Origin of the sequence: Kitasatospora sp. NPDC058184 (genome assembly GCF_042883725.1) — a bacterium.
Lineage (GTDB): Bacteria > Actinomycetota > Actinomycetes > Streptomycetales > Streptomycetaceae > Kitasatospora.
Genome location: NZ_JBHVVE010000016.1, coordinates 134841 through 230350, shown reverse-complemented (window position 1 = coordinate 230350; position 95510 = coordinate 134841). Strand labels below are relative to the sequence as shown.

Sequence of the window (95510 nt, the reverse complement as noted above, 5' to 3'; positions counted from 1 at the left end):
CGATAAAACGAGCACGCCGAATAAGCACCAGGTCACAGCGCCGAAAAGCGCAAACGACCGGCACGAACCGGAAGTGGTGTTTCAGAGGATTGGCCACCGCGGGACCGTCCGCGCAGATGCGTGTCCGGTGCTCCCTGCCAGGCAGCTCGAAGAACACTAGACCTCTGGAGTCGCCGGGTCAAGTGGCGCAACCGAATTCTCGGTGCCCTCCTCCGCCGGCAGCTGGAAGGCCAGGACGGCGACGTCGTCGTCGTGCTCGGAGGTCACGCCCATCGCCCGCAGCAGCCGGGCGCAGATCACCTCGGGGGCGCCGATCGCACCGGTCAGGGTGCGGGCCAGGAGGTCGAGGCCCTGGTCGATGTCCTCGTCCCGGCGCTCGACCAGTCCGTCGGTATAGAGGACACCGGTCGTACCGGGGAGCAGGCGCAGGGTGTGGGAGACGTGCAGGCCGCCGCCGGTGCCGAGCGGCGGGCCGTTCTGCTCCTCGCTGCGCAGGATGGTGCCGTCCGGGCAGCGCAGCAGGACGGGGAGGTGTCCGGCGGAGGCGTAGGAGAGGGTGCGGCGCCGCGGGTCCCAGACGGCGTAGGTGCAGGTGGCGATCTGGTTGGCGTCGATCTCCATGGCGAGGCCGTCGAGCAGGCGCATCACCTCGTGCGGCGGGAGGTCGAGGCGGGCGTAGGCGCGGACCGCCGTCCGCAGCTGGCCCATGACGGCGGCGGCGCGCAGGCCGCGGCCCATGACGTCGCCGATGACGAGTGCCGTGCGCCCGCCGTCGATGGCGATGACGTCGTACCAGTCGCCGCCGACCGCGGCCTCGGCGCCGCCCGGCTGGTAGGTGGCGGCGACCCGCAGGCCGGCCGGCTGGTCGAGCTTCTGCGGGAGCAGGCTGCGCTGGAGGGTGACGGCGGCCTCGCGCTGGCGGCGTTCCGCTTCGCGCAGGCGGGCCGCGGCGAGGACCTGGTCGGTGACCTCGGCGGCGAAGATCAGCACGCCGGCGGGCGGTCCCTCGGCGGGGGCGTCGCCGCCCTCCCCCGTGCCGAGCGGGACGCAGGAGACGTTGTAGTAGCGGTTGCCGGTGAGGCCGAGGATGCAGCGGGCCTTGACGCTGCGCGGGCGGCCGCCGCGGATGACCTGGTCCATCAGGGGCAGGACGCCCATGGTGGCGAGTTCGGGGAGCGCCTCGGCGGCCGGCAGTCCGGTGGGGCGTTCGCCGAAGAGTTCGCGGTAGGCGCGGTTGGCGTAGCCGAGCTGGTGGAGCGGGCCGTAGGTGACGGCGACCGGGGCGGGGATGCGGTTGAGGACCTCGCGCAGGTTCTGCGGCTTGTGCGGGTCGGGGAGCTCCGCGGTGGCGGCGGGGCCGGCCGGATCGCGGGGGCCCGGCACGACGACGCCCTCGGGGCAGGGCGCACCGTCCTCGGTGCCGGTCCCGGGGGGCGGGAGGGCACGCCAGGGGACTCCGGCGAGCCGGGCGCTCCAGCGCATGAGGTTCAAACGACGGCCGCTTCCTCGTTTTCCAGGCATATCATCACTTTTTGTGTGCGCAGCAGCACACGGGGTAATGACCAGGTCGGGCTGATCCTGTCAGGCGGAGGCCCGGTTCCGGAAGTCGCGCGCCCGGCGTGGCCGCCCGATCCGCCGTCCGACCCACTCCCCGGTTCGCCGTCCGGTCGGCCGCAGGCCCGGGTCGGCGGCCGCGGTCACCGGGGAGCATCGGGGCCGGCGTCGGACGGCCGTCCGGGCTCGGGGCCGAACCCCTCCTCGAAGGCCGAACGCGGGTGCTCCATCGCACCCAGCGAGACCGGCTCGCGGGAGAACACCCCGCCCAGCACCCAGTCCATCAGCACCCGCACCCGGCGCTCGGTGCTCGGCAGCCGCCGCAGGTGCCGGGCCCGGTGCAGCCACCAGGCCCGGCGGCCGGTGAGCCTGCCGCCGCGCCGGGTGTGGGCGACGGCCCGGTGCGGGCCGAGCGAGGTCGAGCAGGCGGCGGGGCCGGGCCGGTAGTCGGCCAGGCCCGGGGCGTGCGGGCCGCCGTCCAGGGCCACCACGACGTTGCGGGCGAGCAGCTCGGCCTGGGCGAAGGCGTGCTGGGCGTTGGGGGCGCAGGGGGCGCCGTCCGCGTTCGGGTCCGGTACGGCGGCGCAGTCGCCGGCCGCCCAGACGCCGGGCAGGGCGCGCCCGTCCGGTCCGACGGCCTGCAGGGTCGCCAGGCACCGCACCCGGCCGAGGGTGTCCAGCGGTAGGTCGGTCGCGCGCAGCAGCGGGGACGGCCGGACGCCCGCCGTCCAGACCAGCGTGCGGGCGCCGAAGCGGCTGCCGTCGGAGAGCGCCACGACCCGGTCGGCGGCGGACTCCAGGGTGGTGCTCAGCCGGATGTCGACGCCGCGTTCGCGCAGCTCCCCCAGGGTGTGCCGGGCGAGCTCGGGCGACTCCTCGGCGAGGATCCGGCCGGTCGCCTCGACCAGCACCCAGCGCAGGTCCTCGGCGCGGACGTTGTGGTAGCCGCGCACGGCGGTGCGGGCCATGTCCTCCAGTTCGGCGAGCGCGCCGACGCCCGCGTAGCCGGCGCCGACGAAGACGAAGGTGAGCGCGGCCTGGCGCAGCGCCGGGTCGCGGGTGGCGGAGGCGAGATCGAGCTGCTCCAGGACGTGGTTGCGCAGGCCCACCGCCTCGCCGACGGTGGAGAAGCCGAGGCCGTGCTCGGCGAGGCCGGGCACCGGCGCCGTGCGGGAGACCGATCCGGGGGCCACCACGAGGACGTCGTAAGGGAGTTCGACCGGGGCGGGGGGTTCGCCGGGGCCCGCTGCGTCGGCCAGGGCGCGCCGGGCGGCGTGTTCGATCCGGGTGATCCGGGCGGTGAGCACCCGGCAGTCCGGCAGGACCCGGCGCAACGGGACGACCACGTGTCTCGGGTCGATCGAGCCGGCCGCCACCTCGGCCAGCAGCGGGTGGTAGGTGAAGTACGCCTGGGGCTCGACGACGGTGATCTCCGCCTCGCCGCGCCGCAGCCGTTCCCGCAGGGCGCGCTGGAGGTGGAGTGCGGCGGCCGTTCCGGCGCAGCCGCCGCCGGCGATCAGGATCCTGATGGTGCGCCTCCTGCCGATGCGACGTTTCGTCCCGGCCACCCCGCGGCCGGGGGTGTCCCCCATCACGCCCCCTATGAAGGACCGGCGGGGGTCGTCTTGTCCACAGTCCGTACGGGGCTGGTTGCGACGCGAGTGACCGTCGTGGCCAGTTGTGCCTACTGGGCGACTTTCTGACGCACTTTCGGCCTCGGAGAGTGGTGAACTATGGTCGGATTGTGTACCGGGGCGGCCGTCGCCATGACAATCGGCGGCGACGCACCGTGGAGCGGCCACTACGGCCAGTTCCAGCGTTGGCGTGAGAACCCGACTGGGGGACGGTCATCCGGGGAAGGGTAGTTCCCGGACAGGGCCCCGGTCGGTGCCGACGCGCCGAGCCGGACGTGGACCCGGCACGGCGGCACGAACCGTGGTCACCGGATCGGGACGGGCGGCACGAGCATGGGTCATCGGGTCACTTCTGACGGGCCGAGCTGCACCGGGGGGTGCAGGGGCGGGCGACGACAGGGTCCGGTTTCGGACGCCTGCGGGGGAGAGTTGGGATGATGGATCAGGAGCAGGTATTGGGGCGGGCGGGTGCGTCGCAGGTCGGACCGGGCATGGTCCCCGAGCAGCGCGGCCCGGTGGACCTGCCGCAGGGCGGGACGGCACCGGCCGGTCTGGCCCGGGCGGCCGTCCCGTACCGGGTCGAGCCCGCGCCGGCCGCCGTGCCGGTGCCGGGGGCCCGGCTGCGGGTGGACGCCCGGCGGAACCTGGAGAGCGTGCTGCGGGCGGCGCGCGAGGTGTTCGGCGAGTTCGGCTACGGCGCGCCGATGGAGGAGGTGGCGCGCCGGGCCGGGGTCGGGGTCGGCACCGTCTACCGGCGCTTCCCGAGCAAGGAGGTGCTGGTCCAGCGGATCGCCGCCGAGGAGGTGGCGTGGCTGACCGCGCAGGCGCGGGAGTCGCTGTACGGCGGTGACGGCGCCTGGGAGGCGCTGGCCGGCTACCTGGCCCGCGCGGTGAGCAGCGGCGCCGGGCGGCTGCTGCCGCCGGAGGCGTTCCGGTACGCGGAGGAGCTGGGCCGGGTGCCCGAGCAGCGGGCGGCGGAGCCGCCGGCCGCGGTCCGCTTCGACCTGCGCGGCGAGGAGGCCCGTTCCGGCGGGGCGGTCGAGCCGTCGGCGGCCGACGCCGATCCCCGGCTGCTGCTCCAGCTGCTGGCCGCGCTGGTGGCGCGGGCCGGTGCGGCGGGCGAACTGCGGCCGGGCGTCACGGTGTCGGACGTGGTGCTGGTGCTGACGGCCTCGGTGCCGGTGCACGCGGCCCGTCCGTCGGTCTCCGCGCCGACGGCCGTCGGTTTCTCGCCGATTTCTCCGCAGACGGAGGGCCAGCCGGTCGCCGGGCCCTCGGACCGGCTGCTGCAGATCCTGTTGGACGGCCTGCGGGAGCGCTGACGCCCGTCGGCCGGCCGGGCCGCCACGCCGGACGGGCACGGGAGTTGGGAGGAGGACCGGCGCGCGACCCGAGTGCGCGCGCCGGGGTGCGGGAGTCGCACACCCCACCACCGCACGCTGGGCGAACGCCCCCGCGACGGCCCCTCGGAGGAGTGGAAGGCGACCGGTCCGGCTACCGCCGATCCCTGCGCTATGCCATCCTTTGCCCGTGGTTGGAGCCAATGTCCCGATGCGCGCCGTTCGCGCGCCGTCGGCGCCGTACGCCGGGGAACCGTGCGCCTACGCACTCCCGCGCGCCCTGCCACACTACGGGGGCTGTCGTGGAATCTGGGGTCCGTTGTGAGCGCCGAGGAACAGAACGACTACGGGTACGGCCTCGACTTCGGGGGCCGCTCCGGTGAGACCGCCGAGGGGTCCGCCGCGGGCCCCTGCAGTCTCGGCAGCGCCGGCGGTACGGCCCAAGTGCCGGGCGCCGCAGCGGGTTCGGCCGCCGGCCACGTCCCCGACCAGGCCGGGATGCCCAGCCGCGAGACGCTCTCCGCCTCCGCCGCCGCACTGCCCCCGGGCCGGGTGCCCGGGCAGGCCCCGGCGGGCCGGGGCGGCGTCGCCCCCGAGGCGTTCGTCGGCGAACCGTTCGCCGGCGACGGCCGCACCGCCCGGCCGACCGTGCCCGCCCCCGCCGACCCGGTGGACGGCGAGCGCCCGGCCTCCGACTCCGAGTTGACCGCCCGGGTGCGGGCCGGCGACGACACCGCGTACGAGGAGATCTACCGCCGGCACGCCGACTCGGTGCGCCGCTACGCCCGCACCTGCTGCCGGGACAGCTTCACCGCCGAGGACCTCGCGGGCGAGGTCTTCGCCCGCACCCTGCAGGCGCTGCGGGCGGGCAAGGGCCCCGAGTTCGCCGTCCGCGCGTACCTGCTGACCGCCGTGCGCAACGTCGCCGCCGCCTGGCACCGCAGCGAGCGGCGCGAGCAACTCGTCGACGACTTCGCCGTGTTCGCGCAGACCTCGGCCGCCGTGGTCGACTTCGACCTCGCCGACCCGGGCGCCGACGCCTGGGCGATGGCGATGGCCGACCAGCGGATGGTCATGCAGGCCTACGCCGAACTGCCCGAGGACGACCGGATGGTGCTCTGGCACACCGAGGTCGAGCGGGAGTCCCCGAAGACCGTCGCGGTGATGCTCGGCAAGACCGCCAACGCCACCGCCGTCCAGGCCCACCGGGCCCGCGACCGGCTCGCCGCCGCGTTCCTCCAGGCGCACGTCTCGGGCAGCCAGGACAGCGCCTGCGAGGCGTACGCCAACCGGCTCGGCGCGTACGCGCGCGGCTCGCTGCGCAAGCGGGCCTCGGCGGAGGTCGGCCGGCACCTCACTGAGTGCGACCGCTGCACGGCCGCCTGCCTGGAACTGACCGAGATCAACACCGGGCTGCGCGCCCTGCTGCCCGGCGGGGTGCTGGTCTGGATCGGCGTCGGCGGGTTCGGCGCCGCCGCGGCCGCCGTGGGCGGTGCCGCCGCCGTCGGCGGTGCGGCAGCGGCCGGGACGGCCGCCGCGACCTCCGGGTCCGCGGGGGCCGCGGGCGCTGCGGGCTCGGCCGGTGCGGCCTCCGGCGGGGGCGGGGCCGGCGCCGCCGCGGCCGGCGAGGGCCTGGGCACCGCCGCCAAGGCCGGGATCGCCGCCGCCATCGCGGTCGCCGCGGCCGCCGTCGCCGCGTACGCGCTCACCGGCTCACCCGAGCCGCAGCCCCCGGCGGCCGCTCCTCCGGCCCCCAGCGCCCCGGCCGCCGCCTCCCCGGCGCCGCCCGCGGCCGCGTCCGCCGCACCCGCGGCACCCGCCGCGGCCCCGGCGCCCGGCGCCGCCGCACCGGCCCCGGAGGCGCCCGCGTCGAGCGCCGACACCAAGCCGGCCGCCGCGTCCACGCCCGCCCCGCCGCCCGCCACCACCCGGGCGCCGGAGTCCGGCACGCCCACGTCCGGCAGCCCGAAGACGCCGACGCCGACCTTCACTCCCCCGGTGCTGCCCGTACCGAGCCTGCCGCCGCTGCCCACCCCCGACGTGCCGGTCGTCCCGACGCCCACCCTGCCGCCGGTGCCGACCCCGACCGTCCCCACGCCGACGCCGCCCGTGCTCAGCGACTTCTGGGGCAACTCGCTGCCCGTGCTCAAGCCCGGCAACAACCGGGTGCCGCCGCCCGAGCCGAGCATCCGGCAGAAGGACAGCGACAAGTTCTGGCAGCGGGACGGCGGCTGGATCGGCGGCGACTACCACCCGCACGTGATCACCGTGCACGCCCCGGCGGCCACCGTGATCGACCTCAACCGCACGTGCACGTCCTTCGACGCGCTGGCCGGGGTGGACGACGCCACGATCTCTCCGGGCGGGGTCGTCTTCACCGTCCAGGGCACCGACGGCACCGTCCTGTGGCGCTCCCGCGCGCTGGCCGTCGGCGACGACGCGGTGCCGGTGCACGTGCCGCTGGCCGGGCAGAAGGCGATCAAGCTGTCGGTCACGCCGGTGAGCGGGATCTGGTCGGCGCTGAACGTCGCGGACTGGGCCGAGGCCCGCTTCCGCTGCTCGTGACCCGGGCGCCCGGGCGGGCATGACGGAGGCCCGCTCCAGGGGTGCTGGAGCGGGCCTCGGGTCCGCGGTGCCGTGCCCGGGTTGGCCGCCGGGGTGGGCGGCCTGGGCCCGGTCGGCCGTCAGATGGCGCAGGAGCCGTCCGCGCAGGCCTCCCCGGCCGGGGCGACCTGCACCGGGGCGGGGCGGCGCTCGCCGATCTCGGCGGCGACCTGCTCCAGCACCTTGCCGAAGGTCGCGGCGTCCTGGCCGCCCTGGACGGCCCACTTGCCCTCGAAGACGAAGGTCGGCACGGCGTTGATGCCCAGCTCCCGGCCCTCGGCCAGCTGGGCGTTGACCTCGGCGGTGCCCTCGTCGCCCGCCAGGTAGGCGGTCACCCGGTCCCGGTCCAGGCCGGACGCCACGGCGACGTCGGTCAGCGCGGCACGGTCGCCGACGTCGACGCCGTCGGTGAAGTGCGCCTTCAGCAGCGCCTCCTTCAGCCGCCCCTGGACGGCCGGGCCGTACTCGGACTCCGCGAGGTGCAGCAGGCGGTGGCCCAGGAAGGTGTTGGCGTGCAGCGCGGCGTCGAAGTCGTACGCGATGCCCTCGGCAAGGCCCAGCTCGGCCACCCGCGCGTCCATCGCCACCGACTGCGGGCCGTAGCGCTCGGCCAGCCAGGCGCGGTGCGGGCTCGCCGTGGCGGGGGCGTCCGGGACCAGCTGGTACGGACGGTAGACGACCTCGACCTGCTCCTTGCCCGGGAAGTCCGCCAGGGCCTGCTCGAAACGGCGCTTGCCGATGTAGCACCAGGGGCAGGCGATGTCGCTCCAGATCTCGACCTTCATGCGGGGGGCTCCAGGGGGCGTCTTGTGGGATGGGGACAAGATGGGTGAACGATGAACCATCTCGGTACATTCCCGGCACCCTGCGGGCGTCTTTCCCGCTCCGCTCCAGGTCAGGCCGCGGGCGGCGCCGGAACCACCAGCACCGGGCAGGCCGCGTGGTGCACGACCGCCGAACTCACCGAACCCATCAGCAACCGGGCGAAGCCGCCGTTGCCCCGGGTGCCGATCACCAGCGTGTGCTGCCGGGTCGCCGCCTCCAGCAGCACCTCGATCACATTGCCCAGCACCACGTGCAGCGACAGCTCCCCCGCGTACGGCACGGGACGCCGGCGCTGCACGGCGGCCACCGAGCGGCGCAGCCCGTCCGCCATGCTCTCGACCAGCGTCTCCACGCTCTCCTGCACCAGCTCCGCCATCCCCGGGGGGTAACCGGCCGGCGCCGGGTTGACCACGGCGAGCACGTACAGCGGCAGCCCGAACAGCTCGGCCTCCGTCATCGCCCGGTCCAACGCCCACAGCGACCCGTCCGACCCGTCGCACGCCGCCAGCACCCCGGGCGGCCGCCCCGCCGGCGGACGCCCGAGCACCGACAGCACGACCGGCACCTCCCGCCCCGCGCTCCCACCGGCCACCGCACGTCCTCCTCACCCCGGATCCACACCCCCGCCATCATCACCGCCCCGCCGATCGGGACCCGGCAACCGCGCCGCAGGGCGGGGAGGGGCGGGGGCGCGGGCTGGGAGCAGCGGTCGGCGCGCCGAGGTGTCGGCGGGGCCTCAGGAGGTGAGGGCGGGTTGGCGGGGGGTGGGGAGGCCGGTCCAGCAGGCGCCGTGGCGGCGGGCGCGGATGCGGCGGAGCCAGAGTTCGGTGGAGACGAGGTCGGCGAGGCCGGCGAGGGCGGAGGGGGAGAGGGGGGTGGCGGGGTCGGTGGACTGGGCGAGGCCGGCCCGAACGGCGGGGAGGTCGATGAGGCCGGCTTCGGCGAGCAGCGGGGCGTCGAAGAGTTCGGCGAGGCCGTCGGCGGCGAGGCGCAGGCCTGTGCGGGCGGGGGCGGCGCGGTCGGGGCGGGGGACGCGGCCCCAGTCGGGGGGCAGGTCGGTGCGGCCGGCGCCGGTGAGGACGGCGTGCAGGAGGGCGTGCCGGGCGCCGGGCTGGAGGCGGACGTCGTCGGGCAGCAGCCGGGCGGCACGCACCACCTGGTTGTCGAGGAAGGGCGCGTGCAGCCGTTGGCCGGGCTGTTCGGCGGCGTGCACGAGCGTGCGGAACCCGCGCGCCTGCCGGTAGAGGGCGTGCCGGGCCCGGTGTGCGCCGGGGTGTTCCCCGGGCGCCGGTCTACGCGCCGCCAGGCGGAGCCGCAGCGCGACCGCGGAAAGCGCCTCGTCGGACAGCCAGCGGGCGGCCGGACCGGGCACGCACCAGGCGAGGTCGGCGGCCGAGCGGGCCCCGGCCGTGCCGGCACCGTCCGGGACGTGGCGGGCGGTCAGCCTGGCGGCCGCCTCGTCCAGCGCCTCGGCGTAGCGGACCCGGGAGAGCCGGTGGGCGGCCCGGACCACGGTGAGCGGGGTGCGCAGCGTGCCGGTGAGGACGCCCGCGGCCGCCCGGTCGGCGCCGGCCAGCGCGACCACCGGGGACAGCAGTTCGCGCGGCCGGCCGGCCCGGAGGAGGTCTGCGAGCCGGGCCGGGTGCCCGTCCAGCACCTGCCGGGCGCCGTAGCCGGTGAGATGGTCGGTGCCGCCGGCGTCGAAGCGGGCCTCGGCCCGGGCGGCGGCGACGAGTTCGGGCCCGGGCTCGTCGGTGAGCCGGCCGGACTGCGGGTCGGCGCCCGGCCCGGCGTACGGGAGGGTGTCCGGGCCGGGGTCGAGCACGGTGTGCCGCAGCCGCGGGGTGTCGGGGGCGAGCGCGAGGCCGGCCGGGGGCTCGGTCTCGCCGAGCGTGACGGCGGCCAACTGCTCGGGGGCGGCGGGTTCCTGGGCGGCGGCGCGGGCCCAGGAGCCCTTGACCGCACCGCTCCTGGCCCCGGCGGCGGCCGCCCGGACCACCGCGGTGGAGGCGGTCGCCGGAGCCGACGGCAGCGGGACGGCGGCGGCGAGCAGGGCGACGGTCGCGGAGGCCGTCCCGTACGACAGGTCGACGCCCAGCCGGGCCCGCCCGACCGGGTCGGCCGGGTCGGGGACGGGGGCCGGCGAGGTGGTGCGGACCCGGGAGCGGACGGACTCCAGCAGGGCGCGGGTGAGTTCGCGGACGGCGGGCGCCTCGTCGCGCGGCTGCTCGGCGCCGGCCGGGTCGTCGTAGCCGGACAGGTACGGGCGGCCGCCGCGGATGCCGAGCACGTGCCCGGGCGGCACCCCCTGGACGCCTTCGTACGGGGTGCCGGTGCCGAGCGCCTCGGGGGACTCGGGGCAGGCGAGCCGGGCGGCGAGGTGGCCGGTGTCCAGCGGGGCGCCGACCAGGTCGGCGAGCGGCAGGGCGGCGGTGGCGTACGCGGTGCCGCCGGCCCACGGGGTGTGGAAGACGGGCTGGGCGCCGGCGAGGTCGGTAAGCAGCAGGGTGGACCGGGTGCCGGAGCGCAGCACGACGGTGTAGCTGCCGGGCCAGGCGGTCAGGTGGCGGACGGCGCCGCCGCGGGCGGCGGCGAGGCCGGCGGCGAGTTCGGCGTCGGTGGCGCCGCAGTGGCCGAGGACGGCGAGCCGGGAGGTGGCGGGGGTGTCCTCGACCTGGTCGGGGGCGGTGGGGCCGGTGCTGACCACGGCGGGGGCGCCGGGGCGGAGGGTGACCAGGCGGATCTCCCCGGGGCGCCAGTCGCCCACGGCCCAGAGCGGGTCCGGTCCGGCCCAGAGCGGGCGCGCGGCGATCGGCTCGACCCTGGCCAGCGCCTCGTACGCCGGGGTGCCCGCGCTCGACGCGCCCGTGCACCAGCCCGTCAGCCACCGCATCGCGCCTCCACCGGACGAGGACCTGCATCCGTGCGGTGCGTTCGTTCGCCGCCCGCCGGGCGGCCGGGTGGTGTGCCGTGGCGGCCCGTGCGCGTCCCGGCGTGCCCCCGCAGCTCGACGCGCCGTCAGTGGACATCGTGCCACCGCGGGCGGTCGCCGTGGTCGGTGTTTCGGGTTCCGCTTCCGTTCGCACCGCCCGTTCGACGGCCGCGGCGGCGGGGCGGGCCGGCCCGGGTGCGCCTGGGGATGCATTCAAGGGCCCGGGGTTCCGCCGGGGCCCGGGCGGCGCCCGATCACGCCGGGTGGGCAAGTGCCGTGCTTCGTAGGGGAGTTCGATCGTCCGGGCGCTCCCGGGGGGCGGACGGGCCGGGCCTCCCCCTCCCCGGCCCGGACCGCCGACGAACGCCTTTGGCATGGGCATCGCGAGATGGCCGAAAGGCGTCGCCCGGCCCGGGAGGGCATCCGCACGCCCTCCCGGACTCCACCGCCGCCCGCGGGGATTGAGGCGGCGGCGTCCCCCGGCCCGCCGGGTCCTCGACGGCAGGCCGACCCACGACCACCAGCGAATCGCCGACCTGCCGGTCGGGCCAGGGGGCACGGCCGGGCGCACGTGTACACGGGACCGGAGCACGACGCTCCGGAGCGCCGCGCGGTCGGCCGGATCCGAGTGGTCCGGACCAACTCCGGTGCGGCACCGCCGAGTGCGCGATCCCGCCATCCGGAATGCGACCTCTTAACCGTCGGAACGCGTCCGACTACGCTAGGTACAGCAGCTACGGCCCGGTGCCGCCCGGGCCCCGCGCACAAGGCCGCAGGAGGTGCCGCCGCCACCATGACCGTCAGCCCACGTGGACCGAACGAACGGCTCGGCACGCTCCTGACCCTCGCCCAGATCAGCAACGCCGGACTGGCCCGCCGGGTCAACGACCTCGGCGCCCAGCGCGGGTTGACCCTGCGGTACGACAAGACCTCGGTGGCCCGCTGGGTCAGCAAGGGCATGGTGCCGCAGGGGCCCGTCCCGCACCTGATCGCCACCGCCATCGGCGGCAAGCTCGGCCGGCCCGTCCCGCTGGAGGAGATCGGCCTGGGCGACACCGACCCGGCGCCCGAACTCGGCCTGGCCTTCCCGCGCGAGGTCGCCGACGCGGTCCGCTCCGCGACCGACCTGTGGCGGGTCGACCTCGACCTGCGCCGGGGCCCCGGCGGCGGCCGCTGGAGCGACAGCCTGGCCGGCACCTTCTCGGTGGCCGCCTACGCGACCCCGGTCTCCCGCTGGCTGATCACCCCGGCGGACGGCTCGGTGGCCCGCGAGGTGCCGCGCTCCCCCACCGACACCTCCTCCTACCGGGTCGGCCACTCGGACGCCGCCAAGCTCCGCGAGGCCGCCCAGGAGGCCCGCCGCTGGGACTCCAAGTACGGTGGCGGGGACTGGCGTTCGTCGATGGTGCCGGAGTGCCTGCGGGTGGAGGCGGCACCGCTGCTGCTCGCCTCGTACAGCGACGCGGTCGGCCGGGCGCTGTTCGGCGCGACGGCCGAACTGACCAGGCTGGCCGGCTGGATGGCCTTCGACACCGGGCAGCACGAGGCCGCCCAGCGCTACTACATCCAGGCGCTGCGGCTGGCCCGGGCCGCCGCCGACGTGCCGCTCGGCGGCTACGTGCTGGCCTCGATGAGCCTCCAGGCCGGCTACCGGGGCTTCGCCGAGGAGGCGGTCGACCTCGCCCAGGCCGCGCTGGAGCGCAACCGGGGCCTGGCCACCGCCCGCACCATGAGCTTCTTCCACCTGGTGGAGGCCCGGGCCCAGGCCAAGGCCCGCAACGCGGCGGCGTGCGCGACGGCGCTCGGCGCCGCGGAGAGCGCGCTCGAACGGGCGCGCGCCGGGGATCCCGATCCGGCGTGGATCGACTTCTACGCCTACGACCGGCTCGCCGCCGACGCCGCCGAGTGCTTCCGCGACCTCGGAGTGCCCTCCAAGGTCCGGCAGTTCACCCGCGAGGCGCTGGCCACGCCCACCGAGGGCTTCGTCCGCTCGCACGGCCTGCGGCTGGTGGTCTCGGCGATGGCCGAGGCGGAGGCGGGCAACCTGGACGCCGCGGTCGCCGCCGGCGAACGCGCCGTCGAGGTGGCCGGCCGGATCTCCTCGCAGCGCAGCCGGGAGTACGTGGTGGAGATGCTCCGGCGGCTGGAGCCCTTCCAGGGTGAACGCCGGGTACGGGAGTTGACCGAGCGGGCGCGCGCGGTGATCGTCGCCCCGGCGTGAGCGCCGGAGCGGCGACTCAGACTGGTCATCGGACGGCGACCGGAACAGCCACCGGAACGGCGAGAGGGCCCGGCGGTAATTGAGGTGCGCCGGCGGGAGGGGCCTGGCTAGGGTTTCTCCCGTCCAGGTGCGCAGGCAGAGGTTACTTCCACTCTTCATGGGCGTGTCGCGGGTTCGAGTCCCGTCACCGGCTTCGGGCCGGTGTAGCTCAGTCGGTAGAGCAGCTATGTCACCTCAGCCGTCCTCGATCTCTGGACACCCACACGTGAACAGTTCGTCCGCACCTCCCGGTGCGACGGCAGCGGTTACTTCTTGGTGAGGCGCCCCCTGGGCGCTGCGGTTCGAGCCCGCGAAACACCGCCGCCACCTTTGATCTCGGGAGGCGGCTCCTCGTGGTGCCCGGGTCCCGTCAGCCGTGACGGGACCCGGGCACCGCTGCCGCAGCACGCCTCCCTCCCACCGACACCAGCACGCCGAGGGGGGCTGCCGCATGTCCAGGTTCAACGTCCGCGGGGCCAAGTCCGGTCCGAGTTCGCCGGTGACCACCACCGGCGCGCGCACCGTCAACCACAACGGCGGCCCCGGCTTCGTCCGGGACCGCAAGTCCGAGCTCTTCCTGCTCGCGGTGGCCAACATGGTCGGCCAGGACACCTTCCACGAGCGCGGCGGCGAGCGCGACGACCGCTACACCGCGCTGGTGCGTGAACTCGCCGTCGCCGACCCGGAGTGGGCCCTCGGACTGCTGCGCTGGCTGCGCCACACCGCCCAGCTGCGCACCGCCGCCCTGGTCGGCGCCGCCGAGTTCACCCGCGCCCGGCTGGACGCGGGCGCCCACGGCCACTCCCGGCAGGCCGTCGCGGCGGTGCTGCGGCGCGCCGACGAGCCCGGCGAGCTGCTCGCCTACTGGACCTCGCGCTACGGCCGGGCGCTGCCCAAGCCGCTCAAGCGCGGTGTCGCGGACGCCGTCCGGCACCTCTACGACGCCCGCTCGCTGCTCAAGTACGACACCGCCGGCAAGGGCTACCGCTTCGGCGACGTGATCGAGCTGACCCACCCCTCGCCGGACCCGCGGAAGCACTGGCAGGGCGCGCTGTTCGCCCACGCGCTGGACCGCCGGCACCGGCCGGAGGAGGCCGTCCCGCCGGCTGGTGACCGGGTGCTGACCGCCAACCGTGAGCTGCTCGCGCTGCCCGTCGAGGAGCGCCGGGCGGCGGTGACCGCCGAGGGCGGCGCGGAACGGCTGGCCGCCGCCGGGCTGACCTGGGAGGCCCTGGCGGGCTGGCTGCAGGGCCCGCTGGACGCGGCGGTCTGGGAGGCGGTCATCCCGTCGATGGGTCCGATGGCGCTGGTGCGGAACCTGCGCAACTTCGACCGGGCCGGGGTCCCGGACGCCGTCGCGGCCGAGGTCGCCCGGCGGATCTCCGACCAGGACGAGGTGCGGCGCTCGCGCCAGTTCCCGTTCCGCTACCTGGCCGCGTACCGCAACGTCCCCTCGCTGCGCTGGGGGCACGCGCTGGAGACCGCGCTCGGCCACTCGCTGGCCAACGTGCCGGAACTGCCCGGCCGGACGCTGATCCTGGTGGACCGCTCCGGTTCGATGTTCGACCGTTCCGGCGGGCCGACCGAGCTCAACCGGGCGGACTCCGCGGCGATCTTCGGCACCACGCTGAAGCTCCGGGCCGCCGAGGCGGACCTGGTCGAGTTCGGCACCACCAGCCGGGTCGTCGAGGTCGGCCGGGGCGAGGCGGTGCTGCGGGTGCTGGAACGGTTCTCCAGCCTCGGCGGCACCAACACCGCCGACGCGGTCCGGGCCCGCTACCGGGGCCACGACCGGGTGGTGATCGTCACCGACGAGCAGACCGGCCCGGGCCACCGGGGCGGTGACCCGCTCGCCGCCGTCCCGGCCCACGTGCCCGTCTACACCTGGAACCTGGCCGGCTACGCCCCGGGCCACGGCCCCGGCGGCGGCGCCCACCGGCACACCTTCGGCGGCCTGAGCGACGCGGCCTTCCGGCTGGTCCCCCTCCTGGAAGCCGGGGCGAACGCCCGCTGGCCCTGGGAGGAGTAGCGGGGCGGCGGAGGCTTCGGGGGCGGGTCGGCGCACCGGACGGAGGGCGGGCGGACGGGCCCGGATGAGCCCGGTCACAGGCCCGGCCGGGGCGCCCCGGCAGCCCCGTAGACTCGGTTGATTGTGACTGCCACCGCCCCGATCCCCCAGCCCTCGCCGTCCGCCCGGCTGTCCGCCGCGCCGGCCGCCTACCCCGCGCCGATGTACCCGCACAAGGCCACCGAGGCCCAGCACCGCGAGCGTCGCATCCGCAGCTTCCAGCCGCGCCGGGGCCGGATGACCAACGCCCAGGCGAGCGCCCTGGACCGGAGCTGGGAGACGTACGGCATCCCCATCGACGGCACCCCGCTGGACCTGCCGGAGCTGTTCGGCGGCCTGCCGGTGACCCTGGAGATCGGCTTCGGCATGGGCGAGACCACCGCCGCGATGGCCGCCGCCGACCCGGCCACCGGCATCCTCGCCGCCGACGTGCACACCCCCGGCCACGGCAACCTGCTGGGCATGCTGGAGCGCGACGGCTCCCGCAACGTCCGGACGGCCGCCGGGGACGCGGTGATCCTGCTGCGCGACATGCTCCAGGACGCCTCGCTGGCCGGTCTGCGGGTCTACTTCGCCGACCCGTGGCCCAAGCCGAAGCACCACAAGCGCCGGCTGGTCCAGCCCTCCTTCCTCGACCTGGTGCTGCCCCGGCTCGCCCCCGGCGCCCTGGTGCACTGCGCCACCGACTGGGAGCCGTACGCGGAGCAGATGCTGGCCGTGCTGTCCGCCTCGCCGGAGCTGGAGAACCTGCACCCCGAGGGCGACGGGACCGGCTGGCTGGAGCCCGCGGACCACCCGGACGGCAGCGTCCCCGGCTACGCCCCGCGGCCGGACTGGCGTCCGGTCACCAAGTTCGAACGGGCCGGGATCGCCAAGGGCCACGTCGTCCACGACCTGCTGTTCCGCCGCCGCTGACCCACCGGCCCGGTTCGAACGGGCCACCGCGCGGCGGCCGTACGGGCGGGACCGGGACGGACGGTTCGTCCCGAGTCCTCCCGGCGGGCCGCCGCCGTGGCCTACCCTGTGCCGCATGGGCAGCCCGTCCGGCGGCGGGTTCCGGGCGAACGGTCGGACGACGGTCGCCGCCGCCGGCGCACCGGAGACGGTCCCGCGCACCGGCGACACCCGGACCATCCCGGGGCCCCGGAGGCACCGGGCCCACCGCCCGCTGCCCGCTCCTGGCACCGCCGCCGTCCCGGTAGCGGCCCGGCCCCCGGCCGTCACCCCCGCCGCGGCCCGGACGCCCGCCGCCCCCGGAGCCCCCGCCACCCCCGGAGCCCCGCAGGGCCGCAGCCGCTCGGTGGCGCTCTCCTCGGTCACCGCGACCGCCGTGCTGACCCTGATCGGCTGCGGGGTGCTGATCCTGCACCTCGTCCAGCGGCAGACCGGCACCGTCGGGCTGCTGGTCGGCCTGGGCCTGGCGATGGTGCCGCTGCCGTTCGTGCTCGGCGGCCTGGCCTGGCTCAACCTCACCGCCCGGGTGCCGCTGCGGCACACCGTGTTCTGCCTCGGCTGGGGCGCCTGCGCGGCCACCACCGTCGCCATCCTGGCCAACAACTGGACGGCGAACTACCTGGCCCGGTACCGGGGCCCGTTCGGGGAACTGCTCGGCGCCGGGATCGCCACCCCGGTGATCGAGGAGACCGCCAAGGCCACCGCCCTGCTGGTGCTCCTGCTCCCGCTCGGCCAGCGGCTGCGCTGCCACGGCCGCCGCACCGGGCGCCCCTGCGCGCCGCTGCTGCGCCGGTCGCCCGCGCCCCGGAGCCCCCGCCCGTACCCGCGCCACCCGGTCGGGCCGCACGCCCGCGGCCGGCCGCGGCTGCGCCCGTACCTGCGGCCGCTGCCCTACCTGCGCCCGGCCCCGCCCTCCGGTGCGCCGCACCGCCGCTCCCGGCCGCGCACCCTGGCCGCCGGGGTGGTGCTCGGCGGGATGACCGCCTGCGGCTTCGCGTTCACCGAGAACGCCCTCTACCTGGGCCGGGCCTTCACCAGCGACCAGCGCCAGCGGCTGGACAGCATCGGCCTCGGCGACCCGCCCAGCCTGCGCGACTTCGACAGCACCGTGCAGACCTTCGTGCTGCGCGCCCTGCTCTCCCCCTTCGCCCACCCGCTGTTCACCGCGCTCACCGGGATCGGCCTGGCCCTCGCCCTCACCACCGCGCGGCGCTGGCTGGCCCGGCTGGCCGTCCCGGCCGGGCTGCTGCTGGCGATGGCGCTGCACGGCACCTGGAACGCCGCCGCCGACCTCGGCACGGACGGCTTCCTGGTGGTGTACGGGGCGCTGATGGTGCCCTGCTTCGCCGCGCTGGTCTGCTTCGCGGCCTGGGCGAGGTGCCGCACGGGCCGGCACGCGGCGCCCGCCCGGCGGCGGGCCGCCCGGGTGCCCTGAACAGGTGCCTGCGGAGGAGCTCGAGCGGTGCCTTCAAGAGGTGCTCGGGGAACCGATTTCCCATCTCGGCGACTTCCACGTATTGTTGTGTTTACCGACGCGGGGTGGAGCAGCTCGGTAGCTCGCTGGGCTCATAACCCAGAGGTCGCAGGTTCAAATCCTGTCCCCGCTACTCAGTAGCGGAAAGGCCCGGAGGATTCTTCCTCCGGGCCTTTCGCATGTCCGGGTACGGGCGCGGCACGGTCCTGCCACGAAGCTGTAACAGCGGCCCGTCCGACGATCACCTGTCAGGGACCTGAACCATACTGAGGAAAAATTCATCCAATTGGGGGGCCGCACGGGCCACCCCGGACAGGAATCACCACATGCTGTCGAAGCGCCTGGTCAGCACCGCCGCGATATGCCTCGTCCTGGCCGCCGGCACCGCCGCGTGCGGCAGTGCCACGAGCGACGGGAAGGCGGGCTCCGCGCAGAAGCTCGACACCGGCAAGCTCAGCGCCCAGGACATCGAGAAGCAGGCCAAGGAGGCCCTGGCCTCCGCGACCTCCCTCAAGATGGCGGGCACCGTCGACACCGGCGACGGTGCGATGGAGCTGAACCTGACGATGGACAACAAGAGCCAGTGCACCGGCACCATGGCGATGCCGGGCATGGGCAAGTTCGAGATCATCAGCGACGGCAAGACCTCGTACGTCAAGCCGGACACCGCCTTCTGGACCGCCGTGGGCGGCCCGAACGGCGCCAAGGCCGCCGAGCTGTTCAAGGGCCGCTACCTGACCGGCTTCGAGAGCGACCCGTCGATGGGCTCCCTCACCAAGGTCTGCAACCTGGCCGACTTCAGCAAGAAGATCACCGACAGCAGGAGCAGCGGCGACAAGGTCGAGAAGGGCTCCGCCGGCGACGTCAACGGCGTGAAGACCTTCAGCCTGAAGAGCACCGACTCCAAGGGCGAGGTCACGACCCTCCAGATCGCGACCGAGGGCAAGCCCTACCCGGTGCGGATCGAGCACGCCGGTGCCAAGGACGGCAACGGCAAGATCGACTTCAGCGAGTTCGACAAGCCGCTGACCGTCCAGGTCCCGTCGGCCGACAGCACGATCGACTTCACCAAGTTCAAGGACCAGCTCAAGACCGCCTGAGCGGCGGACGCGGGGACCGCGAAATAATCCGTTGCCTCCGGCCGGAGCGCTGCCTAGGCTGGCAGCACACTGAAGGGAGGTGATCCTGAGTTGAGTACCGTCAGGATGCGTGAGGTGGCTGCTCGCTAGAGCCGCCCCTGCCTGCGCAGGGTGAGGCCCCAGGCCTCCGGCAGGCGAAATCCACAGCAGTCACCCGGCCCGCGGGCTCACCGGTACATCCCCGGTGCCTCGGCGCCTGGCCAGTGCACGGGCCGGCGTAGAGGAGCAGCCCGCGGGTCGTCTGCGTTCCCGGGGAGCTTCCGGCACTGTGCCGGAGGCTCCCCGTGGCGTGTCCGGGGAGGGCCGTCGCGTGTCCGGGGCGGGGCCGCGGCGCTAGAGTCTGCGCGGGTTCCGGAGCGGAGCGGCGCGGGCACAGGGGGTAGGCGATGGCGAAGGCGCGACGGCGGGACGGCGGGGCGGCCCTGCGGACGGCGCGGTGGGGCGCCACCGGGGTGCTGGCCGGGACGGGGCTGCTCGGACTGCTGCTGTTCGCGCTCGGCCGGGAGCACGCCTGGCAGGCGCTCGGCGGCGGACTGGTCGTGGTCGGGGCCTCGGTGGTGCTGGGCGGCGGGCTGGGCTTCCTGTTCGGGGTGCCCCGGGTCCGCGGTGGCGGCACCGGTGAGCCGCAGGGCTCGTACGCGCCGAACACCAATCTGGAGCAGGTCTCGGACTGGCTGACCAAGGTGCTGCTGGGCGTCGGGCTGACCCAGCTCGGCTCGCTCGGCGAGCGGCTGCACGACCTCGGTACGGCGCTGGCGCCCGCCCTCGGCGGCGGCCCGGAGGCGGTGCCGTTCGCGGCGGCGCTCGTGCTGTACTTCCTGGTCTTCGGCTTCCTGGCCGGCTGGCTGGTGACCAGGCTGGCGCTGCCGCAGGTGCTGACCGAGACCGACCAGGCGCTGGACCTCTTCCTCGCCGGGCAGGACCGCGACCGGCACGGCGACAAGGTCGGCGCGGACGACCTGCGGGTCCGCGCGATGCAGCAGCTCGGGCTGCTGGGCGGCAGCGCGGAGCGCCAGGCCGCCCTGGCCGGGCAGCTGCCGCCCGCCTCCGGTGCGCCGGCCGGTCCGGAGGGCGTGGTGGCGGAGGTCCGCTCGACCGCGCGGCGCTCGGCGCTGACCGCGGACCAGGTGCGGGCCCTCTTCGCGGACGGCTCCGAGGGCCGACGGATCCAGGCGCTCGCGCTGATGCAGGGCGACCCGGCGCTGGCGGACCTGCCGAGCGTGCTGGACGCGATCGAGCACCCGCGCTCGGACTTCGAGCAGTACCACGCCCTGCTGGCCGCCCGGGGGCTGCTCTCCTGGCTGCCCGCCGCCGGGGCGCAGCGGCTGCGGGACGCGGTGGCGACGCAGCTGGTGGACCCGCGGGGCATCCCGTACGGGTCGGACCGCAGCTGGCTGGCGGAGAAGATCCTGTCCCGGCTCCAGGGGACGGCCCTCGTGCCGGAGCAGCCGGCCCGGCCCGCCCCGCAGGCCGTACCGGCCCAGCCGGGCGGGCCGGGCGGGCCGTCGGCCGCGGGGACCTCCTGACCGGAGGAACTACCGGATGGTGAAGCGCAGTTCGGGACGGTCCCAGGTGATCCTGCCGTGCGCGGGGAAGGTGCCGACGCGTTCGGCGCCCACCCGCAGGTAGAAGCGCTCGGCGTCCGGGTGGGAGACCACCAGCACGCTGGCGATGCCGGCCGCGCGGGCCTGCTCCAGCATGTGCGCGATCAGCACGCGGCCGGTGCCGCGCCCCTGGGCCTCGTCGGCGACGAACATCAGGTCCAGTTCGGCCGGTTCGCGGATCAGCCCGTAGAAGCCGAGCAGTTGGTCGGTGGCCGGGTCGAGGGCGAGGAACACCTCGTGGCCGGCGATGTAGTCGGGCGTCACCCGGTAGCCGTCGATCATCGGCGCGTACTCGCCGTGGTAGGCGGAGGAGGCCTGGATCAGGTCGGTGAGCCGGTCGGCGTCGGTCGCCTCTGCGCGCCGGATAGTCGTCTCGATCATGGCGGCGAGTATAGGGGCAAACCGGATTAGTGACTATTACATGACCGGCTGCCCGGCCGACCGGCGGCGCCGGTCGGCGGCCCGCAGCACCAGGACCCGCACGGTGCGGCCGTCCACCGGCCCCGGACAGCGGAGGATCTCGCTGGCTATCCGGCGCTCGCCGAGCGCGTACCGCAGCGGGTCGAGGTGGCCGCAGCGGCGGCCGTGCCCGTCGTTCAGCGGCTGGACCCGGACCTCGCCGTCCGGGGAGGTGACCCGGACCAGCTCGGTCAGCGCCGCCAACTGGCGCTCCGGGCCGAAGACTTCGGGGTAGGCGAAGATCAGGTAGCCGCTCAGGGTGAGGGCGAAGGCGCCGTCCGCGAACGGCAGCCGGGGCAGCGCGGCGGCCACGTACCGCTGCGGGTGGGCGGCCGAGTCGGCGGCGAACAGCCGGCGGGCCCGGTCCCAGCTGCGCAGGTACCGCTCGGGCCGGTACGGGCGGGGCGAGGGGTGGAGCCACGGGCGGGCGGTCATCGAGGCGGCCATCGCCGCCCGGGCGGCCAGGGCGAGGTCGGCGACCACCGGCGGCGGCAGCGCGTACGCCGGGTCGACGGCGACCACCCGGCAGCCCAGTTCGCGCGCCTCGGCGGCCAGGCCGGCCGCGCCCCCGGGGCAGTCCAGCAGCGGCCCGGGCAGGGCGGCGAGCCGGGCCCGGGTGAGGCCGAACAGGGCGCAGTACTCGTCCAGCGGACGGGAGGTGACCAGCACGTCCGGGAGGGCGGGGTGAGGGCCGGCGGCCACCCGGCCATCCGAACACGGAGCGGCCCCGCCCGCATCCGGGAGGGGTCCGGGACGCGGGCGGGGCCGTCGGGGCCTGGGTGGAGCCGGGCGGTCAGCGGCCGAGCAGGCCCTGGGCGGCGGCCCGGTTGACGTTGGTCAGGCCGCGGACCAGCTGGGTGGTGAGGAGGACCAGCAGCACCCCGAGGAGCGAGAGCCCGGCGATCTGCCAGGGCGCCTCGATGTCGTACACGTGCCGGATGTCGTGGCTGTCGTAGAAGTCGAACACCCGGTACCCGTGCCAGGAGGTGTAGGTGGGGAAGACCCAGTGGTACAGCGGGTAGAGCGCCGCCGCCCAGCCGAGCAGCAGGAACACCAGCGTCACCGCGAAGCTGAACACCGCCCAGGGGAGCATCAGCACCTGGTACAGCACGGCCTTCCAGCCGGCCCCGTCCGCCAGCCGCGCGGTGACCGCGCCCCAGCTGCCCTGGCGGACCCGGCGCACCGGCTCCGGGCCGGGGACGTCCAGGGCCAGCATGCCGCGCACCCGGGCCCGCTCCAGCCGGCCGAAGCCGCGGGCCGTGGCGGTCAGGGCGCCCAGCACGGGCAGCCCCAGCGCGGTGACGAAGGTGGCGAGGCCGAAGCAGAACATCGTGACCGCGACGGCGAAGCCGAGGATCGCCACCGGCAGACCGGTGAGCGCGTAGCCGACCTCGCGGTAGTAGTACGCCGAGAACGGGGCCCGCCACAGGGCCGGACGCCGCTCGGTCCGCCGGGCCCGGACGGGGCGCGGGTCGTCACCGCGACCGCCCAGAACGTCCCACTCCCGGTCCTCCACGCTGCGGCTGCTGCTCATGTTCCCGGCCCCCGGCCCCTCGTGCTGTCGTCTGTCGCTCGTTCGTCCCGCTGACTGCGTCCAGTCTGGTGGACGCGCCGCCCGGCCGTGATCCGGAGGCCTGGCGGATCCGGGGTGGGGTTAACCCCCCTCCACCCGGGCGGCCGGGCCCGGCCACTCCTCGGCGAGCAGCGTGAAGAGGTACGCGTCGGACCGGTCGCCGCCCGCGGACCCGGCGGACCGGACCCCGCCCTCGGACCCGTCGGACCGAGGCCGCCCCTCCGGCCGGAAGCCCAGCCGGGTGAGCACCCGGCCGGGGGCCGGGTTGGCCGCGGCGGTCCGGGCGGTCAGCCGGTGCAGGCCCAGGGTGCCGAAGGCGAAGTCGCGGAGCAGGCCGACGGTCTCGCCCGCGTAGCCCCGGCCCCAGGACCCGCGGGCCAGCACGCACCCGAGGTCGGCGGCGCCGTGCCCGTCGAGGGTGAGCGCGGCCTGCCCGATCGGCGTCGCGTCCCCGGGCTCCTCGGCGTCGGCGAGCCTGGTGACGGCGAGCCGGTAGGTGTCCCGCTCCTCGGCCATCGCCTCCTCCAGGTAGAGCTCGATCTGGTCGGCGCAGTCCTCCCGGCCGCTCGGCCCGAAGGGCAGGTGGCGGGTGACCTCGGGGTCGCCGAACAGCGCGTGCAGCGCGTCCACCTCCTCCTCGGTGTGGTGGTACTCGCGGACGGCCAGGCGCGGGCCGGTGAGTCGTACGGGGACCATGGCTGCCGACCCTATCCCCGCCCGGCGGCTACCGTTCGGACTATGAACGACGAAGACCTGCGGCTCGCCCCGCGCACCAAGGCCGCCGACCTGCTCGCCTGGGCGGCCGAGCAGGGCCGCGCGCCGGTGGCCGAGGGGCCGCTGCGCGCGGTGCTGGCGCTGCTGGAGCTGGGCGAGGGCAGGATGCACGACGGCTGGCCCGAACTGACCTCCGACGCGGTGGAGCACCTGCTGTACGAGCGGCTCCACCTGTACGTCCAACCCGCGCCCGAGGAGGACCCGTTCGCCTACGGCGACGCCGTCCGGCTGCTGGTCGACCACCAGCGGGCGTCCCGGCGGCTGAACGCCAAGCGCCAGGAGCGGCTGCACGCGGAGGCCGAGTGGCAGGGCGAGGTCGCGGCCGGGCTGCTGCGCCGCGCCGACCTGGTGACCTGGCCCCGGCTGTACGCGCTGCTGCTGCACGCGTACGGGGTGGACGTCACGGACCCGGCGGCGGTGCGGGACTGGCTGGCCGGCTTCGGGGAGCTCCCGGAGGAGGAGCGGCTGGCCGCGTACGAGGCGCTGGCACCGGCCGGCTGGCTGGACGAGCCGGACGAGCAGGGCTGGGGCCCGGGCCGGGTGCTGTCGGTCGGCATGGCCACGGACGGCGCGCGGCGGCTGCTGGAGCAGGGCCTGATGCGGCGCAGCTACCGCAACCTGGCGGAGCTGACCGCGCTGGGGCGGCCGATGCCGGAGGAACTGGCCGGGGACTTCGGGCGGTTCGAGGAGGCGGCGGTCGAGGCGGCGCTCGACCTGTTCGGCGAGTGGACGGTGCCGGGGCTGCCGCAGCTGCTGGTGACGGAGTTCCCGGAGCTGGCGCCGGAGCCGGGCCAGGAGGAGATCGAGGCGTACCTGGCGCAGCTGCCCGCCGAGGAGTGAGACGCCGCGCGGAAGCCCCCGGTCCGGTGCTGGTGCTCCGGGCCGGGGGCTTCGCGCTGGGTCCGCCCGGGCGGGTGCCTCAGGGCGGGTGCGTCAGGGGTTGAGGCCGCGCTGCTGGAGCCAGGGCTCCGGGTCGACCGGGGCGCCGCCGCCGGGGCGGACCTCCATGTGCAGGTGCGGGCCGGTGACGTTGCCGGTCGCGCCGACCTTGCCGATCTGCTGGCCGGCGGCGACCTTGCCGGAGCCCTTGGTGATCGCGGAGAGGTGGCAGTACCAGATCTCGGTGCCGTCGGGCAGGGTCTCGACGATCCGGTAGCCGTACGAGCCGGCCCAGCCGGCCGAGGTGATGGTGCCCTGGCCGAGCGCGTGGACCGGGGTGCCGGTGTCGGCGGCGAAGTCCAGGCCGGTGTGCAGGTTGGCCCAGTAGCGGGCGCTCTGGCCGTAGTGGGCGGAGAGCCGGTAGTCCGTCACCGGGAGGGTGAGGGCGGCGGCCTTGGCCCGCTCGGCCTCCTCGGCGGCGCGCTTGGCCTCGGCCTCCTTGGCGGCGGCCTTGGCCTCCGCCTCCTGGGCGGCCTGGAGCCGGGCGGTCTCCTCGGCGGCGGTGCGCTGGCTGTCGGCCTGGTTCTGGATGCGGGCGGCGAGCGCGAGGCCGGGGTCGGCGGAGAGGGCGACCGCCGTCTCGTCCGGGGCCTCGATGGCGGGGGCGGCGGCCGGGGTCGCCGAGGTGAAGCCGGTGGCACCCAGGGTGGCGGCGACGGCGGTGACGCCGAGCAGCGGGGAGGTTCCGCGGGTCTGACGCGGCATCCGGTGGCGGTTGGTCTCGGCCTCCGCGGCGAAGTCCTCCGGGCCGAAGGCCTCGGGGCCGTCCGGGCCGGGGTGGTCGAGGAGCTGGGTACCGGCTGCGAAGCCGGCCGGGTGTGCCGGGGTGTGCGTCGACGCCACGGAGGCGCGCTCCTTTCCTTCCTTCGCGCCTACCGGGTTAGCTGACGGGTTCGGAGCAGGAAGGTCTCCTACGGCCGGGCCGGAGCCCCGCCGATTCACCCCAAGGAACGTGGTTCCCCGGCTCCCTGACCTGCCCGGAGGCCGGTCGGTGGGATTAGGCGACGGCGCACGGTGCCGTCTGGGTACGGCGTTGACAACCGCGCTGCGTTATCAAACGTTAATCCTAGGAGGCTCTGATTCCAAGCCATCCGTTCGGAGCAGCCCCGCGGCAGGTGATCGGACGTCAACGAACGGTCCCTCATGCACGGCCCCATCTGAGTACGCCTACTCATGTGCGGCCCGGCCGGGCCGCAGCATCCTGACGCCATGAGCGCACCGATGCAGACCCGCACCACGGCCGCCTACTACCTCCAGGCCGTCCTGTCCTTCGCCCTGTCGGGCACCGCCCTTGCCGTGGGGATCGTCTACCTGCCGGTCGGCGGGTGGACCCGGGCCTTCCTCGGGCTCGGCCTCCTCTTCACGGTCAGCTCCGCGTTCACGCTGGCGAAGGTGATCCGGGACCGGCAGGAGTCCAACGACATGGTCACCCGGGTGGACCAGGCCCGGCTGGAGAAGCTGCTCAGCGAGCACGACCCGTTCAAGGTCGAAGGGGTCTGACCGCTCCCTTCCCCCTCTTCTCCGACGCCTCCGACGCCTCCGACGCCCGACCGCTTGACGGCTAAGGCTATTAGCCTTAGCTTTATGGCTATCGGCAGCAACGCCGATGCCCCGCACCGGCGGCCCGAGGAGGACCCCATGAACGGCACCATCACCCCGAGCACCCAGTACCTCACCGTCCCCGGCGGCCGGATCGCCTACGACGACACCCGGCAGGGCGACGGCACCCCGGTCGTCCTGCTCCCCGGCATGCTCGACAGCCGGGCCGCGTACCGGCACCTGCGCCCGCTGCTCGTCGCCGCCGGCCACCGGGTCGTCACCATGGACCTGCGGGGCTTCGGCGAATCCTCGATCACCTGGGACGACTACGGCCCGGCCGCCCTCGCCGGCGACGTCCTCGCCCTGCTCGACCACCTCGGCATCGAACGCGCCGTCCTCGCCGGGAACTCGTACACCGGGGCCACCGTCGTCAAGGCCGCCGGGGACGCCCCCGAGCGGGTCGCCGGGATCGTCCTGCTCAACGCCTTCGTCGAGAACCCGCCGCAGGGCGCCCTGATGCGCGGCGCCATGGGCCTGATGGGCGCCGCCCTCGTCCACTGGCCGGCCGCCTGGGGCTTCTACCTGCGCCGGATGGCCTTCCCCGGCGCCAGGCCCGCCGACTTCGACGCGTACGTGGACGGGCTGGTCGCCGCGCTGCGCACCCCGGGCCGGAAGACCGCCACCCGCGGGTACGTCCACGGCGACTCGGCGCCGGTCGGCTGGACGGCCGCGGTGCGGTGCCCGGCCCTGGTCGTCATGGGCAGCAAGGACCCCGACTTCCCGAAGCCGGAGCTGGTCGCCGACCGGCAGGCCGCCGCGCTCGGCGCGCGGAAGGCGATGATCGAGGGGTCCGGGCACTACCCGATGGCCGACAACCCGGCGGCCACCGCGGACGCCCTGCTGCCGTTCCTCGCCGAGCTCGGCTGAGCCCCGCCCGTCCGCTGCCCGCCCCTGCCCGACCTGATCCGTACGGAGAGCCCGAACCCATGCCCCGCGTAGGACTGACCCCCGACCAGGTCGTCGACCACGCCCTCGCCCTCATCGACGAGCAGGGCGCCGAGGCCCTCACCCTGGCCTCCGTCGCCGCCCGGGCCGGGGTCGCCACCCCCTCGCTGTACAAGCACGTCAGCGGCGGCCTCGCCGAACTGCGGCGGCTGATCGCCGTCCGGGTCACCGGGGACCTCGCCGACCGGCTGGCCGGGGCGGCCGTCGGACGCAGCGGGGACGACGCCGTCGCCGCCGTGCTGCGCGCCTACCACGCGTACGCCACCGAGCACCCGCACCGCTACAACGCCCTCCCCCAGGCCCCGCAGCCCGACGACGACCTGGCCCGGGCGGCCGCCCGACTCGTCGGCGTGATCATCGCCGTGCTGCGGGAGTACGGGCTCGACGGCTCCGAGGCGGTCCACGCCGCCCGCACCGTGCGCTCCGTCGCCCACGGCTTCGCCTCCCTCACCACGGCCGGCGCCTTCCAGCTCACCGAGGACCTCGCCACCACCCAGGACCGCCTCATCGCCACCCTCACCACCGGCCTCCGCGCCTGGCCCGCGTAAGCGGCCGGCCCCGCACCGGGCGCTGCACAGGAAGTCGGCCCGGCCGACTTCCCGCGGTGGCGGTGGTGCTGGTGCGGCGGTTCGGTCGGCCTTCGCCGGTGGGGGAAATGGGGTATCAAGGACCAGTGCCCCTGGAGCCCGCCGGCAGTCCGACCGCGCGCAGTGCGATGCGCTGCGTGCGGCTGCTGCTGGGCTGCACCAGCGCGGCCGAGCTGCTCGGCACCGTCCTGGCCGAGGGCCCGAGCTGGATCACCGGCGAGGGGTCCGCGCTGTACCTGCTGGACTCCGCCGGGATGCTCCGGCTGACCGCCTCGCACGGGCTGCCGGACTGGGCGCACGAGCGCTACAGCGTGGTCGACCCGGCCGGTGAGCTGCCCGCCGCGATGGCCCTGCGGCTGCGCCGCCCGTACCTGCTCAGTCCCGAGCACACCAGCGTCGACTACCCGAACCGGAACACCGGCATGGGCACCGGGATGGTCGCCGTGATCACCCTGCCGATGGTCGTGGACGAGCGGCCGATCGGTGTGCTGGCCCTGGCGCTGGCCCACCGGGGCACCGTGCCGCGCCGCGACCTGGACGTCCTGGAGACCCTCGCCGAGGCCTGCGCCCACCGGCTGGCCCATCTGCTGGACCACGCCGACGCCCACCTCCCGTACGGCACCCGGGCACCGTACGGCGTCCGGTTACCCGAGGACCCGCGGGCGGCGGACGGCCGCCCCGCCGGGCTGGCCCACCCGCTGCTGTCGCTGGCCGTGCGGGCCGCCGGGCACGGGGCCTTCGAGCGGGACCTGGTCACCGGGGAGAGCTACTGGGACGCCGAGGCGTTCCGGCTGGCAGGCCGCCCACCCGCCCCGGACGGCGCCGCCCCCGAGCTGGACCGGCTGGTCCACCCGGAGGACCTGCCGGACGTGCAGGCGGCGCTCGCCGAGGCGCTGGCCGCCGGCGGCCGCTACCGGATCGGCTACCGGGTGCTGCGGCCCGGCGGCAAGGTCGCCCGGGTCGAGGAGTCCGGCGAGGTGATGCTGGACGTGCACGGGCGGCCGGTGCGGATCGCCGGGCTGCTGGCCGAGGCCGGGCACCGGGAGCCGCCGCCGGCCGAGGGGCGGAACTCCCCGGCCGCCGCCCGGACGGCGCTGCTGCTGACGCTCACCCGGGCGCTGTCCCGGGCGGTGACCGTCCGGGACGTCACCACCGCCGTCACCGATGTCGCCCGCCCGGCGCTCGGCGCCGCCGGCATCGTCCTGGACCTGGTGGACGAGGGCCGGCTGCTGCCCGTCTCGCACACCGTGTACGGGGGCCCGCGCCGCACCGAGCTCACCCGTCTGGCGGACCTGTCCGAGTCCGTGATGCAGCGTTCGCTGGCCCGCTCCGCCCCGCTGTTCAGCGAGCCCGCCGCGGCCCGCACCCGGCGCGACCCGCTCACCCCGGCCGCCTGGGCGGTGCTGCCGCTGGTCGCCTCCGGGCAGCAGGTCGGCTCGTGCCTGATCACCTTCGCCGCCAAGCGGGCGTTCAGCCGCGAGGACCGCACCCTGTACTCGGCCTTCGCCGGCATCCTGGCGCAGTCCCTGGAGCGGGCCCGGCTGTACGACACCCACCACCACCGGGCCTCCGAGCTGCAGCGGGCGATGCTCCCGCGCACCCTGCCGCGGCTGGCCGGGATCGCCAGCGCCGCCCGCTACCTGCCGAGCACCGAGGGGATGCAGATCGGCGGCGACTGGTACGACCTGCTGCGGCTGCCGGACGGCCGGATCGGGCTGGTGATCGGCGACGTCCAGGGCCACAACGCGGAGGCCACCGCGGTGATGGGCCAACTGCGCAGCGGGCTGCGGGCGTACGCGACGGACGGGCACGACCCGGCCGCCACCCTGACCCGCACCAGCCGGCTGCTGGCCGAGCTGGACACCGAGCTGTTCGCGACCTGCCTCTACCTGACCCTGGACCCGGCCGACGGCGTGCTGACCGCGGCCCGGGCCGGGCACCCGGCGCCGGTGCGGATCACCGCCGACGCCGCGGCCGTCGAGCTGGAGCTGCCGGGCGGGCCGCCGCTGGGGGTGGCCCCGGAGCGGCCGTACCCGCTGGCGGTGGAGCGGCTGGCGGTCGGCGAGACGCTGCTGGCGTACACCGACGGGCTGGTCGAGGACCGCGAGGAGGACTACGACGAGTCGGTGCAGCGGATGCTCGGCGGGCTCGAACTGTGGGCGCGGCAGACCGGTCCGGGGCGGATCGGCCCGGCGCCGGCGCTGGAGCGGCTGGCCGATCTGCTCACCCTGAACGTGACCGAGCGGCGGTCCCGGCCGGACGACGTGGCGCTGCTGCTCCTGCACCGGACGGCGCCCCTTCCGTAACACCGTGCGCACAGGCCCCACACATCACCGGACGCGATCCGGCCGGGCGGCTCGATCCCGACGGTCCCCAGCAGTGCCGGTCGGGCCGCTCCGATACCTCGTCAGGCGGTGGGATCGGGGTCGAACGATTGCCGATTGACGCCGAATTGACTCGATATTGACGAGATCCGGTCACTTGGCGAGATCCGTTCACACCTTCGTAGGATCATCACCCTAGAATTCGCGGCGTGACGATGACTCAGTGGTCCGTAACGGCAACCGGCGTACTCGCCGTCCTCGCCCTCGTGGCCGCCGCGCGGTACCGCGCCGTGTCCGTCACCCAGCGCGGCCGCGCCGACCGGCTGCGCGGCGAACTCCTCGCCGTCCAGGAACAGCTGGCCACCGAGCTCTCCCGCCGCGGCGCCGAACTCGCCGCCGTCCAGCAGGAGCAGGAGCACACCGCCTCCACCCAGCGGGCCTTCCTCAGCGTCGCCCGCAGGATCCTGGTGATGGCCCACGACCAGCAGGCGCTGCTGGACGAGATGGAGCGCACCCACGACGACCCGACGCTGCTGGAGGGCCTGCTCAAGGCCGACCACGCGGCCGCCCAACAGGCCCGGCTGGCCCAGACCCTGGCCGTGCTGTGCGGCGCGCGGGCCGGCCGGCACTGGCCGGAACCGGTCTCCCTGGAGGACGTCGTCCGCGGCGCCCAGTCGCGCATCCTGCCGTTCCAGCGCGTGGTGGTGCGCAGCCGGACCGAGACCGCGGTGGTCGGCGCCGCCGCCGAGGCGCTGATCCACGCGATCGCCGAGCTGCTGGACAACGCCACCCGCTACTCCCCGCCCAGCACCCAGGTGTTCGTCACCCTGATGCCGGTCCACAACGGCGCCGTCATCGAGATCGACGACGGCGGCGTCGGCATGCCGGAACAGGCCGTCGCCAAGGCCGCCGCCGCGCTGGCCGGCGGCAGCACCCTGGAGGTCTCCCGGCTGGGCGAGGTGCCGCAGCTGGGCCTCGCCGCGGTCGGCCGGCTCGCCGAGCAGTACGGCTTCCGGGTCACGCTCAGCTCGGCGCCCTCGCCGTACGGCGGCGTGCGGGTGGTCCTGCTGCTGCCGAACGCGCTGCTCACCGAGCCGCTGCCGCCCACCGTCCCCGGCCTCGGGCCGGACGACCGGGCGTTCAACCCCGGCCCCCGGCCGGCCTCTCCCGCCGGCCACCCCCTGGTGGAGACCCCGCCGCCCGGCCGGCACGCCGCGACCGGTGACACCCCTCCCCCGCTGCCCCGCCGGAGCCACCGGCGCGGCCGCACGGGCCGCCCCGCCCAGCACGCCGCTCCCCCACCGCCGCCCGCGCCGCCGTACCGCTCGGCCCGGGACGCGCAGGCGTTCATGGCGATGTTCCAGGCCGGGACGGCCAGCGGCCGTTCCGCCGCCCGGGCCCAGTCCACCCCTTCCCTTCCCGCTTCCCCCCGACTTCCCCAGCGCTCCGGAGAGTTCCATGACCACCACCCCTGATCTCGGCTGGCTGCTCGCCGACATCATCGCCGTCCCGCAGGTCCAGCACGCCGTCGTCGTCTCCAACGACGGCCTGGAGATCGGCCGCAGCGCGGGCATCCCGCGCGACGACGCCGAACGGCTCGCCGCCGCCTGCTCCGGACTGCAGTCGCTGGCCCGCGGCGTCGCGACGGGCTTCGGCGGACCGGGCAGCGCCACCCGCCAGATCATCATCGAGTACGGCGGCGGCTACCTCTTCGTCGTCGCCGCCGGGGCCGGCGCGCACCTGGCCGTGGTGGCCGGCGAGGCGGTCGACGCCGGCCTGGTCGCCTACCAGATGCAGGTCCTGGTCGAGCGGATCGGCACCCACCTCACCAGCCCGCCGCGCGTCGACCACGCGGCGGGGGGCCACCGGTGAGCGGCCCGGTCCGGCCGTACGTCATCACCGGTGGGCGCAGCCGCCCCACCCGGTCCGATCTGGCCGTGGAGAGCCTGGTCAGCGCCGTGCCCGGACCATTAGGACTGCCCGAGCCGCCGGACCTGCCCGAGCACGAGCTGATCAACCGTGAGCACCGGCGCATCCTCGCGCTCTGCCACAGCCTGCTGTCCGTCGCCGAGGTGGCGGCCCACCTGGGGCTGCCGCTCGGCGTCGTCAAGGTGCTGGTCGGTGACCTCTGGGACCTCGGCGCCGTGCAGGTGCTCCCGCCCGTCCCCCAGGCCGAACGCCTGCCCGCAACCCTCCTGGAGGAGGTGCTCGTTGGCCTCCGCCAACTCCGCTGAAGCCGTCCCCGACGCCCCGGACGCACCGGGCGCCACCGACGCCGCCGGGTCCGCCGCCGGACCGCAGTACCTGCCCTCCTCGGTGCAGGGCGCGGTCAAGATCCTGGTCACCGGTCCGTTCGGGGTCGGCAAGACCACCCTGGTCGGCTCGCTGAGCGAGATCACCCCGCTGCGCACCGAGGAGACCATGACCGCCGCCAGCGCCGGCATCGACGACCTCACCGGTCGCGCCGGCAAGACCACCAGCACGGTGGCGCTGGACTTCGGCCGGATCACGCTCAACTCGCGGCTCGCGCTGTACCTGTTCGGCACGCCCGGGCAGCAGCGGTTCTGGCCGCTCTGGGACGACCTGTCGCACGGAGCGCTCGGCGCCATCGCCATGGTCGACCTGCGCCGCCCGGACGAGAGCTTCGACGTGCTCGGCCGGCTGGAGGAGCAGCGCATCCCGTTCGCGGTCGCGGTCAACACCTTCCCGGACACGCCGAGTTACCCGGAGGAGGAGCTGCGCTCGGCGCTGGACCTGCTGCCGGAGGTGCCGATCCTGCACTGCGACGCGCGCGACCGCCGGCAGTCCTACGACCTGCTGATCGACTTCGTCGACCACCTGCACCGCAACTCGATCCTGGAGCTCCAGGGATGACCTCCCCCGAACACCCGGGAGCCCCCGGGTGCCCCGTCGCCCACGGCGGCGGACGGCCCGGCGGGCTGCCCGTGGGCGTGCCGCTGACGCCGCTGTACGGCCCGGCCGTCGCCGAGGACCCGCACGGCCTCTACGCCCGGCTGCGCGAGCGCTACGGACCGGTCGCCCCGATCGAGCTGGAGCCCGGGGTCGAGGCCTGGCTCGTCCTCGGCTACGCCGAGCTGCTCGAACTCACCCGCAACGAGGCGCTGTTCTCCAAGGACTCGCGCCGCTGGCGGGTGCCCGCCGAGGGCCGGCTGGCGGCCGACTCCCGGCTGCTGCCGATGACCTCCTGGCGGCCCACCCTGCTCAACCTGGACGGCGCCGAGCACCAGCGGCTGCGCGCCGCCGTCTCCGACACCCTCGCCCAGATCGACCACCGCCAGCTGCGCGGCACCACCGAGGCAGCCGCCAACGGGCTGATCGACGGCTGGGGCCCGGACGGCACCGCCGACCTGGTCGCCCAGTACGCGCGCCGGCTGCCGCTGCTGGTCTTCACCCAGCTGGTCGGACTGCCGGTGGAGAGCGGGCCCCGGGTGGTCGAGCTGATCAGCCACTTCGTGGACAGCAGCGCGCAGTCGCAGCGCGCCGGACTGGAGTTCCAGGCACTGCTCGTCGACCTGGTGCGCCGCCGCCGGGCCGCCCCCAGCGCCGACCTCACCTCCTGGCTGCTCGCCCACCCGGCCGGGCTGACCGACGAGGAGGCGGTGCACCACCTGGTGGTGCTGATGGTCGCGGGCAACGAGACCTCGATCAACTGGACCGGCAACACGCTGCGGCTGCTGCTCACCGACCGGCGCTTCCGGGCCACCCTCACCGGCGGGCGGCTGACCGTCTCCGACGCGCTGGAGGAGGTGCTCTGGCGCGACCCGCCCACCCAGAACTTCCCCGGCCGCTGGGCCACCGGCGACACCGTGCTCGGCGGCCAGTACATCAGCGCCGGCGACATGCTCGTCCTCGGCCTGGCCGCGGCCAACGCCGACCCGGCCGCACAGGGCGTCTCGGCCGCCGCGCAGGGCTCGCTCGGCGGCAACCGGGCCCACCTCGCCTGGGGCGCGGGCCGGCACGTCTGCCCGGCCCAGCACCCGGCCCGGATCATCGTCGAGACCGCCGTCGAGACCCTGCTGCACCGCCTGCCGGACCTCCAACTGGCCGTACCGCCCGGCGAGTTGGCCTGGCGCCCGTCCCCGTGGTCCCGGGCCCTGACCGCCCTCCCGGTGCTCTACAGCGCCTTCACCCCGCCCCGCCCGCCCGCCCCCGAGAGGCCCGCATGGACACCACCACCGAATCCGGAACCCGCGCCGAGCCCGTCAGACTCGACCCCTTCGGCCGCGACCAGCACGGCGAGAACGCCCGACTCCGCGAAGCCGGCCCCGCGGTCCTGGTGGAGCTCCCTGGCGGGGTGGTGGTCTGGGCGGTAACCCACCACGACACCCTCCAGTCGCTGCTGTCCGACCCCCGGGTCGGCAAGGACGCCCGGCTCTGGACGACCTTCCGGGAGGGACGGCTGCCGGAGGGCTGGCCGCTGCTCAACTTCATCGTCGTCCCCGGCATGGTCACCGCCGACGGCGAGGACCACCGGCGGCTGCGCGGACTGGTCTCGCAGGCCTTCACCCCGCGCCGGATAGCCGACCTGGCCCCCGCCGTCGAGGCCCGGACGGTCGCGCTGCTGGACGGGCTCGCGAAGCTGGAGGGCGAGTTCGACCTGCGGCGGCACTTCGCCTACCCGCTGCCGATGCAGGTGATCGGCGAACTGCTCGGCCTCGGGCTGGCGGAGCAGGACGAACTGCACGAGCTGTCCGACACCATGGTCTCCAGCTCGGCCACCCCGGCGGCGGCGCTGGCCGCGCAGCGGGGCCTGAACGCGCTGCTGGCCTCGGTGGTGGCGGCCAAGCGGGCCGAGCCCGGCGACGACCTGACCACCGACCTGATCGCCGTCCACGAGGCGGGCGACCGGCTCAGCGAGGCCGAGCTGGTCGGCACCCTGCTGCTGATGCTGGTCGCCGGGCACGAGACCACGCTCAACCTGATCACCAACGCCGTCCGCGCCCTGCTCGCCCACCCGGACCAGCTGCGGCTCGTCCTGGACGGGGAGCAGCCGTGGTCGGCGGTGGTCGAGGAGACCCTGCGCTACGACTCCCCGGTCGGGCAGTTCCCGCTGCGCTACGCGAGCGAGGACATCGCGGTCGGCGACGTGGTGATCCGGCGCGGCGAGGCGCTGCTGGCCTCCTACGCGGCGGCCGGGCGGGACTCCGGGCACCACCCGGACGCGGACCGCTTCGACCTCACCCGGCAGCCCGCCAAGCACCTGTCGCTCGGCCACGGCCCGCACTTCTGCCTCGGCTCCGGGCTCGCCCGGATGGAGGCCGAGACGGCGCTGCGGCACCTGTTCACCCGCTTCCCGGGGCTGGCCCTCGCGGAGGGCCGGACCGACGAGCCGATCGCCTCGTTCGTCAGCAACAGCGTGCGCACCCTGTGGGTGACGGTCTGAGCCGACCGGTTACCTGAGGGCGGTCCGGGTCGTTCGGCAGGGCATGAAGAAACTCGCCACCCTGGCCGCCCTCACCATGGCGGGCCTCGCCCTCGCCGTCCCGGCGGCCTCCGCCACCTCCCAGACCGCCTCCTCGCCGGACGCCACCGGCGGGCTCACCGACGGGCTCGAAGTCTCCCCCGGCGACCTCGCCCTGCGGACCGTGGGCAAGCTCCCGCTGCTCGGCAAGCCCGCCAACGAGATCGAGGCGATCGGGACCAACCAGATGGCCCACCCGGGGCTCAGCGGGCAGATCCTGAACTGACCCGGCGCTCCGCCACCGGAGCGCGGGCGGCCGGCCGACCCCCGAACGGCCGGCCGCCCACGCCACCCGACGCACGACGACCGCTCGACCCGCGGCGCTCAGGCCGCCGGGTTCAGAGCGCGGACAGCCGGTTGAGCTCCGGGTAGCCCAGCCCCTGCGCGAGCGCGGTGAACGTGCCGCTCCCGTACACCTCCTCGGCGGCCCGGCGGACCGCCGCGTACGCCACCTCGGCCAGGCCCGGGCCCAGGCTGATCCGGGCCACGCCGAGCTTCGCCAGCTCGGCGACCGCCGGGGAGCCGGGGCCGGCCAGCACGTTCAGCGGCGCCGGGACGGCCCCGACCAGGGCGGCGATGGTCTCCGGGTCGGACACCCCGGGGACGAACACCCCGTCCGCGCCCGCCTCGACGTACGCCCGCAGCCGGTGCACCGCGTCGTCCAGCCGGCCCTCCGGGGCGCCGATCCCGCGCAGGAACACGTCGGTCCGGGCGTTGACGAAGAGCGGCACGCCGGCCGCGTCCGCCGCGGCCCGGGCGGCCGCGATCCGCTCGGCGGCCTCCGCCGGGGGGCGCCCCTCGTCCTCCAGGTTCACCCCGACGGCACCGGTGGCGAGCAGCGCGGCGACCGTCTCCCCGACCCCGGCGGCGGTGTCCGCGTAGCCGCCCTCCAGGTCCGCGGTGACCGGCAGGTCGACCGCGCGGACCACCTGGGCGGTCCGGGCCAGCACCTGCCCGGGGTCGGCGCCGCCGCCGTCCGCGCTGCCGAGCGACCAGGACACGCTCGCGCTGGCCGTCGCCACCGCCCGCGCCCCGGCGGCGGCCACCAGCCGGGCGCTCGGCACGTCCCAGGCGTTCGCCAGCACCAGCGGCTCGCCCGGGCGGTGCAGCTCCCGCAGCAGCCGGGCCCGCTCCCGCCGGACGGCGGGGTCCGCGGCGCTCACCTGGCGGCCGGGCTCATGCGGGTGGACACGCCGATCCGGTTCCAGGCGTTGATGGTGGCGATCAGCGCGATCAGCTGGGCCAGCTCGGTCTCGTCGAACCGCGCGGCGGCCTCCGCGTACACGGCGTCCGGCACGTGCCCCTGGGTCAGCAGGGTGACGGACTCGGTGAGGGCCAGGGCGGCGCGCTCGCGGGCGGTGAACCACGGGGTCTCGCGCCAGGCCGGGAGGGAGACCAGGCGGTGGTCCTGCTCGCCGTGCTTGCGGGCGTCGGTGGCGTGCATGTCGATGCAGAAGGCGCAGCCGTTGATCATCGAGGCGTGCACCTTGACCAGCTCGGCGATGACCGGGTCGACGCCCTCCCGGGAGGCCCGGTCCACGGCGACCATCGCCTGGTAGTAGGCGGGGGCGAGCTTGTGCATCAGCAGGCGCTGCTCGGGGGCGGGCACCGGGGCGCCGTCCGTACCGGCCGTCCCGTCCGCGGTCGCGCGCGTGGTCTCGTTCGTCGTCATGGTCGCCAGCCTAGGAGCGGGGTGGCCTGCCGTCCTGGTGCGTTCGGCCGCGCGTTCCTTGGGCCACTTCCGGCGTGCGAACGACCGTGCGAGGATCGCCGGCAGGAGATCACCGCCAGGAGGTCTCCGACAGGACGAGGTCAGGGGGCCCGGTCGTGTGCACGGCGTTCGTCAGCATCGAGCCGGAAGCGGCCGTGCCGGTGCTGCTGCTGTCCGTCCGGGACGAGTACCTGGGCCGCGCCTGGCTGCCGCCGGACCACCACTGGCCGGACCGGCCCGACCTGCTCGGCGGACTGGACCTCGCGGCCGGCGGCACCTGGCTGGCCGTCGACCCCGTCCGGCGCACCGCCGCCTGCCTGCTGAACGGCTTCGGCCCGCTCGCCCCCGCCGAGGCCCGGCGCACCCGCGGCCGGCTGCCGCTCACCGCCGTCCGGGAGGGCGGCATCGGCCACCTCGACCTCACCCCGTACGACCCGTTCCACCTCGTCCTGGTCCGGGCCGACGGGGCCCGGGTGTCCAGCTGGAGCGGCGGACGGCTGGACGAGCGCGAACTGCCGTCCGGCCTGAGCGTGGTGCTCAACGACGGGCTGGAGGGCCGGGCGGCCGACCGGACCACCTCCGAGCGGATCCGCGACCTGATGGCCGCGCGGGCCGCCCACTTCCGGTCCCGCCTCACCGCCGAACCCCGGCCCGAACCGACCACCGACGGGCCGGCCGCCGCGGCCTGGGGCGGATGGCTGCCGATCGTCGCCGGGGACGGGCTGGCGCCGGACGCGGACGCCGCGCTGATCCAGCGGCGCGACTTCGGCGACGGGCGGATCTGGGGGTCCTCGTCGATCTCGCTGCTCGCGCTCGGGCCGGACCTGCTGCGCTACGACTTCGCGGCCGCGCCGGTGGCCGCGGACAGGCCGGGGTGGCGGCGGGTGGCGACGGGCTGACCCGCCGGGTCGCGGCGGGCGGCTGCGGGCGGCGCCGGGAAAAGGGCTTGCACCTGACGCTGCGGGAGGCGGCATCGTGGCCCGGGTCGAGCCCGAAGGAGACCGCCGTGACCCGCCCGGACCCCCCGCGCCGCCCCCGCCGCCTGCTCGCCGTCCTGACCGTCGCCCTGCCGCTGGCGGGCATGCCGGCCGCGGTGACCGCCGTCGTCCTGCTCGGCGACGCGGCGCACCGGGCCGTCCCGTCCGCCACCGTCCTGGCCTCCGTGGCGGCGGCGCTGATCGGGCACCTCGCCCCCGGTGTCCCGCAGCCGTACGGTCGGTGAACTTCCGACGGCGGGGCTGCCGAACGTCTACATGCGCGTAGTAGCTTCGCGAGGGCCCCCGACCCGGCCGGCCACCGACCCCCCGAGCGAAGGTGCGCGATGTCGACCCTGACCTACCCGGAAGCGATAGGCGTCGGCCTGCTCCAGGGCGTGACGGAACTCTTCCCGGTCTCCAGCCTCGGCCACAGCATCCTGCTGCCCGCCCTGGTCGGCGGGCGGATCCAGCACGACCTCGACATGACCGCCGAGGGCTCCTCGTACCTCGCCGCCCTGGTCGCCCTGCACCTGGCCACCGCGCTCGCCCTGGTGGTCTACTTCCGCAAGGACTGGGTCCGGGTGGTCGAGGGGCTGTTCGGCTCGATCCGGCACCGCCGGGTGGAGACCCGCAACGAGAGGCTCGCCTGGCTGCTCGTGCTGTCCACCATCCCGGTCGGCGTGGCCGGCCTCGCGCTGGAGAAGGCCCTGCGCAACGCGCTCGGCAAGCCCGTCCCGGCCGCGGTCTTCCTCGCCCTCAACGGGCTCGTGCTGCTCGGCGCCGAGCGGCTCAAGCGCGGCGGCACCGGCCGCCGCCGGGCCGGACACTCCGCCGGACACCCCGCCGACGAGCCGGGCCTGGACCCGGCGATCGCCTCCGACCACCGGCTGACCAGGCTCGGCTACGGGCAGGGCGCCTGGATCGGCGCCGCGCAGATCCTCGCGCTGTTCCCGGGCATCAGCCGCTCCGGCGTCACCATGAGCGCCGGCATCCTGCGCGGACTGCACCACGAGGACGCCGCCCGGTTCTCCTTCCTGCTCGCCACCCCGGTCATCCTGGCCGCCTCGGTGCTCAAGGTGCCCGAGCTGTTCAGGCCGGAGAACTCCGGCGTGCTCGGCCCCGTCCTCGCGGGCAGCCTCGCCGCCTTCGTGGCCGGCTACGTCTCGGTGCGGTTCCTCACCCGGTACTTCGAGACCCGCAGCCTGACGCCGTTCGCGCTGTACTGCTTCCTGGCCGGCGTCGGCAGCGCGGTCTACCTGTCGCTCTGAGCCGTCCGGCCGCCGCTCCGGGCCGTCCGGCCACCGCTCTTCGCCGTACGGGCCGCCTCGCCCAGGATCCCGGCGAGGTCGGCCGGCCGGGAGAACATCGGCCAGTGCCCGGTGTCCAGCTCCACCAGCCGCCAGTGGCCGTCCGCGACCAGCCCGGCGACCACCGGCGGCGGCTCCGGCCAGTCCATCAGGCACTTCACGTACACCGCCGGGAGCCCGCTCAACGGGCCCTCCAGGAACGCCGGTTCGGTCAGCGAGGGGCCCGGGTGCGGGGTCGCCCCCGCGGCGATCCGGGCGATCTGCCCGACCGTCAGCCCCTGCTCGGCGAACTCGGCCGGCGGCAGCGGCGGCCACCAGCCCCCGTGCGCGGCCAGGTCGGCCCGCAGCGCGGCCGGCTCCGGCAGCTGGTCGGCGAAGGACTCCCCCGCCACCGGCACGTTGGCGTCCACCAGGACCAGCCCGGCCAGCCGCCCGCCGATCCGCTCGGCGGCCTGGCCCACCGGGATGCCCGAGTAGCTGTGCCCGACCAGCACCACCTCGCGCAGGTCCAGCCGCTCCACCTCCGCGACGACGTCCGCCACGTGCGCCTGCTGCCCGGCGGGCGCGCCGCGCTTCTCCGCGAGCCCGGAGAGCGTCAGCGGGTACGCCCCGTGCCCGGCCGCGCGCAGCTCCGCCACGACCTCGTCCCACGCCCAGGCGCCGAGCCAGGCGCCCGCCACCAGCACAAAGTTCGCCATGGGCGGCACCGTAGCGCGCGAGTGTGACGGCGGCCCGGAAAGCGACGGGAAACACCACGTGGAGGAACGGTGGGGGCGCCCCGCCCGCGCCCGGGCGCCCCCGGCGGTTCCGGGTCAGCCGGTGGTGAGGCCCAGGGCGGCCAGCCGGGTCGGGTCGGTGAGGATGTCCAGCCCGGTGATCCGGCCCCCGTGGACGGTGAACGACATGACCGACAGCGGACGGCCCCCGGCGAAGGACACCACCCCGGGCGAGCCGTTGACCAGCACCAGCCGGCCGTCGGCGGCGAAGCGGGCGAAGGCGATCGCCTGCGAGGCGACGTCCGCCGCACCGCGGCGCAGCACGCTCGGCACCAGCGTGCCGCCGTCCGACCGGGCCACCACGTCCGGGTCGAGCACCGTCAGCAGAGCGTCGAAGTCCCCGCCCCGGGCGGCCCGCAGGAAGGCCTCCACCACCTCGCGCTTGCGGGCGTCGTCGGAGTCCGCGGCCGGGGTCGCGCCCTGGACCCGGCGGCGGGCGCGGCTGGCCAACTGCCGGGTGGAGGCGGAGGTCCGGCCGAGCACCTCGGCGATCCCGTCGAAGGGCACCTCGAACATGTCGTGCAGCACGAAGGCCACCCGCTCCGCCGGGGAGAGCGTCTCCAGGACCACCATCAGCGCGATCCCGACCGAGTCCGCGACCAGCACCTCGTGCACCGGGTCCAGCGCCGACAGCCCGCCGACCACCGGGTCCGGCAGCCGCACCCGGCCCTCCTGCTCGGGCAGCGGATCCTCCCGGCGGGAGGCACGGGAACGCAACTGGTCCAGGCAGACCCGGCCGACCACGGTGGTGAGCCACGCCCCGAGGTTGCGCACCCCGCCCACATCGCTGCGGCCCAGCTTCAGCCAGGCCTCCTGCACGGCGTCCTCGGCCTCGGCGAGCGACCCGAGCATCCGGTAGGCCACCGCCCGCAGCCGGGGGCGCTCCGCCTCGAAACGCCGGGCCAGTTCGGCCAGTTCGGTCGGCTCGGCCGGTTCGACTGCTTCAGCCGGCTCGGCCGATTCGGCCGGGAGGTTCTCCTCGCTCACCCTGTCACATCCTCGGGTCGGGATCCGTCGGTCCAGTGACGGACGCTAACCGACCGGGAGGACACGATGAGGAGGAGCCCTCCGGCGCCACCCGGTGACCCCGCCCGCGCCCCCTGGCGACAGGCGAGAATGGAGGCCGTGAGCACCTCCCGGACCACCTCCTGGACCACCTTCGGCGGCGACCTGCACCTGGACCTCACCGAGCGCCGGGCCGCCGGCGCCGGACTGCGGGCCGCCCTGGAGGACGCGCTGCGCGAGGCCGTCCAGGACGGGCGGCTCACCCCCGGCACCCGGCTGCCGTCCTCCCGGGCGCTCGGCGAGGACCTCGGGATCGCCCGCAACACCGTGGTCGAGGCGTACGGCCAGCTCACCGCCGAGGGCTGGCTCAGCTCCCGGCAGGGCTCCGGCACCACCGTCGCCCGGCGGACGGTCCCGGAACCGGTCCAGGGCCGGCGGCCGGCCCCCCGGGCGGTACGGGCGCGGCAGACCGCCCGGTACGACCTGATGTCCGGACGGCCCGACCTCTCGCTCTTCCCCCGCACCGCCTGGCTGGCCGCCGCCCGCCGCGCCCTCGCCACCGCGCCGCACGAGGCCCTCGACTACGGCAGCCCGCTCGGCCGGATCGAACTGCGGCAGGCGCTCACCCACTACCTGGCCCGGGTCCGCGGGGTGCGCACCGACCCCGACCACCTGCTCGTCTGCACCGGCGTCACCCAGGGCCTCGGCCTGCTCTGCGCCGCCCTGCGGGAACGCGGCGCCCGCACGCTGGCCGTCGAGGAGTACGGGCTGCCGCCGCAGCACGCGGTCGCCCGGGCCGCCGGACTCGCCACCGCCCCGGTGCCGCTGGACGCGGACGGCGCCCTGGTCGACCGGCTCGACCCCCGGGCCGGCGCCGTCCTCCTCACCCCCGCCCACCAGTTCCCCACCGGCGCGGCACTCTCCGCCGACCGGCGGGCCGAGGCGGTGCGGTGGGCGCGGGAGCAGGACCGGTACGTCATCGAGGACGACTACGACGGCGAGTTCCGCTACGACCGGCAGCCGCTCGGCGCGATGCAGGCGCTGGACCCGGAACGGGTGGTGTACGCCGGGACGGCCGCCAAGAGCCTCGCGCCGGGCCTGCGGCTGGCCTGGCTGGCCCTGCCGGACGCGCTGGTCGAGCCGGTCGCCCGGCTGAAGGCGCTGGCCGACACGATGTCCCCGGTGCTGGACCAGCTGACGCTCGCCGAACTGATCACCTCCGGCACGTACGACCGCCATGTACGGCGCTGCCGGCTGCACTACCGGCGCCGGCGCGACCACCTGGTCGCGGCGCTCGCCGAACACGCCCCGCAGGTCCGGGTCACCGGCATCGCGGCCGGCCTGCACGTCGTCATCCGGCTGCCGCCCGGCTCCACCCCCGAACCCGAACTCCTCGCCCGCGCCCAGCAGGCCGGCCTCGCCCTCCACGGCCTCGCCTGGCACCGCACCACCCCGTCCCCCGACGAAGCCCCGACCGCCCTGGTCATCGGCTACGCCACCTCACCGGACCACGCCTTCCCGGCGGCGGTCCAGGCCCTCTGCGAACTGCTGCGCGGGGCCTGAGCGGGAAGGGGAGAAGGCAGGTGGGCCGGGCCGGTGCGGGAACGGCGGTCCGCCCGCCCCCTCGGGGGTGGGGGCGGGCGGACGGTTCGGGGTGTGAACTACTTGTTCCGGCTGCCGAGTTGGAACAGGAGGATGATGAACCCGGCGAAGAGGTGGCAGCCGACGGTGTAGAGCACCAGGCGGTGGTAGACCCGCTTGTTGGCCCACTTGCCGGCGTCCATGGTCTTCGGGCCGGCCGGAGTGTCGGCACCGGCGGCCGGGTTCTCGGCGTCGGCGGCCGGGGTGACGGTGGTGGTGGGATCGGCCATGGTGATCTCCTCCGGGGTGTTCTGACGGCAGGTCAGTGAACGGCGGCGGGGCCGCCGCCGAGGCAGAGTTCGCCGCCGGGGCTCTGCAGCAGGGTGTGGACGAAGAGCAGTTCGACGCCGCTGTCCGACTCTGCGGCGATGCAGTGCGGGGTGAGCGAGTCGTAGTGGGCGGAGTCGCCCACCGCGAGGTGGTGGACGCGGTCGCCGAGGGTGACGCGGAGCGCGCCCTTGAGGACGTACAGCCACTCCTCGCCCGGGTGGACCCGGACCACCGTGTCCTGCACGCCCGGCGGGACGTGCACCCGCAGGGCCTGCATCGCGCGGCCGGGGGCGCCGGCCCGCCGGTAGCCCCAGCCACCGGCCCGGCCGGGTTCGATGGCGCCGCCGCGGACGATCGGGTCCGGCTCGGCGAGGGTCTCGCCGAGCAGGCCGGAGACCGAGGTCCCGTACGCGCGGGCGAGGCCGAGCAGGACGGGCAGCGACGGCTGCCGGCGGCCGGTTTCCAGTCGGGACAGATAGGCTGGGGAGAGCCCGACCCGCCCGGCGGCCACCTCCAGCGTGAGACGGCTGCTGAGCCGGTGCTCACGGAGACGGGCGGCGAGGCCGGCGACCTCCTGGTCGTCGAGCTGTTCGCCTGCTGCGGCGGCGCCGGTGGAGCTGCTGGTCATGTGTCCAGTGGACACCCGCCGTGCCGCACGGGCAAGAATTTTGCCTCAGAGGCAAGACCTCTCCGACAGGCGCCCCGACCGGCCCCCGCTCACGGCCGCGGGATGTTCCGCAGGTTGCTCCGGGCCAGGTCGACCATGCGTCCGACGCCGCCCGAGAGCACTGTCCGGCCCGCCGCCAGCGCGAAGCCCTTCAGTTGGGCGGCGGTGATGTGCGGCGGGATGGAGAGCGCGTTGGGGTCGGTGACCACGTCCACGAGGGCCGGGCCCGGCCGCTCCAGCGCCTCGACCAGCACCTCCCGGACCCGGGCCGGCTCGGTCACCCGCTTGGCCTGGATGCCCATCGCCCGGGCGATCCCGGCGTAGTCCACGTCCCCGTTGTCGATCTCGAACTCCGGGTAGCCGGAGACCAGCATCTCCAGCTTGATCATGCCGAGCGCGCCGTTGTTGAAGACCACCGTCTTCACCGGCAGCCGGTGCTTGGCCACCGTGAGCAGCTCGCCGAGCAGCATGCCGATCCCGCCGTCGCCCGCCATCGCGACCACCTGCCGCCCGGGGCAGGCGAGTTGGGCGCCGATCGCGTGCGGGAGGGCGTTGGCCATCGAGCCGTGCAGGAAGGAGCCGATCACCCGGCGGCGGCCGTTGGGCTGGAGGTAGCGGGCGGCCCAGACGTTGTTCATGCCGGTGTCCACGGTGAACACGGCGTCCTCGGCGGCCACCTCGTCGAGCACCGAGGCGACGTACTCGGGGTGGATCGGCAGGTGCTTCTCGATGTCCCGGGTGTACGCGCCGATCACGTCCTCCAGCGACCGGCAGTGCTTGCGCAGCATCCCGTCCAGGAAGGCGCGGTCGCGCTTGGCGTCGAGCAGCGGCAGCACGGCCCGCAGGGTGGCGGCCACGTCGCCGTGGACGGCGAGTTCGAGGGCGGTGCGGCGGCCGAGCCGGGTGGCGTCGTGGTCGACCTGGACGGTGTGCGCCTGCGGCAGGAAGGAGTCGTACGGGAAGTCGGTGCCGAGCAGCACCACCAGGTCGGCGGAGTGCAGCGCCTCGTGGCAGGCCCCGTAGCCGAGCAGGCCGCTCATGCCCACGTCGTACGGGTTGTCGAACTGGATCCACTCCTTGCCGCGCAGGGAGTGGCCGACCGGCGCGTTCAGGGCCTGCGCGGCGGCCATCACCTCGGCGTGCGCCCCGCGCACCCCGGCGCCGCAGAACAGCACCACCTTGCGGGCCGCGTTGAGCAGCCGGGCCAGTTCCTGCACCTGGGACCAGGGCGGGGCGGCGACGGCCTGCTCGGTGAGGAAGTGGCTGGTGCCGGTGGGGGCGGCGGCGGAGAGCGCGGCGACGTCCCCGGGGAAGGCGAGCACCGAGACGCCGTGCGAGCCGAGCGCGTGCTGGACGGCGACCCGCAGCAGGCGGGGCAGCTGGGCGGGGGTCGAGAGCATCTCGCACCAGGTGCTGCAGTCGGTGAACACCCGCTCGGGGTGGGTCTCCTGGAAGAAGCCGGTGCCGATCTGCCCGGACGGGATGTGCGAGGCGAGCGCGAGCACGGGCAGGCCGCTGCGCTGGGCGTCGTACAGCCCCTGGACGAGGTGGGTGTTGCCGGGGCCGCAGGAGCCGGCGCAGACCGCGAGCCGGCCGGAGAGTTCGGCCTCGGCGGCGGCCGCGAAGGCGCCGGCCTCCTCGTTGCGCACGTGCACCCAGCTGATGCCGTCGGCCCGCCGGATGGCGTCCACGACGGGGTTGAGGCTGTCCCCGACCACGCCGTAGACCCGCTCCACCCCGGCCTGCCGGAGCACCTCCACCATCTGTTCGGCCACGCTCGGCACGGCGGCGACTCCTTCGCTGGGGCGGCTCCACGGGACACCAGCACTCTCCGGGGCGGCCGGGGGCGGCGCAGCCGGGGCGGGGCGAACGGGTGAGGCGGCGGACCCGGGAGCGCGGGAGCGGGGTACGGGCTACTCGGCCGCCAGGTGGTCCTGCTGGCCGAGCTTGCCCGCCGCGAGGCCGGCCTGGGGCTTGCGGCGGCCGGGTTCGCGGCCCGGGGGCTGGGCGACCCGTTCCTGGGCGGGCGGGGCGGTGGTCGGCAGGGCGACCGGGGCACCGGACTTGACCTGCACCGCCTCGCCGTCGTGCCGGACGTGGAGGACCTCGCCGCGGCGCAGCGTGTACGTCGTCCGCTCGTGGGTGATCTCGACGCCGAGCAGGTGCCCGCGCACCAGCAGCGAGAAGCTCAGCCGCATCAGCCCGGACGGCAGCCGGGGCCGGAACGAGAGCGCCTCGCCGTGGTCGCGCAGCCCGCCGAAGCCGGCCACCAGGGCGATGCAGGCCCCGGCGAGCGAGGCCATGTGCAGGCCGTCGCGGGTGTTGCCGCCGAGGTCGTGCAGGTCCATCAGCGCGGCCTCGGCCGTGTAGTCGTAGGCGAGGTCGAGCTGGCCGACCTCGGCGGCGATCACCGCCTGGGTGCAGGCGGAGAGCGAGGAGTCCCGGACGGTCAGCCGCTCGTAGTAGGCGAAGTTGCGGGCCTTCTGCTCGTCGGTGAAGGCGTCGCCGCGGACCTGCATGGCGAGCACCAGGTCGGCCTGCTTGACCACCTGCTTCCGGTACAGATCGAAGTACGGGTAGTGCAGCAGCAGCGGGTAGTTCTCCGGCGGGGTGTGCTCGAAGTCCCAGACCTGGTGGTGGGTGAAGCCGTCGGCCTGCGGGTGCACGCCGAGGTCCTCGTCGTACGGGATGTACATCGCGGCGGCCGCGTCGCGCCAGGCGGCGGTCTCCTCGGTGTCCACGCCGAGCAGCGCGGCCTCGTGCGGGTTGCGGACGGCGGCCTCGGCGGCGGCGCGCAGGTTGGTCTGCGCCATCAGGTTGGTGAAGACGTTGTTGTCCGCGACGGCGCTGTACTCGTCGGGGCCGGTGACGCCCTCGATGCGGAACCTCCCGGCCACGTCGTGGTGGCCGAGCGAGCGCCACATCCGGGCGGTCTCGACGAGCAGTTCGAGCCCGTACTCGCGCTCGAACTCCGCGTCGCCGGTGGCCCGGACGTAGCGGGCGACGGCGGCGGCGATGTCGGCGCCGATGTGGAAGGCCGCGGTGCCGGCCGGCCAGTACCCGGAGCACTCCTCGCCGCGGATCGTCCGCCACGGGAACACCGCGCCGGACAGGCCGAGTTGGACCGCCCGCTCGCGGGCCAGCGGCAGGGTGGTGTGCCGCCAGCGCAGGGCCTGGTTGACGGCGGCGGGCAGGCAGTAGGTGAGCACCGGCAGGACGAAGGTCTCGGTGTCCCAGAAGCTGTGCCCGTCGTAGCCGGGCCCGGTCAGCCCCTTGGCGGGGATGGCCCGCTCCTCGCTGCGGGCGCCGGCCTGCAGGACGTGGAAGACGGCGAACCGGACGGCCTGCTGGAGTTCGACGTCGCCCTCGATCTCGATGTCGCTGGTCTCCCAGAACTCCTGGAGGAATTCGGCCTGTTCGGCGATCAGCCCGTCCCAGCCGGTGTACCGGGCGGCGGTCAGCGCGGCCTCCACCTGGTCCCGGACGGCGGGCAGCGAGCGGGTGCCGGACCAGCCGTAGGCCATGAACTTGGTCAGCCGCAGCCGCTGTCCGGCCTTGAGCACGGTGGTGACGCTGATCCGGCACTGGTCGGCGTCGGCCTCGGCGACGGTGTCGGACTTCTCCGGCCCCTCGATGATGTGGTCCATCCCGGCCGCGACCCGGATGCCGCTGTACCGGGTGCGGTGCACCAGGATGGCCTTGGTCCCGCTGGCGTGGTGCGCCTCGGGCTGCAGCGGCGCCTCCAGCACGGCGGCGGCCCGCGGGTCGCCCTCGGGGCCGCCGGGCAGCTGCTCGTTGGCGACCAGCTCGGACTGGAGCACGATCCGCACCGGGCCGTCCACCGCCTCGACGCTGTACTCGACGGCGGCGACGGCGCGCTGGGTGAGCGAGACCAGTCGGGAGGAGCGCACCCTGATCGTCCGACCGGCCGGGGAGGTCCACTCCGCCTCGCGGTGCAGCAGGCCCTCGCGGACGTCCAACCAGCGCTTGTGGCTGACGAGTTCGCCGTAGCGCAGGTCGAAGGGCTCGTCGTCCACCAGCAGCCGGATGATCTTGCCGTTGGTCACGTTGATGACGCTCTGGCTGGACTCCGGGTAGCCGTAGCCGCCCTCGCCGTACGGCAGCGGGCGCAGCTCGAAGACGCCGTTGAGGTAGGTGCCGGGCAGGCCGTGCGGCTCGCCCTCGTCCAGGTTGGCGCGCAGGCCGATGTGGCCGTTGGAGAGCGCGAAGACCGACTCGGCGCGGGCCATCGAGGCCAGGTCCAGGCCCTGTTCGGTGATCTGCCAGGGGTCGATCGCGAAGTTCTTGTCCCCGGGAGTCATGCCTCCTCCTCCCCCAGGAGCTCGGAGAGGTCCTGGACGACCACGGTGGCGCCGTCCCGGCGCAGTTCGGCGGCCTGGCCGGTGCGGTCCACCCCGACCACCGCGCCGAAGCCGCCGGCCCGGCCGGAGGCGACCCCGGCGAGCGCGTCCTCGAAGACCGCGGCGTGGGCGGGTTCGACGCCGAGGGCGCGGGCGGCGTACAGGTAGGTGTCGGGGGCCGGCTTGCCGGGCAGTCCCTCGGCCTTGGCGGTGTTGCCGTCCACGATCACCTCGAACAGTTCCTCGATGCCGGCCGCCCGCAGCACGTCCCGGCAGTTGGCGCTGGAGGAGACCACGGCGCTGGGCAGCCCGGCCGCGCGCAGCCGGTGCACGTAGTCGACCGAGCCCTGGTACGCCTGGACGCCCTGCTCCCGGATCAGCCGCAGCACGGTGTCGTTCTTGGCCCGGCTGATCCCTTGCACCGTGGGGGAGTTGGGCGGATCGTCCGGGGTGCCCTCGGGCAGGTCGACGCCCCGGCTGCGCAGGAACGCGCGGGTGCCGTCCAGGCGCGGGCGGCCGTCCACGTAGGTGTCGTAGTTGGTGACGGCGTCGAAGGGGACGAACTGGCCGCCGGTGCGGGCGGCTTCGGCGCGCAGGAAGGCGTCGAAGGTGTCCTTCCAGGCCGCGGCGTGCACCTTCGCGGTCTGGGTGAGCACCCCGTCGAGGTCGAAGAGGAAAGCACGGATGTCGTCCGGTAGCCCCAGCATGGGTGCAGTCTTACCCGGGAACGGGGGGAAGCCGCCCATTTCCCGGCGGCGCGTCGCGGGAAGGGCGGCTTCCGGTTGCCGGGCGGGGCCGGACCGGACCGGACCGGACCGGGGCGGGGCGGCGTCACGGCGCCGGGGCGGCGTTACGGCGCCGGGGCGGCGTTACGGCGCCGGGGCGGCGTTACGGCGCCGGGGCGGCGTTACGGCGCCGGGGCGGCGTTACGGCGAGTCGGGCATCTGCGCCTCGGGCGCCTCGATGACCGCGAAGACCGCGCCCTGCGGGTCCTGGACCACCGCCATCCGGCCGGACTGCATGTCGAAGGCCGGCTGGATCACCGAGCCGCCCGCCTTGACCAGGGCGTCCACCGTGGAGTCGGCGCCGTCCACCGAGAAGTAGGTCATCCAGTGCGAGGGCGTCCCGGCCGCCAGGTAGCCGGGGATCGCCTGCATGCCGCCCACCGTGCGGTCGGCGACGTTGAGCGAGAAGTAGCCGTCCATGCCCTGGATGGTGGCCGGGCGCAGCCCGAGGGCCGGCTGGTAGAAGCGGCCGGCCGCGCCGGTGTCGGCGGTGTTGAGCTCGTTCCAGACCAGTGCGCCGGGCTCGTTGACCACGCCCGCGCCGATGAAGTCCATCGCCTGCCAGACCCCGAACACCGCGCCGGTCGGGTCGGCGGCGACCAGCATCCGGCCGATCGTGCCGACGTCCATCGGGTCGTACAGGACCGTGCCGCCGGCCTCGGTGATGGACGCCCGGGCCGCGTCGGCGTCGTCCGAGGCGAGGTAGGTGGTCCAGGCGACGGGCGGCGTCGGCTGCCCCTCGGGCGCCGCCTGCGCCATGATCCCGGCGACCGGCCGGCCGTTGAGCATGCACACGGCGTAGCCGCCGAACTCGGCCGGGCCGACCTCGCCCTGCCAGCCGAACAGGTCGCGGTAGAAGTCGAGCGCGGCCTGCTGGTCGCTCGCCATCAGGTCGACCCAGCACGGGGTGCCGGGCTTGTACGGATCGGTGACTACGGGCATTGCTGGGCCTCCCGGAGGCGGTGGTGGCCGGCTGTGGTGGTCGGGACGGTCGGAGCGGTCGGGCCCTCGTCCCGGCCGGGCCTGGTGGGGGTACGGCCCGGCCGGGACGACGGCGGTACACCGCCACCTTCGGCCCGCCGTCGCGATCCCGCCACCGGACGGCGCCCTGGCGGGCGACCGGCGGCCGGACCGTCACGGGGCTCGGGCGGGGTGCTCACGGGCTGTTCACCGGGGCTGTTCCCCGAACTCTTCCCCGGGCTGCTCACGGGGCGTCGTGGTGGTGCCCGGTGACGAAGTACGGCTGCACCTTGCCGCTCTGCGCGTAGTCCTTGAGCCGGACCAGCAGTTCGGCCCAGGTGCCGGCCACCGCCGGGACGCCGTCCTCGCTGCCCGGCTGCCAGCCGCCGTGCCGGAACAGCAGCCGGGTGCGCCCGGGCACGGCGGGCCGGCCGGGCTCGGAGGCGGTGGGCTCGTCGGGGGCGACGGGCTGGTCGGACAGTTCCCAGCTGATCCAGGTGCCGGCCCAGTGCGGTGGGAAGGACCCGGCGTTGGTCCACACCACCCGGTCCCGGTCGGCCCGCTCCACCCGCAGCCGGAACGGCTCGGGGACGTCGGGGAAGTCGAACAGCAGGACGTCGCCGTCCCGGTCCACGCCGGTGGTCCACCAGGCGGTCAGCCCGTCGTGCGTGGTGAGTGCGGCGAGCACCACGTCCCGGGGCGCGGCGATGTCGAGCTGGAGGGCGATCTCGGGCATGGGTCCGCCTTTCGGTGGCCGCCGGATTCCCTTACGCCCACCATGGCACGACCCCCGGACCCGCGCGCCCCGGAGGGGGCGCCGGCCCGGGGGTCGTCCCCGTCGTTCCGGTGGGTGCGGTCGTTCCGGTGCGGTCAGCCGCCGCTGCCGTAACTGGTGTTCGCGCAGATGTCGTCGTCCGCCGAGCGGGCGTCGTTGGTGATGGTGGTCGGCAGCGGCTGCGGGGGCGCCGGGACGCCCGGGGTGGCGGCCGTCGCGCCGCCGCCGGCGGGGGCACCGGTCGACATCCCCATCGCGGCCGCGAAGTCCTGGCCGGTGATCACCGAGATGCCCCGGGCGGTGCTGGACTCCAGGCTGGCGCCGGGGAACAGCGCGGCGACCTTCTCGGCGTTCGCCTTCTGCCCGGTGCCGTACTCGATCGTGGTGGTCTTGTACTTGGTGCTCGCGGCCTGGCCCGCCGTGCTGGCGGTGAACTTGGCGCCCTTCAGCAGTTCGGTCGCCTTGCCGGCCAGGCCGTTGGTCATCGTCCCGTTGTAGACCGCCACCCTGATCGCCGAGTTGGACGTGTCCGCGGCCGGGGCGGCCGGGGTGGTGGGCGCGGCGGGCTGCTGCGGAGCCGGGCCGGTGCCGTCCGCCGGGGCGTCCGGCTGCTGGCCGGTGGCGTTCTGGCCGTCGATGGTCTGGTCGGCCTTGAGGGTCTCCCAGAGCTTGTTGGCGTCCGGCTGGACCAGGTCGAGGTCCTTGTCCTGGGTGCGGAAGCGCCAGGGTGCCGTCACGAACTTCAGGTCGTGCATGTCGATGTTCTTCAGCGACAGGCCGAAGGAGGCCAGCTTGTCGGCCGAGTCCAGGCCCGGGTCGACGACCAGGGACTTGGTCGCGGCGTCGGCCAGCGGCAGGAGGGTGGTGGGGTTCATCCCCTCCTTCTTGATCTTGGTGGCGAGCGAGCCGAGGAAGGCCTGCTGGCGCTTCATCCGGCCGATGTCCGAGCCGTCGCCGATGCCGTGCCGCAGCCGGACGTAGTCGAGCGCCTGCTGGCCCTCCACGGTCTGCTTGCCCTGCGGGAGGACGAGGTCGCCCTTCCTCTTCAGGTTGGGGTTGATGTCCCCCTCGTAGATCGGCTTCGGCAGGCAGATGTCCACGCCGTTCACGGCCTTGGTCATCGCGGCGAAGCCGTTGAAGTCGACGACGAGGGTGTGGTCGACGCGGATGCCGGTGAGCTTCTCCACCGTGTTCTGGGTGCAGGCCGGGTTGCCGTCGTCGCTGCCGCCCATCGAGAACGCGGCGTTGAACAGGTCGGTGTTGCCGCCCTTGGTCCACTTGCCGTTGGGCAGCTTGCAGGACGGCAGCTCGACCTTGGCGTTGCGCGGTATCGAGATGCCGACGGCGTGCTTGTGGTCGGCGTAGACGTGCAGCAGGATCGTGGTGTCCGAGCGGGCGCCGCCGTCGTCGGCGCCGCCGCCGAGGTCGGAGTTGTTCTTGCCGCGGCTGTCCGAGCCGATCAGCAGCACGTTGACCGGCCTGTTGCCGTCCGCGTCGGCCTTCGCCTCCGGGGGGCGGTTGCGGGCTATGGCGTCGGCGTCGAAGGACTTGATGTTGGCGTTCAGCTTGAGGTAGATCGCGCCGCCGACACCGGCGATGACCACCAGCACGCCCGCCGTCGACCAGGCGACGATCTTCTTCACGTTCTTCTTGGGCTTGGCGCTCTTGCGCGCCGCGGCCCGGCCGCCACCCGCGGCGGCCGCGGCACCCGCGGTGGCCGAACCGCCACCCTTGCCCTGCGCGGCACGGCGGGCCTCCGCCCGGCCACCGCTGCGCGGACCGGGCACTGAGCTCTCGGCATCTTCCGTCGTGGGCATGTCCTCGCCCCGAGCCGGGCTCTCGCCCCTCCGACCTGACATGCGCGTACCTTTCACCGACGGAAGCGACGCCCCTGACGATCCGGCGCACCGCACACAGAGAGACGGCCCGAACCGTTCCCAGGTTGCACATACGACCGTCACCACTAACCGACGATCGTGGCTTCCGATCATATTTAGGCCCGACACGATCACCGACCCTCGGCCCTCGGACAACCCCGCCGACCGACGGGCAACACCACCGCAGAACAGTCGAAAACGCCCGATTCCGACGTGACCCATGCCACTCCACCGGTCCGCGTCCACACCGAATTCCAGCCACCGGCACGGCAGGTGGGGACGCCACGCGATCGGCACCGGCCGCGGGGCGCGAACCGGCCACGGACGGCAGCGGATCGGCCCACCCCCGGACCAGGCACCCCAACGCCCTCGCACGCACCGGAGTTGGGCACGCGGGGCAGGCCCGGGCGGCTTCCGCCAGGACCGGCCGCGGCCCGTGGCGGCGCGCGGCTCCGGGCGGCGGAACGCCCACGCCCGGGAACGGCGGAGGCCGGATCGGAGAACATCCCGATCCGGCCTCGGTGCGGTGGGGCGCCAGGGGCTCGAACCCTGAACCTACGGATTAAAAGTCCGCAGCTCTGCCAATTGAGCTAGCGCCCCGCGGCCCTGGAACACCCGGGGTTCCGGGTGGGAGGACCACGGCGATCCTACCCGGTGGGGCCCAGGGCTCCGCCAGTGGATTGCGCGGGCGTGCCGGGGTTGTGGAGCGGGTCTTGAGGCGGTGTGTAGTGGGCGGCGCGGACCCGGCGGAGCCAGGCCTCGACGGGGCGCGGGTCGGGCGCGGCGGGCAGCACGCCGGGGCCGGCGAGGCGGTCGGCGGCGTCGGCCAGCAGGCCCTCCGCGAGGGCGGGGTGGTCGGCGATGCGTTCGCCCAGTTCGCGGATGCGTTCGGGGTCGGGCAGCCGGATCGGGTTGCGGCCGGTCTCGTGCAGGCGGACGGCCTGCTCGACCAGCCGGACCAGGTGCCGGGCGTGCTTGGCGGCCCGGCGGCGGGTGGCCGGGTCGGTGGTGTCGCGGGTCAGCAGCTTGCGGAACTGCTGGTCGGCGTAGCCGAGGTAGGCCTTCCGTACGGCCGGTGCGCTGAGGAAGGCCGTGCGCAGGCCGACCAGTTCGTCGCCGAGCGGGGTGCGGACCTCGTAGAGCCCGTCCGGCAGCCAGACCAGCTCGGAGGCGGTCGGGTTGCAGTTCAGCGCCAGCCGGCACCACTTGGCGGCCTCGTGCAGGGTGAGGTCCGGCGCGGTGGTCACCTGGGACTCCGCCGGGCGGTGCAGGCCGTGCAACTCCTCGGTGGGGGTGGCGAACAGGCCCAGCCGGTCGAGGTCGGAGCCGGCGTGGGCGAAGCCGTACGCGGTGGAGCCGACGATGCCCGAGAGCAGCACCGTGCCGGGGACGGACGGAGGGACGGGAGCAACGGGAACGGCGGACATCGGCGGACTCCTCTCGTACGGACGGGCGGGCACCGCATCCTCGTCCGGGCATCCTCGCCGGAGCGGGCCGCGCCGGGCGAGCGAATTCCGCTCCGGCGCCGGCCCGGCCGCCGATACCGGGCCCCGAGGATCGCGGCCCCGCGGGCGGCCGCGGCGGGTGTCCCCGGCCGGGCCGCCGGGTAGCGTACGGGCCATGTCGACCACCCTGACCGATGAGGTCCTGATCGTCACCGGCGCCAGCCGCGGCATCGGTGCCGCCACCGCCCTGCTGGCCGCCCGCCGCGGCTACCGGGTCTGCGTCAACTACCGTACGGACGAGGCCAACGCGGCCGCCGTCGTGGAGAAGATCCGGGCCGACGGCGGCACCGCCCTCGCGGTCCGCGCCGATGTCAGCCGCACCGCCGGGGTGGAGCGGCTGTTCACCACCGTGGACGCCGAACTCGGCCCGCTCACCGGGCTGGTGAACAACGCCGGCACGCTGGAGCAGCAGTGCCGGCTGGAGGAGATCGACGAGGACCGGCTGAACCGGATCTGGGCCGCCAACATCACCGGCCCGTTCCTCTGCGCGGCCCAGGCCGTCCGCCGGATGTCCACCCGGTACGGCGGGCACGGCGGCGCCATCGTCAACGTCGGCTCGGCGGCCTCCCGGATCGGCTCGCCGAACGAGTACGTCGACTACGCGGCCGCCAAGGGCGCGGTGGACTCGATGACCCGCGGCCTGGCCCTGGAGGTCGCCGCCGAGGGCATCCGGGTCAACACGGTGCGACCGGGGCTGATCCACACCGGCATCCACGCGCTCGGCGGCGAGCCCGGCCGGGTCGACCGGGTCGCGCCCAACCTGCCGATGCGCCGCGGCGGGCAGCCGGAGGAGGTCGCCGAGGCGGTCCTCTTCCTGCTCTCCCCGGCGGCCTCGTACACCACGGGGGCGTTCCTGGAGGTCTCGGGCGGGCGCTGAACAGCCCGGTTCCGTACCGGAGGGGGCCGGTTTCGGCCAGCGTCGTCCCGCCACCGAGCGGCCCCCTCCGGTTTCCTTCCGCCCGTCCGCCCCCGCCCGTACGGTGGTGGCCATGACCGACGCCTTCATCGACATCCCCGGTGTGCGCAACTTCCGTGACGCGGGCGGGATCGGCGCCCTCCGCCGGGGCGTGCTGTACCGCTCCGGGTCCTTCCACACCCTCACCGAGGAGGGCGCCCGGCGGCTCAAGGCGCTCGGCCTGCGGACGGTGTTCGACCTGCGCAGCGCGTTCGAGCTGCGGACCTGGCCGGACCAGCGGCACGGCCTCGACCACGAGTCCCTCAACCTGCCGACCCTGCCCGCCGACCGCAAGGACGTCGACCGGCCCTGGCCCGAGGACCAGGCGGCCCTCTACCCCTTCATGGCCGAGACGGCCGGCCCCTCGCTGGCCGCCGTGGTCCGCCGCCTCGCCGCGCCGGACTCACTGGCCGCCGTCGTCCACTGCGCCGTCGGCAAGGACCGCACCGGCCTCACCATCGCCGTCCTCCAGTCCCTGCTGGGCGCCTCCGAGGCCGAGATCACCACCGACTTCCTGCGCTCCAACGTCGGCCTCGGCCTCGACAAGGGCCCCACCCCGTACGTCGACGAGACCGGCACCGAGCGGATCTCCCGCCCGGTCGACGCCGGGCACCTCGCCTCCTCGCTGGCCTGGATCCACGACCACCACGGCACCGTCCCCGACTACCTGCGCCACCACGGCACGACGGACGCCGAACTCGACGCCGTCCGCGCCAAGCTCTCGGACTGACCGGCCGTCAGCCCTCCCGGCGCTCGAAGCGCCACCACTGCGCCGGGGTGTCGGCGTCCTCCCGCTGGTGGACGTCGGCCTCCGGGGTGTCGCCCGCCGTCAGGGGCTTGCCGCTGATGAAGCTGGTCACCGTGTAGGTGCCCGGGGCGTCGACGTGGGCCTCCAGCAGCCACTCCTGGGCGCCGAAGGCGTTGGCCGACCACTGCTGGATCCGGACGCCGTCCTCCGTCGAGGCGCCGGCGACGTCCAGGCGCTTCCCGCTGCCGACGTTCTCGATGTGGAACAGCGCGCCGCCCGGGTGGACGGCGGTGAGCCGCCAGAGCCGGGCGTCGCTGCCGTCGTCCGCGCCGAGGACGATCCGGGCGCCGCTGCGCCGGGAGCCGTCGGCGACCCGCAGCAGCAGGCCGCTGCCGACGTTGCGGACGAGGTAGCTGCCGTCGGTGATCGCGGAGTCTGTCACGACCGCAGTCTGCCACCGGGCACCGACAGGCCGTCCCGCACCGCCGTACGGGCCGCCGTGCGGGCCGCCGGCCGAGGGCTCTGAGCCGGGGGCGCGGAGGAGTTTCCGCCGGACCGGCCCCGCCCCCTATGCTGCGGCGAATGTCCACCGAGCAGATACCGTCGCACCGTCAACAGCCCACCTTCTCCGAAGCCGTGGCCGCCCTGGAGGCCGTGGTCGCGGCCGGGGACGACGAGCGGTTCGGGCCCGCCCTCGGCCTGGTCGGCGGGCTGTTCGGCGCGGCCGACCCGGCGGAGCGGGTGGCGGCCGGCCCCCGGCTGGCCGCGCTGCTGCCGGACGCCCCGCCCTTCCCCCGCGCGCACCTGGCCATGGTGGTGGGCGCCTGCGTGGAGCACGGCGCCGACCCGGTGGCCTGCTCCGGCCCGGTGCTGGCCGGCCTGCGCGGGGCGCTGACCGGCGCGCAGCTGCTGGTCCGGCGCTGGGTCTCCACCGGCGGCGGCCCGCTGCCCAGCGCGGAGGAGGACGATCCGGCCGAGGCGCACGAGCGGATCGCCGACCCGGCGCACCTGGACGAGTGGCACGCGCACCTGGCCGTGGTCGCCTGGTGGACGCTGCACCTGTGGCAGCAGGCGGCCTGGGCGGTGTACGCGCACGCGGAGGTCCGGGCCGAGGCCCGCGCCTCGGGCGTGACCGAGGTGTTCCTGGAGCTGTTCGACCGCTACCAGGGCGAGCAGCACGACTTCAAGGGCCTGGTCCACCTGGCGCTGATGCTGGACGACGAGCCGCTGCTGGTGCTCGACCGCCCCACCGGCACCGGCTACCTGCTGCGGATGAGCGGCCTGAGCGACACCTTCCAGCTGCACACCCTGCTCGCCGACGTGCTGATCGGCGGCGGCCACCTGCCCGGCACCCCGCAGGAGCGGGAGGTGGTGGCGCTGGCCCGGACGGCGTTCCTGGACGGCCGCCGGGTGATCGCCACCGGTGCCTTCAACCTGGTCGCGCCGGACGGCTCCTGGATCTGGAACGAGGGGACGCCGGGCGATATCCCGGTGGTGGACGGCGTGCGCACCCTGGTGCTGGAGCCGCTGCCGTACGAGCGCAGCTGGTCGGCCGGGCGGTTCATCCAGGAGGTTCCGGGCGACCTGCGGCTGGAGCGGGTGCTCGACCCGGCGGAGGCCGCCCGCCGGCTGGCCGCCACGGTGCCGGGGCAGACGCCCGCCGAGGCGTTCCGGTAGACCGGGGCACTCCGGCGGGTCCAGGCGTTCCGGGAGGCCCCGACGGCCCCGCCCGTTCACCGGGTTAGGGTCGGAAGCCGACACAGCCCCCTACGAGTGGAGTCGACGATGGCGAAGGTCCCGAACGTGCTCGCGGCCGCCGCGCCCGCCGCGCTGACCGCGGCGAGCGGTCTGGTCGGCGGTTACGGCGTCGCCCGCTGGAGCGGCCGGCGCGAACTGGGCGGCGCGGTGCTGGCGGTGGCCGGCGCCGGAGCGGCCGCGCAGTGGCGCCGGAGCTCGGGCACGGGCACCGCGGCGGCGCTGACCGGCCTGTACGTGGCGGCCTTCGGCGGCTCGCACCCGCTGGCGAAGAAGATCGGCGCCTGGCCGTCCGTGTTCGCGGTGACCGGCGTGGTCGCGGCGGCCTCCACGGCCGCGACGGCGCTCTCCGCCCGCAAGCGCTAGCCGGCCCTCACCGGACCGCGCGCTCCGCACCGAACCGGGCCTCGAAGGCGGCCCGGTTCGCCGAGACCGGCGCGCGGTCCCAGACCGCGAACACCACCCGGTCGAAGGCCGCCCCGTACCGGGCCAGCGCCCCCTCGAAGGCCTCGGCGACCTGCGCCGGGTCGTTGCCGAACACCCCGCAGCCCCAGGCGCCGAGCACCAGCGTGCGCAGCTCGTGCCGGGCGGCCGCGGCGAGCACCCGCACGGCCCGCTCGGCGAGCACGCCGCGGACGTCGGTACCGGGTGAACGCCGTTCCAGCTGACCGGCGTTGGGCGCGGGCGAGGTCAGGAAGGAGACCGGGTACGGCCGCGCCAGCAGCTCGCCGCGCCCGTCCCGGATCACCGGCACCGCCGGCGAGACGATCACCCGGTGGCTGTACCGGAGGTCGGTGGAGGCCCGGTGCGCCTCGTAGTAGTCCGGCGCCTCCAGCAGGCAGCTGTACAGCAGCGCGCTGCGGCACAGGTCCTCCTCCTGGGCGCGGGCGCCGCGCAGGTAGCCGCCGCCGGGGTTGCGCGCGGAGGCGAAGTTCAGCACCCCGACCGGCCCCGCCCCGGCGTCGACCAGCCGGCGGGCGGCCTGGACGCTCCCCTCGGCCGTGACCTCGATCCGCCCGGCCGCCGGCCCCGGCCCGCGGCCGCCCTCCGCCAGCAGCGCGTCCAGCCGCTCCGGCGCGTACGACACCGTGCCGGCCTTCGCCGCCGCCAACTCCTCCCCCACCCGCACGAGTTCGCCCCCGGCCGTCCGGTAGCTCCCGCGCTCGGCGATCTCCTCGTTCACCCGTGCCACGTCGTGCAGTCTGCTGCTCATGGCCGCGACGCTACGGGACTACCGCGCCCGTGCGCCACAGGTTATTCTCACTTCCAGAACAACACCCCGGGGGGATGGCGGGGTGTCCGCGTGGGGGGGGAAACGCGAAGGGCCCGCTCCGGGGAGGAGCGGGCCCTTCGTGCGTTTCACGCGGTCGGCCCGGCCATGTGGTCGGCCCGGCCGCACGTTCAGCCCGGCCGGCGGTCGGTCACCGCCGGTGCGGCGTCAGTTCTTCCAGCGCGGCTTGCGGTCGTCGCCGCCGAAGCCACCCGAACGGCCGCCGCGGTCGTCACGGTCACGGCCACCGCCGAAGCCGCCACGGTCACGGTTGAAGCCACCGCGGTCGGACTGCGGACGGCCACCGGAGCGGTGGTCGTCGCGGCGCGAGAACGGACGGCTGCTGCCGCCGCGCTCGTCACGGTCCCGGCCGAAGGACGGACGGTCGCCGAAGGAGCGGGCCGGACGGTCGCCGCCGCCGAAGCCACCCGAACGGCCGCCGCGGTCGTCGCGGTCGCGGTTGAAGCCACCGCGCTCGCGGTCGCCGCCACCGAAGCCACCCGAACGGCCACCACGGTCGTCACGGTCACGACCGCCACCGAAGCCGCCACGGTCACGGTTGAAGCCACCGCGCTCGCGGTCGCCGCCACCGAAGCCACCCGAACGGCCACCACGGTCGTCACGGTCACGGCCACCGCCGAAGCCGCCACGGTCACGGTTGAAGCCACCGCGCTCGCGGTCGCCGCCACCGAAGCCACCCGAACGGCCACCACGGTCATCGCGGTCACGACCGCCACCGAAGCCGCCCGAACGGCCGCCACGGTCATCGCGGTCACGGCCACCGCCGAAGCCACCCGAACGGCCACCGCGGTCGTCACGGTCACGGTCACGGCCGTAGGCCGGACGCTCGCCGCGCGCCTCGCGGTACGACGGGGCACGGTCCTCGGCCTGCGCCGCGGCGGGGGCCTCGGCGGCCGGAGCGGCCTCGGCCGACTCACCGGACTCGGCCTCGGCGGCCGGCTCCTCGTCCTCGATGCCCAGCTCGGCCCGCTCGCGCGCCGCACGGGCGGCCAGGCGGTCGGCCTCCTCGCGCAGCTCGGTGGCGCGGCGCTGCGCGCGCTCCAGCTGGCGGGTCATGTCGGCGAGCTCGCGCTCGGCGGCACCGGCGATGCCGGCGGCGCTCTCGGCCTGGACCTCGGTCAGCGAACGGGCGCCGGTGATCTTGGCGACCTCGGCGTCGAAGGCGTGGTCGAGGATGTGGCGCGAGGCGTCGACGCCCGCGTCCTCCATCAGGCGGAAGACGCCGCGGCGCTGGTGCGGCAGCACCAGGGTGACGACGGCGCCGGAGCGGCCGGCGCGCGCGGTGCGGCCCGAGCGGTGCAGGTAGTCCTTGTGGTCGCCGGCCGGGTCCACGTTCAGGACCAGGTCGATGCCGTCGACGTGGATGCCGCGGGCGGCGACGTCGGTGGCGACGACGACGTTGACGTAGCCGTCCTTGAAGTCGCCGAGGACGCGGGTACGGGCGCCCTGGGTCATACCGCCGTGCAGCGCGTCGGCCTTCACGCCGGCCTCGATCAGCTGCTCGGCGACGCGGTCGGCGCCCATCTGGGTGCGGACGAAGATGATCGTGCGGCCCTTGCGGGCGGCGATCGCGTTGGTGATCGGCGCCTTGTCCTTGGGCTTCACCACGAGGATGTGGTGGGTCATGGTGGTGACCGCGCCGGCCGACGGGTCGACCTCGTGGGTGACCGGGTTCTTCAGGTAGCGCTTGACCAGGGTGTCGATCTCGTTCTCCAGGGTGGCGGAGAACAGCAGGCGCTGGCCGCCGGCCGGCACCTGGTCGAGGATCTCGGTGACCTCGGGCAGGAAGCCCATGTCGGCCATCTGGTCGGCCTCGTCGAGCACGACGGTCCGGACGTCGGCGAGCTTGGCGCTGCCGCGGTTCAGCAGGTCGCGCAGACGGCCGGGGGTGGCGACGAGGATGTCGACGCCGCGCTCCAGCGCGTAGATCTGGTTCGACATCGAGGTGCCGCCGCAGACGACCTTGAGCTTGAGGCCGAGCACCGAGCCGAACGGCTCCAGGGCGTCGGCGACCTGCATGGCCAGCTCACGGGTCGGGACGAGGATCAGGCCGCGCGGGTGCTTGGGCTTGGTGCGCTCGCCGTCGGCCAGGCGGGTCAGCAGCGGCAGGCCGAAGCTGAGGGTCTTGCCGGAGCCGGTACGGCCACGGCCCAGCACGTCCTTGCCGGCCAGGGCGTCCGGGATGGTCGCGGCCTGGATCGGGAACGGGGTGGTCACACCGCGCTTGGCGAGGGCACGCACGACGTCGTCGTGCAGGCCCAGGTCGCCGAAGGTGATGGTGGGCTCGGCGGCCGCCTCCTCGGTGGCCTCCACGGTCTCCACGGCCTCGGCGATCACCTCGTCCGCGGCGGTGTCGGTGATGTCGTTGGTGTCGGTGACATCGGCGGCGGCCTCGTTCGCGGGCATGGCGAAGCGGGCGTCGTCAACGAGAGACATGCAAAACCTTCCGGAAGTGGCACGCGCCAAAGTCCGGGGTTCTGTTTCACAACCGCCTCTATGCGGTCAGCCACGGATCGCCGGAACGCGCCAAGGGCGCCAGATGGGAATAGGGCGCCAGTCAAATGGATCAAACGAACGATCTACCACCATAGACGAACCTGGGGATCAGAGGCAAACCCCCTGCTCAATCACCTAATGCGCGACCACCCGCGGGCTCGGGGCCGAGGAACCGGAGCTGCCGGAGGACGGGTCCGGGGCCGGCGGGACGGTCGCGGCGGGCGAGCTGTGCTCGGGCGCGGGGGTGCCGGACGGGTGGCTGCTCGGGGTGGACGAGGGCGTCCCGGCCGAGCCGCCGCCGGAGCGGCCCTCCCCGGTGCCGCCCGCCCCGCCGGTACCGCCGGAGCCCGCCGTACCGCCCGACCCGCCCGGGCCACCGCCCGGGTGCGGCACGGGACTTGTGTTCGCACCGCCCGCCGAACCGCCGCCCGGACCGCCGTCGGGAGCGCCCGACCCCGGCACCGGGACCACCCCGGCCACCGCGCCGTTCGCCCCCGGGGCCGCCTCGCCGGGCGCCGTCACGGTGGCCCCGTTCGCCCCGCCCTCGCCCTGGAGGCCCCCCGGCCGCTCCGGATGGCCCGAGGCCCCGCCCGGGTGCCCGGCCCCCGGCGAGGCCGAGGGCCCGCCCGTCGCCCCCGGCCGGGCCGCCGGACCGGCCTGCCCGACCGGCGCCACGCCGTGCTTCTCCTCCGCCGCCGGGCCGACGGACATGCACCCGGTCAGCCCGAGCCCGGTCACCGTCAGCAGCGCCGCCGCCCGTACCGCGCGCGAGCGCGGGAGCGCCGCCGCCCGCCCCGGAGCCGTACGCGCCGCGGCCAGCCGCACCCGCACCGCCCGTACCGCCCGCACCGTCCGTGCCGCCCGTACCGAAGCCACTGAGGTCCCTCTCTACCGCCCCACCCGGGCCGCCCACTCGCGCGCGGCCGCTTTTGGTGCCCAACGCGCGCCCGGCCCGGCGGGACACGGGCAGCGCCCAAGCTCGCCCGGGTCGGGAGCGCGCACCGGCCCCTCCCGGGCGCTTCCGGCGCCCCGCTCAGCCCCAGAGGGCCGAGGCCAGCTCCGCGCCCGCGTAGACCGCGGCCAGCCCGGCCGCCACGCTGCCGGCCGCGTTGGCCAGCGCGTACCGTCCGGCCCCGGTCTCGGCCAGCCGCAGGGTCTCGTACGAGAAGGTCGAGTAGGTGGTCAGCGCCCCGCAGAGCCCCGTCCCCAGCAGCAGCTGGACCTGCGAGGAGGCCGCGCCCGCCGCCACCGCGCCGGTCACCAGCCCGAGGACCAGGCAGCCGACCACGTTCACCGTGAACGTCCCCCACGGGAACACCGAGTCGTGCCGGGACTGCACCGCCCGGTCGGTCAGGTACCGCAGCGGCGCGCCGACCACCGCGCCCGCCACCACCAGCAGCCAGTTCACTCCGCCGTCTCCCCCCGGCCCGGATCCCGGCCCGCGTCCCGGCCCGGCTCCGCCGCCGGCCCCCGGCCCGCGTAGGTCACGACCTCGCAGCGGTCCAGCAGCACCAGCCCCTCCGCCACCATCCCGTCCAGCCGCGGCAGGAACGCCCGCACCCGCTCCTCCTCGTCCACGATCACCACCGCCACCGGCAGGTCCTCGCTCAGCGACAGCAGCCGCGTGGTGTGCACCAGCGACGAGGCCCCGAACCCCTCGATCCCCCGGAACACGCTCGCCCCGGCCAGCCCGGCCGCCCGGGCCCGGTGCACGATCTCGCTGTACAGCGGGCGGTGCTGCCACCGGTCGTTCTCCCCGACCAGCACGGTCAGCCGGAGCGCCGGCCCGCTCAGCCGGCTCACCGCACGCCCCCGCCGGGCGCCGTCGCGCCCCGTTCGGCCCCGCGGCGGACGGCCCGGTGCACCAGACGCCGGGTCAGTCCGGCCGCCGCCCACACCGCGAACAGCGCGCCCGCCAGCGTCAGCCCGAGGTACGCCACGGCGGGCCCCGGCCGGCCGCCCTCCAGCAGGCGGCGGACGTCCACCGCGTACGTCGAGAAGGTGGTGAACCCGCCCAGCACCCCGGTGCCGAAGAACGGCCGCACCAGCGGATGCGCCTGGCGCCCCTCGGTGATCACCACCAGGAACACCCCGATCACCGCGCAGCCGACCACGTTGACCAGCAGCGTCGTCCACGGGAAGGCCGACGGCCCGGTCCGCCAGCCGAGCCCGGCCGCGTACCGGGCGACCGCCCCGATCGCCCCGCCCAGCGCGACCACCGCCACCGCCCGCCCCTGTCCGCGCAGCACCGGCGGCCGGGCCCGGCCGGGCCGTCCGCCGGGGGCCGGCGCCGCGCCCGACGGCAGCACCCGGGCCGGGCCGTCCGCCGCGGTGCCCCCGGGCGAGGTGCCGTCCGCGGCGTCGTCCACGGCGCCCTCCGAAGTCGTCACAGCCCCATCAAACACCGGCCCCCGCCACCTGGCACACCGTCATCCGGCACCGGACAATGATCCGGTGGAGATGACCCGGGAAGAGTTCGAATCGCTGGTCGGCGACGCCCTCGACCAGATCCCCCCGCAGCTCGCGGCCATGATGGACAACGTCGCGATCTTCGTCGAGGACGAGCCCGACCCGAGCGACCCCGAGCTGCTCGGCCTCTACGAGGGGACCCCGCTCACCGAGCGCGGCGAGTGGTACGCGGGCGTCCTGCCCGACCGCATCCTGATCTACCGCGGCCCCACCCTGCGCCACTGCGACACCCACGAGCAGGTGGTCGAGGAGGTCCGCACCACCGTCATCCACGAGGTCGCCCACCACTTCGGCTTCGACGACCACGAACTGGACGAGCTGGGCTGGTCCTGACCCCCGCCCACGGGCCCCGCCCCCCACCCGGCCGAAACCCGTTTTGGCGATCCGCCCCGCATCCCATATGCTTCTCGACGTCCCCGAACGCTGGGAACAGCGGGACAGGCCACAAGCCCTCATCGTCTAGTGGCCCAGGACGCCGCCCTTTCAAGGCGGTAGCACGGGTTCGAATCCCGTTGGGGGCACGCAGTACCGTAGTAAAGTGCAGTGCGCAAGACCGCAAGACCCTGAGTGGTTCGCCACTTCTAGGTCCCGTGGAGCAGTTGGTTAGCTCGCCACCCTGTCAAGGTGGAGGTCGCGGGTTCAAGTCCCGTCGGGATCGCTCGTCTCGCAAGAGACGGTGCAGTACGGCCAGGTAGCTCAGTTGGTACGAGCGTCCGCCTGAAAAGCGGAAGGTCGCCGGTTCGACCCCGGCCCTGGCCACAACCCGGAAGCCCCCGTAGCGAATTCGCTACGGGGGCTTCGCCGTTCTCCCGCCCCGTCGGCCGACTAGGCGAAGACCTCGATCGCGCACCTGGCCGCGCCGCTGCGTCGGATGCGGGCGTCGCTGGTGACCAGGGGGACGGCGAGGGTCTCGGCGAGTGCCACGTACTGGGCGTCGTAGGCGCTGATGTTGTGGTGGAGCTCCCGGACCCGCTGCCAGAGGACCAGCGTCTCGTGCTTGGTGACGGCGAGCGCCTGGTAGTCGGCGATCGCCTTCTCCGCCTCCTTCGCCGTGAGCTTCCCGCCCCGGACCATGCCGAACAGGGCCGAGACGAGCTCGTAGTCGAGCAGGCTCGGGGCGGCGAGCACATCCAGGTCGCGGAGCCGGGCGCGGACGGCGTGGCCGGCCGGGCCGTGGTCGGCGAGTGCCCGGACCAGGGCCGAGCAGTCCACGACGACGGTGGAGGTCACCGGCGCTCCCGGCCCTCGTCGATCGCCGAGAGGATGTCGGCGGTGCTGATCTCGGTCCGGGCCTCCCGGTCGAGCCTGGTCATCATCTCGGCGAGCGACGGGGTGGCCGCCTCGCGGGTGACGAGGTCGAGCAGGTAGGCCTGGAGGCTCTTTCCGGCCTGCGCGGCCTTCAGCTTGAGGGTGTCCAGGACCGGGTCCGGGACTTCGCGGATGGTGATGGCTGTCATGCCTGCATTTTAGCTGCACCAGCTGCATATTGCTGGCACTTCCGGGTGGGCGACCGTTTCCCCCTGGAGGGGGAGGGGGTACCGCCCGCGGGACGATCCGGCGGGGTGGGGCGGCGCGGGACCGTGGACGGCATGGAGACGACACGGGACACGGGGTGGAACCGGGTGGCGCGGGGCGCCGGGTACGCGGCGGCGGGGTGGGCGGTGGCCTTCGCGCTGGTGCACGTGTACTGGCTGGCGGACGGGCGGCTGGGGCTGCCGGACGGGCTGTCGGTGTGGAGCAGCACGCCGCTGCTGGTGATCGACGTGATCGCGATCCCGCTGTGCGCGGTGGCCGCGGCGGTGGCGCTGGCGCCGGTGCGGCGGTGGGGTGCCCGGGTGCCGGCCCGGCTGCTGGGCTTCGCGCTGTGGGGCACCACCGCGCTGCTGGTGCTGCACGCCGCGCCGTCGGTGCCGGACTGGATCGCGCTGGCCACCGGCGGCCGGTCGGGGGCCGAGCTGGACGCGATGGCCCGGTTCGCGACCTTCGGCTACGAGCCGTTCTTCCTGGCGGGCGGCCTGCTGTTCGCGGTCGTCTCGGCCGCCCGGCTCACCGTCCGCCGGGCGGCGGCACGGTGAGCCGGGCGGTGGGGCCGGGCGGCGTTGACCGTGTTCCTGGCGCCTGAGTAGGGTCGCGGACGGCGGGCTCGGTTCCGTCGAGCCCGCCATCCGGCCCGGTCAGGTGGTCAGGAGGTCCGGAGCCAGCTGTCGGTGCTGCTCACCACCGAGCCGTCCGCCGCGTACTGGGTGATCTTCGCGGCGTCGGTGCCCGGCTTCGCCAGCACGCCGTAGTAGCGGAACGGGGAGTCCCCGACGGCGACCGGCACCGCCTCGGTGGTGCCGCCGGTCTTCCAGTCGACCGCGACCTTCGCGACCTCGGCCCGGACCCCTTCGATCACCACCGGCGGGATGCCCGTCGCGTGCTTGAGGCCGAGCGACGCGCCGCCGACCGCGGCCGGGTACCCGCCCGGGGAGGAGACCGCGTGCACGGAGTCGTCGGCCTGCCGCTTGCCGTCCACCGTGTAGTAGTAGTTCACCTCGTCGATGCCCGCGTCCCAGTTGCTGTCGACGTCGCCCTGCCTGACCGGCTTCACGTCCGGGTTGACGGCGTACCGCTCCGCCCGGATCAGCTGCGCCTGCTTGAGGGCGCCCTCCTTCGTGGGGGAGGTCGGCCACAGCGCCACCCAGGCCTCCCAGGCGTGGCCGTTCGCGGTGCCCTCGCCGACCTTGACCCGGGTGGGGTTGAACGGGTCCCGGGCGCCGGGCGCCTTCGGGGTGGCCGTGCCGCCCGCGGAGCCGGGGACGGCCACGTCGGTGGCCGAGGCCGCGACCACGGTCGAGACGGCCTGCCGGCCGCGCTCGCCGAGCACCGCCGTCCCCCCGGCGATCCCGGCGACCAGCGCCGCCGCCACCCCGGCGGTCAGCAGCCGTCGGCGCCGCAGCCGCCGCCGGCCGCCGGCGACCAGCCGGTCGTACGGGACCGTCCCGGTCTCGACGCTGCCGGCCAGTTCGCCCAGGGCCCGTACGGTGGCCGGCTCGTCGCCGCCCGCCTCGTCCCCGGGCAGGTACTGGTTGCTCATCTTGCCCCTCCGATGCTCGTCAGTCCGATGAGTGAGGAGGCCCCGCGGAGTTTGGCCAGCCCTCGGGCCGCCTGGCTCTTCACCGTCCCGACCGAGCAGCCCATGGCCTCCGCGGTCTGGGTCTCGCTGAGGTCCTCCCAGTAGCGCAGCACCACGGCCTGGCGCTGCCGCGGCGGCAGGGTGCCGAGCGCGGCGAGCAGCACGGCCCGGTCGTCCGGGTCGGTGCCGGCCGGCGCGGGCCGGTCCGGGAACTCGGTGACCGGGTACTCGACCAGCCGCCGCCGGAACCGCCGGGCGTGCTCGTTGATCACGATCCGGCGCACGTAGGCGTACGGATCGTCCGCGGCGCGCACCCTGTTCCAGGCCGCGTACGCCCGTTCCAGCGCCTGCTGGACCAGGTCCTCGGCTCCGTGCCGGTCCCCCGCGAGCAGGTACGCCGTCCTGAGCAGCCGTGACCAGGCGCTGCCGACGAACGTCCGGAACTCCTCGTCCCGGGCGGTCTTGTGGGCTCCCATGAGCACCTCCTCACCCCCCCAGAGCCCGGGACGGCCGTGGACCGTTGCCCGGCGTTCGCGATTCGCCGCTCACGGCTGTGACACTGGAGGGGCTCGAAAACCGAGGTGCGCTCCGCCGTGCCTCCTTGCGAACCTAGAGGGATGCCCGCAGTGAGTTCTCCCGCAGTCCAGTCCGCCACCGTACCCGCCGAGGGCGGCCCCGGAATCGGCGAGCTGGCCGCCCGTCTGCCCGAGCTGACCCTGCGCGACCAGGTGCGGATCGGGCGCCGGCTGGAGGGGGCCCGTCGGGTCCGCAAGCCCGAGGCCCGGCAGAAGGTCGCCGCCGAGATCGCCGCCGACATCGACCGCGCCGAGCTGGTCGTCGAGCGCCGCCGGAAGGCCGTGCCGGAGATCGGCTATCCCGCCGAGCTCCCGGTCAGCCAGAAGAAGGACGAGATCCTGGCGGCGATCCGGGACCACCAGGTGGTGATCGTCGCGGGCGAGACCGGCTCCGGCAAGACCACCCAGATCCCGAAGATCTGCCTGGAGCTGGGCCGCGGCGTGCGCGGCCTGGTCGGCCACACCCAGCCGCGCCGGATCGCCGCCCGCACGGTGGCGGAGCGGGTCGCGGAGGAGCTGGACAGCCCGCTCGGCGAGGCGGTCGGCTGGAAGGTCCGGTTCACCGACCAGGTCGGCCAGGACACCCTGGTCAAGCTGATGACGGACGGCATCCTGCTCGCGGAGATCCAGACCGACCGCGACCTGCACCAGTACGACACCCTGATCATCGACGAGGCGCACGAGCGCAGCCTCAACATCGACTTCATCCTCGGCTACGTCAAGCAGCTGCTCCCCCGCCGCCCGGACCTCAAGGTCGTGATCACCTCCGCGACCATCGACCCGGAGCGCTTCGCCCGCCACTTCGGCGACGCCCCGATCGTCGAGGTCTCCGGGCGCACCTACCCGGTGGAGGTCCGCTACCGGCCGCTCGCCGAGGACGGTGACGACGAGGCGGACGAGGTCGACCGCGACCGGGACCGGGACCAGGTCCAGGCGATCTGCGAGGCCGCCGAGGAGCTCCAGGCCGAGGGCCCGGGCGACATCCTGGTCTTCCTCTCCGGCGAGCGCGAGATCCGCGACACCGCGGACGCCCTCGACAAGCTGAAGCTGAAGAACACCGAGGTCCTGCCGCTGTACGCCCGGCTCAGCTCGGCCGAGCAGCACAAGGTCTTCCAGCGCTCGCGCAGCCGCCGGATCGTGCTGGCCACCAACGTCGCCGAGACCTCGCTGACCGTCCCCGGCATCAAGTACGTGATCGACCCGGGCACCGCCCGGATCTCCCGCTACAGCCACCGCACCAAGGTGCAGCGGCTGCCGATCGAGGCGATCAGCCAGGCCAGCGCCAACCAGCGCAAGGGCCGCTGCGGCCGCACCTCGGACGGCATCTGCATCCGGCTCTACTCGGAGGAGGACTTCCTCTCCCGCCCCGAGTTCACCGACGCCGAGATCCTGCGCACCAACCTGGCCTCGGTGATCCTCCAGATGACCGCGGCCGGCCTCGGCGACATCGCCGCCTTCCCGTTCCTGGACCCGCCGGACTCGCGCAACATCAAGGACGGCGTCCACCTGCTGCACGAGCTGGGCGCGCTGGACCCGGACGAGAAGGACCCGCGCAAGCGCCTGACCGCGCTCGGCCGCAAGCTCGCCCAGCTCCCGGTGGACCCGCGGATGGCCCGCATGGTGCTGGAGGCGGACCGCAACGGCTGCGTCCGCGACGTCATGGTGATCGCCGCCGCGCTCTCCATCCAGGACCCGCGCGAGCGCCCGGCCGAGAAGCGCCAGGCCGCCGACGAGCGGCACAAGCGGTTCAACTCGGAGACCTCCGACTTCCTCTCCTACCTGGCGATGTGGCGCTACGTCCGGGAGCAGCAGCGGGAGCTCTCCTCCTCGGCGTTCCGCCGGATGTGCAAGTCGGAGTTCCTCAACTACCTGCGGATACGGGAGTGGCAGGACATCTACGTCCAGCTGCGCACCGTCGCCAAGCAGTTGGGCGTCACGATCGAGGAGCCGCACGAGGACGCCGAGCCGGACGCCGACCGGATCCACCAGTCGCTGCTGGCCGGCCTGCTCTCCCACATCGGCCTGTTCGACGTGGAGAAGCGCGAGTACGGCGGCGCGCGCGGCGCCCGCTTCGCGGTCTTCCCGGGCTCCGGCCTGTTCAAGAAGCCGCCGCGCTGGGTGATGTCGGCCGAGCTGGTGGAGACCTCCCGGCTCTGGGCGCGGATCAACGCGAAGATCGAGCCGGAGTGGGTCGAACCGCTGGCCGGCCACCTGATCAAGCGGAACTACAGCGAGCCGCACTGGGAGAAGAAGGCCGGCGCCGTCATGGCGTACGAGAAGGTGACCCTCTACGGGATGCCGGTCGTCGCCCAGCGCAAGGTCAACTACGGGCGGATCGACCCGGAGCTCTGCCGCGAGCTGTTCATCCGCAACGCGCTGGTCGAGGGCGACTGGGAGACCCACCACCGGTTCTTCGCGGAGAACCGCAAGCTGCTCGGCGAGGTCGAGGAGCTGGAGAACCGGGCCCGCCGCCGGGACATCATGGTCGACGACCAGACCCTGTTCGAGTTCTACGACGCCCGGCTGCCCGAGGAGGTCGTCTCCACCCGGCACTTCGACTCCTGGTGGAAGAAGGCCCGGCACGAGCAGCCGGACCTGCTGAACTTCGAGAAGTCGATGCTGATCAACGACGCCGCGGGCGGCGTCACCGAGGCCGACTACCCGGACCACTGGCAGCAGGGCAAGCTCCGCTTCAAGCTGACCTACCAGTTCGAGCCGGGCAGCGACGCGGACGGCGTGACGGTGCACATCCCGCTGCCGGTGCTCAACCAGGTCACCGCGGAGGGCTTCGACTGGCAGATCCCCGGTCTGCGGGAGGAGCTGGTCACCGCGTACATCAAGTCGCTGCCGAAGGCGGTCCGCCGCAACTTCGTCCCGGCGCCGGACTTCGCCAAGGCGGCGCTGCGCGCGGTGAAGGACCGCCAGGAACCGCTCCTCCCGGCCCTGGAGCACGCCCTGAAGCGCCTGACGGCGGTCACCGTGCCCCCGGAGGCCTGGGACGACGAACGGGTCCCCGACCACCTCAAGGTGACCTTCCGGGTGGTGGACGGGCGCCGCAAGCTCGCCGAGTCCAAGGACCTGGAGGAGCTGCGGCTGAAGCTCAAGCCCAAGCTCAAGGAGACGCTCTCCTCGGCCGCCTCCGGCCAGGGCATCGAGCAGAGCGGGCTGACCGCCTGGCCGGCCTCGCTGCCGGTGCTCCAGCGCACCTTCGAGCAGCGCTCGCGCGGCCACTCGATGCGCGCCTACCCGGCGCTGGTGGACGAGGGGCCGTCGGTCGGCGTCAAGCTGTTCGACACCCCGGAGGCGCAGGCCCGGTCGATGTGGGAGGGGACGCGGCGGCTGCTGACGCTGACCACCAACTCCCCGGCCAAGTCGATCCAGGGCCGGCTGGGCAACCAGGCGAAGCTGGCGCTCTCGCACAGCCCGCACGGTTCGATCACCGCCCTGTTCGAGGACGTGGTGTCGGCCGCGACGGACCGGCTGATGGCCCTGAACGGCGGCCCGGCCTGGGACGAGGCGGCCTTCGGGAAGCTGCACGACAAGGTGCGCGCGGACCTGTACGACCTGTCCGCGGACACCACCCTGAAGACGGCCACCGCGCTGATCGCCTTCCACAAGGCCTCGACCCGGCTGAAGTCGGTGAGCAGCCCGGTGCTGCTGAACGCGGTGAACGACGTCCGGCTGCACCTGGCCTCGCTGGTGCACCCGGGCTTCGTGACGGCCACCGGCTGGCAGCGGCTGCCGGACCTCAAGCGCTACCTGCTGGCGGTGGACCGCCGCCTGGAGGCGCTGCCCAACCACCCGCAGCGGGACGCCCAGCAGCTGCTGAAGGTGCAGCAGGTCCAGCAGGCGTACGGGGAGCTGCTGGCGGCGGTGCCGGCCGGGCACCAGCCGTCCGCGGAGGTGCGGGCGATCCGCTGGATGATCGAGGAGCTGCGGGTCAGCTTCTTCGCCCAGTCGCTGGGCACGCCGAGCCCGGTCTCGGAGAAGCGGATCATGAAGGCGATGGACGCGGCGCGGGCGACGCTCTGACCCGGGCGGGGGCGGGTGACCGCCCCCGCCGGTGCTGTGAGCTGCGGACGGGTGCGGGTGGGCGTTCAGGAGCCAGTTCGACCTGGGGGCCCACCATGGGCTACAGTCTGTCTTGTTCGCAGCGCGGCAAGCGAGTGAACGAGATCAGGAAACCCTGGTCCCGTGGAGCAGTTGGTTAGCTCGCCACCCTGTCAAGGTGGAGGTCGCGGGTTCAAGTCCCGTCGGGATCGCCGCAACGCGAGAGGCCCGGAACCGTCAGGTTCCGGGCCTCTCGCTTTTGGTCGTTCGGCCCTTTACCCCGAGTAGGTCTAGACCACAAGTGACAGACCGTGTGACGGTCGTCACCCGGTCCCCTCCGGAGCCGGCCTCGTGGAGCCCTCTCCGGAACCCTGTTAATTTAATATGTAAAATTGTACAGCTATTCACTGTAAATCCCCCCCACCCCACGCGCATCAAATCGTTATCCGGAGTTCAACATTCCGACCACTCGGCCGACACCCGAACACCCTCGGGCGGGCACGACAAAGGGGCCGCTTACCGGACCCGGCGGAGTCCGGTAAGCGGCCCCTTTAAAAGAGCCTTCGGCCTATCAGGCCTCAGTACGCTGGGCGGGAATCCCAGCCAGCAGAGCGCGCACCTCCGCCTCACGGTAACGGCGGTGACCACCGAGCGTGCGAATCGACGTCAGCTTGCCTGCCTTGGCCCAGCGGGTGACCGTCTTCGGGTCCACGCGGAACATGGTGGCAACCTCTGCCGGCGTCAGCAGCGGCTCAGCATCAGGGGTACGAGCGGTCATGAGCGGCCTCCTCGGGAGAACCGAACCAGGGCGGTTCTATCCTTCAAATTCTGCACCTTGGCCCGCGATGCCCGAAATGGCATAGACGGGCCGAGTCGGTTATAGGACGAACGGCTTGTCCTGGTGTCTACAACTACACCATCCGTCCAGCCCTATCGACCAAACCGCCAAAATTGACCCCTCACGGGTTCAAGGCCGACGGATGGCGATGGACCACCCCATAGCGGACAGTCACATAGTGATGACATCCGGTTACGGGGGGACCAGACCCTCCGTTTCCCCGCAAAGCACGCATCGACTCCAGAACCACCCAAAAGTGGGCACGCTCACGTGAAGTTGGGCTGGTTGTCCCATTTTTGCACATAGGGGTAAGTTCGCGTCAACGGTGAGTAGTGTCACGTTCGGCAGCTATTGACCCGAACCGGGACCTTGGTCATCCGATGTGCAGCCCTTAGGACTCTTACAGTCATACACGCGCGGTCGGACGTCAGTTCGCGTGCCGCAGCGCCAGCACCCGGCGCCACCGCACCGTCAGCTCCCCGTGGACCCGCAGCGCCTCCGCGGTGTCCCCGGCCCGCAGCGCCCGCAGCCCCTCCTCCAGCTCCCCCGCCGAACGGTCCGCCAGGAGCCGCTCCGGGCCCAGCAGATGCACCAGGCCCCCGTAGTCCAGCTCCACCAGCGAGCGCGGGTGGAACTCCTCCAGCCAGCGCCCGACCCGCTCCGCCCCCCGCACCAGGTCCCCGTCCGGCGCCGCCTCGCGCAGCGCCCGGAAGGCCCGCGCCACCCGTCGGCGCGCCTGCGCCATCGGCACCAGGTAGAACAGCGCCGCCGGCCGGCCGCCCCGCCCCGCTCCCCCGCCCGGGCCGTCCACCGACCCCTCCTCCCCCGGCCTTTCCCCGCCCGGCACGAAGCAGCGGTCCTCGTCCCCGAACGGCAGGAACCAGTGCACCGGCACCTCCCACCGGCTGGTCAGGATCCACGGCCGGGCGTCCGGGTGCTCGGCCCGCCAGCGCTCCCGGTCCGCCTCGGCGGCCGCCCGGGTCACCGGCGGCAGCGCGGTGTCCAGCAGCGCCACCGGCGCCCCGGCCCGCAGCTCCTCCAGCGCCTGCCAGCTGCGCAGCCTGGTCGCCCACGGGCAGACGTACAGGACGCCGTCCACCAGCCGCAGGTACGCCCGCCCGCTCTCCCGCTCGGGCAGTGCCCGGGGCGTGCGGGCGGCCAGCCCGGCGAGCGCCTCCCGCTGCTCCTCCAGCACCGCCGCCGCCACCGGCTGGGCCGGCTCCGCGGCGTCCGGCCCGTGCTCCGCCGCCCAGGCCTGCCAGCGTGCCCGGTCGGGCTCCGGGTGGGCGGCCAGCGGCTCGTAGACCCGCAGGTGGGCCGCGTAGGGCGGCTGTACGGAGGTACGTACGACGGTCACGTCCTGCATGGTCGCACGCGCCGCGCGGCCCCGGGAGAGCGCGCCCCCGCACCGTTCGCGCCCGCACTCCGCACCGCCGTCCGTCTCACCCCTCGGACGTCCGGCCCCGGCTCGGGCAAGACGCCGGACCGGCGGCGCGCCCCCGACTACGCTTCGCCCTAGGCGCCCGCACCACAGCAGCGGGCCTTCAATACTGGAGTCACCACAGTGACCGACGTACAGACCCCCGCCACGCACCCCGCACCCGGCGTGCTCAGCAGGATCTTCCGTACCGAGCAGGACGGCGCCCCCGGCGACGGTCACGAGCAGGTCGTCCTCTGCCACGACCGCAGCTCGGGTCTGAAGGCGATCATCGCCATCCACTCGACCGCCCTGGGCCCGGCCCTCGGCGGCACCCGCTTCTTCCCGTACGCCTCCGAGGAGGCGGCGCTGGAGGACGCGCTGAACCTGTCCCGCGGGATGTCCTACAAGAACGCGCTGGCCGGGCTGGACCTCGGCGGCGGCAAGGCCGTCATCATCGGCGACCCGAACAAGGACAAGAACGAGGCGATGCTCCGGGCCTACGGCCGCTTCGTCGAGTCCCTGCGCGGCCGCTACATCACCGCCTGCGACGTGGGCACCTACGTCCAGGACATGGACGTCATCGCCCGCGAGACCGAGTTCGTGACCGGCCGCTCGCCCGAGCACGGCGGCGCCGGCGACTCGTCCATCCTGACCGCCTTCGGCGTCTTCCAGGGCATGCGCGCCACCGCCCAGGCCCGCTGGGGCCAGCCGACCCTGCGCGGCAAGCGGGTCGGCGTCGCGGGCGTCGGCAAGGTCGGCCACTACCTGGTCGGCCACCTCGTCGCGGACGGCGCCACGGTCGTCGTCACCGACCCCTTCGAGGCCGCCGTCAACCGCGTGCGCGCGGCCCACCCCGAGGTCGAGGTGGTCGCCGACACCGCCGCCCTGCTCCAGGCGAAGCTGGACGTCTACGCCCCCTGCGCCCTCGGCGGCGCGCTGACCGACGACGTCGTCGCGGCGCTGGGCGGCTTCGGCACCTCGATCGTCTGCGGCGCGGCCAACAACCAGCTGTCCCACCCGGGCGTCGAGAAGGACCTCGCCGACCGCGGCATCCTCTACGCCCCGGACTACCTGGTGAACTCCGGCGGCGTCATCCAGGTCGCCGACGAGATCGACGGCTTCAACTTCGAGCGGGCCAAGAACAAGGCCACGAAGATCTTCGACACCACCCTGGAGATCTTCACCCGGGCGACGGCCGACGGCGTCCCGCCGGCGGTCGCGGCCGACCGCCTGGCCGAGAAGCGGATGCGCGAGATCAGCGCCCTGCGCACGGTGCTGCTGCCCGGCGCCCGCCGCGGCTGACGGGTCACCAGCCGGCCCCGTGGGGCGCGGGGGGCCGTCCCAGTGGCCCCCCGCGCATCACGATGTGGAACCGGATTCTCACTTCTCCGGCCGAACGGGTGATCCGAAGCCCCCCTAGGGGGGATAATCAGTCCTGGAACGACGGACCCAAGACACCTCTGGACAGCGCGCAAAACGCCGCAAAACCTCCCTTGACCTGGGAAGACCTGGTCGCGGGTGCGGTCGGTGCGCGCCACGTCACACTGACGACGTACCGTCCAGCGGCGGAAACAGGTACCGTTAATGCTCCAAGGGACGGTCCTCCCATTCGGGCAGGCCGGTCCTGATCATGAACACGTGTCAGACTCGGGGCCGTGAGCCCCATCGTTGAGGGGGTCGACCCATGGGGCGCGGCCGGGCCAAGGCCAAGCAGACGAAGGTCGCCCGCGAGCTGAAGTACAACAGCGGCGGGTTCGACGCTAACCGTCTGTCCAACGAGCTGGGCGTATCGCCGTCCACCGCTTCGATCGAGCCGGAGCCGATCGAGGAGGAGGAGGACGACGACCCGTACGCGGAGTACGCCGCCCGCTACGCCGACCTCGACGACGACGGCGACACCGAGCCGGGCACCGGGCCGTCGCAGGCCTCCCGCCGCTCGTAACAAGCAGTCCCGCCGGACCGGTCCGGGCGCCCTGGGCGCCGGGCCGGTCTTCGGCGTTCCCGCGTACGGCGGTCGCCGCGCGGGCCGGTCCTGACGACGGAAGGGCCCCTCCGGAGCTCCGGAGGGGCCCTTCCGTCGTCAGCGCCGGGTCAGTTCGCCCGGAAGCCCTCGTAGGCGTTGTAGAGGGCCGCGCCGCCCTCGTGCTCCTCGCCGCGCTCGACGATGTCGCCGAGCAGCCAGGCCTCCACGCCGCGGTCCTCCAGGATCGACAGCACGGCGTCCACCGAGTGCGGCGGGACGACCGCGACCATGCCGACGCCCATGTTCAGCGTCTTCTCGATCTCCAGGGTGGCCACCTTGCCGACCTCGGCGACGGTCCGGAAGACCGGCAGCGGGGTCCAGGTGCCGCGGTCCAGGCGGGCGTGCAGGCCGTCCGGGACGACCCGGGCCAGGTTGGCCGCCAGGCCGCCGCCGGTGACGTGCGAGAAGGCGTGCACCTCGGTGGCGCGGGTGAGCGCCAGGCAGTCCAGCGAGTAGATCCGGGTCGGCTCCAGCAGCTCCTCGCCGAGCGTCCGGCCGAACTCCTCGACCTTGCGGTCCAGCTTCCAGCCGGCCTCGTTCAGCAGCACGTGGCGGACCAGCGAGTAGCCGTTGGAGTGCAGGCCGGAGGCGGCCATCGCGATCACCACGTCGCCGGCCCGGACCCGGTCCGCGCCGAGCAGCGCGTCGGCCTCCACCACACCGGTGCCGGCGCCCGCGACGTCGTACTCGTCCGGGCCCAGCAGGCCCGGGTGCTCGGCGGTCTCGCCGCCGACCAGGGCGCAGCCGGCCAGCGCGCAGCCCTCGGCGATGCCCTTGACGATCGCGGCGACCCGCTCCGGGACGACCTTGCCGACGCAGATGTAGTCGGTCATGAACAGCGGCTCGGCGCCGCAGACCACCAGGTCGTCGACGACCATGCCGACCAGGTCGTGGCCGATGGTGTCGTGCTTGTCCATGGCGGCCGCGATGGCCACCTTGGTCCCCACGCCGTCGGTGGCCGAGGCCAGCAGCGGCCGCTCGTAGTTCTTGAAGGCGGACGCGTCGAAGAGGCCGGCGAAGCCGCCGAGACCGCCGACCACCTCAGGGCGGTTGGCCTTCTTCACCCACTGCTTCATGAGCTCGACGGCGCGGTCGCCCGCCTCGATGTCGACACCGGCGGCGGCGTAGGTGGCGCCGTTCTGGTTGCTGGTCACTGCGTGCGGCCCTTTCGGGTCAGGTGGGGGTGGTTCGGAAACAGCGGTGGGGCCCCGGTTCGCGGGACCCCACCGTGCGTTCTTACGGGCGGCGCAGCGCGTCGGCCGCGCCCGCCCCGCCGAGCAGCGACTGGACGCCGTCCAGGTCGCTGCCGCTGGTCGGCTTGCCGCGGACGGCGGGCGGCTGCTGGCCGCCCTTGATCTCGGCCTCCAGCAGGAGCTTGCCGAGCAGCGCCGGGTCCGGCAGCTCCATCGGGTACTCGCCGTCGAAGCAGGCCCGGCAGAGCCGGTCCTTGGGCTGCTTGGTGGCCTCGATCATGCCGTCGATCGAGATGTAGGAGAGCGAGTCCGCGCCGAGCGTGCGGCCGATCTCCTCGATGGTCATGCCGTTGGCGATCAGCTCCGCGCGGGTGGCGAAGTCGATGCCGAAGAAGCAGGGCCACTTCACCGGCGGCGAGGAGATCCGGATGTGCACCTCGGCGGCGCCGGCCTCGCGCAGCATCTTCACCAGCGCGCGCTGGGTGTTGCCGCGCACGATCGAGTCGTCCACGACCACCAGGCGCTTGCCGGCGATGACCTCGCGCAGCGGGTTGAGCTTGAGCCGGATGCCGAGCTGGCGGATGGTCTGGCTGGGCTGGATGAAGGTGCGGCCCACGTAGGCGTTCTTCACCAGGCCGGAGCCGTACGGGATGCCGCTGGCCTCGGCGTAGCCGATCGCGGCGGGGGTGCCGGACTCGGGCGTCGCTATCACCAGGTCGGCCTCGACGGGCGCCTCCTTGGCCAGCCGGCGGCCCATCTCCACGCGGGAGAGGTGCACGTTGCGGCCGGCGATGGAGGTGTCGGGGCGGGCCAGGTAGACGTACTCGAAGACGCAGCCCTTGGGCTTGGCCTCGGCGAACCGCGAGCTGCGCATGCCGTTCTCGTCGATGGCGATGAGCTCGCCCGGCTCGACCTCGCGGATGAAGGAGGCGCCGCAGATGTCCAGCGCCGCCGTCTCGGAGGCGACCACCCAGCCGCGCTCCAGCCGGCCGAGCACCAGCGGGCGGATGCCCTGCGGGTCACGGGCGGCGTAGAGGGTGTGCTCGTCCATGAAGACGAGCGAGAACGCGCCCTTGACCTTGGGCAGCACGACCTTGGCCGTCTCCTCGATGGAGAGGTCCGGGTGGCCGGCGAGCAGGGCCGTCACCAGGTCGGTGTCGTTGGTCGCGGCGTTCCGGCCGGAGCGCGAGACGTGCTCCTCGCCGGGCAGTTCGGCGACCATGGCCGCCAGTTCGGCGGTGTTCACCAGGTTTCCGTTGTGCCCGAGGGCCAGCGAACCGTGAACGGTCGCGCGGAAGGTCGGCTGGGCGTTCTCCCAGACCGAGGAACCGGTGGTCGAGTAGCGGGCGTGTCCGACGGCGATATGCCCGTGCAAGGACCCCAGCGATGCCTCGTCGAAGACCTGGGAGACGAGCCCCATGTCCTTGAAGACGAGAATCTGGGAGCCGTTGCTCACTGCGATGCCCGCGGATTCCTGACCGCGGTGCTGCAGGGCGTAAAGGCCGAAGAACGTGAGCTTGGCGACCTCCTCGCCGGGAGCCCAGACACCGAAGACGCCACAAGCGTCCTGGGGGCCTTTCTCACCGGGAAGAAGATCGTGGTTGAGTCTTCCGTCACCACGTGGCACGCCTTCGAGTCTAGGGCAGTTGACCCGGGCTTCCGGACCCCGGGACTGCGGCTTTGTCCCGCGATCGCGAGTTAACGCGCGTAGACAAAACCCCTTACCGGTCCGGCATTTCGGGTGGGGGGAATTCCGGCGCGTGGCGGTTGGCCTTGCGGTTCGCGCCTGTTGGGGAGTTCGGTGTGCGCGACGGCGGGGGTCGGGGGGCGGACGAACGTGAGCCTGCTCACCCGGGGTTCCCCCACCGGTCGCCCGGCGGTCGTCCGGCGGTCGTCCGCCCGTGGTTCCCCGGCTGCCCGCCGGTGGCTCCCTCGTCAGCCCGCCGGTGGCTCCCTCGTCAGCCCGCCGGTGGTTCTCCCGTCAGGCCGCGGGCAGCAGCAGGCCCCAGGCCCCCGGGTGCACCGTCCAGGTCCGGGCCCGGACCGGGCCGACCGGATGGCCGTCCGCCTCGTAGCCGAAGCCGCGCCCGACCACCGAGACGCTCGCCGCCCGGGCCCGCACCAGGGCGCCGGAGGCGGCGACCACCACCTCCATCTCGCCCGTTCCGTGCGAGGCGCCGGCCGGGAGCGAGACCTGGACCAGCCGGACCGGCCGGTGGACGTCCGCGAGCAGTCGGCCGTCGGCCTCGACCCGGACCCGGGAGCCGTGGTCGGTGCCGTCCGGGGTGAGTGCGTTCGCCTGCTCGGCCGCAGCCAGTTTCGCCCATAGCGAACGCCAGCCCCCCGGACGGCCCACCGGACGGCGCGCGGCCCCGCCGGTGATCCGCACCCCGCCCAGCGCCACCCCGCCGCCGTCGTCGACCAGCAGGTCCAGCCGGCGCGGCGCGCCCGAGAGCACCGCCCGCGCGGCCCGGACCGGCTCCCCCGGCACGCCGAGCGCGCGGGCCGCGACCAGCTCCTCCGAGCGGCCGACCGGAACCATCCCCACCGGTTCGTCGCCCAGCTCACGCTGGCGGTGCAGGGCCTGGAGCACCCGCTGCAGAGCGAGGTCGGAACCGATCACCACCGGTCGCCTCCGACCCCGGTGCGAAAGCACCCGGTCGAGCTCGGAAGGGCTCTCCGGAAAGACCACCTTGACGTCCGCTCCCCCGCAGAGCACGTCCTTCGCGATCCGCACCGACTCGCCGTCGGTCTGCCGGGCCACCGGGTCGAGGAGCAGCAGGAGCGGCTCCGGGCCGCCGGTAGCAGGCGTGGACAGGGACGACACGACCGGTCCTTCCTCAGGTAATCTCTCGGTGCAAGAGCCCCTTGCGCCATTGCGCCAGGGGCTTCGTCTATCTCGGGGCAGACTGCGGCCTACGCAGGATGCCCCAACCGGAAGGGGTGTACGCCTGTGCCGGCACTCGTGCTCGTTGGCGCTCAGTGGGGAGACGAGGGCAAGGGGAAGGCCACCGACCTCCTCGGTGGCTCCGTGGACTACGTGGTCCGCTACCAGGGCGGCAACAACGCCGGTCACACGGTGGTCATCGGTGACCAGAAGTACGCCCTGCACCTGCTCCCTTCCGGCATCCTCAGCCCGAACGTGACGCCGGTGATCGGCAACGGCGTCGTGATCGACCCGGCCGTGCTGCTCTCCGAGCTGGCCGGCCTGAACGACCGCGGCATCGACACCTCCAAGCTGCTGATCTCGGGCAACGCCCACCTGATCACGCCGTACCACCGCACCCTGGACAAGGTCACCGAGCGCTTCCTCGGCAAGCGCCGGATCGGCACCACCGGCCGCGGCATCGGCCCGACCTACGCGGACAAGATCAACCGCGTCGGCATCCGGGTCCAGGACCTGTTCGACGAGTCGATCCTGCGCCAGAAGATCGAGGCGGCGCTGCACGACAAGAACCAGATCCTGGTCAAGCTGTACAACCGCCGCACCATCCCGGCCGACCTGGTGGTCGAGGAGTACCTGGGCTACGCGGAGAAGATCAAGCCCTTCCTCGCCGACACCACCCTCGTCCTGGACGAGGCTCTGAAGGCCGACAAGGTCGTCCTGCTGGAGGGCGGCCAGGGCACCCTGCTCGACGTCGACCACGGCACGTACCCCTTCGTGACCTCGTCGAACCCGACCGCGGGCGGCGCCTGCACCGGCGCCGGCATCGGCCCGACCAAGATCGACCGGGTCATCGGCATCCTCAAGGCCTACACCACCCGCGTCGGCTCCGGCCCGTTCCCGACCGAGCTGCTCGACGAGGACGGCGAGGCGCTGCGCCGGATCGGTGGCGAGCGCGGTGTCACCACCGGCCGCGACCGCCGCTGCGGCTGGTTCGACGCCGTCATCGCGCGCTACGCGACCCGGGTCAACGGCCTCACCGACTTCTTCCTCACCAAGCTGGACGTGCTGACCGGCTGGGAGCAGATCCCGGTCTGCGTCGCGTACGAGATCGACGGCAAGCGCGTCGAGGAGCTCCCCTACAACCAGTCGGACTTCCACCACGCCAAGCCGATCTACGAGACGCTGCCGGGCTGGACCGAGGACATCAGCAAGGCGAAGACCTTCGCCGAGCTGCCGAAGAACGCCCAGGCGTACGTGAAGGCGCTGGAGGAGATGTCGGGCGCGCCGATCTCGGCCATCGGCGTCGGCCCGGGCCGCGACGAGACGATCCAGATCAACTCGTTCATCTGAGCCTGATCCTCGGCTGACACTTCGAGGGCCCCGCGGGATCCGTCCCGCGGGGCCCTCGTTTTGCCTCGCGCGGCAGATTTGCACTAGTGCAAACATCTCTTGCTTCTAGTGCAGGGCGGCGCTACGTTCGGATCATGACCGCGAAGCTGCCCTCACCCGTCGTCCTCACCGGCCGCCACATCCGCCTGGAGCCGCTGGAGCGCCGCCACCTCGCCGACCTCTGGACGGCCGTCGGCTCCGACCCCGAGGTCTGGCGCTGGACCATGCACCTGCCGCCCGTCTCGGAGCAGGAGTTCGGCGCGGTCCTCGACATCCGCGTCGCCGAGGCGGCGGCCGGTGAGTCGGTGAACTTCGCCGCCGTCGACCTCGCGAGCGGCCGGGCCGTCGGCGTCACCGGCTACCACGACCTCAGCGCGCAGGACGAGTCCGTCGAGATCGGCGGCACCTGGTACGCCCGCTCGGTCTGGCGCACGGCGGTCAACACCGAGGCCAAACTGCTGCTCCTCTCCCACGCGTTCGAGGACCTCGGCATGGGCCGCGTCTTCTGGAAGACCGACGCCCGCAACGAGCGCTCCCGCACCGCGATCCAACGCCTCGGCGCCCAGTACGAGGGCACCCTCCGCCGCCACCGCCGGCGCCCCGACGGCACCTGGCGGGACAGCGCCTACTTCTCGATGCTCGCCGAGGAGTGGCCGGCGGCCAAGTCCCGTCTGGCCGAGCGGCTTTCACGGGGCTGAGCCGCCGGACCGGCGGAGTTCGAGGGTGCGCGGAGGCTATTTCCGCTCGCCTCGGGCGGAATGGCCGGCCGCGAACTCGCGCTTGGCCGCGCGGGGTTCACAGGCCTGGATGTTCACCAGCCAGACCAGCCAGCCGACGAACAGGACGGCGAGCAGGAGCGCCGACAATCCGGCGACGAGAAGCGCATTCACCGGGATGCGGAAATGCGCCGGGGTGGATGGGGCCGGTGGGGAGGGCCGAGGGGCGTGGGGAGTGGCATGGCTGTCTCCGGTCGGTGATTTCGGGCGCCGCGACCATGCATCTGATGTGTCATTACGGCCGAATGTCGGCTGTTAGACGACTGTTTGACGACTGTTTAGGCGGCAACAAGTCAGTGAGTGACACGGATGACCATAGGGTCAAGGTGCCAGAGTTGCTACCGAGCGGGAAGACGTTCACTCCATCGTGGGGTATCCCCCATTTTGGTAGCTAGGGCCCGGTACGCGCGGCACACTTCACCGGAAGCATCGACGCGAGCCGCGACCCGGAGAAGAGAGTCATGCCACCCCGCTTGTCGCCGACCGTGCGCCAGCAGCGCCTCGGGATCGAGTTGCGCAGGATGCGCGAGCTCGTGGGCGTCACGCCCAAGAGCCTGGCCGCCACCATCGGCACCGACCTGCCCAAGATCTCCCAGATGGAGAACGGGAAGTCGGGCATCAGCGCCGAGCGGCTCCGGATCTGGGCGCACACCTGCGGCTGCGAGGACGGCCCTTACCTGGACGCCCTGTTGGCGATGACGCAGGACCGGCGCAAGTACTGGTGGGACGGCTACCGCGGCCGGCTGCCGAACGCGATCATCGACATCGCGGAGATGGAGCACCACGCCTCCTCCCTGTCCATCCTGAACAGCACCTTCATCCCCGGCCTGCTGCAGACCCCGGACTACGCCGCCGCGGTGTTCGAGCGGCTTCCCCCCCAGTACCGGCAGGAGGCGGACATCCGGAAGGCGTTCCGGATCCGGCGCCAGCAGATCTTCGTCGACCACCCGAAGCCGTACAGCGCGTTCCTCCACGAATCCGCGCTGCGCATGCAGTTCGGCGGCCCGGACGTGCTGCGCGACCAGCTGCGGGGCCTGCTGGAGAACTCGGAACGGCCCGGGGTGGAGATCCGGGTGATCCCGTTCAGCGTGCCCACCTACACCGGCTCCGGGGAGAGCCTGTACCTCGCCCGCGGGCCCGTCCCGGAGCTCGACACCGTCCAGATCGATCTCTCCCACGGGCCGACATTCGTGCACACCCAGGTCGAACTGGCCTCCTACCGCCGGATCAAGGAGGAGACCGCGGCGATCGCACTCGGACCGGACGAGTCCCGGGAGTTCATCCGGTGCTTGCTGAAAGACTTCGCATGAGTACCTGGCGCAAGGCCTCGGCCAGCGGTGAGAGCACCGACTGCGTCGAGGTCAGAGCCGCGGGCGAACTGGTGGAGATCCGAGAGTCGGACCGGCCCGAGGTCGTCGTGCGGACCACCCCGCGCAAGTGGGCCGCCTTCGTCCGCGGGGTGAAGTCCGGGGAGTTCGACCGGTACGGGGACTTCACCCGGCCCTGACGCCCGGCCCTGACGTCCGGTCGTGATCCCGGCCGTGATTCCCGACCCCGCCCGGCGCGTGCGGCGGCGCCGCCGACCGGCCCCGCTCCTTGCGCCCCGGCCCCCGCTCCTTGCCCTAGGCTGGCAGCCCACAGTGGACCCTGCGCCCGACACGGCACTCCGGGTGGGGTGCGCGTGCGGGAGAAATCGGAGCATCCGAGGATGGCTCGGCACCTGATCACCAGCGCCCTTCCGTACATCAACGGGATCAAGCACCTGGGCAACATGGTCGGGTCCATGCTCCCGGCGGACGTCTACGCCCGCTACCTGCGCCGACGCGGGCACGAGGTGCTGTTCATCTGCGCCACCGACGAGCACGGCACGCCCGCCGAACTCGCCGCCCAGGAAGCCGGGTTGCCGGTCGCGGAGTTCTGCGCCCGGGCGCACGACGCGCAGCGGGCGGTGTACGACGGCTTCGGGCTCTCCTTCGACCACTTCGGCCGCAGCTCCTCGCCGCAGAACCGGGAGATCACCCAGGAGATCGCCCGCGAGCTCCAGCGCAACGGCTTCATCGAGGAGCGCGCGATCCGCCAGGTGTACTCCAACGCCGACGGCCGCTTCCTGCCGGACCGCTACATCGTCGGCACCTGCCCGCACTGCGGCTACGACAAGGCCCGCGGCGACCAGTGCGAGAACTGCACCCGGGTGCTGGACCCGACCGACCTGCTGGAGCCGCGCTCGGCGATCAGCGGCAGCGCCGACCTGGAGGTCCGGGAGACCCGCCACCTGTTCCTGCTCCAGTCCAAGCTCACCGAGGAGGTCGAGGACTGGATCGACGCCCACGCCGACGACTGGCCGGTGCTGGCCTCCTCGATCGCCCGCAAGTGGCTGACCGAGGGCCTCCAGGACCGCTCGATCACCCGCGACCTGGAGTGGGGCGTCCCGGTGCCGGCCGACGTGTGGCCCGAACTGGCCGCCGAGGGCAAGGTGTTCTACGTCTGGTTCGACGCCCCGATCGAGTACATCGGCGCCACCAAGGAGTGGGCGGACGCGGCCCCGGCCGGGCACCTGCGGGACTGGAAGTCCTGGTGGTACGAGGCCGACGAGACCGTCCGGTACACCGAGTTCATGGGCAAGGACAACGTCCCGTTCCACACCGTGATGTTCCCGGCCACGCTGCTCGGCTCGCGCCGCCCCTGGAAGAAGGTCGACTACGTCAAGGCCTTCAACTGGCTGACGTACTACGGCGGGAAGTTCTCCACCAGCCAGCGGCGCGGCGTCTTCGGCAACGACGCGCTGGACCTGCTGCCCGCCGACTACTGGCGCTACTTCATGATGGCGCACGCGCCCGAGTCGGACGACTCCAGCTTCACCTGGGACCTGTTCGCCTCGGTCGTCAACAAGGACCTCGCCGACACCCTCGGCAACTTCGTCAACCGGGTGCTCACCTTCAGCCGCAAGCGCTTCGGCGACGACGTCCCGGGCGGCCACGCCCCGGGCGAGGCCGAGCAGCGCCTCGGCGAGCAGGTCGCCGGGCTGCTCGCCGAGTACGAGGCCCAGCTGGACGCGCTCAACTTCCGCAAGGCGGCGCAGGCCCTGCGCACGCTGTGGAGCGCGGGCAACGCGTACCTGGACGAGAAGGCGCCCTGGCTCCAGGTGAAGACCGACCCGGAGGCGGCGGCGCTGACCCTGCGCACCGCGATGAACCTGATCCACCTGTACGCGGTGGTCTCCGAGCCGTTCATCCCGACCACGGCGGCGGCCATGCGCGGCGCCTTCGCGCTGCCCGCGGACTCGCCGGCCGCCACCCGCGACTGGATCGGCCCGGAGGAGGCGCGGGCGCTGGACCTGGTGCCGGCCGGGACGGCGTTCACGGTGCCGCCGGTGCTGTTCGCCAAGATCACGGACGAGGACCTGGCGGCCTGGACGGAGCGCTTCGGCGGCTCGGCGGGCTGAGCGGCGGGACGGCTGAGCGGCTGGACGGCTGCGTGACGGCGGCGGGGCCCGGGGTGATTCCCGGGCCCCGCCGCCGTTCTCGTACCGCCGTACCGTCCTGCCGGCGCGCCGCCCTCAGCCGAGCAGGTCCAGCGCGCCCGTCCCGGTGAGGTCGTACGCCCCCGCGAGGAGCAGGAAGAGCAGCACCGCCAGCGTCAGCCCCGTGTAGTGCAGCCGCCCGAACAGGTTCCACCAGCGCCCGCGCCAGGCCAGCACCGTGCAGAGCGCCATCACCGGGGAGAGCACCAGGGCCGTCACGACGAGGGCCGGGACCACCGTCAGCAGCGGCGAATCGCCCAGGAACAGCGTCTGGTTGAGCGCGTTGGCGTCCGCCGTCAGCAGGGCGAAGCAGCCGGTGGCGGCGAGCAGCAGCGCCCCGGTGGTCCAGCCGAGCAGCCGTACGGCCGGCCGGTCGGCCCGGCCCCGGCGGCGGGCCAGGCGGACCGCCGCCGCCACCGGCCAGCCGAGCAGGGTGAGGGCGAGGACGGCGAGGCTGCCGACGGCGACCGCCTGGTGCGGGCCGGGTGCCTGGTACCAGGCGAGCCGCTGGTAGGCGATGGTCGGGTCGGCGTCGGTGAGCAGCGTGAGGGAGCCGTCGGCGGCCCGCTGGAAGGCGATCCGCGCGGTGCCGCCGACCTGCTGGAACAGGCCGGGTTCGAGCTGCTCCCAGTGCGTCTCGGCCGCCTCCGGGTCCCGGGTGACGGGGCCGGTGACGGTGAGCCGGCCGTGCTCGGCGGTGACGTGCGGGGAGGCCATCAGGGCGGCGGCCCGGGTGAGGTCGGCGTGGCTGGTGCGGGTGGAGCGGTAGTCGCCGGTGTAGGCGTCCAGGCCGCCGGTGAGCGGCGCGGTCGCGGCGGCCGGGGGCGCGGGCAGGAAGCGGTCCAGGAAGGCGGTGAGCACCTGCTGGGTGGCCCAGCCGCCGCTGGCGTCGGTGCCGTCGCCGTTGAGGGTCACGTAGAGGCCGAGGCCGCGCTGGGGCAGCAGGGCGAGGTTGCTGTGGAAGCCGGGCACGTCGCCGTCCTTGACCAGCAGCTGCTCGCCGCCGTGGGTGCGCTGCTCCAGCAGGTAGGCCAGGCCGGGCAGGCGCGGGTCGGGGCCGTAGTGGCGGGCGAGCAGCCGCTCGGCCGTCGCCGGGTCGAGGATCCGCCGGGCGTCCGGGCCGCCCTGCGGGAGCAGGGCGAGCAGCAGCTTCGCCATGTCGTCGGCGGTGGTGACGGCGGCGGCGCCGGTGGGCGTCCAGGGGCCGTAGAGGCCCGCGGTCCCGGTCTGGCCGTCGCCCTCGGGGCGGTGGCCGCGGGCGAGGTCGGCGTCGATCGCGGCGGGGTGGGGCTGGCTGAAGGTGGTGCGGTCCATCCCGAGGGGCTGGAGGATGTGCTGCGAGACGTACTGGTCGAAGGGCTGCCCGGCGACCGTCTCGACCAGGTAACCGGCCAGCGCCACACCGTAGTTGTCGTACGCCGCGGCGGTGCCGGGGGCGCGGACCCGGTCCGGCTGGTGGGCGGCGAGCGAGGCGCCGAGGCCCTCGACCCGCTCGGGCCCGGCCTGGGCGAGGCCCATGAAGCTGTCGTCGAAGCCCGCGGTGTGGGTGAGCAGGTTCTCGACGGTGACCGGGCGGCCCGGGTAGCCGTCCCTGACCTTGAAGGCGGTCAGGTAGCGGTTGACGTCGGTGCCCAGGTCCAGCTTTCCCGCCGCGACCTGCTGGAGGACGGCGACGGCGGTGAACACCTTGGCGTCGGAGCCCATGAAGAAGGCGGTCCGCGCCGGGTCGACAGGCCGGTTCGTCCGGGTGTCCGCGACGCCGTAGCCGCCCGAGAAGACCTCCCGCCCGCCGGCCACCACGGTCACGGCGGCGCCGGGGATGCGGTGCTCGGCGAGCAGCCGGGGAAGCAGCTCGTCGAACAGGGCTCTCACCTGGACGGGGTCGGCCGGGGAGGGCGGCGCGCCGCTTCCGGCCGTCGGCGCACCTGTTCCGGACGCGCGCCCGGCGGCGTGGGCCGGGGTGAGGCCGTGGAGGAAGAGGCCGAGGGCGGCCAGCACCAGGACCAGACGGACCAGCGGACGGCCGGCGGCGAAGCGCTCGGACATGGCGAACTCCCGTGATCATTGCGGTGGTTGGCGGGGATCCGGCGCTCCGCTGACGGGCCGCTTCCGGACACCTCGAACGCTAGGCCGGGAGCGGTGGGCCGGGGCAGGGCCCCTGGGCGTCGATCGGAGGGTGTACCCAGGTACCGCCGAGAGGGGGCCGAGGCCCCGTGAACAGGGCGGCGGGGTAGGGCAGTCTGGTGGTCCGCAGGGTCGGGACGGCGGCCGCGAGGCCGGTACGGAGGGGGACGGACAGTGACAACGGGCAGCGTGGGCAAGGAAGTCGGGGACGGCACCGAGGCCGCCGGGCGGAGCGCGGGCACCCCGCTCGACCGGGCGCGCCGGGCCGTACGGGACCTGCTGCGCGCGACGGCGCTGGCCGGGTTCGCGGTGCCGCAGCTGCTGCTGCTCGTCGCCGCCACGGTCACCGCCGTCCTGCTGGGCGCGGGCCTCGGCGTCCTGCTGGTGCCGGCGACCGTCCTCGCCGTCCGGGCCCTGGCCGGCCGCCGCCGCACGCTGGCCGCCCGCTGGTCCGGCGTCGCGGTCCGCGAGCCGTACCGGCCGCTGCCGCCGGCCGAGCCGGGCCTCAAGGGCGCCTGGCAGCGCTGCCGGGCCCTGCTCGGCGACCCGGCCACCTGGCGGGACCTGCTCTGGCTGCTGGTCGACCCGGTGATCGGCTTCACCGTGGCGCTGTTCCCGCCGGCCCTGGTCGCCTTCGGCCTCTTCGGCCTGCTGCAGCCCTGGCTCTGGGAGCCGATCGCCTCGGCCGACGGCAACACCTGGTACTGGTGGGTGCACGTGACGGACCCGGGCAGCGCCCGGATCGCCGTCCTGCTCGCCGTCCCGACCCTCCTGGCCGGTCCGGCGATCGCCCCCGGCGCGCTGCGCGGCCACACCGCGCTGGCCGGGGCCCTGCTCGGCCCGACCGCCCGCGCCGAGGCGCTGGCCGCCCAGCGCAAGGTCGTCCACCTGACCGAGACCCGGCGCGACGCGCTCACCGCCCAGGCCGCCGAACTGCGCCGGATCGAACGGGACCTGCACGACGGCGCGCAGGCCCGGCTGGTGGCCATGGGGATGAACCTGGGCGTCGCCGAGCGGCTGGTCGAACGGGACCCGCAGGCCGCGAAGCAGCTGCTCGCCGAGACCCGCCAGGCCTCCGCCACCGCCCTCAACGAGCTGCGCGACCTGGTCCGCGGCATCCACCCGCCGGTCCTCGCCGACCGCGGACTGGCCGACGCCGTACGGGCCCTGGGCATGGACAGCCCGCTGAACGTCACGGTCACCGCCGACCTGCCCGGCCGCGCCGAGGCACCGGTCGAGTCCGCCGTCTACTTCGCCGTCTCCGAGGCCCTGACGAACGCCGCCAAGCACGCGGGCGCGAGCCGGGTCGACGTCCAACTCTGGTACCAGGACGGCACCCTGAAGGCCCAGGTCACCGACGACGGCACCGGCGGCGCCGACCCCTCGCGCGGCACCGGGCTGCGCGGCCTGGAACGGCGGCTTGCTACCTTCGACGGCGTCCTGGCCGTCCGCAGCCCGATCGGCGGCCCCACGACCCTGACGATGGAGCTGCCGTGCGAGTTGTCCTCGCCGAGGACCTCTTCCTCCTGAGGGACGGACTGGTCCGAATGCTGGAGGCCTACGACTTCGAGGTCGTGGCCGCGGTGGACACCGGACCGGCCCTCCTGGAGGCCCTGCTCACCGAGCGCCCGGACGTGGCCGTCGTCGACGTACGGCTGCCCCCGACGTTCACCGACGAGGGCCTCCAGGCCGCCCTGGAGGCGCGCCGGCGGATCCCCGGGCTGCCGGTGCTGGTGCTCTCCCAGTACGTCGAGCAGCTCTACGCCAAGGAGTTGCTCGCCGACGGCACCGGCGCGATCGGCTACCTGCTGAAGGACCGGGTCTTCGACCCCGACGAGTTCGTGGAGACGGTCCAGCGGGTGGCGGCCGGCGGCACCGCGCTCGACCCGCAGGTGATCGCCATGCTGGTCGGCAGCAACGAACGCAACAAGCCGCTGGACCGCCTGACGCCGCGTGAGCGCGAGGTGCTGGGCCTGATGGCGGAGGGGCGCTCCAACGCGGCGATCGCCGAACGGATGGTGATCACCGAGCGGGCGGTGAAGAAGCACACCGCCAACATCTTCCTCAAGCTCGACCTGCCGCCCTCGGAGGAGGACCACCGGCGGGTGCTGGCCGTGCTGGCCTTCCTCCAGGTCGCGCCCTGAGCCGTCCTCAGTCCTCGGCGCCCTGGGTCGTGGTTCCCTCGGGCACGGTCTCCGCGGCCACCCAGTCGAGGTAGCCCGGACTGCCGCCCGTCACCGGTACGGCGACCAGCTCGGGCGTCTCGTAGGAGTGCCGCCCGGCCACGAACGCGCCCAGCCGGTCCACGAGTTCGGCCCTGGTCTTGAGGTCGATCCGCCACTCCTCGGCGTCCTGCACCTCGCCGTCCCACCAGTACACCGACCGTACGGGGTACACCTGGGCGCAGGCCGCCAGCCGCTCCCGCACCACGGCGGACGCCAGGGCCCGGGCCCGCTCCTCGCTCTCGTGGGTCGTGGTCACCACGACGAAGCGCCGCTCACTCGCTGTCATGCGCCGACGGTACCCCGGGACGGGTCGGCCGAATTCCCGTTGCCCCGGCCGGACGGCGGTTGCCACGATCGGCCGATGACGACCTTCACCGGCCCCGACGGCACCCGGCTCGGCTACCGCGTGCTCGGCCGGGGCGAGCCGCTGCTCGTCCTCGCCGGCGGCCCGATGCGCGACGCCGCGTACCTCGGCGACCTCGGCGGCCTCGGCGGCCTCTCCGCGCACCGCGCCCTGCACGTCCTCGACCTGCGCGGCACGGGCCGCTCGGAGCGCCCGGCCGACCCGGCGGACCACCGGGTCGACCGGCAGGTGGCGGACGTCGAGGCCTTCCGGACCCACCTCGGACTCGACCGGGTGGACCTCCTCGCCCACTCCGCCGGCTGCTCGCTCGCCACCCTGTACGCGCTGCGGCACCCGGAACGCACCGGTCGGCTGGTGCTGGTCACGCCCAGCCTCCGGATCTTCGGCAGCACCTCCTCCGAGGACGACTACCGCGAGGCGGCCGAGGCCCGCGGCCTCGCCGAGCAGGAGTGGTACCCGGCCGCCCGGGCCGCCGTCCGCACCGCCTTCGCCGGCGGCGCCGCCGACCCCGACGCCGTGGCACCGCTCTTCCACGGCACCTGGGACGCCGCCGCCCGCGCCCACGAGGCCGATCGCACCGCCCAGAGCCACCCGGAGGCCGCCGCGGCCTACCACGGCGGCGGCTTCCAACCCGCCGACGTCCGCGCCGCCGTGGCCGAACTCGCCTCCCCGGCACTCCTGTTGGCCGGCGAGTACGACCCCGACCCGAGGCCCGGGGCGGTCCGCGCCACGGCCGCGCTGTTCCGCCACGCCCGTACCGCCGTCCAGCCCGCCGCCGGCCACTACCCGTGGCTCGACGACCCGGCCGCCTTCACCCGTACGGTGGCCGCCTTCCTCGCACCCTGAAGCGACGGGCCGCACGGACGGCCCCACCCCCGTCCCCGCCAACCCGCGAGGCCGCCGGGTCAGTCCCGGCGGGCGGTGTGGACGGTCATCGCGGAGAGGTAGAAGGCGTCCGGGCGGTGCAGGATCCCGGTGGGGGCGTCCTCGTCGAGCAGGGCGTCCAGGGTGGCCCGGTCCTCGGTGTCGAGCTGTTCGGCGAGCCGGTCGCGCAGCCGGGTCAGCTGGACGTGCAGGTAAGCGCGGACCGGGCCGGCGAGCGGGGCGGGGTGGTCGACCAGGAAGGTGCGGGTGCCGGTCGGGGTCAGCCCGGCCCGCCCGAGCATGGCCGGCCAGTCCTCGATCTCCTCGGTGCTGTCCGGCAGTTCGGCCCGCATGGTGGTGAAGCCGTCCTCGTGGGCGGCGTCCATCCTGGCCTGGAGGCCGGGCCGGCCGAGGCCGAAGTCGCGCGGCAGGTAGCGCGCGGGCAGGCCGCGTTCGGCGACGGCGAGCAGGCCGCCGGGCCGCAGCGCCCCGGCGAGCGAGGTGAGCGCGGCCTGCTGGTCGCCGAGGTGGTGGATGGCGTTGCCGGACCAGATCAGGTCGGCCTCGCCGAGCTTGTCGAACTCGGCGGGCAGGTCGGCCTGTCGGGTGCCGAGCCGGCCGCCGGAGCGGACCCGGGCACGCTCCAGCAGGGCGGCCGACTGGTCGACGGCCACCACCTCGGCCGCCGGGAAGACCTCCGCCAGCAGTCCGGCGATCACCCCGGGCCCGCTGCCGACGTCGAGGACCCGCCGAACCGCGCCCTCGCCGTGCAGGCCGAGCAGCCACCGCCCGGCCTCGGTGACGGCGTCGGCCCGCAGGTCGCCCTCCAGCTCCAGGTGCGCGGCGAGCGCGTCCCAGTCGAAGTCGGCGGCGGGGACGTGCCCGTGGGAGTGCCCGTGGGACGGGCCGTGGGAGTGGGAGTGGTCGTGCTGGTGCGCTGACATCAGGGTTTCTCCGATCGTGGGTTGACGAAAGCTTCCCCGCTCAGGCGGGCACGGCGGCACCGGACGCGCGGTACCGCACGACGGCCCGCTCGACCTCCTCCGCCGCGAGGTCGTGGTCGAGCGCGAAGGCGGCCGCCGCGCCCATCCCGGCGGCGGTGACCACCTGGGCGCGCGGGTCGGCGACGTTGCCGACCGCCCAGACGCCGGGGAGGCTGGTGCGGCCGGTCCGGTCGGTGGTGACCCAGCCGTTGTCGTCCCGGGCACAGTCGAGGCCGAAGAGCAGCGCGTCCCGGGGCACCGGCTGCGGGAAGACGAACACCGCCTCGCGCGGCACCACCTGCCCGTTGGCGAGCTCGACGCCGCGCAGCCGCCCGTCGTCGGAGACCAGGCGGACGATCCGGCCCTCGACCACCCGGACGTCCCGGGCGGCGAGCCGTTCCCGCTCGTCGTCGGTCAGTGCGAGGGTGTGCGCGAGCAGCACCACGTCCGCCGACCACTGCCGCAGCAGCAGCGCCTGGTTGACCGCCCCGGGGCCGGTGCCGAGCACGCCGAGCGGGCGGTCGCGGACCTCCCAGCCGTGGCAGTACGGGCAGTGCAGCACATCCTGGCCCCACCGCTCGACCAGGCCGGGCAGCTCCGGCAGGCCGTCCCGCAGCCCGGTGGCGACGACCACCCGGCGTGCGTGCAGCACCGGCCCGCCGGCCAGGTGGACCACGAAGCCCGGCGCCGCGGACCCGGCCGGACCGGCACCGGCATCGGCATCGGCACCGGCGGGCTCGATGTGCTCGACCCGGGCGTCGATCAGGTCCGCCCCGTACCGGGCGACCTCCTCCCGCCCGACCGCCAGCAGCGCCGCCGGGGGCATGCCGTCCCGGCTCAGGTAGCCGTGCATGTGGGCGGCGGGCGCGTTGCGCGGCTCGCCGGCGTCCACCACCGCGACCCGGCGCCGGGCCCGGCCCAGCACCAGCGCGGCGTTCAGCCCCGCCGCTCCGGCGCCGACCACCACCACGTCGTAGCGCTCGCTCTCCCTGCTCCCGGTCACCCCGGCTGTCCTGGTCGTCCCGGTCGTCTCGCCCATGGCGCTCACCTCCACCGCCAGGCTGCGGCCCACCCCACCGGATCGGCAAGCAATGTTGCCGCCTCAGCAAACCCCGGCCCCGAGCCGACCCCGCCCTCAGCCCACCTCGGCGGCCCGCGCCCCCGTCCGCCGCCAGTACGACCGGGCGGCCACCGCCAGCGCGACCCCGTACCCGGCGAACCCGCACATCCCCACCCAGGCGACCTCCAGCGCGCTCTGCTCACCGGCGAACTCGCCCAGCCTGATCCGCGTCACCCCGGCGGTGCACAGCCCCAGGTAGCCGACCCCGACCACCCCGTACGGCGCCAGCGTGGCCGCACCCAGCAGGGCCGGGGTGAGCGGCAGCCAGCGCGGCACCCGGCGGCCGCGCAGCGGCAGGGTCCAGCGCGGGAAGACCTGCCCCCACGGACGGACCAGCCCCCAGAGCAGGAACACCCCGAGCAGCGCCAGCAGCATCGTGCCGTCCAGTCCCCAACGCTCCAGGGCGAGCCAGAGCCCGGAGGAGCCGTTGCGCACATAGCTCGCGTACATCCGGTCACCGCTGATCCCCGCGAAACTGCCGCCGAGCGCCCAGACCAGCTTCATCAGCACGTACGGCACGAACGCCAGAGTCCCTGTCCAGGCGGCGAGTTGGACGAGCGGTGGAGCCGCCGTGGGAGCCGGCGCGGCCTGCCCGGCCCGGCCGGCACGGGCACCGGGCCGCAGTCCCAGGGCGGCCCTGGCCAGCAGCACCGCCCCCAGCGCCGCCAGGGCGCGCCCCACCGTGTCGGGGACGCTGTCCACCCGCTGGCCGAACACCAGCGTCACCAGGTCCATCAGCAGGCTCCAGGCCCCCACCGCGGCCGCCCCGCAGAGCAGCCACAGCAGCCGCTGCGGCCGCACCGGTTTCCGGCGCGCCACCAGCGCTCCGGCGACGGCCGAGAGCAGCCCCACGCCGGCCACCACCCACCCCGGCCAGTGCGCGCCGAACAGCGCCGTCCCGCTCAGCCCGCACCCCGCCCCGAACCCGGCGTACCCGAGCCCCCAGCCGGCCACCGCCCACCCGCTTCTCACCATGCCGCCAGGCTCACCCGCGCCACCCGCCCCGCCCCTCCCCCGGCACGGTGATCCCCCTCCCCCACCCGGGGGAGCCCGCACCACGCGCAGCGGATATCACTCCAACTCGCAGTCCCTGACGCACAACTGAGCCAGCACCAGGGGAACAACCCCATGCGAGGCTTCATCGGCAGCCTCGACCACGACGACCGTGCCCGGACCACCGGTGCCGCGAGCCTCCCCAGCGACCCGCTCGACGGCCAGCCCGGCGATCACCGGCCCGCGCACCGTGGACCACGGTGCCACCATCGTCCTGCCCGGCCTCGACGACCAGCCGGGACGGGAAAGCGTGGCACAGTGTATTGCGGCGCGATACACTGTGCCATGAAGACCATCACGCAGCGCGAACTCGCGGCGCGGTCCAAGGCCGTACTCGACGACGTCGAAGCCGGCGAGATCTACCACATCACCCGCAACGGCACGGAGATCGCCGAAGTCCGACCGATCAGCAACCGCCGACGGTTCGTCCCCGTGGAAGAGCTCCAGCGCAAGTGGCGGAGCGCACCCGCCGTCGACGCCGCACAGCTGCGGGCCGAGGCCGACACCTTCTACGGCGACGAGGACCGGGTCGAGGGCAGCGGCGACCCGTGGGAGCGCGCGTGAGCGAACGACGCCAGTGCGGCCTGCTCGACACCTGTGTGGTGATCGATCTGCCGCAGATCGATCCGGAACTCCTGCCGTTCGAGGTCGCCGTGCCCTCGGTGGTGCTGGCCGAGCTCTCCCAGGGTGTCGCCATGGCCAAGGACCCAGTGCAGATGCTGGCCAGGGCCCAACGGCTGGCCGACGTGGAGGCGGAGTTCACCGCCCTCCCGTTTGACCGTGAGGCCGCCCGGCGATTCGGAACACTGATCGCACTCACGATCCAGGCCAAGCGCGACCCCCGCCCTCGCCGCATGGGCCTGATGATCGCTGCCACCGCCGCCGCCCACGGCCTACCGCTCTACACCCGGAACGCGGACGACTTCATCGGCCTGGAGCAGGGGATCGAGGTCATCGCGGTATAGCCGCTCCGACCGGGCCACCCCGCCCGGCCGTGGTGGCCGGGCGGGCCGGGGCTCATCCCCTCGGGGCGGCGAAGCAGTGGACGGTGACGGTGCGGCCGGAGGCCCACCGCTGGTCGCCGCTGCCGAGGTGGGTCCAGCCGAGGCGGCGGTAGAGGGCCACGGCGGCGGTGTCGGTGGCGAGGACGTCGAGCACGGGGTGCAGGCCGAGCGCCCGCGCGTGCGCCACGGCGCAGGCCAGCAATCGTGCGCCGATGAGGTGGCCGCGCGCCGTGGGGGCGACGTAGAGGCGGCCGATCACGCTGGTGAGCTCCGGGCGGCCGCCGGTGCGGTGGCCCCACAGGGCGGGGGCGAGGTCGTCCGGGGTGCTGCGGGCGAGGCCGACGTGTCCGGCGAGCCGGCCGTCCGACTCGGCGATCCAGGCGGCGAGCTGGCCGTCCGGGGTCAGCCAGGCGGCGGGGCGGTCGGGCCAGTCGGCGGGATAGCCGTCGGCCGCGTGGACGTCGCCGAGCACCCGGACGCAGTCGGCGAGGTCGTCGGCGCGGCGCGGTCGGACCAGCACCCCCGCTCCGGCCTGCCGTGAGTGGGACGCGACGACGGTGGCGCGTTCTTCGAGGTCTGCCATGCC

Annotated in this window: 87 protein-coding genes, 6 tRNA genes, 2 pseudogenes and 1 riboswitch; of the genes and pseudogenes, 48 read left to right on the top strand and 47 right to left on the bottom strand. The window is 74.5% G+C overall.

Annotated elements, in window-relative coordinates:
- Positions 1-204: 204 nt before the first annotated feature.
- Together ACFVXH_RS28285 and ACFVXH_RS28280 are read right to left on the bottom strand one after the other, a co-directional pair.
- A pseudogene (locus ACFVXH_RS28285) lies at positions 205-1491 on the bottom strand (PP2C family protein-serine/threonine phosphatase); the annotation flags it as partial.
- 206 nt (positions 1492-1697) lie between these two features.
- Positions 1698-3146: an NAD(P)/FAD-dependent oxidoreductase gene (locus ACFVXH_RS28280; RefSeq protein WP_079272033.1), complete on the bottom strand. Its 1449-nt coding sequence runs from the start codon at positions 3144-3146 to the stop codon at positions 1698-1700.
- 476 nt (positions 3147-3622) lie between these two features.
- Between ACFVXH_RS28280 and ACFVXH_RS28275 the strand changes: the two genes are divergently transcribed.
- On the top strand, positions 3623-4510 hold the full coding sequence (locus tag ACFVXH_RS28275; protein ID WP_241852827.1) for a TetR/AcrR family transcriptional regulator: 888 nt from the start codon (positions 3623-3625) through the stop codon (positions 4508-4510).
- A gap of 339 nt (positions 4511-4849) precedes the next feature.
- Positions 4850-7093, top strand: coding sequence for a sigma-70 family RNA polymerase sigma factor (locus ACFVXH_RS28270; protein ID WP_387828381.1), 2244 nt, complete (start codon positions 4850-4852; stop codon positions 7091-7093).
- Between the two features lie 119 nt (positions 7094-7212).
- Here the strand turns inward: ACFVXH_RS28270 and ACFVXH_RS28265 are convergent, their stop codons facing one another.
- The 3 genes from ACFVXH_RS28265 to ACFVXH_RS28255 form a co-directional block, all read right to left on the bottom strand.
- On the bottom strand, positions 7213-7917 hold the full coding sequence (locus ACFVXH_RS28265; RefSeq protein WP_375876791.1) for a DsbA family oxidoreductase: 705 nt from the start codon (positions 7915-7917) through the stop codon (positions 7213-7215).
- 110 nt (positions 7918-8027) lie between these two features.
- On the bottom strand, positions 8028-8549 hold the full coding sequence (locus ACFVXH_RS28260) for a universal stress protein (protein WP_074002090.1): 522 nt from the start codon (positions 8547-8549) through the stop codon (positions 8028-8030).
- A 144-nt stretch (positions 8550-8693) separates the two neighbouring features.
- Complete coding sequence (locus ACFVXH_RS28255) at positions 8694-10850, bottom strand: asparagine synthase-related protein (protein ID WP_387828377.1); 2157 nt, start codon at positions 10848-10850, stop codon at positions 8694-8696.
- An 832-nt stretch (positions 10851-11682) separates the two neighbouring features.
- Between ACFVXH_RS28255 and ACFVXH_RS28250 the strand changes: the two genes are divergently transcribed.
- From ACFVXH_RS28250 to ACFVXH_RS28220, 7 genes are all read left to right on the top strand, one after another.
- Positions 11683-13110, top strand: coding sequence for a hypothetical protein (locus ACFVXH_RS28250; protein WP_049658584.1), 1428 nt, complete (start codon positions 11683-11685; stop codon positions 13108-13110).
- Between the two features lie 490 nt (positions 13111-13600).
- Complete coding sequence (locus ACFVXH_RS28245; RefSeq protein WP_387828374.1) at positions 13601-15178, top strand: TROVE domain-containing protein; 1578 nt, start codon at positions 13601-13603, stop codon at positions 15176-15178.
- 123 nt (positions 15179-15301) lie between these two features.
- Entirely contained in the window at positions 15302-16132 is an 831-nt protein-coding gene (gene trmB, locus ACFVXH_RS28240) for a tRNA (guanosine(46)-N7)-methyltransferase TrmB (RefSeq protein WP_049658578.1), read from the top strand.
- 115 nt (positions 16133-16247) lie between these two features.
- Complete coding sequence (locus ACFVXH_RS28235; RefSeq protein WP_387828371.1) at positions 16248-17606, top strand: PrsW family intramembrane metalloprotease; 1359 nt, start codon at positions 16248-16250, stop codon at positions 17604-17606.
- Between the two features lie 98 nt (positions 17607-17704).
- A tRNA-Met gene (locus ACFVXH_RS28230) sits at positions 17705-17778 on the top strand.
- A 193-nt stretch (positions 17779-17971) separates the two neighbouring features.
- A complete protein-coding gene (locus ACFVXH_RS28225; RefSeq protein ID WP_387828369.1) occupies positions 17972-18745 on the top strand; it encodes a hypothetical protein in 774 nt (257 codons plus the stop codon).
- Between the two features lie 425 nt (positions 18746-19170).
- Positions 19171-20310: a hypothetical protein gene (locus ACFVXH_RS28220; protein ID WP_387828366.1), complete on the top strand. Its 1140-nt coding sequence runs from the start codon at positions 19171-19173 to the stop codon at positions 20308-20310.
- A gap of 9 nt (positions 20311-20319) precedes the next feature.
- Here the strand turns inward: ACFVXH_RS28220 and ACFVXH_RS28215 are convergent, their stop codons facing one another.
- The 4 genes from ACFVXH_RS28215 to ACFVXH_RS28200 all read right to left on the bottom strand — a co-directional run bounded on the left by ACFVXH_RS28215 (position 20320) and on the right by ACFVXH_RS28200 (position 23116).
- Complete coding sequence (locus ACFVXH_RS28215; protein WP_387828364.1) at positions 20320-20769, bottom strand: GNAT family N-acetyltransferase; 450 nt, start codon at positions 20767-20769, stop codon at positions 20320-20322.
- 36 nt (positions 20770-20805) lie between these two features.
- Positions 20806-21549: a hypothetical protein gene (locus tag ACFVXH_RS28210; RefSeq protein WP_375876785.1), complete on the bottom strand. Its 744-nt coding sequence runs from the start codon at positions 21547-21549 to the stop codon at positions 20806-20808.
- A gap of 91 nt (positions 21550-21640) precedes the next feature.
- Positions 21641-22381 carry a sensor domain-containing protein gene (locus tag ACFVXH_RS28205; protein ID WP_053112132.1) on the bottom strand — a complete coding sequence of 247 codons (741 nt, stop codon included), beginning with the start codon at positions 22379-22381 and terminating at the stop codon, positions 21641-21643.
- A 120-nt stretch (positions 22382-22501) separates the two neighbouring features.
- Positions 22502-23116, bottom strand: a complete 615-nt coding sequence (locus tag ACFVXH_RS28200; protein ID WP_387828359.1) for a GNAT family N-acetyltransferase — start codon at positions 23114-23116, stop codon at positions 22502-22504.
- Between the two features lie 42 nt (positions 23117-23158).
- Between ACFVXH_RS28200 and ACFVXH_RS28195 the strand changes: the two genes are divergently transcribed.
- Complete coding sequence (locus ACFVXH_RS28195; protein ID WP_387828356.1) at positions 23159-24034, top strand: hypothetical protein; 876 nt, start codon at positions 23159-23161, stop codon at positions 24032-24034.
- 93 nt (positions 24035-24127) lie between these two features.
- Here the strand turns inward: ACFVXH_RS28195 and ACFVXH_RS28190 are convergent, their stop codons facing one another.
- Entirely contained in the window at positions 24128-24976 is an 849-nt protein-coding gene (locus ACFVXH_RS28190; protein ID WP_053112130.1) for a M23 family metallopeptidase, read from the bottom strand.
- A 12-nt stretch (positions 24977-24988) separates the two neighbouring features.
- A riboswitch (cyclic di-AMP (ydaO/yuaA leader) is annotated at positions 24989-25147 on the bottom strand.
- 195 nt (positions 25148-25342) lie between these two features.
- On the opposite strand from ACFVXH_RS28190, the gene ACFVXH_RS28185 reads away from it, so the two are divergent.
- The 11 genes from ACFVXH_RS28185 to ACFVXH_RS28135 all read left to right on the top strand — a co-directional run bounded on the left by ACFVXH_RS28185 (position 25343) and on the right by ACFVXH_RS28135 (position 35296).
- A complete protein-coding gene (locus ACFVXH_RS28185) occupies positions 25343-25633 on the top strand; it encodes a YiaA/YiaB family inner membrane protein (RefSeq protein WP_049653176.1) in 291 nt (96 codons plus the stop codon).
- Between the two features lie 84 nt (positions 25634-25717).
- Entirely contained in the window at positions 25718-26599 is an 882-nt protein-coding gene (locus ACFVXH_RS28180) for an alpha/beta fold hydrolase (protein WP_198959332.1), read from the top strand.
- A 59-nt stretch (positions 26600-26658) separates the two neighbouring features.
- Positions 26659-27225: a TetR/AcrR family transcriptional regulator gene (locus ACFVXH_RS28175; protein ID WP_049653172.1), complete on the top strand. Its 567-nt coding sequence runs from the start codon at positions 26659-26661 to the stop codon at positions 27223-27225.
- A gap of 125 nt (positions 27226-27350) precedes the next feature.
- Positions 27351-29570: a SpoIIE family protein phosphatase gene (locus tag ACFVXH_RS28170; RefSeq protein ID WP_387828351.1), complete on the top strand. Its 2220-nt coding sequence runs from the start codon at positions 27351-27353 to the stop codon at positions 29568-29570.
- Between the two features lie 233 nt (positions 29571-29803).
- Positions 29804-31063, top strand: a complete 1260-nt coding sequence (locus ACFVXH_RS28165; RefSeq protein ID WP_074002076.1) for a sensor histidine kinase — start codon at positions 29804-29806, stop codon at positions 31061-31063.
- Entirely contained in the window at positions 31047-31460 is a 414-nt protein-coding gene (locus tag ACFVXH_RS28160; protein WP_049653168.1) for a roadblock/LC7 domain-containing protein, read from the top strand. Before ACFVXH_RS28165 ends, ACFVXH_RS28160 begins: the two co-directional genes overlap by 17 nt.
- Positions 31457-31822 carry a DUF742 domain-containing protein gene (locus tag ACFVXH_RS28155; protein WP_049653167.1) on the top strand — a complete coding sequence of 122 codons (366 nt, stop codon included), beginning with the start codon at positions 31457-31459 and terminating at the stop codon, positions 31820-31822. Before ACFVXH_RS28160 ends, ACFVXH_RS28155 begins: the two co-directional genes overlap by 4 nt.
- Positions 31823-31892: 70 nt before the next feature.
- Positions 31893-32462, top strand: a complete 570-nt coding sequence (locus ACFVXH_RS28150) for an ATP/GTP-binding protein (protein WP_387828398.1) — start codon at positions 31893-31895, stop codon at positions 32460-32462.
- Positions 32459-33922: a cytochrome P450 gene (locus ACFVXH_RS28145; protein WP_241852825.1), complete on the top strand. Its 1464-nt coding sequence runs from the start codon at positions 32459-32461 to the stop codon at positions 33920-33922. Before ACFVXH_RS28150 ends, ACFVXH_RS28145 begins: the two co-directional genes overlap by 4 nt.
- Positions 33907-34992, top strand: a complete 1086-nt coding sequence (locus ACFVXH_RS28140; RefSeq protein ID WP_380777003.1) for a cytochrome P450 — start codon at positions 33907-33909, stop codon at positions 34990-34992. The genes ACFVXH_RS28145 and ACFVXH_RS28140 overlap by 16 nt, the downstream gene beginning before the upstream one ends.
- Positions 34993-35035: 43 nt before the next feature.
- Positions 35036-35296, top strand: a complete 261-nt coding sequence (locus ACFVXH_RS28135; RefSeq protein WP_049653159.1) for a hypothetical protein — start codon at positions 35036-35038, stop codon at positions 35294-35296.
- Between the two features lie 112 nt (positions 35297-35408).
- Here the strand turns inward: ACFVXH_RS28135 and ACFVXH_RS28130 are convergent, their stop codons facing one another.
- Both ACFVXH_RS28130 and ACFVXH_RS28125 read right to left on the bottom strand, forming a co-directional pair.
- The gene (locus tag ACFVXH_RS28130; RefSeq protein WP_380779099.1) at positions 35409-36233 is read right to left on the bottom strand and encodes an isocitrate lyase/phosphoenolpyruvate mutase family protein; all 825 of its coding nucleotides are present in this window, start codon (positions 36231-36233) and stop codon (positions 35409-35411) included.
- Positions 36230-36742: a carboxymuconolactone decarboxylase family protein gene (locus ACFVXH_RS28125; protein WP_387828346.1), complete on the bottom strand. Its 513-nt coding sequence runs from the start codon at positions 36740-36742 to the stop codon at positions 36230-36232. Before ACFVXH_RS28125 ends, ACFVXH_RS28130 begins: the two co-directional genes overlap by 4 nt.
- 155 nt (positions 36743-36897) lie before the next feature.
- On the opposite strand from ACFVXH_RS28125, the gene ACFVXH_RS28120 reads away from it, so the two are divergent.
- The 3 genes from ACFVXH_RS28120 (at position 36898) to ACFVXH_RS28110 (ending at position 39026) form a co-directional block, all read left to right on the top strand.
- On the top strand, positions 36898-37680 hold the full coding sequence (locus ACFVXH_RS28120) for an NRDE family protein (protein WP_387828343.1): 783 nt from the start codon (positions 36898-36900) through the stop codon (positions 37678-37680).
- A 107-nt stretch (positions 37681-37787) separates the two neighbouring features.
- Entirely contained in the window at positions 37788-38003 is a 216-nt protein-coding gene (locus ACFVXH_RS28115; RefSeq protein WP_074002072.1) for a hypothetical protein, read from the top strand.
- A 99-nt stretch (positions 38004-38102) separates the two neighbouring features.
- Positions 38103-39026: an undecaprenyl-diphosphate phosphatase gene (locus tag ACFVXH_RS28110; protein ID WP_387828340.1), complete on the top strand. Its 924-nt coding sequence runs from the start codon at positions 38103-38105 to the stop codon at positions 39024-39026.
- Here ACFVXH_RS28110 and ACFVXH_RS28105 read toward each other — a convergent pair.
- Together ACFVXH_RS28105 and ACFVXH_RS28100 are read right to left on the bottom strand one after the other, a co-directional pair.
- Complete coding sequence (locus ACFVXH_RS28105) at positions 39011-39763, bottom strand: alpha/beta fold hydrolase (RefSeq protein ID WP_380739966.1); 753 nt, start codon at positions 39761-39763, stop codon at positions 39011-39013. The two genes, ACFVXH_RS28110 and ACFVXH_RS28105, sit on opposite strands and share 16 nt — an antisense overlap.
- Positions 39764-39877: 114 nt before the next feature.
- Positions 39878-40756, bottom strand: a complete 879-nt coding sequence (locus ACFVXH_RS28100) for a sigma-70 family RNA polymerase sigma factor (RefSeq protein WP_375876795.1) — start codon at positions 40754-40756, stop codon at positions 39878-39880.
- Between the two features lie 210 nt (positions 40757-40966).
- Here ACFVXH_RS28100 and ACFVXH_RS28095 point away from each other — a divergent pair, with 210 nt between their 5' ends.
- The gene (locus ACFVXH_RS28095; RefSeq protein WP_387828336.1) at positions 40967-42409 is read left to right on the top strand and encodes a PLP-dependent aminotransferase family protein; all 1443 of its coding nucleotides are present in this window, start codon (positions 40967-40969) and stop codon (positions 42407-42409) included.
- 98 nt (positions 42410-42507) lie between these two features.
- Here ACFVXH_RS28095 and ACFVXH_RS28090 read toward each other — a convergent pair whose 3' ends face one another.
- The 10 genes from ACFVXH_RS28090 to ACFVXH_RS28045 form a co-directional block, all read right to left on the bottom strand.
- The gene (locus ACFVXH_RS28090) at positions 42508-42717 is read right to left on the bottom strand and encodes a DUF6126 family protein (RefSeq protein WP_049651771.1); all 210 of its coding nucleotides are present in this window, start codon (positions 42715-42717) and stop codon (positions 42508-42510) included.
- A 32-nt stretch (positions 42718-42749) separates the two neighbouring features.
- Positions 42750-43385 (bottom strand): helix-turn-helix domain-containing protein, encoded by a 636-nt coding sequence (locus ACFVXH_RS28085; RefSeq protein WP_049651770.1) that lies wholly within the window; start codon positions 43383-43385, stop codon positions 42750-42752.
- A gap of 89 nt (positions 43386-43474) precedes the next feature.
- The gene (locus tag ACFVXH_RS28080) at positions 43475-45187 is read right to left on the bottom strand and encodes a pyruvate dehydrogenase (RefSeq protein WP_387828395.1); all 1713 of its coding nucleotides are present in this window, start codon (positions 45185-45187) and stop codon (positions 43475-43477) included.
- A gap of 150 nt (positions 45188-45337) precedes the next feature.
- Positions 45338-47746 (bottom strand): glycoside hydrolase family 65 protein, encoded by a 2409-nt coding sequence (locus ACFVXH_RS28075; RefSeq protein WP_387828332.1) that lies wholly within the window; start codon positions 47744-47746, stop codon positions 45338-45340.
- Entirely contained in the window at positions 47743-48492 is a 750-nt protein-coding gene (locus tag ACFVXH_RS28070; protein ID WP_387828329.1) for an HAD family hydrolase, read from the bottom strand. Before ACFVXH_RS28070 ends, ACFVXH_RS28075 begins: the two co-directional genes overlap by 4 nt.
- 219 nt (positions 48493-48711) lie before the next feature.
- Positions 48712-49512: a VOC family protein gene (locus ACFVXH_RS28065; RefSeq protein WP_049651767.1), complete on the bottom strand. Its 801-nt coding sequence runs from the start codon at positions 49510-49512 to the stop codon at positions 48712-48714.
- A gap of 262 nt (positions 49513-49774) precedes the next feature.
- On the bottom strand, positions 49775-50266 hold the full coding sequence (locus tag ACFVXH_RS28060; RefSeq protein WP_387828325.1) for an SRPBCC domain-containing protein: 492 nt from the start codon (positions 50264-50266) through the stop codon (positions 49775-49777).
- A 134-nt stretch (positions 50267-50400) separates the two neighbouring features.
- Positions 50401-52122, bottom strand: coding sequence for an LCP family protein (locus ACFVXH_RS28055; protein ID WP_387828322.1), 1722 nt, complete (start codon positions 52120-52122; stop codon positions 50401-50403).
- A gap of 587 nt (positions 52123-52709) precedes the next feature.
- A tRNA-Lys gene (locus ACFVXH_RS28050) sits at positions 52710-52782 on the bottom strand.
- Positions 52783-52829: 47 nt separating this feature from the next.
- Positions 52830-53609 (bottom strand): DNA polymerase beta superfamily protein, encoded by a 780-nt coding sequence (locus ACFVXH_RS28045; RefSeq protein WP_387828319.1) that lies wholly within the window; start codon positions 53607-53609, stop codon positions 52830-52832.
- A gap of 193 nt (positions 53610-53802) precedes the next feature.
- Here ACFVXH_RS28045 and ACFVXH_RS28040 point away from each other — a divergent pair, with 193 nt between their 5' ends.
- Both ACFVXH_RS28040 and ACFVXH_RS28035 read left to right on the top strand, forming a co-directional pair.
- Complete coding sequence (locus ACFVXH_RS28040; protein ID WP_387828316.1) at positions 53803-54564, top strand: SDR family oxidoreductase; 762 nt, start codon at positions 53803-53805, stop codon at positions 54562-54564.
- A 112-nt stretch (positions 54565-54676) separates the two neighbouring features.
- Positions 54677-55372, top strand: coding sequence for a tyrosine-protein phosphatase (locus tag ACFVXH_RS28035; RefSeq protein ID WP_074002065.1), 696 nt, complete (start codon positions 54677-54679; stop codon positions 55370-55372).
- A gap of 7 nt (positions 55373-55379) precedes the next feature.
- Here ACFVXH_RS28035 and ACFVXH_RS28030 read toward each other — a convergent pair.
- Positions 55380-55838, bottom strand: a pseudogene (locus ACFVXH_RS28030) (RICIN domain-containing protein); the annotation flags it as partial.
- Between the two features lie 134 nt (positions 55839-55972).
- On the opposite strand from ACFVXH_RS28030, the gene ACFVXH_RS28025 reads away from it, so the two are divergent.
- Positions 55973-57067 carry a hypothetical protein gene (locus ACFVXH_RS28025; RefSeq protein ID WP_387828313.1) on the top strand — a complete coding sequence of 365 codons (1095 nt, stop codon included), beginning with the start codon at positions 55973-55975 and terminating at the stop codon, positions 57065-57067.
- Positions 57068-57175: 108 nt separating this feature from the next.
- Positions 57176-57511, top strand: a complete 336-nt coding sequence (locus ACFVXH_RS28020) for a hypothetical protein (RefSeq protein WP_387828310.1) — start codon at positions 57176-57178, stop codon at positions 57509-57511.
- A 7-nt stretch (positions 57512-57518) separates the two neighbouring features.
- Here ACFVXH_RS28020 and ACFVXH_RS28015 read toward each other — a convergent pair whose 3' ends face one another.
- The 6 genes from ACFVXH_RS28015 to crcB (ACFVXH_RS27990) form a co-directional block, all read right to left on the bottom strand.
- Positions 57519-58358: a TIGR02452 family protein gene (locus ACFVXH_RS28015; RefSeq protein WP_049660839.1), complete on the bottom strand. Its 840-nt coding sequence runs from the start codon at positions 58356-58358 to the stop codon at positions 57519-57521.
- A gap of 225 nt (positions 58359-58583) precedes the next feature.
- Entirely contained in the window at positions 58584-60872 is a 2289-nt protein-coding gene (locus ACFVXH_RS28010) for a DEAD/DEAH box helicase (RefSeq protein WP_387828307.1), read from the bottom strand.
- 195 nt (positions 60873-61067) lie between these two features.
- The gene (locus ACFVXH_RS28005; protein ID WP_387828304.1) at positions 61068-61808 is read right to left on the bottom strand and encodes a hypothetical protein; all 741 of its coding nucleotides are present in this window, start codon (positions 61806-61808) and stop codon (positions 61068-61070) included.
- A 157-nt stretch (positions 61809-61965) separates the two neighbouring features.
- Positions 61966-62340, bottom strand: coding sequence for a fluoride efflux transporter CrcB (gene crcB, locus ACFVXH_RS28000; RefSeq protein WP_074002061.1), 375 nt, complete (start codon positions 62338-62340; stop codon positions 61966-61968).
- Entirely contained in the window at positions 62337-62735 is a 399-nt protein-coding gene (locus ACFVXH_RS27995; protein WP_117488946.1) for a DUF190 domain-containing protein, read from the bottom strand. The genes crcB (ACFVXH_RS28000) and ACFVXH_RS27995 overlap by 4 nt, the downstream gene beginning before the upstream one ends.
- On the bottom strand, positions 62732-63238 hold the full coding sequence (crcB, locus tag ACFVXH_RS27990) for a fluoride efflux transporter CrcB (RefSeq protein ID WP_387828393.1): 507 nt from the start codon (positions 63236-63238) through the stop codon (positions 62732-62734). Before crcB (ACFVXH_RS27990) ends, ACFVXH_RS27995 begins: the two co-directional genes overlap by 4 nt.
- 154 nt (positions 63239-63392) lie before the next feature.
- On the opposite strand from crcB (ACFVXH_RS27990), the gene ACFVXH_RS27985 reads away from it, so the two are divergent.
- The 4 genes from ACFVXH_RS27985 to ACFVXH_RS27970 all read left to right on the top strand — a co-directional run bounded on the left by ACFVXH_RS27985 (position 63393) and on the right by ACFVXH_RS27970 (position 64160).
- A complete protein-coding gene (locus tag ACFVXH_RS27985; protein ID WP_049656966.1) occupies positions 63393-63734 on the top strand; it encodes a metallopeptidase family protein in 342 nt (113 codons plus the stop codon).
- A gap of 115 nt (positions 63735-63849) precedes the next feature.
- Positions 63850-63922 (top strand) — tRNA-Glu (locus ACFVXH_RS27980).
- A 63-nt stretch (positions 63923-63985) separates the two neighbouring features.
- Positions 63986-64059: transfer RNA gene (locus tag ACFVXH_RS27975), tRNA-Asp, on the top strand.
- A gap of 27 nt (positions 64060-64086) precedes the next feature.
- Positions 64087-64160, top strand: a tRNA-Phe gene (locus ACFVXH_RS27970).
- A gap of 66 nt (positions 64161-64226) precedes the next feature.
- Here the strand turns inward: ACFVXH_RS27970 and ACFVXH_RS27965 are convergent.
- Positions 64227-64631: a type II toxin-antitoxin system VapC family toxin gene (locus ACFVXH_RS27965; protein WP_387828299.1), complete on the bottom strand. Its 405-nt coding sequence runs from the start codon at positions 64629-64631 to the stop codon at positions 64227-64229.
- A complete protein-coding gene (locus tag ACFVXH_RS27960; protein WP_387828296.1) occupies positions 64628-64858 on the bottom strand; it encodes an antitoxin in 231 nt (76 codons plus the stop codon). The genes ACFVXH_RS27965 and ACFVXH_RS27960 overlap by 4 nt, the downstream gene beginning before the upstream one ends.
- 132 nt (positions 64859-64990) lie before the next feature.
- Here ACFVXH_RS27960 and ACFVXH_RS27955 point away from each other — a divergent pair, with 132 nt between their 5' ends.
- Positions 64991-65476 (top strand): DUF3995 domain-containing protein, encoded by a 486-nt coding sequence (locus tag ACFVXH_RS27955; RefSeq protein ID WP_074002181.1) that lies wholly within the window; start codon positions 64991-64993, stop codon positions 65474-65476.
- Positions 65477-65583: 107 nt separating this feature from the next.
- On the opposite strand, the gene ACFVXH_RS27950 is transcribed toward ACFVXH_RS27955, so the two are convergent.
- Complete coding sequence (locus ACFVXH_RS27950) at positions 65584-66477, bottom strand: hypothetical protein (protein ID WP_387828292.1); 894 nt, start codon at positions 66475-66477, stop codon at positions 65584-65586.
- Entirely contained in the window at positions 66474-66992 is a 519-nt protein-coding gene (locus ACFVXH_RS27945; RefSeq protein ID WP_049654070.1) for a SigE family RNA polymerase sigma factor, read from the bottom strand. The genes ACFVXH_RS27950 and ACFVXH_RS27945 overlap by 4 nt, the downstream gene beginning before the upstream one ends.
- 150 nt (positions 66993-67142) lie before the next feature.
- Here ACFVXH_RS27945 and hrpA point away from each other — a divergent pair, with 150 nt between their 5' ends.
- Positions 67143-71123 (top strand): ATP-dependent RNA helicase HrpA, encoded by a 3981-nt coding sequence (hrpA, locus tag ACFVXH_RS27940; RefSeq protein ID WP_387828289.1) that lies wholly within the window; start codon positions 67143-67145, stop codon positions 71121-71123.
- A gap of 156 nt (positions 71124-71279) precedes the next feature.
- Positions 71280-71353: transfer RNA gene (locus ACFVXH_RS27935), tRNA-Asp, on the top strand.
- A gap of 359 nt (positions 71354-71712) precedes the next feature.
- On the opposite strand, the gene bldC is transcribed toward ACFVXH_RS27935, so the two are convergent.
- Both bldC and ACFVXH_RS27925 read right to left on the bottom strand, forming a co-directional pair.
- Positions 71713-71919 (bottom strand): developmental transcriptional regulator BldC, encoded by a 207-nt coding sequence (gene bldC, locus ACFVXH_RS27930; protein WP_014137253.1) that lies wholly within the window; start codon positions 71917-71919, stop codon positions 71713-71715.
- A 487-nt stretch (positions 71920-72406) separates the two neighbouring features.
- The gene (locus ACFVXH_RS27925; RefSeq protein ID WP_387828286.1) at positions 72407-73345 is read right to left on the bottom strand and encodes a hypothetical protein; all 939 of its coding nucleotides are present in this window, start codon (positions 73343-73345) and stop codon (positions 72407-72409) included.
- Positions 73346-73543: 198 nt separating this feature from the next.
- Here ACFVXH_RS27925 and ACFVXH_RS27920 point away from each other — a divergent pair, with 198 nt between their 5' ends.
- Both ACFVXH_RS27920 and ACFVXH_RS27915 read left to right on the top strand, forming a co-directional pair.
- Complete coding sequence (locus tag ACFVXH_RS27920) at positions 73544-74701, top strand: Glu/Leu/Phe/Val dehydrogenase dimerization domain-containing protein (protein WP_074002053.1); 1158 nt, start codon at positions 73544-73546, stop codon at positions 74699-74701.
- 382 nt (positions 74702-75083) lie between these two features.
- Positions 75084-75341, top strand: a complete 258-nt coding sequence (locus ACFVXH_RS27915) for a DUF3073 domain-containing protein (protein WP_049654080.1) — start codon at positions 75084-75086, stop codon at positions 75339-75341.
- A 149-nt stretch (positions 75342-75490) separates the two neighbouring features.
- On the opposite strand, the gene purM is transcribed toward ACFVXH_RS27915, so the two are convergent.
- From purM to ACFVXH_RS27900, 3 genes are all read right to left on the bottom strand, one after another.
- Complete coding sequence (purM, locus tag ACFVXH_RS27910) at positions 75491-76576, bottom strand: phosphoribosylformylglycinamidine cyclo-ligase (RefSeq protein WP_049654082.1); 1086 nt, start codon at positions 76574-76576, stop codon at positions 75491-75493.
- 82 nt (positions 76577-76658) lie between these two features.
- Positions 76659-78242 carry an amidophosphoribosyltransferase gene (gene purF / locus ACFVXH_RS27905; protein ID WP_049654084.1) on the bottom strand — a complete coding sequence of 528 codons (1584 nt, stop codon included), beginning with the start codon at positions 78240-78242 and terminating at the stop codon, positions 76659-76661.
- Between the two features lie 354 nt (positions 78243-78596).
- The gene (locus ACFVXH_RS27900; RefSeq protein ID WP_074002051.1) at positions 78597-79442 is read right to left on the bottom strand and encodes a hypothetical protein; all 846 of its coding nucleotides are present in this window, start codon (positions 79440-79442) and stop codon (positions 78597-78599) included.
- A gap of 126 nt (positions 79443-79568) precedes the next feature.
- Here ACFVXH_RS27900 and ACFVXH_RS27895 point away from each other — a divergent pair, with 126 nt between their 5' ends.
- Both ACFVXH_RS27895 and ACFVXH_RS27890 read left to right on the top strand, forming a co-directional pair.
- A complete protein-coding gene (locus tag ACFVXH_RS27895) occupies positions 79569-80852 on the top strand; it encodes an adenylosuccinate synthase (protein WP_049656442.1) in 1284 nt (427 codons plus the stop codon).
- A gap of 134 nt (positions 80853-80986) precedes the next feature.
- A complete protein-coding gene (locus ACFVXH_RS27890) occupies positions 80987-81589 on the top strand; it encodes a GNAT family N-acetyltransferase (protein ID WP_387828279.1) in 603 nt (200 codons plus the stop codon).
- A gap of 36 nt (positions 81590-81625) precedes the next feature.
- On the opposite strand, the gene ACFVXH_RS27885 is transcribed toward ACFVXH_RS27890, so the two are convergent.
- Positions 81626-81781, bottom strand: coding sequence for a hypothetical protein (locus tag ACFVXH_RS27885; protein WP_159028574.1), 156 nt, complete (start codon positions 81779-81781; stop codon positions 81626-81628).
- Between the two features lie 347 nt (positions 81782-82128).
- On the opposite strand from ACFVXH_RS27885, the gene ACFVXH_RS27880 reads away from it, so the two are divergent.
- The 3 genes from ACFVXH_RS27880 (at position 82129) to metG (ending at position 85109) form a co-directional block, all read left to right on the top strand.
- Positions 82129-82977 (top strand): helix-turn-helix transcriptional regulator, encoded by an 849-nt coding sequence (locus ACFVXH_RS27880; protein WP_063780290.1) that lies wholly within the window; start codon positions 82129-82131, stop codon positions 82975-82977.
- On the top strand, positions 82974-83174 hold the full coding sequence (locus ACFVXH_RS27875) for a DUF397 domain-containing protein (RefSeq protein ID WP_049656434.1): 201 nt from the start codon (positions 82974-82976) through the stop codon (positions 83172-83174). The genes ACFVXH_RS27880 and ACFVXH_RS27875 overlap by 4 nt, the downstream gene beginning before the upstream one ends.
- Before the next feature lie 201 nt (positions 83175-83375).
- Positions 83376-85109 carry a methionine--tRNA ligase gene (gene metG, locus ACFVXH_RS27870; RefSeq protein ID WP_387828275.1) on the top strand — a complete coding sequence of 578 codons (1734 nt, stop codon included), beginning with the start codon at positions 83376-83378 and terminating at the stop codon, positions 85107-85109.
- A gap of 114 nt (positions 85110-85223) precedes the next feature.
- Here the strand turns inward: metG and ACFVXH_RS27865 are convergent, their stop codons facing one another.
- Positions 85224-87233 carry a serine hydrolase domain-containing protein gene (locus tag ACFVXH_RS27865; RefSeq protein ID WP_387828272.1) on the bottom strand — a complete coding sequence of 670 codons (2010 nt, stop codon included), beginning with the start codon at positions 87231-87233 and terminating at the stop codon, positions 85224-85226.
- A gap of 267 nt (positions 87234-87500) precedes the next feature.
- Here ACFVXH_RS27865 and ACFVXH_RS27860 point away from each other — a divergent pair, with 267 nt between their 5' ends.
- Entirely contained in the window at positions 87501-88841 is a 1341-nt protein-coding gene (locus ACFVXH_RS27860; protein WP_387828269.1) for a sensor histidine kinase, read from the top strand.
- A complete protein-coding gene (locus tag ACFVXH_RS27855; RefSeq protein ID WP_049651080.1) occupies positions 88805-89455 on the top strand; it encodes a response regulator transcription factor in 651 nt (216 codons plus the stop codon). Before ACFVXH_RS27860 ends, ACFVXH_RS27855 begins: the two co-directional genes overlap by 37 nt.
- Positions 89456-89462: 7 nt before the next feature.
- Here the strand turns inward: ACFVXH_RS27855 and cutA are convergent, their stop codons facing one another.
- The gene (cutA, locus tag ACFVXH_RS27850; protein WP_387828266.1) at positions 89463-89822 is read right to left on the bottom strand and encodes a divalent-cation tolerance protein CutA; all 360 of its coding nucleotides are present in this window, start codon (positions 89820-89822) and stop codon (positions 89463-89465) included.
- Between the two features lie 75 nt (positions 89823-89897).
- On the opposite strand from cutA, the gene ACFVXH_RS27845 reads away from it, so the two are divergent.
- A complete protein-coding gene (locus ACFVXH_RS27845) occupies positions 89898-90746 on the top strand; it encodes an alpha/beta fold hydrolase (RefSeq protein ID WP_387828263.1) in 849 nt (282 codons plus the stop codon).
- 59 nt (positions 90747-90805) lie between these two features.
- Here ACFVXH_RS27845 and ACFVXH_RS27840 read toward each other — a convergent pair whose 3' ends face one another.
- The 3 genes from ACFVXH_RS27840 to ACFVXH_RS27830 form a co-directional block, all read right to left on the bottom strand.
- Positions 90806-91708, bottom strand: coding sequence for a class I SAM-dependent methyltransferase (locus ACFVXH_RS27840; protein WP_387828260.1), 903 nt, complete (start codon positions 91706-91708; stop codon positions 90806-90808).
- 40 nt (positions 91709-91748) lie between these two features.
- Positions 91749-92786, bottom strand: a complete 1038-nt coding sequence (locus tag ACFVXH_RS27835; RefSeq protein ID WP_387828257.1) for an NAD(P)/FAD-dependent oxidoreductase — start codon at positions 92784-92786, stop codon at positions 91749-91751.
- A gap of 96 nt (positions 92787-92882) precedes the next feature.
- Positions 92883-93842 carry a hypothetical protein gene (locus ACFVXH_RS27830; RefSeq protein ID WP_387828254.1) on the bottom strand — a complete coding sequence of 320 codons (960 nt, stop codon included), beginning with the start codon at positions 93840-93842 and terminating at the stop codon, positions 92883-92885.
- A 363-nt stretch (positions 93843-94205) separates the two neighbouring features.
- On the opposite strand from ACFVXH_RS27830, the gene ACFVXH_RS27825 reads away from it, so the two are divergent.
- Together ACFVXH_RS27825 and ACFVXH_RS27820 are read left to right on the top strand one after the other, a co-directional pair.
- Positions 94206-94484 (top strand): type II toxin-antitoxin system Phd/YefM family antitoxin, encoded by a 279-nt coding sequence (locus ACFVXH_RS27825; protein WP_387828251.1) that lies wholly within the window; start codon positions 94206-94208, stop codon positions 94482-94484.
- Positions 94481-94885: a type II toxin-antitoxin system VapC family toxin gene (locus ACFVXH_RS27820; RefSeq protein WP_049651072.1), complete on the top strand. Its 405-nt coding sequence runs from the start codon at positions 94481-94483 to the stop codon at positions 94883-94885. Before ACFVXH_RS27825 ends, ACFVXH_RS27820 begins: the two co-directional genes overlap by 4 nt.
- A gap of 52 nt (positions 94886-94937) precedes the next feature.
- On the opposite strand, the gene ACFVXH_RS27815 is transcribed toward ACFVXH_RS27820, so the two are convergent.
- The gene (locus tag ACFVXH_RS27815; protein WP_079272023.1) at positions 94938-95507 is read right to left on the bottom strand and encodes a GNAT family N-acetyltransferase; all 570 of its coding nucleotides are present in this window, start codon (positions 95505-95507) and stop codon (positions 94938-94940) included.
- Positions 95508-95510: the final 3 nt, after the last annotated feature.

Excerpts from the sequence above, each read along its gene's own strand:
- ACFVXH_RS28280 (WP_079272033.1), bottom strand. The coding sequence starts at position 3,146 with ATGGGGGACACCCCCGGCCGCGGGGTGGCCGGGACGAAACGTCGCATC.
- ACFVXH_RS28275 (WP_241852827.1), top strand. The coding sequence starts at position 3,623 with ATGATGGATCAGGAGCAGGTATTGGGGCGGGCGGGTGCGTCGCAGGTC.
- ACFVXH_RS28265 (WP_375876791.1), bottom strand. The coding sequence starts at position 7,917 with ATGAAGGTCGAGATCTGGAGCGACATCGCCTGCCCCTGGTGCTACATC.
- ACFVXH_RS28255 (WP_387828377.1), bottom strand. The coding sequence starts at position 10,850 with ATGCGGTGGCTGACGGGCTGGTGCACGGGCGCGTCGAGCGCGGGCACC.
- ACFVXH_RS28250 (WP_049658584.1), top strand. The coding sequence starts at position 11,683 with ATGACCGTCAGCCCACGTGGACCGAACGAACGGCTCGGCACGCTCCTG.
- ACFVXH_RS28245 (WP_387828374.1), top strand. The coding sequence starts at position 13,601 with ATGTCCAGGTTCAACGTCCGCGGGGCCAAGTCCGGTCCGAGTTCGCCG.
- ACFVXH_RS28235 (WP_387828371.1), top strand. The coding sequence starts at position 16,248 with ATGGGCAGCCCGTCCGGCGGCGGGTTCCGGGCGAACGGTCGGACGACG.
- ACFVXH_RS28225 (WP_387828369.1), top strand. The coding sequence starts at position 17,972 with ATGCTGTCGAAGCGCCTGGTCAGCACCGCCGCGATATGCCTCGTCCTG.
- ACFVXH_RS28220 (WP_387828366.1), top strand. The coding sequence starts at position 19,171 with ATGGCGAAGGCGCGACGGCGGGACGGCGGGGCGGCCCTGCGGACGGCG.
- ACFVXH_RS28215 (WP_387828364.1), bottom strand. The coding sequence starts at position 20,769 with ATGATCGAGACGACTATCCGGCGCGCAGAGGCGACCGACGCCGACCGG.
- ACFVXH_RS28205 (WP_053112132.1), bottom strand. The coding sequence starts at position 22,381 with ATGAGCAGCAGCCGCAGCGTGGAGGACCGGGAGTGGGACGTTCTGGGC.
- ACFVXH_RS28200 (WP_387828359.1), bottom strand. The coding sequence starts at position 23,116 with ATGGTCCCCGTACGACTCACCGGCCCGCGCCTGGCCGTCCGCGAGTAC.
- ACFVXH_RS28195 (WP_387828356.1), top strand. The coding sequence starts at position 23,159 with ATGAACGACGAAGACCTGCGGCTCGCCCCGCGCACCAAGGCCGCCGAC.
- ACFVXH_RS28185 (WP_049653176.1), top strand. The coding sequence starts at position 25,343 with ATGAGCGCACCGATGCAGACCCGCACCACGGCCGCCTACTACCTCCAG.
- ACFVXH_RS28180 (WP_198959332.1), top strand. The coding sequence starts at position 25,718 with ATGGCTATCGGCAGCAACGCCGATGCCCCGCACCGGCGGCCCGAGGAG.
- ACFVXH_RS28175 (WP_049653172.1), top strand. The coding sequence starts at position 26,659 with ATGCCCCGCGTAGGACTGACCCCCGACCAGGTCGTCGACCACGCCCTC.
- ACFVXH_RS28165 (WP_074002076.1), top strand. The coding sequence starts at position 29,804 with ATGACTCAGTGGTCCGTAACGGCAACCGGCGTACTCGCCGTCCTCGCC.
- ACFVXH_RS28160 (WP_049653168.1), top strand. The coding sequence starts at position 31,047 with ATGACCACCACCCCTGATCTCGGCTGGCTGCTCGCCGACATCATCGCC.
- ACFVXH_RS28145 (WP_241852825.1), top strand. The coding sequence starts at position 32,459 with ATGACCTCCCCCGAACACCCGGGAGCCCCCGGGTGCCCCGTCGCCCAC.
- ACFVXH_RS28135 (WP_049653159.1), top strand. The coding sequence starts at position 35,036 with ATGAAGAAACTCGCCACCCTGGCCGCCCTCACCATGGCGGGCCTCGCC.
- ACFVXH_RS28125 (WP_387828346.1), bottom strand. The coding sequence starts at position 36,742 with ATGACGACGAACGAGACCACGCGCGCGACCGCGGACGGGACGGCCGGT.
- ACFVXH_RS28110 (WP_387828340.1), top strand. The coding sequence starts at position 38,103 with ATGTCGACCCTGACCTACCCGGAAGCGATAGGCGTCGGCCTGCTCCAG.
- ACFVXH_RS28105 (WP_380739966.1), bottom strand. The coding sequence starts at position 39,763 with ATGGCGAACTTTGTGCTGGTGGCGGGCGCCTGGCTCGGCGCCTGGGCG.
- ACFVXH_RS28090 (WP_049651771.1), bottom strand. The coding sequence starts at position 42,717 with ATGGCCGATCCCACCACCACCGTCACCCCGGCCGCCGACGCCGAGAAC.
- ACFVXH_RS28085 (WP_049651770.1), bottom strand. The coding sequence starts at position 43,385 with ATGACCAGCAGCTCCACCGGCGCCGCCGCAGCAGGCGAACAGCTCGAC.
- ACFVXH_RS28080 (WP_387828395.1), bottom strand. The coding sequence starts at position 45,187 with ATGGTGGAGGTGCTCCGGCAGGCCGGGGTGGAGCGGGTCTACGGCGTG.
- ACFVXH_RS28075 (WP_387828332.1), bottom strand. The coding sequence starts at position 47,746 with ATGACTCCCGGGGACAAGAACTTCGCGATCGACCCCTGGCAGATCACC.
- ACFVXH_RS28070 (WP_387828329.1), bottom strand. The coding sequence starts at position 48,492 with ATGCTGGGGCTACCGGACGACATCCGTGCTTTCCTCTTCGACCTCGAC.
- ACFVXH_RS28065 (WP_049651767.1), bottom strand. The coding sequence starts at position 49,512 with ATGCCCGTAGTCACCGATCCGTACAAGCCCGGCACCCCGTGCTGGGTC.
- ACFVXH_RS28060 (WP_387828325.1), bottom strand. The coding sequence starts at position 50,266 with ATGCCCGAGATCGCCCTCCAGCTCGACATCGCCGCGCCCCGGGACGTG.
- ACFVXH_RS28055 (WP_387828322.1), bottom strand. The coding sequence starts at position 52,122 with ATGCCCACGACGGAAGATGCCGAGAGCTCAGTGCCCGGTCCGCGCAGC.
- ACFVXH_RS28045 (WP_387828319.1), bottom strand. The coding sequence starts at position 53,609 with ATGTCCGCCGTTCCCGTTGCTCCCGTCCCTCCGTCCGTCCCCGGCACG.
- ACFVXH_RS28040 (WP_387828316.1), top strand. The coding sequence starts at position 53,803 with ATGTCGACCACCCTGACCGATGAGGTCCTGATCGTCACCGGCGCCAGC.
- ACFVXH_RS28035 (WP_074002065.1), top strand. The coding sequence starts at position 54,677 with ATGACCGACGCCTTCATCGACATCCCCGGTGTGCGCAACTTCCGTGAC.
- ACFVXH_RS28025 (WP_387828313.1), top strand. The coding sequence starts at position 55,973 with ATGTCCACCGAGCAGATACCGTCGCACCGTCAACAGCCCACCTTCTCC.
- ACFVXH_RS28020 (WP_387828310.1), top strand. The coding sequence starts at position 57,176 with ATGGCGAAGGTCCCGAACGTGCTCGCGGCCGCCGCGCCCGCCGCGCTG.
- ACFVXH_RS28015 (WP_049660839.1), bottom strand. The coding sequence starts at position 58,358 with ATGAGCAGCAGACTGCACGACGTGGCACGGGTGAACGAGGAGATCGCC.
- ACFVXH_RS28010 (WP_387828307.1), bottom strand. The coding sequence starts at position 60,872 with ATGTCTCTCGTTGACGACGCCCGCTTCGCCATGCCCGCGAACGAGGCC.
- ACFVXH_RS27985 (WP_049656966.1), top strand. The coding sequence starts at position 63,393 with ATGACCCGGGAAGAGTTCGAATCGCTGGTCGGCGACGCCCTCGACCAG.
- ACFVXH_RS27960 (WP_387828296.1), bottom strand. The coding sequence starts at position 64,858 with ATGACAGCCATCACCATCCGCGAAGTCCCGGACCCGGTCCTGGACACC.
- ACFVXH_RS27955 (WP_074002181.1), top strand. The coding sequence starts at position 64,991 with ATGGAGACGACACGGGACACGGGGTGGAACCGGGTGGCGCGGGGCGCC.
- ACFVXH_RS27950 (WP_387828292.1), bottom strand. The coding sequence starts at position 66,477 with ATGAGCAACCAGTACCTGCCCGGGGACGAGGCGGGCGGCGACGAGCCG.
- ACFVXH_RS27945 (WP_049654070.1), bottom strand. The coding sequence starts at position 66,992 with ATGGGAGCCCACAAGACCGCCCGGGACGAGGAGTTCCGGACGTTCGTC.
- bldC (WP_014137253.1), bottom strand. The coding sequence starts at position 71,919 with ATGACCGCTCGTACCCCTGATGCTGAGCCGCTGCTGACGCCGGCAGAG.
- ACFVXH_RS27925 (WP_387828286.1), bottom strand. The coding sequence starts at position 73,345 with ATGCAGGACGTGACCGTCGTACGTACCTCCGTACAGCCGCCCTACGCG.
- ACFVXH_RS27915 (WP_049654080.1), top strand. The coding sequence starts at position 75,084 with ATGGGGCGCGGCCGGGCCAAGGCCAAGCAGACGAAGGTCGCCCGCGAG.
- ACFVXH_RS27890 (WP_387828279.1), top strand. The coding sequence starts at position 80,987 with ATGACCGCGAAGCTGCCCTCACCCGTCGTCCTCACCGGCCGCCACATC.
- ACFVXH_RS27880 (WP_063780290.1), top strand. The coding sequence starts at position 82,129 with ATGCCACCCCGCTTGTCGCCGACCGTGCGCCAGCAGCGCCTCGGGATC.
- ACFVXH_RS27875 (WP_049656434.1), top strand. The coding sequence starts at position 82,974 with ATGAGTACCTGGCGCAAGGCCTCGGCCAGCGGTGAGAGCACCGACTGC.
- metG (WP_387828275.1), top strand. The coding sequence starts at position 83,376 with ATGGCTCGGCACCTGATCACCAGCGCCCTTCCGTACATCAACGGGATC.
- ACFVXH_RS27865 (WP_387828272.1), bottom strand. The coding sequence starts at position 87,233 with ATGTCCGAGCGCTTCGCCGCCGGCCGTCCGCTGGTCCGTCTGGTCCTG.
- cutA (WP_387828266.1), bottom strand. The coding sequence starts at position 89,822 with ATGACAGCGAGTGAGCGGCGCTTCGTCGTGGTGACCACGACCCACGAG.
- ACFVXH_RS27845 (WP_387828263.1), top strand. The coding sequence starts at position 89,898 with ATGACGACCTTCACCGGCCCCGACGGCACCCGGCTCGGCTACCGCGTG.
- ACFVXH_RS27840 (WP_387828260.1), bottom strand. The coding sequence starts at position 91,708 with ATGTCAGCGCACCAGCACGACCACTCCCACTCCCACGGCCCGTCCCAC.
- ACFVXH_RS27835 (WP_387828257.1), bottom strand. The coding sequence starts at position 92,786 with ATGGGCGAGACGACCGGGACGACCAGGACAGCCGGGGTGACCGGGAGC.
- ACFVXH_RS27830 (WP_387828254.1), bottom strand. The coding sequence starts at position 93,842 with ATGGTGAGAAGCGGGTGGGCGGTGGCCGGCTGGGGGCTCGGGTACGCC.
- ACFVXH_RS27825 (WP_387828251.1), top strand. The coding sequence starts at position 94,206 with ATGAAGACCATCACGCAGCGCGAACTCGCGGCGCGGTCCAAGGCCGTA.
- ACFVXH_RS27815 (WP_079272023.1), bottom strand. The coding sequence starts at position 95,507 with ATGGCAGACCTCGAAGAACGCGCCACCGTCGTCGCGTCCCACTCACGG.